General features: G+C 61.4%; 117 protein-coding genes and 1 pseudogene (1 of these 118 running past the window's edge). 60 read left to right on the top strand and 58 right to left on the bottom strand.

Annotated features, from left to right (window positions below; all coding sequences use genetic code 11):
- Window positions 1-579 carry the 3' portion of a DUF4166 domain-containing protein gene (locus RXV90_RS15600; RefSeq protein WP_316649794.1) on the top strand. The gene continues 81 nt to the left of window position 1, outside the view, so the window shows 579 of its 660 coding nt (coding positions 82-660); its start codon lies off the left edge, out of view; it ends in the stop codon at window positions 577-579.
- 6 nt (window positions 580-585) lie between these two features.
- On the opposite strand, the gene putA is transcribed toward RXV90_RS15600, so the two are convergent.
- Entirely contained in the window at window positions 586-4056 is a 3471-nt protein-coding gene (gene putA, locus RXV90_RS15595; RefSeq protein ID WP_316649793.1) for a bifunctional proline dehydrogenase/L-glutamate gamma-semialdehyde dehydrogenase PutA, read from the bottom strand.
- Between the two features lie 134 nt (window positions 4057-4190).
- On the opposite strand from putA, the gene RXV90_RS15590 reads away from it, so the two are divergent.
- Together RXV90_RS15590 and RXV90_RS15585 are read left to right on the top strand one after the other, a co-directional pair.
- Window positions 4191-4685: an Lrp/AsnC ligand binding domain-containing protein gene (locus RXV90_RS15590; RefSeq protein ID WP_316649792.1), complete on the top strand. Its 495-nt coding sequence runs from the start codon at window positions 4191-4193 to the stop codon at window positions 4683-4685.
- Window positions 4686-5089: 404 nt separating this feature from the next.
- On the top strand, window positions 5090-6142 hold the full coding sequence (locus RXV90_RS15585) for a hypothetical protein (RefSeq protein ID WP_316649790.1): 1053 nt from the start codon (window positions 5090-5092) through the stop codon (window positions 6140-6142).
- Here the strand turns inward: RXV90_RS15585 and RXV90_RS15580 are convergent.
- From RXV90_RS15580 to trmD, 6 genes are all read right to left on the bottom strand, one after another.
- Entirely contained in the window at window positions 6102-6914 is an 813-nt protein-coding gene (locus RXV90_RS15580) for a division plane positioning ATPase MipZ (RefSeq protein ID WP_316649788.1), read from the bottom strand. The genes RXV90_RS15585 and RXV90_RS15580 overlap by 41 nt on opposite strands.
- 114 nt (window positions 6915-7028) lie before the next feature.
- The gene (locus RXV90_RS15575; RefSeq protein ID WP_316649787.1) at window positions 7029-7814 is read right to left on the bottom strand and encodes a hypothetical protein; all 786 of its coding nucleotides are present in this window, start codon (window positions 7812-7814) and stop codon (window positions 7029-7031) included.
- A 64-nt stretch (window positions 7815-7878) separates the two neighbouring features.
- The gene (locus RXV90_RS15570; RefSeq protein ID WP_316649786.1) at window positions 7879-8043 is read right to left on the bottom strand and encodes a hypothetical protein; all 165 of its coding nucleotides are present in this window, start codon (window positions 8041-8043) and stop codon (window positions 7879-7881) included.
- 220 nt (window positions 8044-8263) lie between these two features.
- Window positions 8264-8485 carry a 50S ribosomal protein L31 gene (rpmE, locus tag RXV90_RS15565; protein WP_316649785.1) on the bottom strand — a complete coding sequence of 74 codons (222 nt, stop codon included), beginning with the start codon at window positions 8483-8485 and terminating at the stop codon, window positions 8264-8266.
- Window positions 8486-8499: 14 nt separating this feature from the next.
- Window positions 8500-8883 carry a 50S ribosomal protein L19 gene (gene rplS / locus RXV90_RS15560; protein ID WP_316649784.1) on the bottom strand — a complete coding sequence of 128 codons (384 nt, stop codon included), beginning with the start codon at window positions 8881-8883 and terminating at the stop codon, window positions 8500-8502.
- Window positions 8884-9272: 389 nt separating this feature from the next.
- Window positions 9273-10079 carry a tRNA (guanosine(37)-N1)-methyltransferase TrmD gene (gene trmD, locus RXV90_RS15555; protein ID WP_316649783.1) on the bottom strand — a complete coding sequence of 269 codons (807 nt, stop codon included), beginning with the start codon at window positions 10077-10079 and terminating at the stop codon, window positions 9273-9275.
- A gap of 198 nt (window positions 10080-10277) precedes the next feature.
- Here trmD and RXV90_RS15550 point away from each other — a divergent pair, with 198 nt between their 5' ends.
- Window positions 10278-10649: a site-2 protease family protein gene (locus tag RXV90_RS15550; protein ID WP_316649782.1), complete on the top strand. Its 372-nt coding sequence runs from the start codon at window positions 10278-10280 to the stop codon at window positions 10647-10649.
- A gap of 4 nt (window positions 10650-10653) precedes the next feature.
- Here RXV90_RS15550 and rimM read toward each other — a convergent pair whose 3' ends face one another.
- The 10 genes from rimM to RXV90_RS15500 form a co-directional block, all read right to left on the bottom strand.
- The gene (gene rimM / locus RXV90_RS15545) at window positions 10654-11157 is read right to left on the bottom strand and encodes a ribosome maturation factor RimM (protein WP_316649781.1); all 504 of its coding nucleotides are present in this window, start codon (window positions 11155-11157) and stop codon (window positions 10654-10656) included.
- 193 nt (window positions 11158-11350) lie between these two features.
- A complete protein-coding gene (gene rpsP, locus RXV90_RS15540) occupies window positions 11351-11791 on the bottom strand; it encodes a 30S ribosomal protein S16 (protein ID WP_316649780.1) in 441 nt (146 codons plus the stop codon).
- A 4-nt stretch (window positions 11792-11795) separates the two neighbouring features.
- Window positions 11796-12104, bottom strand: coding sequence for a chorismate mutase (locus RXV90_RS15535; RefSeq protein WP_316649779.1), 309 nt, complete (start codon window positions 12102-12104; stop codon window positions 11796-11798).
- Between the two features lie 144 nt (window positions 12105-12248).
- Window positions 12249-12776 (bottom strand): GNAT family N-acetyltransferase, encoded by a 528-nt coding sequence (locus tag RXV90_RS15530; RefSeq protein ID WP_316649778.1) that lies wholly within the window; start codon window positions 12774-12776, stop codon window positions 12249-12251.
- The gene (locus RXV90_RS15525) at window positions 12773-13351 is read right to left on the bottom strand and encodes a GNAT family N-acetyltransferase (protein ID WP_316649777.1); all 579 of its coding nucleotides are present in this window, start codon (window positions 13349-13351) and stop codon (window positions 12773-12775) included. Before RXV90_RS15525 ends, RXV90_RS15530 begins: the two co-directional genes overlap by 4 nt.
- The gene (locus RXV90_RS15520) at window positions 13348-13887 is read right to left on the bottom strand and encodes a GNAT family N-acetyltransferase (protein WP_316649776.1); all 540 of its coding nucleotides are present in this window, start codon (window positions 13885-13887) and stop codon (window positions 13348-13350) included. The genes RXV90_RS15525 and RXV90_RS15520 overlap by 4 nt, the downstream gene beginning before the upstream one ends.
- The gene (locus RXV90_RS15515) at window positions 13884-14417 is read right to left on the bottom strand and encodes a GNAT family N-acetyltransferase (protein WP_316649775.1); all 534 of its coding nucleotides are present in this window, start codon (window positions 14415-14417) and stop codon (window positions 13884-13886) included. Before RXV90_RS15515 ends, RXV90_RS15520 begins: the two co-directional genes overlap by 4 nt.
- Window positions 14414-15928: a signal recognition particle protein gene (ffh, locus tag RXV90_RS15510; protein WP_316649773.1), complete on the bottom strand. Its 1515-nt coding sequence runs from the start codon at window positions 15926-15928 to the stop codon at window positions 14414-14416. The genes RXV90_RS15515 and ffh overlap by 4 nt, the downstream gene beginning before the upstream one ends.
- Before the next feature lie 362 nt (window positions 15929-16290).
- Entirely contained in the window at window positions 16291-16770 is a 480-nt protein-coding gene (locus RXV90_RS15505) for a hypothetical protein (RefSeq protein WP_316649772.1), read from the bottom strand.
- A 126-nt stretch (window positions 16771-16896) separates the two neighbouring features.
- Window positions 16897-17478: an FMN-dependent NADH-azoreductase gene (locus RXV90_RS15500; protein WP_316649771.1), complete on the bottom strand. Its 582-nt coding sequence runs from the start codon at window positions 17476-17478 to the stop codon at window positions 16897-16899.
- Between the two features lie 112 nt (window positions 17479-17590).
- Between RXV90_RS15500 and RXV90_RS15495 the strand changes: the two genes are divergently transcribed.
- A complete protein-coding gene (locus tag RXV90_RS15495) occupies window positions 17591-18475 on the top strand; it encodes a LysR family transcriptional regulator (protein WP_316649770.1) in 885 nt (294 codons plus the stop codon).
- Window positions 18476-18481: 6 nt separating this feature from the next.
- Here the strand turns inward: RXV90_RS15495 and RXV90_RS15490 are convergent, their stop codons facing one another.
- Window positions 18482-18721 carry a hypothetical protein gene (locus RXV90_RS15490; protein WP_316649769.1) on the bottom strand — a complete coding sequence of 80 codons (240 nt, stop codon included), beginning with the start codon at window positions 18719-18721 and terminating at the stop codon, window positions 18482-18484.
- Between the two features lie 53 nt (window positions 18722-18774).
- Entirely contained in the window at window positions 18775-19128 is a 354-nt protein-coding gene (locus tag RXV90_RS15485; RefSeq protein ID WP_316649768.1) for an ArsR/SmtB family transcription factor, read from the bottom strand.
- A 222-nt stretch (window positions 19129-19350) separates the two neighbouring features.
- On the opposite strand from RXV90_RS15485, the gene RXV90_RS15480 reads away from it, so the two are divergent.
- From RXV90_RS15480 to RXV90_RS15460, 5 genes are all read left to right on the top strand, one after another.
- On the top strand, window positions 19351-19695 hold the full coding sequence (locus tag RXV90_RS15480; RefSeq protein ID WP_316649767.1) for an AtpZ/AtpI family protein: 345 nt from the start codon (window positions 19351-19353) through the stop codon (window positions 19693-19695).
- The gene (locus tag RXV90_RS15475; RefSeq protein ID WP_316649766.1) at window positions 19679-20425 is read left to right on the top strand and encodes a F0F1 ATP synthase subunit A; all 747 of its coding nucleotides are present in this window, start codon (window positions 19679-19681) and stop codon (window positions 20423-20425) included. The genes RXV90_RS15480 and RXV90_RS15475 overlap by 17 nt, the downstream gene beginning before the upstream one ends.
- A 49-nt stretch (window positions 20426-20474) precedes the next feature.
- Complete coding sequence (locus tag RXV90_RS15470) at window positions 20475-20711, top strand: F0F1 ATP synthase subunit C (protein ID WP_316649765.1); 237 nt, start codon at window positions 20475-20477, stop codon at window positions 20709-20711.
- A 68-nt stretch (window positions 20712-20779) separates the two neighbouring features.
- Window positions 20780-21304: a F0F1 ATP synthase subunit B' gene (locus RXV90_RS15465; RefSeq protein WP_316649763.1), complete on the top strand. Its 525-nt coding sequence runs from the start codon at window positions 20780-20782 to the stop codon at window positions 21302-21304.
- 4 nt (window positions 21305-21308) lie between these two features.
- On the top strand, window positions 21309-21866 hold the full coding sequence (locus RXV90_RS15460; RefSeq protein WP_316649762.1) for a F0F1 ATP synthase subunit B: 558 nt from the start codon (window positions 21309-21311) through the stop codon (window positions 21864-21866).
- An 80-nt stretch (window positions 21867-21946) separates the two neighbouring features.
- Here the strand turns inward: RXV90_RS15460 and RXV90_RS15455 are convergent, their stop codons facing one another.
- Complete coding sequence (locus RXV90_RS15455; RefSeq protein ID WP_316649761.1) at window positions 21947-22471, bottom strand: flavodoxin domain-containing protein; 525 nt, start codon at window positions 22469-22471, stop codon at window positions 21947-21949.
- Between the two features lie 239 nt (window positions 22472-22710).
- Here RXV90_RS15455 and RXV90_RS15450 point away from each other — a divergent pair, with 239 nt between their 5' ends.
- The gene (locus RXV90_RS15450; RefSeq protein WP_316649758.1) at window positions 22711-23049 is read left to right on the top strand and encodes a YegP family protein; all 339 of its coding nucleotides are present in this window, start codon (window positions 22711-22713) and stop codon (window positions 23047-23049) included.
- 25 nt (window positions 23050-23074) lie between these two features.
- Here RXV90_RS15450 and RXV90_RS15445 read toward each other — a convergent pair whose 3' ends face one another.
- Both RXV90_RS15445 and nth read right to left on the bottom strand, forming a co-directional pair.
- Window positions 23075-24067: an adenosine kinase gene (locus tag RXV90_RS15445; RefSeq protein ID WP_316649756.1), complete on the bottom strand. Its 993-nt coding sequence runs from the start codon at window positions 24065-24067 to the stop codon at window positions 23075-23077.
- Window positions 24064-24708, bottom strand: coding sequence for an endonuclease III (gene nth / locus RXV90_RS15440; RefSeq protein WP_316649755.1), 645 nt, complete (start codon window positions 24706-24708; stop codon window positions 24064-24066). Before nth ends, RXV90_RS15445 begins: the two co-directional genes overlap by 4 nt.
- Window positions 24709-24811: 103 nt before the next feature.
- On the opposite strand from nth, the gene RXV90_RS15435 reads away from it, so the two are divergent.
- The 3 genes from RXV90_RS15435 (at window position 24812) to RXV90_RS15425 (ending at window position 27346) form a co-directional block, all read left to right on the top strand.
- Window positions 24812-25666 (top strand): bifunctional helix-turn-helix domain-containing protein/methylated-DNA--[protein]-cysteine S-methyltransferase, encoded by an 855-nt coding sequence (locus tag RXV90_RS15435; RefSeq protein WP_316649754.1) that lies wholly within the window; start codon window positions 24812-24814, stop codon window positions 25664-25666.
- Between the two features lie 114 nt (window positions 25667-25780).
- The gene (locus RXV90_RS15430) at window positions 25781-26437 is read left to right on the top strand and encodes an OmpA family protein (protein WP_316649753.1); all 657 of its coding nucleotides are present in this window, start codon (window positions 25781-25783) and stop codon (window positions 26435-26437) included.
- A gap of 141 nt (window positions 26438-26578) precedes the next feature.
- Window positions 26579-27346, top strand: a complete 768-nt coding sequence (locus RXV90_RS15425; protein ID WP_316649752.1) for a FadR/GntR family transcriptional regulator — start codon at window positions 26579-26581, stop codon at window positions 27344-27346.
- Window positions 27347-28019: 673 nt separating this feature from the next.
- On the opposite strand, the gene RXV90_RS15420 is transcribed toward RXV90_RS15425, so the two are convergent.
- Window positions 28020-28823 (bottom strand): sulfotransferase family protein, encoded by an 804-nt coding sequence (locus RXV90_RS15420; protein ID WP_316649751.1) that lies wholly within the window; start codon window positions 28821-28823, stop codon window positions 28020-28022.
- Between the two features lie 154 nt (window positions 28824-28977).
- On the opposite strand from RXV90_RS15420, the gene RXV90_RS15415 reads away from it, so the two are divergent.
- Window positions 28978-30555, top strand: a complete 1578-nt coding sequence (locus RXV90_RS15415) for a DUF5928 domain-containing protein (RefSeq protein ID WP_316649749.1) — start codon at window positions 28978-28980, stop codon at window positions 30553-30555.
- An 11-nt stretch (window positions 30556-30566) separates the two neighbouring features.
- Window positions 30567-30947 carry an HIT domain-containing protein gene (locus RXV90_RS15410; protein ID WP_316649747.1) on the top strand — a complete coding sequence of 127 codons (381 nt, stop codon included), beginning with the start codon at window positions 30567-30569 and terminating at the stop codon, window positions 30945-30947.
- A 21-nt stretch (window positions 30948-30968) separates the two neighbouring features.
- Here RXV90_RS15410 and RXV90_RS15405 read toward each other — a convergent pair whose 3' ends face one another.
- Window positions 30969-31949 carry a sterol desaturase family protein gene (locus RXV90_RS15405; protein WP_316649746.1) on the bottom strand — a complete coding sequence of 327 codons (981 nt, stop codon included), beginning with the start codon at window positions 31947-31949 and terminating at the stop codon, window positions 30969-30971.
- A gap of 122 nt (window positions 31950-32071) precedes the next feature.
- On the opposite strand from RXV90_RS15405, the gene RXV90_RS15400 reads away from it, so the two are divergent.
- The gene (locus tag RXV90_RS15400; RefSeq protein ID WP_316649745.1) at window positions 32072-32986 is read left to right on the top strand and encodes a LysR substrate-binding domain-containing protein; all 915 of its coding nucleotides are present in this window, start codon (window positions 32072-32074) and stop codon (window positions 32984-32986) included.
- Window positions 32987-33020: 34 nt separating this feature from the next.
- Here RXV90_RS15400 and RXV90_RS15395 read toward each other — a convergent pair whose 3' ends face one another.
- The 10 genes from RXV90_RS15395 to RXV90_RS15350 all read right to left on the bottom strand — a co-directional run bounded on the left by RXV90_RS15395 (window position 33021) and on the right by RXV90_RS15350 (window position 42884).
- On the bottom strand, window positions 33021-34397 hold the full coding sequence (locus tag RXV90_RS15395; protein WP_316649743.1) for a capsule biosynthesis protein: 1377 nt from the start codon (window positions 34395-34397) through the stop codon (window positions 33021-33023).
- A 178-nt stretch (window positions 34398-34575) separates the two neighbouring features.
- Window positions 34576-35235, bottom strand: coding sequence for an ABC transporter ATP-binding protein (locus RXV90_RS15390; RefSeq protein ID WP_316649742.1), 660 nt, complete (start codon window positions 35233-35235; stop codon window positions 34576-34578).
- A 172-nt stretch (window positions 35236-35407) separates the two neighbouring features.
- A complete protein-coding gene (locus RXV90_RS15385) occupies window positions 35408-35785 on the bottom strand; it encodes a Na+/H+ antiporter subunit G (RefSeq protein WP_316649741.1) in 378 nt (125 codons plus the stop codon).
- 9 nt (window positions 35786-35794) lie between these two features.
- Window positions 35795-36064, bottom strand: coding sequence for a K+/H+ antiporter subunit F (locus RXV90_RS15380; RefSeq protein WP_316649738.1), 270 nt, complete (start codon window positions 36062-36064; stop codon window positions 35795-35797).
- A complete protein-coding gene (locus tag RXV90_RS15375; protein WP_316649736.1) occupies window positions 36061-36552 on the bottom strand; it encodes a Na+/H+ antiporter subunit E in 492 nt (163 codons plus the stop codon). Before RXV90_RS15375 ends, RXV90_RS15380 begins: the two co-directional genes overlap by 4 nt.
- Before the next feature lie 3 nt (window positions 36553-36555).
- The gene (locus RXV90_RS15370) at window positions 36556-38088 is read right to left on the bottom strand and encodes a monovalent cation/H+ antiporter subunit D (protein ID WP_316649735.1); all 1533 of its coding nucleotides are present in this window, start codon (window positions 38086-38088) and stop codon (window positions 36556-36558) included.
- A complete protein-coding gene (locus RXV90_RS15365) occupies window positions 38085-38444 on the bottom strand; it encodes a Na+/H+ antiporter subunit C (protein ID WP_316649734.1) in 360 nt (119 codons plus the stop codon). The genes RXV90_RS15370 and RXV90_RS15365 overlap by 4 nt, the downstream gene beginning before the upstream one ends.
- Window position 38445: 1 nt before the next feature.
- Entirely contained in the window at window positions 38446-41307 is a 2862-nt protein-coding gene (locus RXV90_RS15360; protein WP_316649733.1) for a monovalent cation/H+ antiporter subunit A, read from the bottom strand.
- 208 nt (window positions 41308-41515) lie between these two features.
- Window positions 41516-42547, bottom strand: a complete 1032-nt coding sequence (locus tag RXV90_RS15355; RefSeq protein ID WP_316649732.1) for a permease — start codon at window positions 42545-42547, stop codon at window positions 41516-41518.
- On the bottom strand, window positions 42540-42884 hold the full coding sequence (locus tag RXV90_RS15350; protein ID WP_316649731.1) for an ArsR/SmtB family transcription factor: 345 nt from the start codon (window positions 42882-42884) through the stop codon (window positions 42540-42542). Before RXV90_RS15350 ends, RXV90_RS15355 begins: the two co-directional genes overlap by 8 nt.
- Before the next feature lie 126 nt (window positions 42885-43010).
- On the opposite strand from RXV90_RS15350, the gene RXV90_RS15345 reads away from it, so the two are divergent.
- Genes RXV90_RS15345 through RXV90_RS15335 form a run of 3 tightly spaced genes read left to right on the top strand, consistent with a single transcriptional unit; the run spans window position 43011 to window position 45336 of the window.
- Window positions 43011-43601, top strand: coding sequence for a uracil-DNA glycosylase family protein (locus RXV90_RS15345; protein ID WP_316649729.1), 591 nt, complete (start codon window positions 43011-43013; stop codon window positions 43599-43601).
- Window positions 43598-44371 (top strand): SseB family protein, encoded by a 774-nt coding sequence (locus RXV90_RS15340; protein ID WP_316649727.1) that lies wholly within the window; start codon window positions 43598-43600, stop codon window positions 44369-44371. The genes RXV90_RS15345 and RXV90_RS15340 overlap by 4 nt, the downstream gene beginning before the upstream one ends.
- A 26-nt stretch (window positions 44372-44397) precedes the next feature.
- Window positions 44398-45336, top strand: a complete 939-nt coding sequence (locus RXV90_RS15335; RefSeq protein WP_316649726.1) for a cobalamin B12-binding domain-containing protein — start codon at window positions 44398-44400, stop codon at window positions 45334-45336.
- A gap of 3 nt (window positions 45337-45339) precedes the next feature.
- Here the strand turns inward: RXV90_RS15335 and RXV90_RS15330 are convergent, their stop codons facing one another.
- Entirely contained in the window at window positions 45340-46074 is a 735-nt protein-coding gene (locus RXV90_RS15330) for a FadR/GntR family transcriptional regulator (protein WP_316649725.1), read from the bottom strand.
- 116 nt (window positions 46075-46190) lie between these two features.
- Here RXV90_RS15330 and RXV90_RS15325 point away from each other — a divergent pair, with 116 nt between their 5' ends.
- From RXV90_RS15325 to acs, 10 genes are all read left to right on the top strand, one after another.
- Window positions 46191-46874, top strand: a complete 684-nt coding sequence (locus RXV90_RS15325) for a fumarylacetoacetate hydrolase family protein (RefSeq protein ID WP_316649724.1) — start codon at window positions 46191-46193, stop codon at window positions 46872-46874.
- Window positions 46875-46915: 41 nt separating this feature from the next.
- Window positions 46916-47914 carry a substrate-binding domain-containing protein gene (locus RXV90_RS15320; protein WP_316649723.1) on the top strand — a complete coding sequence of 333 codons (999 nt, stop codon included), beginning with the start codon at window positions 46916-46918 and terminating at the stop codon, window positions 47912-47914.
- Window positions 47915-48028: 114 nt separating this feature from the next.
- Window positions 48029-49024 (top strand): tripartite tricarboxylate transporter substrate-binding protein, encoded by a 996-nt coding sequence (locus RXV90_RS15315; RefSeq protein WP_316649722.1) that lies wholly within the window; start codon window positions 48029-48031, stop codon window positions 49022-49024.
- 67 nt (window positions 49025-49091) lie between these two features.
- Window positions 49092-49601: a tripartite tricarboxylate transporter TctB family protein gene (locus RXV90_RS15310; protein WP_316649721.1), complete on the top strand. Its 510-nt coding sequence runs from the start codon at window positions 49092-49094 to the stop codon at window positions 49599-49601.
- The gene (locus RXV90_RS15305; protein WP_316649720.1) at window positions 49594-51102 is read left to right on the top strand and encodes a tripartite tricarboxylate transporter permease; all 1509 of its coding nucleotides are present in this window, start codon (window positions 49594-49596) and stop codon (window positions 51100-51102) included. Before RXV90_RS15310 ends, RXV90_RS15305 begins: the two co-directional genes overlap by 8 nt.
- The gene (locus RXV90_RS15300; protein ID WP_316649719.1) at window positions 51099-52352 is read left to right on the top strand and encodes an LVIVD repeat-containing protein; all 1254 of its coding nucleotides are present in this window, start codon (window positions 51099-51101) and stop codon (window positions 52350-52352) included. The genes RXV90_RS15305 and RXV90_RS15300 overlap by 4 nt, the downstream gene beginning before the upstream one ends.
- Window positions 52349-52834 (top strand): OsmC family protein, encoded by a 486-nt coding sequence (locus tag RXV90_RS15295; protein ID WP_316649718.1) that lies wholly within the window; start codon window positions 52349-52351, stop codon window positions 52832-52834. Before RXV90_RS15300 ends, RXV90_RS15295 begins: the two co-directional genes overlap by 4 nt.
- The gene (locus RXV90_RS15290) at window positions 52825-53280 is read left to right on the top strand and encodes a (2Fe-2S)-binding protein (protein WP_316649717.1); all 456 of its coding nucleotides are present in this window, start codon (window positions 52825-52827) and stop codon (window positions 53278-53280) included. The genes RXV90_RS15295 and RXV90_RS15290 overlap by 10 nt, the downstream gene beginning before the upstream one ends.
- Complete coding sequence (locus tag RXV90_RS15285; RefSeq protein ID WP_316649716.1) at window positions 53280-55382, top strand: molybdopterin cofactor-binding domain-containing protein; 2103 nt, start codon at window positions 53280-53282, stop codon at window positions 55380-55382. The genes RXV90_RS15290 and RXV90_RS15285 overlap by 1 nt, the downstream gene beginning before the upstream one ends.
- A gap of 289 nt (window positions 55383-55671) precedes the next feature.
- Window positions 55672-57624, top strand: coding sequence for an acetate--CoA ligase (gene acs, locus RXV90_RS15280; protein ID WP_316649715.1), 1953 nt, complete (start codon window positions 55672-55674; stop codon window positions 57622-57624).
- A gap of 82 nt (window positions 57625-57706) precedes the next feature.
- Here acs and RXV90_RS15275 read toward each other — a convergent pair.
- Window positions 57707-58012 (bottom strand): annotated as a pseudogene (locus RXV90_RS15275) (GNAT family N-acetyltransferase); the annotation flags it as partial.
- Window positions 58013-58244: 232 nt separating this feature from the next.
- Between RXV90_RS15275 and RXV90_RS15270 the strand changes: the two are divergent.
- The 10 genes from RXV90_RS15270 (at window position 58245) to RXV90_RS15225 (ending at window position 66747) form a co-directional block, all read left to right on the top strand.
- The gene (locus tag RXV90_RS15270) at window positions 58245-58580 is read left to right on the top strand and encodes a DUF2867 domain-containing protein (protein WP_316649713.1); all 336 of its coding nucleotides are present in this window, start codon (window positions 58245-58247) and stop codon (window positions 58578-58580) included.
- A 74-nt stretch (window positions 58581-58654) separates the two neighbouring features.
- Window positions 58655-60112 carry an amidophosphoribosyltransferase gene (gene purF / locus RXV90_RS15265; RefSeq protein WP_316649826.1) on the top strand — a complete coding sequence of 486 codons (1458 nt, stop codon included), beginning with the start codon at window positions 58655-58657 and terminating at the stop codon, window positions 60110-60112.
- 170 nt (window positions 60113-60282) lie between these two features.
- Window positions 60283-61386 carry a matrixin family metalloprotease gene (locus RXV90_RS15260; protein WP_316649712.1) on the top strand — a complete coding sequence of 368 codons (1104 nt, stop codon included), beginning with the start codon at window positions 60283-60285 and terminating at the stop codon, window positions 61384-61386.
- 69 nt (window positions 61387-61455) lie between these two features.
- Window positions 61456-62097: an SDR family NAD(P)-dependent oxidoreductase gene (locus RXV90_RS15255; RefSeq protein ID WP_316649711.1), complete on the top strand. Its 642-nt coding sequence runs from the start codon at window positions 61456-61458 to the stop codon at window positions 62095-62097.
- An 86-nt stretch (window positions 62098-62183) separates the two neighbouring features.
- Complete coding sequence (locus tag RXV90_RS15250) at window positions 62184-62525, top strand: MarR family winged helix-turn-helix transcriptional regulator (protein ID WP_316649709.1); 342 nt, start codon at window positions 62184-62186, stop codon at window positions 62523-62525.
- Window positions 62526-62575: 50 nt separating this feature from the next.
- Window positions 62576-63238 carry a class I SAM-dependent methyltransferase gene (locus tag RXV90_RS15245; protein WP_316649707.1) on the top strand — a complete coding sequence of 221 codons (663 nt, stop codon included), beginning with the start codon at window positions 62576-62578 and terminating at the stop codon, window positions 63236-63238.
- A gap of 80 nt (window positions 63239-63318) precedes the next feature.
- On the top strand, window positions 63319-64104 hold the full coding sequence (gene surE / locus RXV90_RS15240; protein ID WP_316649705.1) for a 5'/3'-nucleotidase SurE: 786 nt from the start codon (window positions 63319-63321) through the stop codon (window positions 64102-64104).
- Entirely contained in the window at window positions 64101-64754 is a 654-nt protein-coding gene (locus RXV90_RS15235) for a protein-L-isoaspartate(D-aspartate) O-methyltransferase (RefSeq protein WP_316649704.1), read from the top strand. Before surE ends, RXV90_RS15235 begins: the two co-directional genes overlap by 4 nt.
- A gap of 42 nt (window positions 64755-64796) precedes the next feature.
- Window positions 64797-65891 (top strand): LysM peptidoglycan-binding domain-containing protein, encoded by a 1095-nt coding sequence (locus tag RXV90_RS15230; RefSeq protein WP_316649702.1) that lies wholly within the window; start codon window positions 64797-64799, stop codon window positions 65889-65891.
- Window positions 65892-65907: 16 nt separating this feature from the next.
- The gene (locus tag RXV90_RS15225) at window positions 65908-66747 is read left to right on the top strand and encodes a DMT family transporter (protein ID WP_316649700.1); all 840 of its coding nucleotides are present in this window, start codon (window positions 65908-65910) and stop codon (window positions 66745-66747) included.
- A 9-nt stretch (window positions 66748-66756) separates the two neighbouring features.
- Here the strand turns inward: RXV90_RS15225 and RXV90_RS15220 are convergent, their stop codons facing one another.
- From RXV90_RS15220 to RXV90_RS15205, 4 genes are read right to left on the bottom strand one after another with little or no spacing between them, the layout of a single operon-like run.
- A complete protein-coding gene (locus RXV90_RS15220) occupies window positions 66757-67206 on the bottom strand; it encodes an NUDIX hydrolase (RefSeq protein WP_316649698.1) in 450 nt (149 codons plus the stop codon).
- Window positions 67203-68276 carry a 5-(carboxyamino)imidazole ribonucleotide synthase gene (locus tag RXV90_RS15215; protein WP_316649696.1) on the bottom strand — a complete coding sequence of 358 codons (1074 nt, stop codon included), beginning with the start codon at window positions 68274-68276 and terminating at the stop codon, window positions 67203-67205. Before RXV90_RS15215 ends, RXV90_RS15220 begins: the two co-directional genes overlap by 4 nt.
- Window positions 68269-68748 (bottom strand): 5-(carboxyamino)imidazole ribonucleotide mutase, encoded by a 480-nt coding sequence (gene purE, locus RXV90_RS15210; RefSeq protein ID WP_316649694.1) that lies wholly within the window; start codon window positions 68746-68748, stop codon window positions 68269-68271. The genes RXV90_RS15215 and purE overlap by 8 nt, the downstream gene beginning before the upstream one ends.
- Before the next feature lie 52 nt (window positions 68749-68800).
- Window positions 68801-69019, bottom strand: coding sequence for a YdcH family protein (locus tag RXV90_RS15205; RefSeq protein WP_316649692.1), 219 nt, complete (start codon window positions 69017-69019; stop codon window positions 68801-68803).
- 153 nt (window positions 69020-69172) lie between these two features.
- Here RXV90_RS15205 and RXV90_RS15200 point away from each other — a divergent pair, with 153 nt between their 5' ends.
- Entirely contained in the window at window positions 69173-69586 is a 414-nt protein-coding gene (locus RXV90_RS15200; RefSeq protein WP_316649691.1) for an Hsp20 family protein, read from the top strand.
- Window positions 69587-69597: 11 nt separating this feature from the next.
- Window positions 69598-69825, top strand: a complete 228-nt coding sequence (locus RXV90_RS15195; RefSeq protein WP_316649689.1) for a DUF1150 family protein — start codon at window positions 69598-69600, stop codon at window positions 69823-69825.
- A 13-nt stretch (window positions 69826-69838) separates the two neighbouring features.
- Here the strand turns inward: RXV90_RS15195 and RXV90_RS15190 are convergent, their stop codons facing one another.
- The gene (locus tag RXV90_RS15190) at window positions 69839-70300 is read right to left on the bottom strand and encodes a DUF1178 family protein (RefSeq protein WP_316649687.1); all 462 of its coding nucleotides are present in this window, start codon (window positions 70298-70300) and stop codon (window positions 69839-69841) included.
- A gap of 78 nt (window positions 70301-70378) precedes the next feature.
- The gene (locus tag RXV90_RS15185) at window positions 70379-70855 is read right to left on the bottom strand and encodes an NUDIX hydrolase (protein ID WP_410482374.1); all 477 of its coding nucleotides are present in this window, start codon (window positions 70853-70855) and stop codon (window positions 70379-70381) included.
- Between the two features lie 181 nt (window positions 70856-71036).
- On the opposite strand from RXV90_RS15185, the gene RXV90_RS15180 reads away from it, so the two are divergent.
- Together RXV90_RS15180 and thpR are read left to right on the top strand one after the other, a co-directional pair.
- Window positions 71037-72143, top strand: coding sequence for an acetoin utilization protein AcuC (locus tag RXV90_RS15180; protein WP_316649684.1), 1107 nt, complete (start codon window positions 71037-71039; stop codon window positions 72141-72143).
- Window positions 72143-72682: an RNA 2',3'-cyclic phosphodiesterase gene (gene thpR / locus RXV90_RS15175; RefSeq protein WP_316649683.1), complete on the top strand. Its 540-nt coding sequence runs from the start codon at window positions 72143-72145 to the stop codon at window positions 72680-72682. The genes RXV90_RS15180 and thpR overlap by 1 nt, the downstream gene beginning before the upstream one ends.
- Window positions 72683-72728: 46 nt before the next feature.
- On the opposite strand, the gene RXV90_RS15170 is transcribed toward thpR, so the two are convergent.
- From RXV90_RS15170 to RXV90_RS15160, 3 genes are all read right to left on the bottom strand, one after another.
- Window positions 72729-73700: a threonine dehydratase gene (locus RXV90_RS15170; protein WP_316649682.1), complete on the bottom strand. Its 972-nt coding sequence runs from the start codon at window positions 73698-73700 to the stop codon at window positions 72729-72731.
- A complete protein-coding gene (gene kdsA / locus RXV90_RS15165) occupies window positions 73700-74530 on the bottom strand; it encodes a 3-deoxy-8-phosphooctulonate synthase (RefSeq protein ID WP_316649680.1) in 831 nt (276 codons plus the stop codon). The genes RXV90_RS15170 and kdsA overlap by 1 nt, the downstream gene beginning before the upstream one ends.
- A gap of 88 nt (window positions 74531-74618) precedes the next feature.
- Window positions 74619-75386: an IclR family transcriptional regulator gene (locus RXV90_RS15160; RefSeq protein ID WP_316649679.1), complete on the bottom strand. Its 768-nt coding sequence runs from the start codon at window positions 75384-75386 to the stop codon at window positions 74619-74621.
- Between the two features lie 115 nt (window positions 75387-75501).
- On the opposite strand from RXV90_RS15160, the gene xsc reads away from it, so the two are divergent.
- On the top strand, window positions 75502-77274 hold the full coding sequence (xsc, locus tag RXV90_RS15155; protein WP_316649677.1) for a sulfoacetaldehyde acetyltransferase: 1773 nt from the start codon (window positions 75502-75504) through the stop codon (window positions 77272-77274).
- A gap of 10 nt (window positions 77275-77284) precedes the next feature.
- Window positions 77285-78406, top strand: a complete 1122-nt coding sequence (locus tag RXV90_RS15150; RefSeq protein WP_316649676.1) for an acetate/propionate family kinase — start codon at window positions 77285-77287, stop codon at window positions 78404-78406.
- Between the two features lie 33 nt (window positions 78407-78439).
- Here RXV90_RS15150 and RXV90_RS15145 read toward each other — a convergent pair whose 3' ends face one another.
- Together RXV90_RS15145 and RXV90_RS15140 are read right to left on the bottom strand one after the other, a co-directional pair.
- Window positions 78440-81436 (bottom strand): cyclic nucleotide-binding domain-containing protein, encoded by a 2997-nt coding sequence (locus tag RXV90_RS15145; protein ID WP_458646493.1) that lies wholly within the window; start codon window positions 81434-81436, stop codon window positions 78440-78442.
- Between the two features lie 457 nt (window positions 81437-81893).
- On the bottom strand, window positions 81894-82376 hold the full coding sequence (locus tag RXV90_RS15140; RefSeq protein WP_316649675.1) for a class I SAM-dependent methyltransferase: 483 nt from the start codon (window positions 82374-82376) through the stop codon (window positions 81894-81896).
- A gap of 126 nt (window positions 82377-82502) precedes the next feature.
- On the opposite strand from RXV90_RS15140, the gene RXV90_RS15135 reads away from it, so the two are divergent.
- From RXV90_RS15135 to RXV90_RS15120, 4 genes are all read left to right on the top strand, one after another.
- Complete coding sequence (locus RXV90_RS15135) at window positions 82503-83315, top strand: hypothetical protein (RefSeq protein WP_316649674.1); 813 nt, start codon at window positions 82503-82505, stop codon at window positions 83313-83315.
- 71 nt (window positions 83316-83386) lie between these two features.
- Window positions 83387-84400 (top strand): glycosyltransferase family 4 protein, encoded by a 1014-nt coding sequence (locus RXV90_RS15130; RefSeq protein ID WP_316649673.1) that lies wholly within the window; start codon window positions 83387-83389, stop codon window positions 84398-84400.
- Window positions 84401-84460: 60 nt separating this feature from the next.
- Window positions 84461-84955 carry a class I SAM-dependent methyltransferase gene (locus RXV90_RS15125; RefSeq protein WP_316649671.1) on the top strand — a complete coding sequence of 165 codons (495 nt, stop codon included), beginning with the start codon at window positions 84461-84463 and terminating at the stop codon, window positions 84953-84955.
- Window positions 84948-85583 carry a histidine phosphatase family protein gene (locus RXV90_RS15120; protein WP_316649670.1) on the top strand — a complete coding sequence of 212 codons (636 nt, stop codon included), beginning with the start codon at window positions 84948-84950 and terminating at the stop codon, window positions 85581-85583. The genes RXV90_RS15125 and RXV90_RS15120 overlap by 8 nt, the downstream gene beginning before the upstream one ends.
- Here RXV90_RS15120 and RXV90_RS15115 read toward each other — a convergent pair.
- Window positions 85580-86536 carry a glycosyltransferase gene (locus RXV90_RS15115; RefSeq protein ID WP_316649669.1) on the bottom strand — a complete coding sequence of 319 codons (957 nt, stop codon included), beginning with the start codon at window positions 86534-86536 and terminating at the stop codon, window positions 85580-85582. The two genes, RXV90_RS15120 and RXV90_RS15115, sit on opposite strands and share 4 nt — an antisense overlap.
- 87 nt (window positions 86537-86623) lie before the next feature.
- On the opposite strand from RXV90_RS15115, the gene RXV90_RS15110 reads away from it, so the two are divergent.
- Genes RXV90_RS15110 through RXV90_RS15085 form a run of 6 tightly spaced genes read left to right on the top strand, consistent with a single transcriptional unit; the run spans window position 86624 to window position 95127 of the window.
- Entirely contained in the window at window positions 86624-88549 is a 1926-nt protein-coding gene (locus RXV90_RS15110) for an ABC transporter ATP-binding protein (protein ID WP_316649668.1), read from the top strand.
- Window positions 88546-90462, top strand: a complete 1917-nt coding sequence (locus tag RXV90_RS15105) for an ABC transporter substrate-binding protein (RefSeq protein ID WP_316649667.1) — start codon at window positions 88546-88548, stop codon at window positions 90460-90462. The genes RXV90_RS15110 and RXV90_RS15105 overlap by 4 nt, the downstream gene beginning before the upstream one ends.
- Entirely contained in the window at window positions 90455-91453 is a 999-nt protein-coding gene (locus tag RXV90_RS15100) for an ABC transporter permease (protein WP_316649665.1), read from the top strand. The genes RXV90_RS15105 and RXV90_RS15100 overlap by 8 nt, the downstream gene beginning before the upstream one ends.
- Window positions 91450-92619, top strand: a complete 1170-nt coding sequence (locus RXV90_RS15095; protein ID WP_316649663.1) for an ABC transporter permease — start codon at window positions 91450-91452, stop codon at window positions 92617-92619. Before RXV90_RS15100 ends, RXV90_RS15095 begins: the two co-directional genes overlap by 4 nt.
- A complete protein-coding gene (locus RXV90_RS15090; RefSeq protein ID WP_316649662.1) occupies window positions 92616-93863 on the top strand; it encodes a glycosyltransferase family protein in 1248 nt (415 codons plus the stop codon). Before RXV90_RS15095 ends, RXV90_RS15090 begins: the two co-directional genes overlap by 4 nt.
- Window positions 93856-95127, top strand: a complete 1272-nt coding sequence (locus tag RXV90_RS15085; protein ID WP_316649660.1) for a glycosyltransferase — start codon at window positions 93856-93858, stop codon at window positions 95125-95127. Before RXV90_RS15090 ends, RXV90_RS15085 begins: the two co-directional genes overlap by 8 nt.
- A gap of 19 nt (window positions 95128-95146) precedes the next feature.
- Here the strand turns inward: RXV90_RS15085 and RXV90_RS15080 are convergent, their stop codons facing one another.
- Both RXV90_RS15080 and RXV90_RS15075 read right to left on the bottom strand, forming a co-directional pair.
- Window positions 95147-96160, bottom strand: coding sequence for an NAD-dependent epimerase/dehydratase family protein (locus RXV90_RS15080; protein WP_316649658.1), 1014 nt, complete (start codon window positions 96158-96160; stop codon window positions 95147-95149).
- Between the two features lie 66 nt (window positions 96161-96226).
- The gene (locus RXV90_RS15075) at window positions 96227-97240 is read right to left on the bottom strand and encodes a polysaccharide deacetylase family protein (protein ID WP_316649657.1); all 1014 of its coding nucleotides are present in this window, start codon (window positions 97238-97240) and stop codon (window positions 96227-96229) included.
- 94 nt (window positions 97241-97334) lie between these two features.
- Here RXV90_RS15075 and RXV90_RS15070 point away from each other — a divergent pair, with 94 nt between their 5' ends.
- Window positions 97335-98420 carry a glycosyltransferase gene (locus RXV90_RS15070; RefSeq protein WP_316649655.1) on the top strand — a complete coding sequence of 362 codons (1086 nt, stop codon included), beginning with the start codon at window positions 97335-97337 and terminating at the stop codon, window positions 98418-98420.
- Here RXV90_RS15070 and RXV90_RS15065 read toward each other — a convergent pair.
- Window positions 98399-99085, bottom strand: a complete 687-nt coding sequence (locus RXV90_RS15065; protein ID WP_316649654.1) for a glycosyltransferase family protein — start codon at window positions 99083-99085, stop codon at window positions 98399-98401. The two genes, RXV90_RS15070 and RXV90_RS15065, sit on opposite strands and share 22 nt — an antisense overlap.
- On the opposite strand from RXV90_RS15065, the gene RXV90_RS15060 reads away from it, so the two are divergent.
- Window positions 99044-99511: a hypothetical protein gene (locus RXV90_RS15060; RefSeq protein WP_316649652.1), complete on the top strand. Its 468-nt coding sequence runs from the start codon at window positions 99044-99046 to the stop codon at window positions 99509-99511. The two genes, RXV90_RS15065 and RXV90_RS15060, sit on opposite strands and share 42 nt — an antisense overlap.
- Before the next feature lie 45 nt (window positions 99512-99556).
- Here the strand turns inward: RXV90_RS15060 and RXV90_RS15055 are convergent, their stop codons facing one another.
- From RXV90_RS15055 to RXV90_RS15025, 7 genes are all read right to left on the bottom strand, one after another.
- A complete protein-coding gene (locus RXV90_RS15055) occupies window positions 99557-102670 on the bottom strand; it encodes an ABC transporter transmembrane domain-containing protein (protein ID WP_316649651.1) in 3114 nt (1037 codons plus the stop codon).
- A gap of 141 nt (window positions 102671-102811) precedes the next feature.
- Window positions 102812-103531, bottom strand: a complete 720-nt coding sequence (locus RXV90_RS15050; RefSeq protein ID WP_316649650.1) for a class I SAM-dependent methyltransferase — start codon at window positions 103529-103531, stop codon at window positions 102812-102814.
- Between the two features lie 173 nt (window positions 103532-103704).
- Window positions 103705-104694 carry an acrylyl-CoA reductase (NADPH) gene (gene acuI / locus RXV90_RS15045; RefSeq protein WP_316649649.1) on the bottom strand — a complete coding sequence of 330 codons (990 nt, stop codon included), beginning with the start codon at window positions 104692-104694 and terminating at the stop codon, window positions 103705-103707.
- Between the two features lie 12 nt (window positions 104695-104706).
- The gene (locus tag RXV90_RS15040; RefSeq protein ID WP_316649648.1) at window positions 104707-105810 is read right to left on the bottom strand and encodes a dimethylsulfoniopropionate demethylase; all 1104 of its coding nucleotides are present in this window, start codon (window positions 105808-105810) and stop codon (window positions 104707-104709) included.
- Window positions 105811-105813: 3 nt separating this feature from the next.
- On the bottom strand, window positions 105814-107430 hold the full coding sequence (locus RXV90_RS15035; protein WP_316649647.1) for an AMP-binding protein: 1617 nt from the start codon (window positions 107428-107430) through the stop codon (window positions 105814-105816).
- Between the two features lie 14 nt (window positions 107431-107444).
- Complete coding sequence (locus RXV90_RS15030) at window positions 107445-108074, bottom strand: DUF1326 domain-containing protein (protein ID WP_316649646.1); 630 nt, start codon at window positions 108072-108074, stop codon at window positions 107445-107447.
- 18 nt (window positions 108075-108092) lie between these two features.
- Window positions 108093-108857: a DUF2182 domain-containing protein gene (locus RXV90_RS15025; RefSeq protein WP_316649645.1), complete on the bottom strand. Its 765-nt coding sequence runs from the start codon at window positions 108855-108857 to the stop codon at window positions 108093-108095.
- Between the two features lie 55 nt (window positions 108858-108912).
- Between RXV90_RS15025 and RXV90_RS15020 the strand changes: the two genes are divergently transcribed.
- On the top strand, window positions 108913-109653 hold the full coding sequence (locus RXV90_RS15020; RefSeq protein ID WP_316649824.1) for a FadR/GntR family transcriptional regulator: 741 nt from the start codon (window positions 108913-108915) through the stop codon (window positions 109651-109653).
- A 44-nt stretch (window positions 109654-109697) separates the two neighbouring features.
- Window positions 109698-110171 (top strand): aminopeptidase P family N-terminal domain-containing protein, encoded by a 474-nt coding sequence (locus tag RXV90_RS15015; protein ID WP_316649644.1) that lies wholly within the window; start codon window positions 109698-109700, stop codon window positions 110169-110171.
- Window positions 110172-110198 lie beyond the last annotated feature (27 nt).

Genomic DNA, 110198 nt, shown 5'->3' with positions numbered 1-110198 from the left:
TGGGCAGGCCTCCCCGAGGCGGTGCAGGCCCGTTTCGGCAAGCGCCTCCGCGCGGGAATGAGCGTTACCTATCAGGGCGAAGTCACGGCAATGCGGTTCTCGATCATGGGCTGGATTCTCGCACAGATCCTGCGCCCGGTGGGAGCACCGCTTCCTTACGATGTCTCCTCCGTGGGGCAAGCGGCGGTTGTGGTCGTCACCGAAGACGGCAGCACCGGAGGCCAGTTCTGGATCCGCCAATACAGCCGCGCAGCCGGCTTTCCGCAGGTCGTCCACAGTTCCAAACGATTCCGCGGTGTTACGGGGCTGGAGGAATACATCGGATACGGCATCGGCATGGCGCTTCGAATCCGCGCGGCTCCGTCGTCACTGATCTTTGAAAGCGACCACTACTTTTTCGAAGCCCTTGGCCTGCGGCTTCGCCTACCTCGCTGGCTTACGCCCGGTGCTCTTGAAATCGGGCACCATGACGAGGGCACGGGGTGTTTCCGCTTCTCTCTGAGGCTGACGCATTCGCTTTTTGGCGAGGTGCTGAGCCAGGATGCGGTGTTCCGCGACGCTGGCCCGCACCATGCTTGAGATCCATTACGCCGACTGCGCCAGAAGCCGCGCGTTTCCGCCCGCAGCTGTCGTATCAACGCAAACGTGCCGCTCCAGAACCGCCCGATCCTCGATATCGTCTTCGGCCAAAAGCGGAAGGATCGGCCCATTTCGCGCGGCGAGAGCAATCCGTGCAGCCCTCAGGTCGTCAGCATCAGACCACAGTGCAACCCCATCTATACCTTGAAGTTCACTAAGCGCATCGCGTGCCAGAACGCCGTCAATGGATCCCTTGCTCTCGGCGCCGGGGGCCACGATCACGGGGACAGAGCCCGCGCCGCGCACCAGTCGCGCTTGTTCCTCTGCGAGTCCCGCCGTCGGACCAAGACAGAGGATCACGCCTCGCCCATAGGTCGACAACCGGTTCGATTCCCCCGTGGGTCCCGGCAATGAGAGGCTCGACGTCGGCGTGTCGCCGGGCCGCCCGGCGGCTCTTATCGCTCGCGTCACCTCGGCAACATCCGCGGCTCGGCCCTGTCCTGCGGTGGCCTTCCGCCGGCCCGGTCGCGTAAAGCGCGCAACGTAGGATGGTCCGCCAGCTTTTGGCCCAGTGCCTGAAAGCCCCTCGCCACCAAACGGCTGCGATCCAACAATGGCCCCGATTTGGTTTCGGTTCACGTATATATTCCCAACCTTTAAGCGCCGCGCGACCTGATCCACCCGGTCGTCAATCCGGCTGTGAATTCCGAAGGTCAGCCCGAATCCACGATCGTTGATCGCGTCGATCACGCGATCGAGGTCGTCGGCCTCGAAGGTTGCCACATGCAGGACCGGCCCGAAGACTTCACGCTCCATGTCTGCGATACCCTTCACGAGGATGAGCGCAGGCCCTACGAAATGCCCGTTCGCCGGTACGTCGAGTTGCCGGACCAGCCGGCCTTCGGCCCGTGCCTTGTCGACATGCGCCTGGATATCTGCACGTGCGGCCTCATCGATTACCGGGCCGACATCGGTTGACAGGTCCCAGGGGTCGCCCAATGTCAGCTCCGCCATAGCGCCTTCCAGCATCTCGAGCACGGCGTCGGCTACATCGGATTGTACGTAGAGAATGCGACAGGCCGAACAGCGTTGCCCCGCGGAACGGAACGCCGACAACACAAGATCGCGCACCGCTTGTTCCGGGAGGGCTGTGGAGTCGACGATCATCGCATTAAGACCGCCGGTCTCGGCAATCAGGGGCGCAGTCGGTTCAAGTTTGCCTGCCATCGCCCGGTTGATGGCCTGGGCTGTGTCGGTTGACCCCGTGAAAGCAACTCCTGCAACCCGTGCATCCGAGGTCAGTTTCCGCCCGACGATGGTCCCGTCGCCAGGGACAAGCTGCAGAACCTCGCGCGGCACTCCGGCCTCGTGCAGGATGCGCACGGCCCAGGCCGCGGTAAGAACGGTCGATTCCGCTGGCTTCGCAAGAACCCCGTTCCCTGCGGCCAGTGCTCCCGCCACTTGCCCTGTGAAAATCGCAAGTGGGAAGTTCCAAGGAGAGATACAGGTAAAGATCCCTCGCGCTGGTGCATCGCTCTCTTGTCCGCGGGCAGCGTAGTAGCGCAGGAAATCCACCGCCTCGCGCAATTCGGCAACCGCGTCGTCCGGCGTTTTGCCTGCCTCGCGCGCCAGAAGCGCGAACGCTTCTCCAAACCGCGACTCGTACAGATCGGCGGCACGGTTGAGGACATCGGCACGCTCTCTTGCGGTTGCGGTCCACGGCGCCGCCGCATTCAATGCAGCGTTGACATCATGGTCGGAAGCATCGTGCACACGCCCCACAACGGCCCCGGTTGCAGGGTCGAGCACTTCGCGGTCCTCACCATTGCGTGCAACCGCCGCCATAAGTGGCCCCGCCTCGAACATGGTCGTTCGAAAAGGCAGTCGAGCTTCGTCGATCTCTCCAAAATCGGCTCGATCAGCCAGATCCCAACCGATCGAATTGGGCCGTTCCGGAAGATAAAGATCGCCCGGCGGCACCACCGCCCGGTTGCTTCCCGACCCAGCGAGAGCTTCGAAAGGATCGGCCGCCACGACTTCGGGCGGCACATCCTCGTCGACGATCTGGTTCACGAAGGACGAATTCGCCCCGTTCTCCAAAAGACGTCTTACGAGATACGCCAGAAGGTCGCGATGTGCTCCCACCGGTGCATAGATCCGGCATCGCGTATCCGCATCCTTCATTACGAGATCATGAAGCGATCCGCCCATACCGTGGAGCCGCTGGAACTCAAACGCGGTGCGGTCGCCGGACACCTTCAGAATCGCCGCCACCGAGTGCGCGTTATGGGTTGCGAATTGCGGGTAGATCCGGTCGGTCATACCCAAGAGCTTTTTCGCGAGGCTAAGATAGGCAACATCGGTTGCCGCCTTCCGCGTCCAAACAGGAAAACTCTTGAGCCCTTCCACCTGAGCTCGCTTGATTTCGGTGTCCCAGTACGCGCCCTTGACGAGACGCAACATCACTTTTCGGTCAAGCCGCTCGGCCAGCGCGTGGAACCAGTCGATCACCGCTTCGGCCCGCTTGCCGTAGGCTTGCACCACGATGCCGAAGCCGTCCCAGCCAGCGAGTGCGGGATCTTCCAGCACCGCCTCGATCACATCCATCGAAAGCTCAAGCCGGTCGGCCTCTTCGGCGTCGATGTTGAGCCCCATGCCCGCTTCGCGCGCCGCCAATGCCAGTGCTCTCGCACGCGGCACAAGCTCGTCCATCACACGCGTTCGCTGCCGCTCCTCGTATCGTGGATGAAGCGCCGATAGCTTGATCGATATTCCCGGCGCGTCCCGCACTGTTCCTTTGACTTGCTGCGCCAGCCGCCGGATCGCATCGTGATAGGCCGCATCATAAGCGGCGGCGTCAGCTTCGGTTCGCGCGGCCTCTCCCAGCATGTCGTAGGAATAGGTGTAGCCGCGCTCTACCGACTTCCGGCCACGCTTAACGGCCTCTTCGATCGTTTCGCCGAGCACGAACTGCGCACCCAGTTCCCGCATCGCTCTGCCGACGGCGGTGCGGATCACGGGCTCCCCCAGCCGCCGCACAGCATCCTGGAGAACATGTGCCAGCCCGCGCCCGTCCTGAAGGACCTTGCCTGTCAGCATTAGGGCCCAGGTGGAGGCGTTCACAAGCGGGGAAGAGGATTTCCCGAGGTGCGCGCCCCAATGCGACGGTGCGATCTTGTCCTCGATCAGCGCATCCATGGTCTCCGCATCGGGAACCCGCAAAAGCGCCTCGGCCAGACACATAAGTGCGATACCCTCCTCAGTCGAAAGGCCGTACTCAGCCAGAAAAACCTCCATGAGCCCCGGAGCATCGTCCGCGCGAATCCGACGCACCAGATCCGCCGCGTCTGAGGCCGCCGCCGTCCGCTCGTCCGCAGAAAAGGGGTATCTCTCCATCAGAGCATCGAGGAGCGCGGCTTCGTCTCCTGTATGAAGTTCATGCAGTGTCCGGCGTTCGGTGTAGGATGAATTGGTCATGGTGGAGCGGGCCCCGATTAAGCAGCGATCTTGCCCATATACTCTGTCATGGGAAGGCAATCTGACCAAATCCGATCGCTATTGAGGTGAAACGACTATAGATTAGGGGAATTTGGGGAAATATACTGGGAATTATGGCGGAGCACAGTGAACTTGATCGAATTGATAGGCGCATATTGGCTGAATTGGCCAATGACGGCCGCCTCACGGTGACTGAACTCGCTTCGCGAGTGGGTCTTTCGAAGACGCCGTGCCAGGCGCGGATGAAGCGGCTGATCGCTGATGGTTTCATCCTGGGGTTCCGCGCGATACTCGATCCTGCGCGTCTCGGCCGCGATCACGTGGCTTTTGCCGAGGTGCGGTTGACCGAAACGACCGAGCCCGCCCTCCGCGCCTTCAATCGCGCTGTACAGGGTGTGCCCGAGATCGAAAGCTGCCATATGATTGCGGGTTCATTCGATTACCTGCTCAAGGTTCGCACTCGCGATATGCGAGACTACCGTCATGTCCTGGGCGAGGTGATTTCGGCGCTTCCGTACGTTGCGGGCACGTCTACCTATGTTGCTATGGAATCCGTGAAGGATGACAGCGTCGCCTCGGATGTGGTCCTCGGCGACATTCTCGGCTGACGTCGGGCGTTGGATTTGTTTCTGGTTTCCGTTCCGGATTTCTGGGCGGGAGCCACTTAAACTTCTGCTCCGCCAAGTCGGTCCCTGTTGCAAACCCGGCGGGCTACTCCGCGCGCTTCTGTGGCGGGATCGATCTGCTTGAGGTGTACGATCTCGATCTGGGAAGAGTTCGCACTGGAGGCGAGAACCCGCATGGCAATTGAAGTTGTTATGCCGCTTGATTGGCCGAAATCCCCCTGGATCTCTGATACCAAGCCAGGCCGTTTGCCTTTCCCGGCTTCACCCGGCAACTCTTCGGCCACCGTCTCGAACCGCTCTTCTCCTGAATTTACCCGCCATTTGCCATGTTGATGCCCTGTTGCGCTGTGAGTTTCAGGCCTGTGAACGAGTCGGAGAGTTCCTGAATGCTGCCGCGCACTCTGGTCAAGATTCTGCGCATGATCGACCCGAAGCCCCTGGTCTTCGTGGCGGCGCTTCTGGCTGCGGTCGGGCTGGTGGCGGGGTATATCGAGGTGCACGAGCAGGCAGACCGCACACTTGCGCTGCGGCAAGGCCCGCCGCCCAAGGCCGCGCTCCAAAACTTCAACATGCTCACTCATGTCGGTCCCGCCGACGAAGTTTTTGTGCAGGCCGAGGCCGATTTCTCACGCGCCACAGTACTCACCCTGCGAGGGATCAATCCCGTCGAACGCGCCGTCGTCGTGCCGCTCTTCGGGTTAAGCGATAGGGGTGAGGCTCAAATCCACTCCCGCGAGGCGGGGGCCGGGGCCCTTACGGCACAGGTCGCCCGTCGAACGGGCGTGCAGGAAGATGTTGAGCGCCCCGCGATCGGGCTAATGTTCTACCCGATCGATGTCGGCGACACGCGCGTTCCCGATGCTGCGCATCTCGTGGATGCTGTCTTCGGTCCGGGTACCCGCGGCACGGTAGTGGAAATCAATGGCCTTCATGTCGACCCGGGCGATTTCACACTAATGGCGGATGGCGCTTTTTCTGTTATGGGGGTCGAACTCTCGGCAGATAACCTGGCAGTCCGCCCGTTTGCGGGTGAAAGGCTGGCCATCTTGGGGGCAGCCCCGTCCTCCGAGACCCACCGGGCTCTCTTCCTTACGGCGATGGCGCTTGTCGCCATTTCGGCGCTCGTCTCGATTGCCCGCGGACGACTGGAAGAGGCTGAAGCAGAGCCCGCAGTTGAAGACGATCAGGGGCCTGAGGGCCCCACGGCTGCGCATCCGAAATTCGCCCCGCTTCCGTCCCAGCGGGAGATCATCGAGGCAGAGCGCGCGCGGGAGTCTGAACCTGCTGAACCGCACTGGGCACTGATCGCAGCCCGCGCCACCCTGCGTGGCACCCTTGCTGTAGTTCAGATGCTGGGGGCCGGACTTGCGGCCGGCATTGCTGGCCTCGCCCGCCACTTCAGAAGTCGACTTGCACGCCGGGAAGACGAAGCTCTCTGACCAGATCGCGCAGCTCCTGCCGCGCGGCGACGTTTGAGATGTTCATCTGACCTGTCACGCCGATATCCCTGAGATCGAGAAGTGTAAGGCCCCGCGGAAAAAGTTCGCGAAAGATCACTCTTTCGCTAAATCCCGCTGTCACGCGGAACCCGATCCTGCGGCCGAGGTCGTCCAGCGCCTCGCCCATCTTCCGCTTGTTGTGCATCGCCTGCGCCCCAAGGCGGTTTCGCACGACCACCCAGTCGATCGGCTCGAGACCTGCCTGGGCCCGAAGCTGCCGTGCGTTCCAAACCATTTCCGAATAAACGGACGGGCCGAGGATTTTGTTCGTTTCGGGATCTGCGCGCGCCAGAAGGTCGAAGTCAATGAAGCTGTCGTTCAGAGGTGTCACCAAAGTATCGGCCAGCGAATGGGCGACCTGGCTGAGGCGTGTGTGCGAGCCAGGGCAATCGATCAGTATGAATTCGCAACTCTCTTCCATTCCCACTACCGCCATCGACAGGCGTCGATCCTGCGCGTGCTCTCCGGGGGCGAGCTTCATGCCGGTTACATCCGGCAGATCGCGATAGTCGGGGCAGGGCAGGTTGAGCCCGTGCCGTGTATTGAAGGCGCGCCGGTTCTCGATATATCGGCCGAGGCTCTTCTGTCTCAGGTCCAGATCAAGCGTTCCGACCGTGTGGCCCATTCGTACAAGGGACGTCGCCACGTGCATCGATGTGGTGGACTTGCCCGAGCCCCCCTTTTCATTGCCGACGACGATGATATGCGCCACGACCCTGCCCTCTTTTGCCCGTCCGGCAGCCCGAACGCCGGTTTGCGCCACTATATGTTGTGTTCCCCCTCAAGGAAAGTGGCGCGCATCAAAGACTGGCCATAGAATGGCGCCTTATCGCTTGATCGGACGTCCAGCATACAGGTTGCGCACCTGCATCTGGACGCCGTTTGCGGGGAAGCGGGTGAAAACGGAGGGAAACCCGTATTTGCGATAGTCCGGGCCGAAGCCCGAGAGACGGGGCCCGACCTGCCAGTAGATTTTCGCGTCGGGGCGCTGGAGCGCGGGCTCGCATTGCAGTTTCCAGGGTTTCGCGCAATCGGGCGGGACGACAGTCTGCTGGTTCTGCCGGGTCAGGACAGGGCGGCCGTTGCAGATCGCTTGCAGGAACCCGTCGCTGCCCTTGGACCACTTCACGAGGATCCGCACGCTGTTCCAGTCCCCCAGCCGGTTTGGCGGGACGCAGACCGCACGCTCGAAGGTCAGGCCCCTGACCGTGTCGAGCTGCAAGTCGTAAATGTGGTTTTTGATCCCCTCGACGCGCCCCCATTCAGCGATTTCGAGCTTGGAATAGGCCGGGGTCGGCCCGCCGTCATAGCGGAAATCCGGGTTCATCCGGAACTCCATGTAATATTCCATAGTCGCGCCGGGGCCGGAATGTCTGGGCGCATATACCCGCGACCGGATATTGCCGTTGAAGCAGTCGCTCTCGCCTCGCCCGTCGCCATACTTCTTGGCGCTGCAGCCCTGAGGTCGGAGCGTAAATGTATAGATCCCCTTGCTGAAGGCTGGCTTCGAGCCGTTGAATTTGTGCGGCTTGAAGCTTTTGGTCTGGTCCTTTGCACCCGCCATGCCCGTGGCGAGGATCAGGGCGGCGATGGCGATGAGAATACGTTTCATGGCTGGCTTCCCGATCGATCTGATGAGCTTAGAGGCAGCGGCGCCGGTCAGTCCACCGTCACTTTCAGGATCGCCAGATCTTGGCCGCGCCGCGGGGCCAGGCCGGGGTGTGGAAGCCGTTGCCCAACCAGACGCCGCGGCCGACGCTGATCGGCGTGCGCCAGACCTTGGCCGCGTGGTTGTCCTTCGAGACGAAATAACGCCATTTGCCGTCTGTTGAGGCCGTCATGTCGAATGGCCGTCACCAGTTCGTGCTGCAGAAGGTTCCGCCCCGGATGCGGTGCCGTCGCCGCTGAAATGGATCAGCCGGGCCGCGAGGGCGGCGGCGGCGAAAAGCGCGAAGGGCAGGGCGGATGACCTTTCATGGCCTCGGGGGAAGGCACGGGGATTTTGAAACGAAAAACGCCGCCCCGGAGGGCGGCGCAATCCGTTGCAGCGATGTCGGGCGATCAGAAGCCCAGACCCTCGTACTTTTTCTTGAATTTCGAGACGCGGCCGCCGGTGTCCATGAGACGGGTGCCGCCGCCGGTCCAGGCCGGGTGCACCGACGGGTCGACGTCGAGCGACATGGTATCGCCCTCGGAACCCCAGGTGGTGCGCATCTGCACGATGTCGCCGTTTACGAGCTTGACGTCGACGGTGTGATAGTCGGGGTGGATATCTTTTTTCATGGCTCGGGTATCCTTCAGGCTTCCGCGCCCGACTTGGGCTTGTAGTGGCTGTCTTCCGCGATCCGGGCCGATTTGCCGCGGCGCGAGCGGAGATAGTAGAGCTTGGCGCGGCGGACGCGGCCGCGGCGCACCACGGTGATCGATTCGATGTTGGTCGAGTGCAGCGGGAAGACCCGTTCGACGCCCTCGCCGAAGGAGATCTTGCGCACAGTGAAGGAGCCCGCGATGCCCTCGCCGCCCTTGCGGCTGATGCAGACGCCTTCGTAGTTCTGAACCCGCGTGCGGGTGCCTTCGGTCACCTTGTAACCGACGCGGATGGTGTCACCCGCCTTGAAATCGGGAATGTCCTTGGCAAGCTCTGCGACTTGCTCGGCTTCCAGCTGTGCGATCAGGTCCATCTGATCCACTCCTATCTGCCCCGGTTGATCCGGAGAGGTGTCTTGCGCCCGAGAGCTCCTGGTCTTCGTTCGGGTCCGCCTGCGCGTTGCGGGCGCCCGCCAGAGATCGGGTCGTCGTTCCTTGCGACATGGGGTTTCGGCGGGGCCGTCATCCGGCGAAGATCCGGGTGGTTGTGACCATGCCAAAACGCGCCCGCCGGGCGGGGCCCGGCGAACCGCGACCGTATAGCCAGCGCGGTGTGGCGGTTCAAGGAAAAACTTGCAAGGCCCGAGGGGGGCGCTGCCCCGCCTCGCGTGCCGCGAGGCCCCCGGGAGTACTTGATGTCAAGACAAAGGCCCGCCCCTTCAGTTTGGTCCAAATACTCCGGGGTGTGGGGCAGAGCCCCACGTCAGGACCTGCGGTTTTGGTATTGCGCCCAGAGATCGGGGCGACGGGCGCGGGTCAGCGCCTCGGCCTCCGCGCGGCGCCAGCGGGCGACGGCGCCGTGATCGCCGGAGGTCAGGACCTCAGGGATCGGGAGGCCTTCCCAGAGTGCTGGGCGGGTATAATGTGGGTGTTCGAGAAGACCCTCGGAAAAGCTTTCCTCCTCGACCGAGGTGGCGTTGCCCAGCACTCCGGGCAGGAGGCGCACCGTGGCGTCTAGGAGGACCTGGGCCGCGAGTTCACCGCCGGTCAGGACATAGTCGCCGAGCGAAACCTCCTCGATCCCGTAATGGTCGATCACCCGCTGGTCGATCCCTTCGAAGCGGCCGCAGATGAGGGTCGCACCCCGGCCCGCCGCAAGGCGGCGGACGCGTGCCTGCGTGAGCGGGGCGCCGCGTGGCGAGAGGTAGATGAGCGGCCAGGCGTCACGGTCGGGCCTGGCGCCGCGGCTTGCGTGGTCGATGGCGCGGCCGAGGATGTCGGGGCGGATCACCATACCCGCCCCGCCGCCGGCCGGCGTGTCGTCGACCTGGCGGTGCTTGCCCTCGCCGAATTGCCTAAGGTCCACGGTACCGAGTCGCCAGATACCCTGGTCCAGCGCTTTTCCGGTGAGGGAGAGGCCCAGGGGGCCCGGGAAGGCTTCGGGGAACAAGGTTATGATGCGGGCCTCCCAGGCACCCTTGAGCGCGGGGCGGTCTGTCATCAGTTCGCGCGGTTGCAGGGTGGCCGAAATCGAGAGGCGGCCGTGGGATTTCTTTGGAGGTTCGGCCATGGCTGGCCCCCTTGGCAGGGATCGGTTGGCGGGCCGTGTAGCGCCGGGGGGCGTGAAGCGCAATCGGGCCGTCCCCGCCGCCTTGGTTCCGCAGAATGGTCATAATGGTCTGAGACGTTCGCGATCGTGATCGCTGAACGAACGGCAGGGTCCCCATGTTATTGTCTTCACGCGGCCCCCGCCTCGCGGGACGAGGAGGTGTTCATCCTGCTGATGGGTCCCTTGGTGAACCTCGCGCTCTGGGCGGTGGCCGGGGTGCTGACGCCGATGGTGCCGGCGGGCGACATGCGCGCGATCGTTGAAGCCTTCGCCTATATGAACCTGTTTCTCGCGGTGATGAACCTGGCGCCGATGATGCCGCTGGATGGCGGCAGGCTGTTCCATCTTTTTCTGCAGACTGTGCTTCCGGATGGGCTGGTCTACCGGACGGCGGGGGGCGTCGGGCTGATCATCTCGATCCTTTGGGTACCGTTTCTGTATCTGGCGATGCTGCGGGTGGGCGTTCTGGTGCTCTTCCTGCCGTCAGTCGCGCTTCACTGGCGGATGTTGCAGGGGCGGGCGGCGGACTGACTGTTTAGAACAGCCCCTCCGGCGGATCGGCGACGATGCGCTGGCCGGCGATGTCGACGGTGGGGACGGCGGCGCGGGTGAAGGGGAGTAGGGCGGTGCCCTTGATGCCCGGCCCCTGGAGTTCGAGGAGATCACCGGCGCCGTGGTTCAACACCGCTTTCACGCGGCCGATCTCGGTGCCGCCGGTGTCGAAGACAGGCAGCCCGATCAGGTCGGCGTGATAGTACTCGTCTTCGTCCGCTTCCGGCAGGCGATCGCGGTGGACGAAGAGACGGGTGCCGCGCAGGGCGTCGGCCTGTTCCTTCGTCGTGATGCCGGAGAGGCGGGCGGCGAAGCCGTTCTTGACCGCGCCGCCGAGTGTCACGTCGAAGTTTCGTGCGCCGTCCTCGGTCGAGAGAGGCCCGTAGGATGCGATATCCTGGGGTTCCGCGCAAAAGCTCTTCAGGCGTACCTCGCCTCTGACGCCATAGGCGCCAGCAATAGCGCCGACACAAACCATTTCACTCATGGCAACCCCCGGCAGACGCCTCGTGTATCGACTGTGCCGCCCGCATCCAGACAGCGTGCCTTGAGGGCCGCGTGCTGAATCTCGGTTCCTGCCCAGAAGGCGACGCCGCAAAGCAGAAGCGTCACCGGGCGCCTGAGCAGGCCAAGGCCGAGAGAATTGAGGAACGGCAAGATTTTCTGAGGTAAGGCAGAGGTTATTCGGCCTTCTCTTCTTCAGAAGAGGCGTCCTCTGCGGGTGCTTCTTCCGCGGGGGCCTCATCGGCTTCCGGCTCAGGCGCAGCTTCGGCTTCGGCGGCAGCAGCGGCCTTGGCGGCTTTCTCGTCGGCGCGTTCCTGGGCTTTCTTTCCGGGTTCCGCTTTTTGCGGGTTGTTGCGCTCTTTCTTTTCAAGCGTGCCGGCGGCTTCGAGCATGCGCGCGATCCGGTCGGTGGGCTGGGCGCCTTTGCCGAGCCAGTATTCGACGCGTTCCATGTTCATCTTGACGCGCTCTTCCGAATCCTTCGGGAGGAGCGGGTTGTAGGTGCCGAGCTTTTCGATGAAGCGGCCGTCGCGGGGCATCCGCGAGTCGGCGGCGACGATCGAATAGAAGGGGCGCTTTTTCGAGCCGCCGCGCGCGAGGCGAATTTTCATGGACATGGATTCAGTCTCCTAGGTTTTCTGCATGTTTTTCATGGTGTTGTATGACTTCCTGAATGATGAACTTCAGAAATTTCTTGGCGAATTCAGGGTCGAGATCGGCCTCTTTCGCCAAAGCTTCGAGCCGTGCGATCTGGGCCGCTTCGCGGGTGGGATCGGACGGGGGAAGATCGTGTTCCGCCTTTAGTTTTCCGACGGCCTGGGTGTGGCGAAACCGCTCGCCCAGGGTGTAGACGAGGATTGCGTCGAGCCGGTCGATGGAGGCGCGATGATCCTTCAGGAGCGCCGCGGCACGTGCGATCGAATCAGTCATTTTGGGATCCTCGGGGAGAGTCACACGGCGTACACTCCCGGTACACAACCTGTGCACAGGGAGAGGGGTAGTTTTGCGCCCCCAGCGTACGGTCCAAGCGCATTTCGGGCCCTTGGTTAAGATTACGTGAACCGGGCGAACGGATCATTGGCGCACCTCCGGCATCGGGTGACGGTAGACGTGGCAGAAATCGAGATCGTCGCTTTCTGGGATCGCGGCACCTTCGTCGCGCCATGCGCCGAGCCGTTCAGCCAGTGCGATAGAGCGCGTGTTCGCAGGGTCGATGTAGCTGACGAGCGAAGGCAGGCCCTGCGTCTCGTAGCACCAGTCGCGGAAGGCCTGGGCCGCCTCAGTCATATAACCCTTGCCCTCGTAGCCTTCATAAAGCTGCCAGCCCAGTTCAGCCTCGGGATAGGGTGGGATGCGGTTCAGTCCGACCTGTCCCACGACATCGCCGGTCTCGGAGTTCACCACGGCAAGTGCGCCCGAGCCATAGAGCCCCCATTGCGCCACGTCCGAGGCGAAGTTGCGCCATGCGCCAAAGAGATCGTAGGGCCCGTCCATGTGGACCGCGCGATCGGACATCATGAGCGCTGCATAAGCGTCGAAATCCTCAGCGATATGCGGGCGGAGCGTCAGGCGCGGCGTCGTCAGTGTGGGGGCGGCGATCATAGGCGCGCCTCTGAAGCACTGTAGCGGTAGACGCGGATCTCGTTCCTGTGCGCGGCCTCAGCCGCCGCATCGCGGGTCGCGCCAAGGCGTTCCGCCAGGCGGTGCGACGCGACGTTGTCATGGTCGATGGTACTGACCAGCGTCGGGAGCGCGAGGACGTCGAAGGCGTGGGCCCGGGCGGCACGGGCGGCCTCGGTGGCATAGCCGTGGCCGGTGGCGGCGTCGCGAAACATATAGCCCAATTCCGGTTCGTGATCGCCCGGCTCGAAGCCCAGAAGGACGAAACCCACGAGCGCCCCATCCTCGCGTTTTTCGACAGACCAGAGACCGTGGCCCCGAAGAAGCCACGTCGCCGTCATCTGGGTGAAGTCGTACCACGCGTTCTCGCGCGTCGGCGCGTCGATCAGGAAGCGACCCTCTGGGCCGGTCGCGATTTCGGCATAGACCTCGAAATCCTCAATCCGTGGCGCGCGAAGGCGAAGGCGTTCCGTCTCGATCTTGGGAAGCTCCGAAGAGAGATGTGCGGCGAAGGCCGCAGCCGGACCAGTTGCGGGGCGTTCATGCGGGAGGGTCATGGGCGATCCTCCGGCGCGGGGTGGCGGTAGACGAGGACGGGAGGGTCGTCCTTGTCCGGCTTCGGTGCGGCATCATCCCGCCAGGCGCCGAGGCGTTCGGCGAGCGCGATGGAGCGGTCGTTGCCGTCGTCGATATAGCTGACCGCGCCGGTCCAGCCGAGGACGTCGTAGGTGTAGTCGCGGCCGGCCCGCGCGGCTTCGAAGGCATAGCCCCTGCCTTCCGCGTCGGGGTTCCAGACGGTGTAGCCGATTTCGTTTTCGGGCCAGTCCTCTGGCATCCAGGGGCCGGCCATGCCAAGCGCGGTGTCGTCGTCCCTGAGCGTGAAGACGAAACAGCCGCAGCCCTTTAGCGCCCACATGCCGGCGGCGTGGGCAAAACCGCGCCACGCCGTGCCTTTCGTACCAGGTCCGCCGATGAAGCGTGCGCGATCCGACATGTAGAACGCCTCGAAGACCGGGTAGTCGGCCAGCTTCGGCGCGCGGAGCGTCAGACGCTCGGTCCTGAGGACCGGGGTATCGGCGAAGTGCGGGGTCATTGCGTGTCTTGCGGCCGGATCACATAGCGGAGCGCGTTTTCGTTCCAGGCGGGCGGCGGTGTTTCGGTATCGAGTTCGCCACCCAGACGTTCCGCGACGCGGATCGACGCGGTGTTCGAGCGATCGATATGGACGGCGATGTGCGACCATCCCTGATCGAAGAGGTGGCTCAGGACGGCGCGGGCCGCTTCCGTGGCGTAGCCCTTGCCGGTGTGCTGGGCGTCCCAGATTGTCCAGGTCATTTCGGTCTCTTCGGCTTCGGCGAGCTTCATCGGGCCGACATGTCCGAAGGCCGGATCGCTCGGCGCCTCGCGATGAGCGATGGCGTAACGGCCGAAACCCCGGAGCGACCAATGGCCGATCATCGAGGCGAAACGTTCGAACACCTTGTCTTCGGAGAGAGGCCCGCCGACGCCGGCGGTACGGTCGGAGGTGTAGTAGGCCAGGTAGCGCGGATAATCCTCTGGCCGGAAGTTCCGGAGGATCAGGCGTGCGGTGCGTATGGGCGGGATGTGGAAGCTGACGGTCATTTCTTCTTCCCAAAGCCGGCGAGCCCCGGGGGCAGCGCCGCGCCGCCGCCGAGGCCCGGAAGGCCGCCCGGGAGGTTGCCGAGCTGCTTCTTGGCGGCCTCGATTTCAGCCTCGGAGGGCATGCCGCCTGCGCCGCCCGGCATGGCGGGCATGCCGCCCTTGCCGCCGAAGAGCCCGGCCATCTGGCGCATCATGCCCTTCTTTCCGCCCTTTCCGAGTTTCTTCATCATATCAGACATCTGGCGGTGCATCTTGAGGAGTCGGTTCAGCTCCGCCACCTCCATGCCGGCGCCTGCCGCGATGCGTTTCTTGCGCGAGGCCTGGAGGAGGCCGGGGTTCGCGCGCTCCTTCTTCGTCATCGACTGGATGAGGGCGATCTGGCGGCGGATGATCTTGTCGTCAAAGCCCGCTTCGGCCATCTGCGACTTCATCTTTCCCATGCCGGGCATCATCCCCATGATGCCTTCCATGCCGCCCATCTTCATCATCTGTTCGAGCTGGCTTTTCAGGTCGTTCATGTTGAACTGACCCTTCTGGAAGCGGCGCATCATGCGCTCGGCCTGTTCGGCCTCGATCGTTTCCTGCGCCTTCTCGACGAGGGCAACGATGTCGCCCATGCCGAGGATGCGACCGGCGATGCGGGACGGTTCGAACGTTTCGAGCGCGTCCATCTTTTCGCCGAGGCCTACGAACTTGATCGGCTTGCCGGTGACCGCGCGCATCGACAGGGCCGCGCCGCCGCGCCCGTCGCCATCCATCCGGGTGAGGACGACGCCGGTGATGCCGATCCGGTCGTCGAAATTCTCGGCCGTGTTCACCGCGTCCTGACCGGTGAGGCCATCGACCACGAGAAGGGTTTCGCGCGGGTTGGCGATGTCGCGGACATCCTCGACCTGGCGCATGAGTTCTTCGTCGATCGAGAGCCGGCCCGCGGTGTCGAGCATGTAGACGTCGTAGCCGCCGAGCGTGGCCTGCTGCTTGGCGCGGCGGGCGATGTCGACAGGGGTTTGACCCGGGACGATGGGAAGCGTGTCGACGCCGATCTGCTGCCCGAGGATGGCGAGCTGTTCCATCGCCGCGGGGCGGTTGGTATCCAGCGATGCCATCAGAACGCGCTTGCCGTTCTTCTCGCTCAGGCGCTTGGCGAGTTTCGCCGTGGTCGTCGTCTTGCCGCCGCCCTGAAGGCCCACCATCAGGATTGGGGCGGGAGGATTGTCGATCTTGAGTTCGCCGGGCTCATCATCGTCACCTGCAAGAACATGGACGAGTTCGTCATGGACGATCTTGACGACCTGCTGGCCGGGGGTGACGGATTTGGTGACGGCCTGGCCGGTGGCCTTTTCCTGCACAGCGCTGACGAAATCGCGCGCGACGGAAAGCGAGACATCGGCCTCGAGAAGGGCCACGCGCACCTCGCGCAGCGCCGTCTTCACGTCGTCTTCGGAGAGCGCACCCTGTTTCGTCAGCCGGTCGAAGACGCCGGAGAGACGTTCGGAAAGATTTTCAAACATGCCTCGGGCTCCTCTCAGCCGGTTTCGAACATGTCCGACATGGGGTCGGACGCGGGTAACGCCAAGCGCCCCCACGGGCGAAACTCGCTGGTGGGGGGCGATCCCGGCAATGCGCGCGGGACCGGACGGGCCGAGCCTGTCCGGAAGCGACCGCCTGAATAGGGAGGCGACGGGCCGCTGTCAATCCTTGGTCACCCCGGGCCAGGCATTGATCACACGCGACCATCTGCGCCGTTCCCGAGCCCGATGGGTGGACAGGTGTGAGCGCGTGGACGGTGCCATCGGTCATGCGGAGCGCGAGCCACCAGATCGACCGGCGATTGTCGCGGCCTCGGTTTGATGGGTGATAGGGAGGAGATCGCTCAACTCGTCCCGCCAGAGGCCTCGCGCCAATCCATGATCCGTTCCACCACCTTCTTGGCGCGAGCCGAGCCGGAGAAGCTTTTTGACAGGGGCAGGCGTTCGACCTTGGGCCCCCCGTCGATCAGCAGCACGGCACGGGTCGTCACGCTGCCGTCATACCGGTTGCTTTCGAGACCGGCGCGGAGCGTGCCGGGGGAGAAGCTTCGGCTATGGGGGCCCTTGAGGTCGCGCCACCAGAGTTCTGCGCGTCCGTCGGGGTGGAGCGTCAGGCGGGAGTGACGGAGAAGCTGGTGGAACGCGGCGTAGCTGGCGCCGCCGAGAAAGAGCGCCGCCAGGCCGAGGAGAAGATCACTGTCCTGCACCGCGCGGAACAAAAGAAAGACGCTGTAGAGCGTCGCGGCGCCGACAATCAGCGTGAAGACCACTGGCCGGTCTTCGATCAGGATGCCGTCTGGCTTGTCGTGGACAATTTTTGCCATGGCGGCATCCTAACCGCGAACAGGGATTTGGGGGAGCGGCCCCACGAGGTTGTGACCTGATGAAGAGTGGAGCCGACTCGTTTCGAGCGCCGCCCCCAGGGTTTTCCAGCCCGATGAATGCCCGGGTCAGGCAGCCAGTGCCTCGAGCTGGGCGTCGGCATTTGCCATCGTGGCTTCAGGATCGAGTGCCAGCCGGTCTGCGGCGACGACGCTGACATCGGTGATGCCAATGAAGCCGAGGACGTGGCGGAGATATCCAGTGGCGAAGTCGATATCGGACCCTGCCACTGTCCCACCGGAGGCAAACGCGATGATCGCGCGCTTGCCCTTTAGAAGGCCCTGGGGGCCGTCGGCGGTGTAACGGAAGGTAAGGCCCGCGCGGGCGATCTGATCGATCCAGGCCTTGAGCGTGGCGGGGATGGAGAAGTTGTAGACCGGTACGCCGATAACGATGGTGTCTGCGGCCTGAAGTTCGGACACGAGGGTGTCGGACAATGCCAATTGTTCTGCCTGTTCGGTCGTGCGCTGGGCCGCGGGCGTGAAGTTCGCGGTAATCCAAGCATCATCGATGAATGGCAGGCCTGCGGCGAGATCCCGGTGGATCACGGTAGCGGGCCGCAGGCGGTCGACAATCTTGGTCGCGAGATCGCGGGATACGGAGCCGTCGCTTCGGGCGGAGGCGTCGATGCGGAGGAGGGTGCGGGACATGCGGATGGTTCCTTTGGCGAAATGATGTCTGGTGAAGGAGAATTGACCCTTGCTTTTCTGAACGCAATCCCGCAGAATTCACATAACATGTTCAAAACTGCACAGGGCGCGCATGGAAAACTGGGATGAGATCCGGACGGCCTATCACGTGGCGCGCGCCGGGACGGTGAGCGGTGCGGCGGAAGCGCTGGGGGTGCACCATGCGACGGTGATCCGGCACGTGGATGCGCTTGAAGGACGGCTGGGGGTGAAGCTCTTTCAACGACACGCGAGGGGATACACGCCGACCGAAGCCGGCGAAGACCTGATGATTGTGGCGCAGGCGACCGATGACCAGATCACCCAACTTGTGGGACGCATCAAGGGACGGGGAGACGACGTGTCGGGCGAGCTTGTGGTGACCTCGCTGTCCTCGATTTCGCCGCTTGTTTCGCCCACGCTCGTGAGATTCCAGGAACAGCACCCGGGTTTGATCGTGCGCTATCTGACGGGCGACCGGGTGTTTCGCCTCGAATATGGCGAAGCGCATGTGGCGATCCGGGCCGGTGCCGCGCCCGATCAGCCCGATAACGTCGTGCAACCCTTTGGAAAGCTTGGGATCGGGCTTTATGCCAGCGAAGAATACGTTGCGGCCCACGGGCAACCCGCAGATGAGAGCGAGTTTGCGGGCCATCGCTTCGTTGGCGGCGACAATGAGAACAGCCGCGCGCCGTTCAACCGCTGGCTCAGGGCTGCGGTGGCGCCTGAGCAGATCACCTTCCGTTGCTTCGACAATCTCGCCTTCCGCGATGCGATCCGTGCAGGGGCGGGGATCGGCTTCATGTCGAAATGGGATGCGGATCGGTGCCCCGACATTGTGGAGATCTGCCCGCCGCGCGACGAGTGGTCGGCGTCGTTCTGGCTGGTGACCCATGTGGACCTGCACCGGACGACGAAGGTGCAGACCTTCCTGAAATTTCTCAAGGAAGAGGCGAAGGGCTGGCAGATCGGGCTTTGACGGGCTTTACGCCTCGTCTTCACGCGGGCCGAAGGCGATCACGATGAAGGAAAGCGCGATCCCGGCGCCGAGGAACCCGAGGGCCATTTCATTCTGGCCGTATTTCTCGACAGCGTTCGCAAGCGCCATTCCGAGCTTCTTCACGTTGGGATCGGTCGACTCGATCAGGTGGATCGATTCCGTATGCACGCCGAAACTCAGGAAGCTGAAAAACCCCAAGCTGAGGCAGGCGACGACAAATCGCATGGCAACACTCCTAGTTCCCCCGAGGCGCAGAATAGCAAAGCGAAGTTAATAAATCAGGTGTTTTTCGCGTCTTCCGTGGAAGTGTTGCCGGAAAGTTCGCGTTCGAGAAACAACTCGAAGGCTTCTAGGTTGACTGGTTCGAACTGGCCGAAGCCCTGCATCCACACCGAGGCCTCGCGAAGCGCGTCGGGATCAAGCTTGCACCAGACGACGCGGCCGTGGCGTTCCTGCTGGATCAGGCCTGCGCGGGTCAGAACGCCCAAGTGCTTCGAGATCGCGGCAAGCGACATCTCGAACGGTTCGGCGACATCGGTCACTGCCATGTCGTCTTCCAGAAGGAGCGTCAGGATGCGCCGTCTCGTGGGGTCGGCGAGGGCCTGGAAGACGGTATCGAGCGTGTGCGCCATGGGGGCGCTTTGGCAGGCGGTGGCGGAATGGTCAACCAATCGGTTGAATTTGGGTCCTGGCTGCGCTGGCGCTTTTGCCGCAGGACGACTTCTTCATCACGGTGAAAAAATATATCTAAAACAATTGGTTGACCTCCCACCTCGGCGCCTCTGCTGCGCCTTGACTCTGTGCGCCCCCCTGCCTAGCTTCGCGCCCGTTCGACCAGGGGGTTTGCCGCGCCAATGACCGGAGATCGGGATGTCGCGCTGAAGACGCTGGAGGATCGGATCGAGGCCGCGAAGGCGCGGCAGGAGCCCGAGCCGCAGATGGAAGAACACTACAGCCAGGCCCAGCAGGGCTGGCGAATGGTTACCGAGCTGGTCGCGGGATTGCTGATCGGTTTTGGGATCGGGTACGGGCTGGACGTGCTTTTGGGCACGCTTCCGATCTTCCTGGTCCTGTTCACATTGCTGGGGTTCATCGCGGGCGTGAAGACCATGGTCCGGACCGCGAAGGAGATCCAGGACAAGCAGGCGGCTTACGAGGCCGCGAACAAGAGGAACGAGACGCGTGGCGGAAGAGGCTAAGGGCGGCGGTCTGGAATTTCACCCGATGGATCAGTTCATCGTCGAGCCGCTGATCGGTGACACGGTGCATTGGTATACGCCGACGAACGTGACGCTCTGGATGGGCATCGCAGTTCTGGCGATTGCGGCATTGATGGTTCTCGGCACGCGCGGGCGCGCAATCGTTCCGGGGCGGTCGCAGTCGGTGGCCGAACTTTTCTACGGCTTCGTCTACAAAATGGTCGAGGACGTTGCGGGCAAGGAAGGGGCGAAGTTCTTCCCCTACATCATGACGCTGTTCCTCTTCATCTTCTTCTCGAACTTCCTCGGGCTAATTCCGATGTCGTTCACGACGACGTCGCATATTGCCGTTACAGCGGTTTTGGCGATCGCAGTTTTCCTGACTGTCACGATTGTGGGCTTCGTTAAAAATGGCGCGGGGTTCCTGAGCCTTTTCTGGGTGTCTGCGGCGCCCTTGCCGCTTCGGCCCATTCTCGCGGTGATCGAGGTGATTTCCTACTTCGTGCGCCCCGTCAGCCACTCGATCCGTCTTGCCGGCAACATGATGGCCGGCCATGCGGTGATCAAGGTTTTCGCGGGCTTCGCCGCCGTCGCGGCGATCTCGCCGATCTCGGTCCTTGCGGTGACCGCGATCTACGGGCTCGAGGTGCTCGTTTCGGCCATTCAGGCCTATGTCTTCACGATCCTGACCTGCGTCTATCTCAAAGACGCTCTGCATCCGCATCACTAGGTCAGATCTTACGCAAATTCAGCCAATTCCAGCTCAAGGAGAAACGGACATGGAAGGCGATATCGCAGCAATGGGTCAATTCATCGGTGCCGGCCTGGCCGCCATCGGTTCGGGCGCGGCCGCCATCGGTGTGGGCCACGTCGCCGGCAACTTCCTCGCCGGTGCCCTTCGCAACCCGTCGGCCGCTGGCGGCCAGACGGCGACCCTCTTCATCGGCATCGCGTTTGCGGAAGCGCTCGGGATCTTCGCGTTCCTCGTGGCACTTCTGCTGATGTTCGCGGTCTGATCCTCAATCTCCTTCGAGGCCGGGGGCGTGCTGCCCCCGGTGTCCACCGGGATTAAGAGGGCCGAGACATGGCGACCGAAACACATGGGGCCGAAGAGGCAGCGACGGGTCTTCCGCAGCTCGACTTCTCGACCTTTCCCAACCAGATCTTCTGGTTGGTCCTCACCCTCGTCGCGATCTACCTGATCCTGACGAAAGTGGCGCTGCCGCGGATTGCGGGCGTTCTGTCGGACCGGCAGGGGACGATCACGAATGACATCGCGACGGCGGAAGAGCTGAAGCTGAAAGCCGAGGAAGCCGAGGCGGCCTATGACAAGGCGCTGGCGGATGCTCGTGCCGAGGCGCAGAAGATCATCGCAGAAGCGAAAGCCGAAATGCAGGCCGAGCTTGATGCGGCCACCGCCAAGGCGGATGAGCAGATCGCGGAGCAGACCGAAGCAAGCGAGGCGCGCATTGCGGAGGTGCGCGAAGGCGCGCTTGACGCCGTGCGCGACGTGAGCCGCGAGACCGCGGGGGAGATCGTGCGGGCGCTCGGCGCCAGCGCCGATCAGGCCGCGATCGAAGCTGCGATCCAGAGCCGGCTGAAGGGGTGACGTGATGCTGAGACTTGCAACCGTTCTGACTCTCGCCGCTGGGCCCGCTCTGGCCGCCGGTGACAAGCCGTTCTTCTCGCTGGCGAATACCGATTTCATCGTAACGCTCGCCTTTATTGTCTTCATCGGGGTGCTGTTCTATTTCGGCGTCCCGGGGATGATCGGCGGTATGCTCGACAAGCGGGCGGCCGATATCCAGGCCGAACTCGATGAGGCGCGCAAGCTTCGCGAGGATGCGCAGACCGTTCTGGCGTCCTATGAGCGGAAGGCGCGCGAGGTCGAGGGGCAGGCGGCAGAGATCGTGAACCACGCCAAGGAAGAGGCGCGCGCGGCGGCCGAGCAGGCCAAGGCCGAGATCGAGGCACAGGTGGCGCGGCGCCTTCAGGGCGCCGAGGACCGGATAGCTTCTGCCGAGGCTGCGGCGCTGCGCGAGGTGAAGGACCGGGCGGCGGAAATCGCCGTGGCCGCTGCGGCCGAAGTGATCCAGAGCCAGATGTCGGATGCAGAGCGCGCACGGATGGTTGATGAAGCCATCGGCACGGTGGATGCGAAGCTGCACTGATCGTGGTATTTTGACGAATTGAGAAAGGCGCGCCCGACGGCGCGCCTTTTGCGTTTGGACTTCGGCCTGATGGCCGGAGATCAGGTTTGAAGAAACGCCTCGACCGCAGTCTCGATTTCGGTCCAGTCGGTCAGCTCGCGGTCCTCTTCCAGTTCCTCGTGCCGCTTCATACCCACAGCGATGAAGCGTACGACCCAGGCCTCGTAATCCTGATACTTGTCGAACTGAAGCGCGCCGCCGACGAGGAGGGTGGCGTCCGGTTGGAACCCGGTGCGCGCGCAAAGGTCATCAACATAGCTTTGCGCTTCGTCGCGGCCTTCGGGAAAACCGGCGCAGAGGCTTACCGAGAGAAATAGGGTGGGGTGCGCGGCGAGGGGCTCGCGAAAGTCGGTAAGGTTTTTTTCAAACGCGGCGGGGTGACGTTTGCGGTGAACCGAGCCGGCGACGATGATCCTGTCGATGCCTTCAAAGTCCACCTCCGGTTTCTTTTCGCCGATATCGACCGGGCGAACCCCATGCCCCGCATCGCACACCGCCTGTTCCACGAAATGCGCGATCTTCGCAGTGTGTCCCTCGACAGAGGCGTAAAGCAGGAGAACGGTCATGTTCAGGGCCTGATTGCGTGTGATTGGCTCTGATGAGAGCGACATGAAACGCGCCGCGCTGCAAGTCGTGGAGCGCGGCGGGTTGCGTGAATTGGATGTGCGGGATGGTGTTCGTGCCACAGTCTGGCGCCGGATCGCTCCCGGAGCCTCGCCCGAGATCAAAAGTCGCTTGGCGGAATGGGGTGGCGTCATGAATAAACAAAGGCGACGCCCACACAACCAGGGAGGTTTTGCGTCCGATGGCAGGCAAGTTCGAAGTGTTTACCGACAAGGCGGGTGAATTCCGGTTTCGGCTGAAGGCCGGCAATGGCCAGATCATCCTCGCCAGCGAAGGCTACAAGAAGAAAGCCAGCGCGATGAACGGCATTGAGAGTGTTCGGAAGAACTCGCAGGAAGACAAGCGGTTCGAGCGGACCGAAACGAAGAACGGCAAGGCGCGGTTCAACCTGAAAGCCTCGAACGGCCAGGTGATTGGGACGAGCGAGACCTATGAAAGCGTGAAGGCGCGCGACAACGGGATCGCTTCGGTCGCCAAGAATGCGCCGGATGCCAAGGTGGTCGACACCACCGCTGGTTGAGGATGACGGCCGGGCTGCGGCCCGGTCAGATCAACCCGTGTTTCTGGAAAAGTGCGCGAAGATCCGCTTCGGGCCGCGCACCGATGTGGCTGATGACCTCGGAGGCCGCAACGCAACCCATGCGTCCTGCGGTCTCGAGCCCATGACCATGTGTGACACCCCAAAGAAATGCGCCTGCGAATAGATCGCCGGCGCCCGTGGCGTCCTTGATGTCAGTCGGGATCGCAGGGGCGTGCCAACGGTCGTCATCGGAAAGGATGTGCGCGCCTTTTTCGCTTTCAGTGCAGGCGAGCACGTCGACATCCGCGGCGCCGCGGGAAAGCGCCTCTTCAAAATCGTCGGTCAGATACATCGACATGATCTCTGCCCTGTTGGCGAAGAGCAGGTCGACGTGATCGGAAATCATCGCGCGAAAGGCGTCGCGGTGGCGCTCGACGCAGAATGGATCGGAGAGCGTCAGCGCGACACGCGCGCCACCGGATTTCGCCGCTTCGATCGCCACCGCGAACGCCTCGTGGCTTTCCGGCCCGTCGAAGCGATAGCCCTCTAGGTAGATCCACTCCGAGCGGGCGATCTGATCCGTATCGATATCGGTCGGGGACAAGTGCTCGGTCACCCCGAGATAGGTGTTCATCGATCGTTCGCCATCGGGTGTGACGAGAACGATGCAGCGGCCCGTTTCGGCAACTTCTGACTTAGGCGCCATGCGGGTTTCGTAAGTTGCCCCCTGGGCACGAAGATCGTGGGCGAAGATTTCGCCCAGCTGATCGTCCTTCACCTTGCCGACATAGGCCGTACGACCGCCGAGATGCGCGATACCCGCGATGGTGTTCGCGGCCGATCCCCCCGAGATCTCTCTCGCAGGCCCGATGGACGAATAGAGTTCGACCGCACGGTCCATGTCGATAAGCTGCATGATGCCCTTTTCGACGCCGTTCTGTTCGAGGAACTCTTCGGGAGCATGAGCGAGGATGTCGACCATCGCATTGCCGATGCCGACGACGTGGAACTCTTTCATTCAGTCTTCTCCTCGTAAGCGCAGAGATCGCGGATCAGGCAGGTGGGACACTGGGGCTTGCGCGCCTTGCAGTGGTAGCGGCCGTGAAGGATCAGCCAGTGATGGGCGTGCTGTTGAAATTCCGCGGGCACGTTGTCTTCGATGGCGCGTTCGACCGCCGCGACATCCTTGCCTGGCGCGATGCCGGTGCGGTTGCCGACGCGGAAGATGTGGGTGTCGACCGCCTGGGCCGGGTGGCGGAACCACATGTTCAAAACGACATTTGCCGTCTTGCGGCCCACGCCCGGCAGGCTTTGCAGCGCTGCGCGTGAGCTGGGCACTTCGCCGCCATACTCATCGATCAGGATGCGGCAGAGCTTCATCACGTTCTTGGCTTTGTTTCGGTAGAGGCCGATCGTCTTGATGTGTTCGATCAGACCCTCTTCCCCCAGTGCCAGCATCTTTTCGGGGGTGTCGGCGATCTTGAACAACTCGCGCGTCGCCTTGTTCACGCCGGCATCGGTGGCCTGCGCCGAAAGCGCAACGGCGACGACGAGCGTGAAGGCGTTTACATGTTCGAGCTCCCCCTCCGGCTCGGGTTCGGCCTCGCGGAAACGGCTGAAGATCTCGCGGATCGTGGCGTAAGGCAGGGTCGCAGTCATCGCCTTGGTTATGGCGGGGTGCGCGAGGCTGTACAACCCGCAGGAAACGGGTCGCGTGCAGTCGTCCGGGGGACTACTTTCGGGGCAACTGGAGGACAGGCCGATGACCGAGCATCCACGCGATCTGGAAGACAGCTATTACTACCGCCTGATGCGGCGGGCGATCGACCGGATCGATGCCGAGGATGGGCGGAGCCTGAGCCTCGAGGAGATCGCCGAAGAGATGAACCTCAGCCCCGCCCATTTCCAGCGGGTGTTCAGCCGCTGGGCCGGAGTGAGTCCGAAGCGGTTTCAGCAGTGGCTGACGCTCGATCACGCAAAGGCGCTTCTTAAGGAGCGCCATACGACCCTGGAAACTGCGGACGCAGTCGGGCTGTCGGGGTCGGGGCGGCTGCATGACCTGTTCCTGAGGTGGGAAGCGATGAGCCCCGGCGAATACGCGCAAGGGGCGCAGGGCCTGGAGATCTTCTGGGGGTGGTTCGAAAGCCCGTTCGGCCCTGCGCTTGTCATGGGGACGGGGAAGGGTATCTGCGGAATCGCGTTTTCGGCAGAGACAGGCCCGGAGCCCGCGATGGCCGACCTAAAGTCGCGCTGGCCTGGGGCGGTCTTCACCGAAGATCCGATGCAGCTTGAGCCCATGGTCGCAAGGGCCTTCCCGAAGGCCGGGGAGACGGGTGAGGTGCCTCTTTACCTCATTGGTGCGCCGTTCCAGATCAAGGTATGGGAGGCGTTGTTACGGATCCCGACCGGTCATGTCACAACCTACTCCGACATCGCCGCAGCCATCGGGAACCCCCTTGCCGTGCGTGCCGTCGGCACCGCAGTGGGACGAAACCCGATAAGCTGGCTTATTCCATGCCACCGGGCCCTCCGGAAATCAGGAGGCCTTGGCGGATACCACTGGGGTCTGCCCGTCAAACGCGCGATGCTGGCCTGGGAGGCTGCGGAGACGGCGTGAAACCGCCGTGACATCAGTTTGCATCAGCTTGCTATTGCCTATCATGGGGTTGGAACCCCATGTGTCGATCAACGTTGGTTTCACGACCGGCATGACAGAGGACTGAGCAAGAGAATGACCCTAAACGTGAAATTCACTGGCGTGGCCGTTGCCGCGCTTTTCGCACTTGGCGCTTGCACCGATCCGGCGTACGGCCCGGGCGGTGAACGGCAGCGCACCGCGCAAGGGGCCGCGATCGGAGCCGGGATCGGTGCGGCGCTGGGCGGCACGATCAAGAGCGGCGACGACCGTGTTGAGAATGCGATCATCGGCGCAGCGATCGGCGGTCTTGTAGGCGGCGCGATCGGCAATTCGCTCGACAAGCAGGCGCAGGAACTGAACCAGTCGCTGTCGAGCGATGTAGGTGTGATCAATACGGGCGACTCGCTGATCGTGCGGATGCCCCAAGATATTCTCTTCGCAGTTGACAGTGCTCAGGTGCGGCCTGATCTGCGCGCCGATCTGTTTACGTTGGCTGACAGCCTGAATCGATATCCTGATACGACGGTGACCATTGTCGGTCATACCGACAATACCGGCAGCGCGGCCTACAATCAGGACCTGAGCGAACGCCGGGCGAACGCGGTGCGTGCCGTTCTGATCAATGCCGGCGTGGCACCGGCACGGATCCGGGCGCTGGGTGCCGGCGAGGCACAGCCCATCGCCACGAACCAGACGGCGGAGGGCCGGGCGCTGAACCGGCGTGTGGATATCACGATCCGCCCGAACTGATCCTTGAACGATGGGGAGGCGCGGCGCTTGAGCGTCGCGCCTCTGGCGCGCGTATTTCTTCGAGATGAAACCAGCCCGCTCGAAAGGGCTTGCCGGAGCGCGCAATGCGGTCATATTAATTGACCAATCGCGCGAGGTTTTATGCCCTTTTCCAAAGTTCAGTCAGAAAAGCTGTCGCAGGCTGTTGTTCGCCAGATCGAAAGGCTGATCCTGCAAGGCGTACTGAGACCGGGCGAACGCCTGCCGTCGGAGCGGGAACTGAGCGAGAGGATGGGTGTGTCTCGCCCATCTTTGCGGGAGGCGGTGGCGGAGCTTCAGGCCTCGGGGCTGCTGGAAACCCGGGCCGGATCGGGCATCTATGTGTCGGGGGAGCTTGAATCACAGTTCTCGCCAGCACTTACGCGCCTGTTTGCAACCCATGATGAGGCTGTGAACGACTACATCGCGTTTCGCAGGGATATGGAGGGGCTCGCCATCGAGCGGGCCTGTCTCTACGGGTCGGACACCGATCTGAAGGTGTCCGCGACGATCTTCGAGCGGATGGAGGAGGCGCATAAGAAGCGCAACCCCGCAGAAGAGGCGCAGCTTGATGCCGAGTTTCACATGTCGATCGTGGAGGCGAGCCACAATATCGTGCTTCTGCACGTCATGCGGTCGTTGTTCGGGCTGTTGCAGGAGGGCGTGTTCTTCAATCGGCAGGTAATGTTCCGCCAGCGTATGACGCGGGACATGATCCTGGAGCAGCATCGGGCTATCCACGAGGCGCTTCAGGCCCGCGACGGGGCCGCCGGGCGGGCGGCGATTGACGCGCATCTCGACTTTGTCGTTGAAGCGCTTGAGGGACAGCGGCAGGCCGACAGGCACGAGGCGGTCGCGAAGATTCGCTTCGAGCACGCGCAGGCGCGCTGAGCCGCCCCTTTGCCACAGGCCGGACCCGGAATAGCCGGTGGTGAGAAATCTCTTTGGCGCTTTCGGGGAATCGTGTATTCGCGCCCCAGGAGCCACGATCAGAGAGAAGGAGGGCGCTTCATGACAGGCATGACGATGACCAACCTTCGCACTTGGTCGGTCCGACATCCCTTTGGCTGCCCGCTTCGGGTAACGCGCATCGGGTAAGGCCCCGTCCCGCGCCGTCCTCCATGGACCGCACCGGACAGGCATTTCGCCAGACCTGACCAGATGCCCGCCCCGGTGCGCCAAGGCGCATTCTCACCGTTTGGGCCGTTCCTGAGCCGGCCCGGCAGTTCCAGATCACAGTCTTATATTTAAGGAGCCGGGCGGCAACTTGCCCGGAATGCCCATGACCCAGCTTGTACGACCCCGCGTGGCGCAGGCCGCGCCGAGCCCGCAGATTCACGCCGTTATCGCACAATACGGTGCCTGGAGGGTGCTGACCGCCGCACTCATCGCGCTGTTGAACGGAAGGAGACGGCGGCCGCCGCCCGGGGCATCCGGGCCCTTACCGGAGTACTTGCGCCGGGATGTGGGGCTGGAGGCGCCCTATGAGCCGCCCAGTTATCGCGATCTGCGGTGCTGAAAATATGATTGTCATCGCGGTTGGGGGCGGGGTGCCGCCCCCAATTCATTCGCCGAGCTTGGCGTGCACCTCGTCGAGGTCGATCTCACCTGTCGGCATCTTATTGGCAGGATTGGCGAAATCGTAGCGGAAGAGCTCGAAGTCGCGTTTGTAGATCTCGTAGACGAGGTGCATTGAGAGGTCGTCGAAGAAATCCTCTACAGGGTGGGCGCGTTTCGGCCCGTGACCTTCGCTTTCGTTAAAGCGGGGAACTTCGGCGAGGTCGACCCTTACGGGTGTGTCGATGGCAGAGAGGACATCGGCCATGCCCTCGTTGAACCGTTCGGTGTGGAAGATGCGGTCATAGGTGCCGCCATTCACGATGAAGGTCGACAGGTGCCCGGACATGGCTGACCAGTGAATGTCGGGATCCATCGGTTTCTTGAAGCGGATCGTGTCGCGGGCGAATAGGAGGAAACGGCGGAAGCTGGCGATCTGATCGAACTCTCCCTCGACCTCGATGCCGTATTTCTGGATCAGCATTGGCACGAGGTTGCCTCGGTAACGCTGGCCGTTGCGTTGGATGCCGCAGATCTTATCGAAAAACGACGACAGAATTCGTGTGTAGGGATTGCGTACGCAGCTGAAAGCGAAGGAACGGTGCTCTGCCACGTTGCCGGCGATCACGGACTGGCTGTCCTCGCTGGCCCACTTGTGCATGCCCTCGCGCGCGTCGTGAATGTCGCCGTCGAAGAAATGGCCGTGATCGGAATAGAACATGATCTGGCCGATCGTCGAACAGGCGCATTTGGGAACAACGCGATAGACCATGCTTTCGCTCTCGGTCATCCAGGTGCCGGGAAAGCCCATTTTACCCTCGTCTGCCTCGAACCCGGGGTTCTTTGAAATGACGGACCCGGTACTTCCGTGCGAAAAAAAACAATATTTGGGGGTTTATTCAATGGCCCCACACAATAACAATGTCTACTGAGACCGGATTACACGATCGAGCAGAAAATTCCAAATGGCGGAAATCGCATTCATTCTGCTGTGCCACAAAGACCCTGCGGCTGTGATCCAGCAGGCACGCCGTCTGACGAGGGCAGGTGACAAGATGTCGATTCACTTCGACGCGCGCTCGCCGAAGGCGGAGTTCGACAAAATCCGGTCAGCGGTAGAGAAACTGCCGAACGTTACATTGGCGAAAAGACGGGTGCGCTGCGGTTGGGGAGAGTGGAGCCTTGTGGAGGCGACGCTGTCGGCCGTAGAGGCGGCGCTTGAAACCTTTCCGGCGGCCACGCATTTCTACATGCTGTCGGGCGACTGCATGGCAATCAAGCCCGCTGCCTACGTGCACGACTATCTTGATGGGATGGACAAGGATTTCATCGAGCACGAGGACTTTTTTGCATCCGACTGGATCAAGACCGGGCTTAAGGAAGAGCGGCTTGTCTATCGGCATCTGTTCAACGAACGGAAACATAAGCGGCTGTTTTATGGAGCAATGGAGCTTCAGAAGAAGCTTGGGATCCGGCGTGAAGTTCCTGCCGACCTCAGGATGATGATCGGGAGCCAGTGGTGGTGCCTGAGGCGGCGGACCATCGAAAACGTTCTGGCGTTTCTGAGGGCGCGGCCCGATGTGCTTCGGTTCTTCCGAACCACCTGGATCCCCGACGAGACTGTCTTTCAGACGCTCGTGCCCCATCTGGTGCCGGCAGAGGAGATTACATCGCGCACGCTGACGTTTCTGATGTTCTCGGACTACGGCTTGCCAGTTACCTTCTATAACGATCACTACGACCTTCTCGTGGCGCAGGATGCGCTGTTCGCGCGGAAAATCTCTCCTGAGGCCAAGGATCTGAAGGAGCGGCTTGGGCGGCTCTACATCTCAACCGACCAGACGATCCGGACATCCGACGAGGGCAAGCGACTTTACAAGTTCCTGACGGAGAAGGGGCGCGTTGGTCAGCGCTTTGCCCCACGGTTCTGGGAGCGTGAGGCGACAATCGGGCGAGAGCGCGAGCTGATGATAGTTGCTTGCAAGAAATGGCATGTGGCAAAGCGGCTTCTGAGCGAACTGAGCCATCATTCGAACGTGCCGACCGTCGAATATCTGTTTGACGAAGAGGCTACTCCGCTTCCGGATCTCGGCGGGATTCAGGCAACGTTGGAGAAGCGAACACGACACCGCCGGGCGCTTATGCGCATGCTTTTCGAGTATTTTGAAAGCGACCAGCTGGTGATCTGTATGGACCCTGGAAACGTCGATCTGGTGCGGGATTTCTACTCTGACCGAAGCCAGACGCGGCTTCTCGAGGTCGAGTGCCAATTCTCTGACGCCTACCTGAAGGGGCATGCGCGGAGAGTCGGGCTAGCCGGCCCCGAAACGTCTGAGGTGGCGCTCGAGGAGTTGTTGCCCACGATCCGGAACGATGTACTTTTCGAGAGTGATCGTCTGAAGGACGAAGAGTTTCCCTGTCATTTCCACATGCGCGAGCGTGCCTCGCCGGAAGACAACACAGATCCCCTTATGCAGTTCTTCGGCTTGCCAAGGGATCGCGCCCGGGCGATTGCAGAAAATGACATCATCTTTGCCGATTGAAGGGGTGCGCCATGGCCTATGCCTATGACAGCGAGAATATCTTTGCGAAGATCCTTCGGGGGGAAATCCCGAATGACACGGTGCTGGAAAGCGAGCATACGCTGGCCTTCCGGGACATCCATCCGCAAGCACCGGAACATGTGCTCGTCATCCCCAAGGGGCCCTACGTAACGCACGATCATTTTGCCAACGAGGCTTCCGATGCGGAGATCGTGGATTTCACGCGAACCTATGGGCGTGTCTGCGACCTTCTTGGGGTAAGCCCAGGGGACGGCGGCGGCGGCTTCCGCTCGATTGCGAATGCCGGTCAGGACGGCGTCCAGGAAGTGCCGCATTTTCACATGCACATCCTGGGTGGGCGGCCCCTTGGCCGGATGCTGCAGCCAGGGTGAGCCGCTCCGCACCCTGGCGTCTTACTGCCCCATGATCCTTTTACGGCGCTTTTGCATTCGGACATTCGCTTCCGGTGTGCCGTCGTGGAATGTGCCCATCCACTTGTCCCAAGGGATCTCGAGGCTTCCGTAATTGCACTCGAAATACCGGTGGTGCATCTGATGGTGGAAGGTGCCGAGGTTCAGCCGGTTCTTGTCGCGGATGAGCAACCCCTGATACCCGGTATGCGTGGTCATCGCGGTGAGAAAGAAATACTGCAGGTGAAACAGGATATGTACCGGGTGCGCCCCTACAATCACGTGCACGAAGACCGATCCGAGGAAGATCATCTGTTCTATCGGGTGCTGTGACATTCCAGACCAGGGCCCGACATTGATGTTGCGATGATGAAGATAGTGGACGTGCCGATAGAGAAAGGGCACGTGGATCAACCTGTGGATTACGTAAAAGTAGAAGCTCTCCCAGACAGGTACGAGGAGAAACATCGCCACGAACCAGACCGGGTTCGCCGCCCATGTGATCATCGGCATGTGGCCGCTTGCGAGCGCCCAAAACAGGATTACTTCGTAGCCCGTCCAGATCAGGACCCCCGTTCCCAACGTCCAGAACATGTTGTCGCGGATCTGGCCGCCGAGCGTGAATTGCCTGCCCTTCACCATTAGTGGGCGAGGATCGTACTTCAGCTTCTTGCCCTGCACCGAGAAGGTGTAGAACCAGAGATGCAAGGCCCCGCCCACGCCGAGCGCGAGGATTAGGTTTCGTGCGTACATCTCGGCGATCCAGCCGGGTGCGAAGGTGGTTGTTTCCTCCAACGGGGGCTGGAACCACGTGTAGCTTGCGAAGGCGATCCCGACGATGATCAGCTTTTCGGAGATCAGGAACCATGAGTTCCAGACCCAGCGAGTCATTTCGACGGGATTGAGCGGCCAAGTGAAGAAAGGTGATACCCTGATCGGCACCTCGGGCAGGTGGTTCCAGCCCTCAAGCTCTGCTTCCGACATGTCGCCCTCCTGGCTCGCGCGGCTGCAGGATTTTGACATGAGTTATATCGTGTGAAAAACAGGATTAAACGAGGCGCATCATCTGAAATTCCGAGGTATCATTGACAGTCTCGCTCAGATCCATGCGCTATTTCACGCGGGCCGTGGCGTTGGGGAGTATCGCGCGTGCCGCGAACGAGTTGAACGTTGCGGCTTCTGCTGTTTCGGCCGCGATCGACCAGATCGAAGCGCAATTCGAGATCACGCTTGTGAACCGCTTCCGGTCAAAGGGTATCGTGGCGACGGCGAATGGCCGGGTTCTGGAACAGAAATTCCTTCGCCTCCTCGAGGAATATGACACAGTGATGCTCGAAGGTTCCGACCTGAAGCACTCGCTGACTGGTGATCTGAGGATCGGCTATTATGCGCCAGTTGCGCCGGCTTTCCTGCCGCGGATCCTCGAGGGGCTCGCGGGGCGGGATGGTGCCGTTACACTCCATATGGAGGAATGCGACAACGACCGCGCGCAAGAGGGGCTTCTCTCGGGAGGGTTCGACGTCATCCTCTTCGTGTCCAACGTGATGCGACCGCAGGTTGAATTCGACGTGCTGATCGATGCGCCGGCATATTGTCTTCTTTCTGCGGGCAATCCTCTTGCCAGATCCGATGTCGTGCGGCTGGCGGATCTTGCCTGCGAGCCGATCGTTGTGTTGAACCGCCCGATTGCTTCCGATTACTATCGGCGGTTGTTCGATGAAGCCGGGCAGAGCCCGATGAGATTGGTCTATGCGAATTCGACAGAGATGGTACGCGGCATGGTTGGGGCCGGTTATGGTAGCGCCGTTCTGAACATGCTTCCCGCAACCGACTTGAGCTATGCAGGCCAGCGTCTTGTTGCCCGACCGATTGCCGATCCGCTGCCGCCGCTGACGCTTTCAATCGGTTACGACCGGACGAGGCCGCGCCGACTTGTTCAGCAGTTCGTCAGTCAATGCAAAGCCTATTTCCGCGGGCGTGGCGGAGCGCTTCATATCGTGACGGAGACGGGGAGGGACTAGCCTTCCTGTTGCACCATGGTTTCAGCGAAATCCCTCAATTCGAAACCTGTTCTCTCAGGATCGAGGCCGTGAGCGAGATGAGAAGATAAATGCCCGAGAAGATCAAAAGCGCGAGGATCGTGTTTTCGAAGGCGCGTGGGTAGGTTGGTTCGTCGGGGGGCACCGGGTTCACGCCGAGGGACAGGTACCGGACTTGCCGGTTGGCTTCGACCCGTGCGCTTTCCAGCTGTTGCAAAGCTTCCTGCATCATCAGGGTCCGGGTTTCGAGATCGACCTCGGCCATCCTGAGCTGGCCCGAGACCGAGGCAAGAGAGCCTTCGGCACCGCGGCCCTGGGTGAGCTGGCTTCTGAGATCGGCGATCATCGTTTCGAGGCGCGCGATATCGCCCTCGGTGCCCGCAACACGGGCCTGGTTCGGTTGTGCGTTGTCGAGCAATTGCTGCAAAGACAGGCGCTTTTCAGCGAGTTGAACCTCGAAATTCGTGATCTGGCTCATAAGGGCGGAGTTTTCCGAAACCGGATCGAAGACGCCGAGCTGTTCCTGAAGTGCCAATACGCGTTCCTGAGCCGCGACCATCTTCGCCTCAGCCTCTTCGAAAACGCTGTTGGCGCCCTTCATCTGGTCGGCCCGGAGCCGCTGGGTCAGGTGGTCGACCTGTTCTTCCGCATAGCCAATCAATGCTCGCGAGAAGTCGGCGCTGACTTCTGGCGAGGCGGCGATCACCTCCATCCGGACGAGGCCCTCGGTCGGATCGTAGCCAATCTTAACGTTGCGGCGGAAGATCTTGTAGGCGTCTTCGTTCGAGGCGTCCGGGTCCAAGCGCTGAATGAAGTCTACCGATGGATCGCTGAAATGGGCTTTGAAGCCCTTGTCTGCATCGAGCCGCAGCATTGCCTCGCGAGAGTTCAGATAACCCTGAACGGTGATGGAATCCTGGCTGGTGCCAAGGCCGGTGCCGGATAGGAGACCACCCATACCCGCACCCGCGGCGCTGTCGGCCTGCTGGATCACGAATTCCGACTTGGTCGCGTACATGGGCGTCGCTACTGCGAAGAAGTAGATCCCGACGAACAGTGTCGGCAGGGCGACGAAGGCACCAAGCCGGGCGGCGAGAAGAGCCAGGCTCCGCCGGCGCCGACGGACGATGTCGCGCTGGATTTCCGCGACTTCCTGCATACCGCGCGCAAGAGGATCGGCCACATCCGTCGAAAGCGCCGTGGAGCGCTTCATTTCAGGGCGGATTATCTTCGGCGTCGGCGCCTCTTCCTTCGGTGGCGTGGTGTCGGCGACGACGAGTTCGAGCATGTTGGCGCGCTGGAAGGGATCGATCCCCTTCTTGCGCAGAAGGCGCACGGCGTCGAATTCCGATACCGGGGCGAGACCGTGCTTGTGGGCCAGGCGGCGGGCCATCCGAAGTTGACGGCCTGTCAGGCCCTCCTTGCGGATCGCATCGATTTCAGCTGCCTTGGTCGCCTCGGGATCAGGAATTGCCGGGGATGATCCCGCTGCGACGTCTATCGACGTTTCGGCAACGGCGTTTGTGGCGGCCTGAGCCGCACCGGCACCGCCGCGACGGATTCGAAAGCGCTTAGCTTTGGGTTTCGTAGTCATATAGCTCTTTCGCGTCCTCGAGGCTGTCGAACATGATAAGACGCCCGTTCTGCAAAACCGCAGCTGAGCGGCAGAACTTCTCGAGAGTTTCGGGTTGGTGAGAAACGATCACGATCGTTGCACGGTCGAGCCGTTCGCGCAGGATCGCGCCGGCCTTGCGGTTGAATTCCACGTCCGTGGAGGCGGGCATGCCCTCGTCGATCAGGTAGAAATCGAAATCCAGCGCCAGAAGTAGCGCGAAGGATAGGCGCGCACGCATGCCCGTGGAATAGGTGCCGACAGGCATGTCGAAGTATTCGTCGAGGCTGCAGATCCAGCGTGCGTAGGCTTCGACGTAATCTGGATCGATCCCATAGAGTTCGGCGATGAACCGTGCGTTTTCCTTACCGGTGAGGCGGTTCACGACGCCGCCCATGAAACCGAGCGGAAAAGAGACGCGGGAGGAGCGGTAGACCTCGCCTTCGTCTGGTTTTTCAAGCCCCGCCATCATGTTGATCACGGTGGATTTGCCCGTGCCGTTCCGGGCGAGGATGCCGAGTGAATTTCCGGGGGTCACACGAAAGCTGGCACGATCAAGGATCACCTTGCGCTGCTTGCCGGTCCAGAAGGACTTCGACACATTGCGAAACTCGATCATATTGCGTTGACCTGCCCGGGGCCTCGTTGGCTCTTTTCGAGCCTTGGTTAACTGCACCGTAAGGCAAGAATTGGGCGGAGGAAATATCCCTCCTTCCGAGTCTGAGCGAACTGTTGCCAGATATCAGCCGATCATGGCCGACCGCGCGTTGTGTGTTCTCGGCGTCGGAGCCTCATTGCGTGCTTGGTCGGTTCTCCGGCGGATCGTCGTAGACCGACCAGCCGTATTCACTCGGGCGGTCGGGCAATTCGGCTGAACTCACATTTCGTGCGAGGTAGGCCTTCGCAATGAAGTTTGCGGTGATTGGAGCAGTCAGGAATAGAAAGAGCGTGATTAGCAACTCATGCAGCGAGATGTGGCCGGTCTTTGCGTAGAAAAAGATCATCGACGCTATCAGTACACCGCCAATTCCCAAGGTCGTGGCCTTGGTTGGGGCATGAAGGCGCTGCACTGTATTCTTCAGCTTAATGAGCCCGTATGAGCCAACGAGGCCAAAGAGGCCACTGATGACGAGCATGGCCGTGATCAGGATTTCCGTGAAGGCCGTCATTGGGTTACCTCACTCGATGATGTCGCCGCGCAGGATGTAGCGGCAATAGGCGACGGTCGATACGAAGCCGACCATTGCGATCAGCATGGCGGCTTCGAAATAGATCGCTGTGCCACGCCAGACGCCATAGAGCACCAATAACGCTATGAAGTTGATGACCATTGTGTCGAGCGCGAGGATCCGGTCGCTTGCGTCGGGCCCAACAGCGATCCGCCAAAGATCAAGCAGAAGGGCGACCCCGTAGCAGCCGGCGGCGAACATGAGTGCGTATTCGATCAACGGAAGATCTCCTTCAGTCGTCGTTCATAGCGGGATTTGATGTCGTCTCTTACCTGGTCTGGGTCGTCGGTGTGCAGGCAGTGCACCAGGATCGCGCTGCCATCGGCCGAAAGCATGGCTGAAACCGTACCGGGCGTCATCGTAATCGTGCCTGCCAGGACCGTAATGGCCTCTGCCGAGGTCAGTTCAAGGGGGACCGGGATCCAGTGGGATCGGATGTTGCTGTCACGCCGGAACAGGATGATCATCGCGACTTGCACATTGGCCACGATGATATCCCAGATGACGATCAGCAAGTATTCGGCGATCTTGAATGGGCGGCTGATCCGGGGGCGATTGGGCCAGTAGGCCGCTGTCAGCATCGGAACGGCTAAACCGAAGACGGCCCCGAGGATCAAGTTGCCGAGCGTAAACTTGTTGACGAGCCCGAGCCACACGACGGTGAGGGTCAGGCTCAGGAGCGGATGCGGTATCAGTCTCGCCAGCATTGCTCAGTTCCCTCCATCCGTTCCGAGAACCGCCGCAATGTAGCCGGCGCGGTCAAAGAGTTGCGTGGAGGTGTCTTCGAAATATCCAAAGACAGGGCCTGCGAAGATCGCGAGCGCCGCGAGTGCGGCAAAAGCCAGAATGGTGGGCGCGATCTGGAATGGGCCTGCCGCTGCCACTGCCACGGGAGCGGTGTCATCGGTCGCGGGCATCGGGATCGACGTGGATTTCCAGAACAGCGTGCTACCCGCCCGGGCGAAACCCACGATGGTAAGAAGCGAACCGGCGAGAATGGCCGTCCAGACCCAGCCGATCTGCCCAGGCTCGCGCATCGCATCGAGTACGAGGAGTTTGCCAAGAAAGCCACTGAGCGGAGGCATGCCCGCCATGGCGATCGCGGCTGCGAAAAAGAGCGCTGCGAAAAGACCGTTCTGCAGCGTTGCGGGTGTGGTGTTGAGCGTGTCTGTGGCCCGCCGTGTCACCACGAGATCGGCGATCAGAAAGAGACAGGCCGCGGCGAAGGTGGAATGCACCATGTAGTAGAGCGCCGCTGAAGTGGCCGCAGGCGAAAAGGCCGAAACCGCCACCAGGAGGGTGCCCATTGAGCCGGCGACCGAAAAGGATATGAGGGGCAACAGGCGGCGGGCACCCAGCACGCCGAAGGCGCCGACCGCGATCGTGACGATCGCCGCCGGAAAGAGCCATGTGCCGATGAGCCCGTCGGTGCCGGGGATGCCGGGCCCGAAGGATGTGGTGTGCACACGCAGGATGGCATAAGCGCCCACCTTCGTCATGATCGCGAACAGTGCTGCGACCGGTGCGGGAGCATTGGCATAGGTCCCCGGCAGCCAGAACTGAAGCGGGAAGAGCGCGGCCTTCAGCGCGAAGACGATCATCAGAAGGATCGCGGCGACCCTGACGAGGGCCGTGTTCTCGGGCGGCATCTCGGCCACGCGCGCCGCGAGATCCGCGATGTTGAGCGTGCCGGTCGAGGCGTACAGCGTGCCGAGAGCAAAGAGAAACAGAGTTGACCCTGCGAGGTTCATCACAACGTATTGCAGACCCGCACGCATCCGGTCACGCCCGCCCGAGTGGATCATGAGCCCGTAGGATGCAATCAGAAGAACCTCGAAGAACACGAAGAGGTTGAAGACGTCGCCAGTCAGGAAGGCACCGCAGATCCCCATGAGCTGGAACTGGAACAAGGCGTGAAAATGCCGGCCACGGGCGTCCCAGCCCGTCGCGATGGCGTGGATCAGCACTATGATGGCGAGGGTCGCGGTGAGGACCAGCATCAGCGCCGACAGGCGATCTAGCACCAATATGATTCCGAATGGGGCTGGCCAGTTTCCAAGACGGTAGCCGAGCGTCTGGCCGTCGGCAGCCGTCATCGCAAGGCCCAGTGTCACGGCCAGCAAGACCACCGTTCCCGCGACCGATGCGGTGCGCGCAAGCGTTATGTCATGACGCATGACGAAGCCGATCAGCGGGGCCAGAAGTGCAGGCAGAACGACGGGGAGAATTATCCAGTGCATCATGCTCGGGCGTCTTCCTCGGTCGTGTCGTCTTCGCCGTCGATGTCGATCCGGTCGCTGTTGGCCTCGAGATACGCGCCAAGCGCGATCATTACGAGCACCGCCGTCATCCCGAAGGATATGACGATAGCTGTCAGTACCAGCGCCTGGGGCAGGGGATCGGTGTAACTTGCCTCTCCGTACTTCGAGAGGATCGGAGACATGTCGATGGCGAGCCGTCCGCTTGCGAAGAGGAACACGTTCACCGCGTAGGACAGGAATGCAAGGCCGAGGATCACCGGGAACGTCCTGAGCCTGAGGAGCAGGTACACTCCGCCAGCTGTCAGCGTTCCGACGGTGGTAGCAACAACGAGTTCCATATCAGCGATCCTCCGGCCCGTCGCCGGCCCGTTCGCCGGGGTCGTAGTCCATCGGCCCGACATTCACCGTCTCGCCCGCGAAGCGTGCAATCCGTGACAGGCTGTAGAGCATCAGCATGACTGCACCAAGGACGGTCAGGAAGACGCCAAGATCGAACAGCATCGCCGTTGCCAGTTCAAACTCCTCAATCGGAGGCAGATGGACATAGGTGTAGGAACTGGTGAGAAACGGGCGCCCGGCGAGCCATGCTCCGGCTCCGGTTAGGCCCGCGATGACCACGCCGAGGCCGATCATCGTGTGATACTCGATCTTCTTGCGCTCCTGCGTCCAGGCGAAGCCAGAAGCCATGTACTGCATCAGGAGGGCGATGGCGATCACGAGGCCGGCGACAAACCCGCCGCCTGGCTGATTGTGGCCGCGCAGGAAGATGTAGATGCCGACGATCACGGCAATCGGCATGAGGACACGCGTCACGACCACCATCATGAGCGGGTGACGATCGCGAGAGCGGTCGTAGGAATAATCGAGGTTCTTGAGGCGTCGCGCCGCCGGCCCATCGAGGAGTGCATGCATGAGGGCGTAGATCACGAGGCCTGCAATGCCGAGGACTATGATTTCGCCGTAGGTATCGTAGCCTCTGAAATCCACCAAGATGACGTTGACGACATTGGTGCCGCCGCCGCCTTCATAGCTGTTGGCAAGATGGTATCCCGAAATCGTCTCGATATCTCTCATAAGGAAGGCGTAGGCGAGTGCGCCCACGCCACCGCCTGCCGCGAGGGCGATGAGCCCGTCACGTCCCTTGCGGGTCATCGAGCTTTCCTTCGGCGTCATCTGTGGCATGAAGTGCAGCGCAAGAAGCAGGAGCATGATCGTCACGGTTTCGACCGAGATCTGCGTTAGCGCAAGGTCCGGGGCCGAGAGGTAGACGAAGCCTGTGGAGATCACGAGGCCGATGATGCCCACCAGGACCAAGGCCCTGAAACGGTGGTGGTGCATCACGGTTACGGAAATCGTCGCAACGATCAGCATCACCCAGCCCACCGCGATCACCGGAGGAATGGGGAGCAACTCCCGCGTTGGCGCCGGCAGCCCGCTGCCGGAATAGGCGACCCAGCCAAGAAAGACGGACGTCACCGTGAAGATCGCGAGGTAGCGGCTGATCGCACCATTGTGCGTGACCTCCGTGATCCGACGTGCGGCAGATGCCGCCCAGCTGACGATCGCGTCAAAGATTGCCTTGGCCTCCGGGCGCGGCGCGGTCAGCCAGGCCCGGTCGAGCGGTGCGTGGGCGGTCAGCAGGGCCGCTCCGCCGAGGACGGCGATCACTGACATCCAAAGTGCCGGGGTCACGCCGTGCCAGATCTTGAGGTGCGGATGAAGGTCGGCCCCGGTCACGGCATTGGCCGCTGCGGTTACGATACCTTCTGCCAGAAACGGGGCGATGCCGATCACCAGAACCAGGATGGTCAGAAGCGCTGGCGCTGCCCACATGCCAAACGGCGGATCATGTGGCTTATGCGGGTAGTCTTCGCGCTTCGGGCCGAGGAAGACATGTGCGACGAAGCGGAAGGAGTAGGCGACCGACAGGAGTGCACCGATCGTGGCGAGCACCGGGACCGCATAGTGACTTCCCAACCAATCGGTGTGCGAGGCCTCTTCGAGCATCATTTCCTTTGACAGGAAGCCGTTAAATAGCGGAATACCCGCCATCGACAGCGCGGCCACGGTGCCGATCAGGAAGGTGATCGGCATGAGATGGCGCAGACCACCAAGACGCTTAATGTCCCGGGTGTGGGTTTCGTGATCGACGATCCCCGCCGTCATGAAGAGCGCGGCCTTGAAGGTCAGGTGGTTGATGATGTGGAACACCGCTGCAACGGCAGCAGCTTCGGTGCCGAAGCCGAGAAGCATCGTCAGAAGGCCAAGGTGGCTTACGGTCGAAAAGGCAAGCAGCGCTTTCAGATCGTCCTTGAAGAGCGCGATCAGTGCGCCGAGGACCATGGTGACAAGTCCCGTCGTGGCGACGATGTAGAACCATGCGTCCGTACCCGAGAGCGCAGGCCACGTACGCGCCATGAGGAACACGCCAGCTTTCACCATCGTGGCCGAGTGCAGGTAGGCCGATACCGGTGTGGGCGCAGCCATGGCGTGGGGAAGCCAGAAGTGGAAGGGGAACTGGGCGGATTTCGTAAACGCGCCCAGAAGGATCAGAATAAGGGCGGGCATATACCACTCGGACGCCCGGATCTGATCGCCCGCCTGCAAGATATCGGTCAGGTTGTAGCTGCCCACGATATTGCCGAGGATCAGCATGCCGCCGATCATCGCGAGCCCGCCCGAGCCTGTCACCGCGAGAGCCATTCTGGCGCCCTGCCGGCCTTCCGGCAGGTGTTTCCAGTAGCCGATGAGAAGGAAAGACGAGAGCGACGTCAGTTCCCAGAAAATCAAGAGAAGCAGGATATTGTCCGAGACAACGATTCCGAGCATGGCGCCCTGGAACAGCAGCAGGTACGTGTAGAACTGCCCCATAGGGTCGTCGCCGGAGAGATAGAACCGCGCATAGAGCGTGATGAGAAGCCCGACCCCAAGAATCATTCCTGCGAAGAGAAGGCCGAGGCCGTCGAGAAAGAATGATGCCGAGAGGCCGAGGTGAGGCAGCCAGTCGATCTCCGCCTGGATAACCTCGCCACGCAGAACCGCGGGCGCGAGGATGAGAAGCATGATCAGTGCAAGGGCCGTCGGCACCGCCGTGAACCAGGCGCATACGGTGCGTCCCGCACGGATCATTACACCGGGGAGGAGCGCGCCGAGAAAGGGCAGCATGGCGATTATGAATAGGAGATGGCCGTTCTGGCTCATTATCTGTCCCTGTTGAACTTCCGTTTATGCGCCCTCTCAGACGACGGCTGTCCACGTTTTAAACCACAGTCTTGCTACGCGCGTAAGGTGGTTTTCCCCGGCAGAGCGTTGAAACGAGGACAGTAACCGCAGGCTAATCCAGCGGCCATCGGTTCAGGCACGCAGTGTGTTGCCCGGCACGCACTGGCCCGGGGCAAGGTATCAGAGACTAGAAGTTGAGAGCATTCCAGAGCAGCCCGGCAACGATTGCGCCGGTCAGGGCCAGCCCAAGATAGGCCGCGAAGACGCGGGGCTTGACCAGCGCCCAGACAGCGACTGCGGCCGGGATGCAGCTGACGCCGCCCGCCAGTACGAAAGCCATGGCCGCCCCGGGCGACATCCCCTGTTCCATCAGGCCCGCGACAAGCGGCACCGCGGCGTAGCCATTAAGATAGGCGGGCGCGCCGACGAGGCCGGCAAGGATCACCGGGCCAGGCCCGCTGCCGCCGAGGATCCCGCCAATCAGGTCGGCGGGGATGTAGCGGATCATCAGCCCTTCGAGAAGATAGGCGAGCGCCAGCCACTTTCCGAGGAAGATCAGGTTCGAACGCGCAGCTTCGAAGAAGGTCGCGCGGCGGGCCGGATCATTCCAGAAGCGCCAGACCGGGGCGCCTTTGAAGGGCGAGGGCCCGCAGCCGCACCCCCTGTTCTCGACGGGCCGCAGGGGATCCGCGAACACCGGGTTCGCCTTCATTGCCATGACCGCGAAGCCTCCGAAAAGGCCGAGTGCAACCGCTGCAATCGTCTTGCCTATCGCGAATCCCGTGCCGATCCCGCCGGCCGTAATCGCGAACATCGCCGGATCCATGAGAGGAGAAGAGAGCCAAAAGGCCATCACCGCGGAAAGTGGCGTGCCGGCGGCGAGCAGCGCGGCGATGAAGGGAATGACTTCGCACGAACAAAAGGGCGAGAGGCCTCCCGCCAAGGCGGCGAGGACTACCATGCGCGCTTCGCGGCCCTGGAACGCACGGGCAAGGAGGCTTTCTGCTCCGGTTGCCTTGAGATAGCCGATCGCCGCAACGGCAAAGAGGATGAAGGGTGCCGTATGTACGAGCGCCCCGATCGCACCTGATGCGATTGGCCAAGCGGCGGTTGGATCGATGAGGGCGATGACCACAGGGACTGCGGCAACGAGAAGCCAGATCCTGTCTATCCGGTTCCAAAGCGAAGGCATGCTGCGCGGGGTGGAGAGATCAGCCATGCTCGTGCGTCCCGTCGCCGGTGCTGTCCGCGCAGCACTCGGACAGGAGGAAATCCGAGAGATACTTCACCCGATCGTAATCCGCGCCCACACAGATGATGGTGCGCCCCTGTTTCGACTGGGTTACGAGACCGGCGGCTGCGAGAATCTTCATGTGATGGGTGAGAGTGGAACCCGTGACCCCCGTGCGTGCGCCCAATTCGCCGATGCTAAGCCCGCCAGGACCAGCGCGCACAAGGGCGCGGAGCACGGTGAGCCGTTGTTCCGACCCGAGGGCAGCGAAAGTCGACGCAAGTTCCGTTACGGCGGCGGGGAGGAGAGGGGTAAGTGCACTCATGGCGCCAATCATTTTCATGATTCTAGAAATTTAGCAATATAGAAATATGCCGGAGGTGAATTCTGCGTGTTCAGCGGTTTCGGTGGTTTGCGCATTTCGGTTGAGCTGGCTACGTCTGCGAGGCAAATGGCACTGATCGAGGATATCCGGGCCTGCAGGCTCTGTGCTGATCGCTTCGCGGCTACTGCGACGGGGCACGTGCCGCGCCCTGTGGTGTGGTTCCGCCCCGGGGCACCCATCCTCGTGGCCGGCCAGGCCCCCGGCGCGCGCGTCCATGCCGCGGGAAGACCGTTTTCCGATCCATCCGGTGATAGGTTGCGCGACTGGATGGGGATTGGTGAGGATGTGTTCTACGACCGTGACCAGATCGCGGTTCTTCCCATGGCGTTTTGCTTTCCCGGCTACGATGCAAAGGGGTCAGACCTTCCGCCACCGAAGATCTGTGCCGAGACATGGCACGAAACGGTAATGGAGTCGTTGGGGGACATTCCGTTAACCATTCTCGTCGGCGGTTATGCACATCGCTGGCATTTGGGCGTTCGCGCGTCGCGCGGCGGCGTGACTGCGACTGTCATGCGCTGGCGCGACCATGCGCCCCGTATCTTCGTCTTGCCGCATCCCTCCTGGCGAAATACCGGCTGGCTGAAAAGAAACCCCTGGTTCGATGCAGAGGTGATCCCGGTGCTTCGGGCGCGGGTGAACGAGGTGCTGGCATGACACGGCTTGATGCAGCGCATGCGGCGATGGAGGCCGCGCCGGAAGATGAGACCTTGCGGTTGCGTTATTACGATCGGCTGGTTGAGACGGAACTGGTGCTTTTGCTTGAGGCCACGCCAAAAGGCGAGGTGATCTCGCCACGGGTGGTGCCGCTTGAAGACGGTGAGGTTGTCCTTGCCTTCGACACCGAGGCGCGGCTTGCGGCCTTTGCGGGGGAAGCGGCATATGCGGAGCTTTCGGGCCGTCGGCTTCTCGGGCTTCTGGCGGGGCAGGGGCTTGGGCTGGGTGTAAATCTGGGGGTTGCTTCTTCGGCTTTTCTGCTTGACGCTGCCGGCGTGGATTGGCTTGCGGATGCGCTTAGCCATGCGCCGGCTGAGATGGAGGCAAGGCCGGTCGAAGTTGCACCGCCCGGAGCGGTTCCTGAGGCGGTTGTCGCCGCACTGGACGCGAAGCTGCCTGCGGCGGCGGGGCTGACATCGGCGGCCTATCTCGCCGGGGTAGGCTATGCGGATGGGCGGTCGGCGCACCTGCTTGCTTTTGCAGATGTGGCGGATGGGGCGGAACGGGCGCTTGCAGCGGCCGTTGGCGAGGCATTGGTCTTCTCGGGCGTCGAAGCTGGAGCGCTCGACGTCGCGTTTCTCGGCGCGCAGGACCCGCTTCTTCCCGTTTTCGCGCGCCATGCCCTGCGGTTTGACATTCCTGCTAGGGCCGAAGCCGTTTCGCCAACTGGCCCGGGCACCGATCCAGACCGGCCTCCGCGTCTCAGATAGCATCCGAGCCTGCGAAAGCGCCACCAATGATGGCTCTTCCCTTGAATTGCGCCGGTAGTGAGCTAATCCTTAAAGAGTTGAAAAAATCGCGACCACGCACCCGGATATTTGATCCAGAAGGGAAGCGGATGGCATTGCCAGAGGGAACCGGAGGGAAGCTTGATCCTGCGCTCGCCGAGGAAACGGCGGCACGGCTTCGGGCGTTGAAAGCAGGCCTCTCGCCTGAGGCGGTGGAGGCACTGGCGCGGGAAGTTATCAATCGGGTGGTTCAACGGGCCGGGTATGGGCGGAGCGATGTCGGCCTGGGCCCGTTGCCCGAGGATATCGATCGCCTTGCTTTTGCGCTGATCGATGGAAATCAGCAGGCCGGGCAGGTATTTATTGAAGATCTTCGTTCGTCCGGCATTTCCGTTGAGGACGTGATGCTGGACTATCTGGCGGCAGCGGCCCGACGCCTCGGAGACTGGTGGAACGAAGATCATATCAGCTTCATGGATGTTACGCTGGGAACTGCGCGGATCTATGGCATCCTGCGTGTCTTGGACAGCGAACCGGCGACGCGAGCCCGCAAGACAGGGCGCTCGGCGCTTTTCATGTCCGTACCAGGCGAGCAACATACGCTGGGCGTGCGAATGGCCGCGGATGTATTCCGGCGACGGGGCTGGGAGATCGAACTTCTGATAGGTCGGTCTCACGACGAGCTACTGGAAGCTGCGGGCGCCTCGTCTCATATCATCATCGGAGTGTCCGCCGGAGGCATGCACTCGCTTGTTTCCCTCGCCAGGCTTGTTCTGGCGTTGCGTATTCACCGGCCGGATGCGTCGATCCTCATAAGTGGGAGTCTGGTGGAGGAGGCGGCGGAATCGGTGTCTCATCTTTCGCCCGACGGAGTTGCGCCGGATCTTGAGAGAGCGGTTGAGGTTCTCGATGCGCTTTGGGAGCGCCATGCCATAGCCGGCTCGTGAGTTTCAGCCGTCCCCGAAGAGGCGCGCCGAAACAGACCCCAGATGTGCGCTCATTGCCGTGTGAGCAGCCGTTGCATTCCGTGCCGCGATTGCGGCCGTGATTGCGTCGTGTTCGGCAAAACTGGTGTGATCGGGCGCGGGGCAGTCGGAGCTTCGCACGACAGTGTCCCAGGCGACAGCTCGGCGCACTTGGTTCAGTTGATCAAAGAGCGCCAACAGGAGCGTATTGCCCGTAGCCTCGGCTATGGCGCGATGGAATATGTCGTCATTGGCTTCGTAGTCGTCCCAGCTTTGCGCCGCGCGTGCAGCGTCGCGTGACGACTCGATGGAAGCAAGTCCGGCCGGTGACGCATTGATTGCAGCTTCCCGGGCAATCGCCGGTTCCAGCGCGAGGCGGGTGCGCATCATGTGCAGCGGGCTCACGGTTCGGCTGAGATCGCTCAGGCTATTGAGTTGCGAACCAGTGATGGGGCCGGAAACGAATGTGCCCTTGCCGACATGGCGCCAAATCAGACCCTCGCGTTCAAGTGCATCAAGCGCTTTGCGAAGCGCCGTGCGCGTCACGCCGAGCCTATCTTTCAGCTCACGCTCGGGCGGGAGGCGGTCTCCGGGGCGATATGCCTGGCCCGCCAGCATGCCGCGGAGCGCGTCCAGAGTTGCGGAAGCCTCGATGGTCGAGGGAGGCCGGCCGCCATATTGGTTGACCAATTGATTCATGTCGGCATAGGATTGGATCAAACAGGGGGGTTTGCAAGGGTTTTCGAGTCGAAATCCACGCGCCGCTCCACATTGGTTGCGATTGATCGGATAAATTGGTCGCACATTGTTTGTGGTTAAACGGGAGGTATCACCACGTGACCTACGCGATCGAAACACCGCCTGTCGTCGCTTTGCCCATAGCGGGGTCGGATGCTACATTTCCGGTGCGACGGGTCTATTGCATTGGCCGAAACTATGCTGCCCATGCTATCGAGATGGGGCACGACCCGGATCGTGAGCCGCCGTTCTTCTTCCAAAAGAACCCCGACAACCTCGATCCTTCAGGCGAGTTTCCCTATCCTCCACAGACCAGCGATGTGCATCACGAGGCGGAGATCGCTGTCATGCTGAAGACAGGTGGCACGAACATCGCAGTCGAGAATGCGCTTGATCACGTTTTTGGTTACGCGCTTGCGCTTGATATGACCCGTCGGGATTTGCAGGGGGTGGCGAAGAAGATGGGTCGCCCATGGGAGATTGGAAAAGCGTTCGAGCGGTCCGCCCCGGTGGGCCCCATTCACCCGGTCGCAGAGGTGGGGCATCCAAGCGAGGGGCGCATCGCGCTGGCCGTCAATGGCGAATTGCGGCAGGAGGGCGATCTGAACCAGATGATATGGAAGGTGCCGGAGATGATCGCCTACCTTTCGGAGTATTTCGAACTGGCGCCGGGCGATGTAATCCTGTCCGGCACGCCATCTGGGGTTGGCCCGGTCGAAAAGGGCGACGAAATGGTTCTGAGCGCAGAGGGGCTTGGAGAGCTCAAGGTGACGGTGGTCTGAGAACGGTGCCGGGCCGGAGCGACATAAGCGAGGCCGGGACAGTGCAAGGTGATGTGCTGAAGCTGAGCTTTGCGACCTGGGATCATGATCGCGTCATGGCGCTTCACGAAGGGTCGGTTGAGATCGAAGGGGTGCGCCTCAGGAGTGTGATCGCGCCGACGAGCGAGCTTTTCCCAGCCGCGGTGGCCGACGCACCGTACGACATCACGGAGATGTCGATTTCTTCTTATGTGCTGCAAGTTGCGCGTGGGGAAGGAGCGTACATCGCTCTGCCCGCCTTCGTTGCGCGAAGCTTCCGGCACCAGGGTTTCTTTGCGCGAGCAGGATCAGGGATCGAAAGCCCGGCGGATTTCAAGGGCCGGAGGATCGGGGTGCCGGAGTATCAAATGACCGCCGCCCTTTGGATGCGAGGCATTCTTCGCGATGAGTACGCAGTGAACGCCGAGGATGTCCGGTGGCGGACGGGCGCGCTGGATGCCGGGGTGCGACGGGAACGGCTGGAACTCGATCTGCCGGATGGAATGGAGGTTGCCCCAATCGCCGAAGGCGAGACACTTCAGGATCTTCTGATTGCGGGTGAAATCGATGGGCTGCTGGCACCGAAACCACCCCAGGCATTTCTTGACGGCGACAGACGTTTTATCCGGCTCTTCCCCGACTACGAGGCGGCAGAACGGGCTTACCATGCGAAAACTGGGTTCTTCCCTATTATGCATGTGATCGGGGTGCGGCGGACGCTTTTGGAGGCATATCCCTGGCTCGCGCGGAAGCTTTACGATGCGCTTGTCGCAGGAAAGAAGGTGGCCCTCGATCGCTTGAAGGCACTTTGGCTTTCGAATGCGAACCGGGTGTCCTTGCCGTGGTTCGGGGCTGGAGTGGAGAGGACGATGGATGCCTTCGGGCCTGACTGGTGGCCCTATGGGTTCACGGCGAACCGTGCCGAGCTTGACGCGATTTGCCGGTATTCGGTGGAGCAGCACCTTGCTGGGCAGCGGGTTGCACCAGAGGCGTTGTTTCCCAAGGACTTGCTGACGACCTGAGAAGAGGAGCCACCGCAGAACTTCGCCTGATGTGGAGATCAAAAACGAACCAACGGTCTGAGCGCGAAGGCCGTGGAGCAAGACAAAGACAGCGCACCAAAGATGGAGGAAAAGATGACCCGACTGAACAGACGTGGGTTTCTGAAGACCGGGGCCGCGGCCTCTGCCATGGCGCTTGCAGCCCCCGGTATCGCGCGGGCGGCGGGCTATCCCGAACGCAATATCAAGGTGATCATCCCAACCCGCGAGGGCGGCGGTGCGGATCGGAACTTCCGCGCTTTTTCGAGCGTGTGGAGCCAGAAACTCGGCACCGAATTCGAGCCGGGTTTTTTTCCGGGCGCCTCGGGCCGCGTGGGCTACGAAGTGTACATGGGCAAGGAGGAGCCCGATGCTTACAGCCTGATCTTCGGGAATATGGGGCCTGAAGTTCTGAACTGGGCGATGCAGGCACCGGAGAGCTTCAGCGTCGAGGACTACTTCTATTTCGGTCGGGTTGACGTTGACCCGGGTTGCCTTTTCGTCGGCGCGGAAAGCCCGCTTCAGACGATGGACGATATCATCGCAGAAGGCAAAAAGCGCGTTCTGAACGTCGGAACGAGCCGGATGGCGCATCCTGCCTCGATCGGGCTACTGGCGCTTGGCGACGAGACCGGTGCCCAGTTCAACCTGATCCCGCTTTCGGGTGGCAAGAACACTGTGGCCGGCGCCGTCACGGGTGAGGTGGACTTCTCGGTTCTCACTTCCGGCTCGGTGATCGCGGCGGGCGATGCGGTGAAGACGCTGCTCGTATTCGGTGAGAACCGCGTGGGCGAGGCGCTCGACAACGCGCCCTCTATGAACGACGCCTACGGCACCAACCTGCCGGAGATGCTATCGAGCCGGGCCTTCGCGATCCATAAGAAAGCGGCGGATGATCATCCCGATCGGTTTGAGGTGCTTGCACGTACCTTCCGCGAGACCTTCGACGACCCGGCCCTTCTGGAAGCTTACGTGGCGACCGGCGGGACGCCGGAATATCTCAGCTATGGTGGCGTCGAGGAATGTGCAGCGTTTATGCAGGCGATGCTGGAGCTAGGCGCGCGCTACAAGCCGCTTCTGACCGGCGCGTAAAGCGAATGCGTAAGGCGGAAGCGGGCCCGCAGCGCCGCTTCCGCCGCACCGACGATAACGAGGCCCCATGGATCCGCAGCCCAAAAAACGCCGCCAGCTTGGCGGTGAACTGATCATCCCCGTCGCGGCGGTGATCTTCACTCTCTACTACTTCTCGACGATCTGGAACTCGCCCTGGACGGCGCAGGTGAGCGCATTCTTCGTGGGCGGTGTCCTGCTTCTTGTCTGTGGGCTTTTCATCCTTCGCTCTGTTCTCTGGATGGCGCGCGGGGAGGGCGTGTTCGGGTTTGCGAACATCTTTTCTTACGAGGACATCCGGTCAGGGCGGATCGGGCTTCTTGCCGCGACCATCGGCTTTTGCTTTCTGATCGAGCCTCTAGGGTTCACACTGGCGACCTTCCTGTTCCTTTTCGCATCGATGCTGGTCTTGGCGAAAGGCCGACGCCCGTTCTTTATCGCCTTCCTGTCGGCGTCGATTGCGCTGGTTGGTTGGGCCGTGTTCATCCTGGCCTTCGACACGCGGTTTCCACGCGGATGGTTTGAGAACACGATGCGTGCGGTGATTGGCAATGGGTGAGACGGCGGCACTTCTTGCGGAGGTCTTCTTCGAGACCGTCACCTACTGGTGGGTGATCATTCCCACGATCATTCTGGGGCTGATCGTGGGGGGAATCCCCGGGTTCAGCGCGGCGAACACGATCATCATTCTGATGCCGCTTACGCTAGCGATGGATGTGCAGACCGGAATTGTCTTCATGGTCTCGCTCTATTGTGCGGCCCGGATGGGAGCAGGGATTCCGGCAATACTCGTCAACATTCCCGGGACTGCGGGAGCAGCGGCGACGCCGCTTGACGGCTACCCGATGGCGAAAGCCGGGAAGGGGCAGCAGGCGCTGTCGATCTCCTTCGTCGCGTCCTGCCTCGGCGGACTTCTGACGACCATTATCGCGCTTGCGACGATGCCGATCCTCGCCCGGGTCGGTTTCTATATGCATTCGGTCGAGATGATCGTGGTGATGCTGTTCGGCATCTCGCTTATCGCTTCTATCGCAGCGCAGGATCTGCTGAAGGGCCTTATTGCCGGTTTCTTCGGGCTGATGATCGGGGCGATCGGAACGGATGTCGTCTATGCGACACCACGGGGGACCATGGGGTTTCTCGAACTTTACGACGGGGTGCCGCTTATCCCTGCGCTTGTCGGGCTTTTCGCGGTGTCCGAGGCTTTCATGATCATCGAAAAGAAGGTGATCGTGAGCGAGGATGCCGAGCCCAAGGATCCAAACTGGCACGATACGATCGAAGGCGTGAAGATCGCCATTTCGCGCTGGTGGCATATTGTCTGGACTTCGATCATTGGTCTTGTAATCGGCGTGATCCCGGGGGCGGGAGCGTCGATTGCAAGCTTTGTGGCCTATCAGCAGTCACGCTCCTACTCGAAAACACCCGAGAAGTACGGAACGGGGCACCCGGAAGGCCTGATCGCGCCTGAGAGTGCCAACAACGGGGTGACGTCGGGAACGCTTGTGCCGCTTCTGGTGCTGGGCATTCCCGGCGGGGCCACGGCGGCGATCATGCTTGTTGTGATGCAATTCCACGGGGTGGGTTTCGGCCCGTCGCTATTCGAGACCAATCCCAAAGTGGGTTACGGGATGTTCATGGCGATGGCCGTTTCATATGTCCTGATGATCTTCACGATTCTGCCGCTCTCGCGCTACATGAGCCATGTAACGACGGTGCCCACAATCTACCTTGCGCCAATGATCATTTCGTTCACGCTGGTCGGGGCTTTCGTACCGCGGGAGTACATGTTCGACATGTACCTGGCCCTTGTTTTTGGTGTGATCGGATATGTTGCGCGGAAGACCGGCTATCACGTGGCGGCGATCCTTATCGGCGTGATCCTCGGGCCGCTACTCGAAACCTATTTTCTCCGCTCTCTGAAGAAATCAGGCGGAGATATCACCGTTCTTTTCTCGTCGAACCTAGGCAATGTCCTGTGGGTTGGGCTGGTTTTGTCGATCGTAGTGCCGCTCTGGCTCGACCGACGGCGTAAGATGCGGGAGGCGCCGGCAGAATGAAGAAAGAGATCGAATACGTCTTGTCGCGAAACATCCGACGTTTGGGGCATCTAGACATCCCCGGTGGCGGGCAAGTGGTGGTGCAGGACGGCTTTGCCTATGTCGGGCACATGAAGCCGCCTGATGGCACCTCGATCATCGACATCTCCGACCCCGCAGCGCCGAGGATCGTGGCGGAGATCGCGCCGCCTGATGAATGGTCGCATACTCACAAGGTGCGGGTCGCAGGCGATCTCATGATTACGAATGTCGAGCAGGACCGGCGGCATTTCCTCAGGAAGGCAGAGAAGATCGCGGGTCTGCGCGCAGAGGGTCTCGATGATGCGGGGGTCGCCAAGGCGCTCGGCGTGAAGCTTACCGATATCCCGGATCTCGAGGCGTTTCTCGAGCGCGGCTATGACGGCGGCGGTTTCCGGGTTTGGGACATTTCGGACAAAAGCGCGCCCAAGCCACTCTCTTACGTCAAGACACATGGCTTCGGCGTGCATCGGTTCGATATGGACGAAAACTACGCCTACATCTCGACGGAGATGGAGGGCTACGTGGGCAACATTCTCGTGATCTACGACCTTGCCGATCCCACAGCCCCGCGCGAGGTAACACGCTGGCATATGCCGGGGCAGCATATTGCGGGCGGAGAGACGCCGACCTGGACGGGCTACGGCAACCGGCTGCATCATGCAATGCGAGTCGGGGATGAGCTTTGGGCCGCCGTCTGGCATGCGGGATATCGGGTGCTTGATGCATCCGATATCACGAAGCTGAAGGTTGCTGGCAGCTATGAATTCCCGACTGCAATCCCGGAACCGACCCATACGGTCATGCCGCTTGAGCGGGAGATCGCTGGGCGTCGTTACGCAGTGGCGATCGACGAAGAACACGATCACAAGCCTGGGCGCCTGCACGGCTTCCTCTGGGTGATCGACGTGACCGATCTTGGGAGTATGGAGCCGATCGCGGCTTGGGATCTGAGTGAGCGGGCCTGCCCCTGGGTTGGTGAGCCCGGAGCACGGTTCGGGGCGCATCAGTTTCGCGAAAAACTCGACAGTACGCTTGTATACGCAACGTGGTTTGCGGGCGGGCTTCGCGTTCTTGATCTTGCTGATCCGCATCTGCCGGTCGAGGTCGCGCATTGGATGCCTGATGATGGGCGCATTCCGCAGTCGAACGACGTTGATGTCGACGAACAGGGCCTGATCTATGTGCTCGACCGAGTGCGTGGCCTCGATATTCTGGAGATGACTGGATGAGCGATCCGGAACTTTTGCCGCCGTCCGTGGATCCCGACAAGAAGGCCATTGGTATCCGCAAGGTCACGGCCCGAAACGAGGCCTCGACCAGGACGGTGATGATGGTGAGGGACCATGTCCTGATATCGGATGAGAAGGGTACAAACTCGGGCCCCACGCCCCTCGAAATGTGCCTCTCGTCGCTTCTCGGTTGCGAGGGGGTGATCATCAACCGCTGTGCCGAAGCGATGAAGTTCGAATATTCCGCTGTCGATATCGAGGGCGAGGGCGAAGTCGACCAGCGCGGGTCGCGCGGGGTGCAGGGTGTCAGGCCATACTTCAACTGGGTAAGGCTTCGGATCCGGGTGCACACCGAGGAAAGCGAGGAACGGTTTCAACGACTGGCAAAGAACGTGGAATATCGCTGTCCGGTGATGAATCTTTTCCGTTCAGCTGATGTAGCGCTCGACGTGCGCTGGGAACGGGTCGCGGCGTGGGCCTGAAGCTGAATATCAACGGAGCGGAGAGAGAGGTGCGCGCCGATCCCGATACGCCTCTTTTGTTTGTTTTGCGGGAGGAACTGAAGCTCAAGGGCGCAAAGCTTGGGTGCGGGCTGGAGCAGTGCGGGGCGTGCCATGTCCTGGCCGACGGAGTTTCGGTGCCGAGTTGCGTGGCGCCCGCGGGAAGTTTCGAAGGCAAGAAGATCGTGACGGTTGAGGGACTGTCCGAGAACGAGATCGGGCGCCGGGTGCAGGAGGCTTTCGTGAAGGCGGGCGCGGCGCAATGCGGATATTGCACTGCGGGGCTGGTGATCGGGGCGACGGCGCTTCTCACCGAGATGCCACATCCTGACCGGGAGGCGGCAAAGGCGGCGTTGAACCCGCATCTCTGTCGCTGCGGGGCGCATCCTCGTGTGTTAAAGGCCGTGGAGATGGCGGCGAGGCGCTGATGAACCTCGATGACTATCCTCTCATATCCGATTGGGTCACTGTCGAGGACGGCAGGATCGTCCTTCGCTCCGGCAAAGTCGACATCGGCCAACGTATTTCGACGGCGCTTGCACTCATTGCGGCGGAGGAGTTGTGCCTTGACCCCTCTGGCATCGCCATAGCGCCGGTGTCGACGGACGACAGCCCCGACGAGGGCATCACCTCGGGCAGTAATTCGGTCGAGCAATCGGGCCGTGCCATTCGAGCGGCGGCGGCAACCTTACGGAGATTAGCAATTACCGCTGCGGCGTCGCGCGAGGGTGGGGATCCGTCGGATTGGCGGCTCGAGCAGGACGGATTGCGAGGGCCGGGGCAGAATGATCCCGTGCCGCTAACCAAGATTGCGGCAACGCTTGATCTGGACGTTCCGGTTGAGCGGGATGTCACCCCGATCGCGCGGGACGGCGCACCGCCCAGGGGCAGAATGCGCGGCATCGAGGCGTTGGTCGACGGCAGCTTCGTCTTTCTGCACGATATCGAGGAACCGCGCATGTGGCACGCACGGGTTGTCCGGCCGCCTCATCTCGTGGCGAAACTTGTTTGCCTGGACGACGATGTGGTTCGTGATCTCCAGGCACAGGGTTTCCGGGTTATCGAAGACGGCCGCTTTGTCGCGGTAGCAGGGCCAGGGGAGTGGCCGGTCATAAGGGCCGCCGAGAAACTGGGCCGGGCAGCGGAGTGGGGGACAGGCGACGGGATCGATGACGGCGATATCTTCGCCCTGTTGACGACCGGAAATGCGCATAGGCTAAAGATCGTAGATGGCAGACCGATGCCCGAGGCCGAGATTCCCGCGCCGCTTGATGTTATTCACGCGGAAGCACGCTATGAGCGCCCCTTTACCATGCACGGGGCGCTCGCACCTTCAGCGGCGCTGGCGGAGTGGGATGGGACGAAGCTGCGCATCCTGACGCACAGCCAAGGCATCTTTCCGCTGAGAAATGCGATTGCGGAGAGTTTCGGGCTCGAGCCCGTTCACGTGTCACTGACCCATGTGCCCGGGTCGGGCTGCTATGGCCACAATGGGGCGGACGATGCGGCGATGGAGGCGGCGTTGATTGCCCGTCATCTGCCCGGACGCCCGATCCTTTTGAAATGGACGCGCGAGGACGAGCACGGGTGGGAACCCTACGGCCCGCCTCAGGCTGTCGAGATCGCGGCGACACTCGGGGCCGGAGAACGGATATCTGCAATTTCCGTGAATTCGATTGGCGGTACGTTCCGGGGGCGGCCACGGCCCGGGCCTGACAGGGCGGGGCCCGCCAAGCTGATCGCGAACTGGATGCGGGAGGGGGGCACGGCGCCACAGCCGCCCAAACCCAACATGAACGAGCAGGGCGGCCTTCACCGCAATATCGACCCGATCTATGCAATCGGCGACCGGAGACTTGTGAAGAACCTCGTAAGTGACTTGCCGCTTAGGACATCTGCCCTGCGCTGCCTCGGTGCGGCAGCTAATGTATTTGCGATCGAGAGTTTTATCGACGAGCGGTGTCGATCGTCAGGGCAGGATCCCTTCGCTTTCCGCAAGGCGCAGATTTTGGACGAACGGGCGATCGAAGTGCTGGACGTGCTTGAAGAGGCTGCCGGGCCCTGTCGTGAAGGACGGGGAATCGCCTATGCGCAGTACAAGAACTCGATGGCACGAGTCGGTGTGGCGGTGGATCTCGATGTGACGGACGAGGCCGATGTGCGGCTCCACCGGATCGTCTTGGTCGCTGATGCTGGGCGGGTGGCCGACCTGGACGGGCTTGAGGCACAGCTTGAGGGGGGCGCCCTTCAGGGGGCCAGCTGGGCCCTGGAGGAGGCGGTGACGTGGGACCGCGACGGTGTGACGTCTCGGGATTGGGAAAGCTATCCGGTGTTGCGGTTCGAAAACGTGCCGGAGTTCGATATCACCATCATCGATCGGCCGGAGAGCCCTGCGCTGGGTGCAGGCGAAGCGGCCTCGGGGCCGGTTGTCGCCGCAATTGCGAATGCGATCTGTGATGCGACGGGGCTTAGGCTGCGGCGGTTACCGATGACGGGAGAGGCAATCCGCGGGGCAGCGTTGCGGGCGTGAAGCACTTCCGGACGAAGTGACGCAGAGCCAAGTCATTGTCATAGCACCGGGCCGTCCGGGCATAGGAATAGGGAATAAGCCCTTGGAATGCTGCGGGGATTCCCGGAGAGGAAAGCTTTTTGCGGACCGTGCTTGGGGGAGCAAAATCCGTTTTCGGAAAAACGCTTTGTTTTCAGAAGTATAGACGCGGTTTTTCTTTAGGTGTAAGACGGCCTCGGAGCGTGGGGCAGGTAGCGTGGACGCTGTTGCCAGACCTCACGAAAGGGAGATTTTCAGGGAGCAAGGACCCATGACCGAGGCATCCATTTATCCGCCATCCGACGAGTTTGCTGCTGGGGCGCATATCGACAAGGCGGGATATGAAAGGATGTACGCTGCCTCGATCGCCGATCCGGAGGCCTTCTGGGCTGAGCATGGCAAGCGTATCGATTGGATCAAACCCTTCACGAAGGTGAAGGATGTGAATTTCGATTTTGGCAGCGTCTCGATCAAGTGGTTCGAGGACGGCACCTTGAATGTGGCGGCGAATTGCATCGACCGGCATCTCGCGGAACGTGGCGACCAGACGGCGATCATATGGGAACCCGACGACCCAAACGAAGCGGCGGCGCACATCAGTTACAGGGAACTGCACAGCAATGTCTGTCGCTTCGCCAATGTGCTGAAGGGGATGGGAGTGGAGAAGGGCGACCGCGTCGTCCTTTACCTGCCGATGATCCCCGAAGCCGCTTATGCGATGCTGGCCTGCGCCCGGATCGGGGCTGTTCACTCTATCGTCTTCGCTGGGTTTTCTCCCGATGCGCTATCGAACCGGATCGACGACAGCACCGCGAAGGTGGTGATCACGTCTGACGGTGCGCCGCGCGGCGGCAGGGTTACGAACCTCAAGGACAATGTGAACAAGGCGCTGGTGAACTCGAATACCGATCCCAAGGTGCTCGTCGTCCGGCGGACCGGGCAGCAGGTGGCGTGGGTGCAGGATCGTGACTTCTGGCTGCACGAGCTAGAGGAAGGCGTAAGCGACGATTGCCCGGCGGAGGAGATGGGGGCGGAGGATCCGCTTTTCATCCTCTACACCTCGGGCTCCACCGGGAAACCCAAGGGGGTCGTTCATACAAGTGGGGGCTACATCGTTTATGCTTCGATAACTCACCAGTATACCTTCGACTATCACGACGGCGATATCTTCTGGTGCACGGCGGATGTGGGCTGGGTTACCGGACACAGCTACATCGTTTACGGTCCGTTGGCGAATGGCGCGACGACTCTCATGTTCGAAGGCGTGCCGACCTATCCGGATGCCGGGCGCTTCTGGGCTGTTTGCGAAAAGCACAAGGTGAACCAGTTCTACACCGCGCCGACGGCAATTCGTGCGCTCATGGGGCAAGGCAACGAATGGGTCGAGAAATACGATCTTTCGGACATCAAGGTGCTCGGCACGGTTGGGGAACCGATCAACCCCGAAGCCTGGAACTGGTACAATACTGTTGTGGGCAAGGGGAAAGCGCCGATCGTCGATACGTGGTGGCAGACCGAGACTGGCGGGCATCTTCTGACGCCGCTTCCAGGTGCCACAGCGACGAAGCCGGGCTCCGCCACGCTGCCCTTCTTTGGGGTCGAGCCAGTTATTCTAGAGACCGAGAGCGGAAAAGAGATTGAGGAGACCGCCGCGGAGGGCGTGCTTTGCATAAAGAGCAGTTGGCCGGGACAGATGCGTACTGTCTACGGTGATCACGACCGCTTCGAGGCAACATATTTTCAGCAGTACAAGGGTTATTACTTTTCAGGCGACGGCTGCCGGAGGGATGAGGACGGCTACTACTGGATCACCGGGCGGGTCGACGACGTCATCAACGTATCGGGTCATCGGATGGGGACCGCCGAAGTGGAAAGTGCGCTTGTCGCTCATGAAAAGGTGGCCGAGGCCGCAGTCGTGGGCTACCCGCATCCGGTGAAAGGCCAGGGAATTTACTGCTATGTTACGCTGATGAACGGGATCGAGCCGACGGATGAGCTTCGGACCGAGTTGTCAAACTGGGTGAGGACAGAAATCGGGCCGATCGCGAAGCCCGACTTGATTCAGTGGGCGCCCGGCCTGCCGAAAACACGCTCAGGCAAGATCATGCGGCGGATCCTGAGGAAGATCGCGGAGAACGACTACGGTGCACTGGGTGATACGTCGACACTCGCCGAACCGCAGGTCGTGGATGATCTGATCGATAACCGGATGAACCGAGAATAGGGCAATGCTGAAGGCGTGGGGAAATTCCCCCGCGCCTTCGATGTTGCATCCGATGACAGGCATAGTGCCGCATAAACGCGGTTCATAGATCTGCGTCCCAATCGTAGACAATGATCCCCCCGGTCTCACGGGCGCCAAGCCGTTGATACAGAGCGCGGGCGGCAGAGTTTTGCTCTTCCGTGGCGAGCCAGGCCGATGCGCACCCAGCGTCCCGTGAACGGGAAATCAGCCTTTCCGTCAGCCGGGTGGCGATGCCGCAGCGGCGATAGCCGCCGACGACGCCCACCTCGTTGATAAAGAACGTCGGTGCTTTGTCGGGGTGGAGTAGGATCGTCCCAGAGGCGAATCCAATCACCTCGCCCTCGTTAAGGGCGAGTTCCATGAGATGCTGAGGATCGGCGAGGAAGGCCGTAAGCCATGTTTCATCGCAGGGGCCGTCGAGAACGTCCTACGTTGCAAGAGCGGGCGTTGTGGCCTCCGTCAGCGCGGCATATGTCACGTTGGATGTCACCGGGTCTGACTAGCGCGCGCGGTGAACCTGCGACAAGAGGGAAGCATCCCTTGTGTAGGGATGCGGGGCGGCGCAGCAGATCGGCGAAGTCAGCCATAAAGGGCGCATGATGGTGCGGGTCACCCGATCAGAACTCAATAGTGAACGCACCCTTCTTTATCGGATCAGGGCGGGCAATTTTATCGACTGCTTCACCGTTGCCGCCCGGATGAGTCCGCGCGAGGCGGCGGGCGTGATCACGGACTTTCCGCGCTCGGCGCGGTGGCTGCCACTCGTTCGAAGGTTGGTGATTGCACCATTCGGGCTGTCACAGGACGGGCCTCCGGCGGAGGACAAGATTGGCCCCTTTCCCGTCGCGCGCGAGACGGCACGTGAACTGGTTGCCGGCTTCGATGACTGCCACCTCGGTTTTCGGGTTAGCGTTTCGGTCGGACATGCCCGATAGTTTCGTGACACTCCCGCAATCCCGCACTATGTAAGTGATAGCTGCCAAGCAACGGATTCGACCCTTTGCGCGACCTGCCGCCTTCTCACCCGTTTGATGACGATAAACTTCGCGAGGAGTGCGGGGTGTTTGGTGTCGTCGGCGTGGCCGATGCTGCGAACTTTGTTGCGCTCGGCCTGCATGCACTTCAGCACCGGGGCCAGGAAGCGGGCGGGATCGTTACCCACGATCCGGATCAAGGGTTCAACTCAGCGAGGCGCTTTGGCTACGTTCGCGACAACTTCACGAACCAGCAGGTGATGGATACGTTGCCTGGCCCCATAGGCATCGGCCACGTTCGCTATTCGACTGCGGGATCGAAGGGGAACACTCAGATCCGCGACGTTCAGCCCTTTTTCGGCGAGTTCTCCATGGGTGGCGCCGCGATTGCGCATAATGGGAACATCACGAATGCCGATGCGCTCCGGCGCGAACTGATCGACCGGGGGTCAATTTTCCAATCGTCGTCGGACAGCGAGTGCATCATTCACCTGATGGCACGATCGTTGCAGCGCGATATCCCGGAGCGGATGAAGGACGCATTGCGCCGGGTGGAAGGCGCGTTCAGCGTCGTCGCAATGACGCGCACAAAGCTAATAGGTGTGCGCGATCCTCTGGGTGTCCGCCCGCTCGTTCTGGGTCAGCTTGGGGATGGTTGGGTTTTGTCGTCCGAGACCTGCGCCCTTGATATCATCGGCGCGGATTTTGTTCGCGAAATCGAGCCTGGGGAGATGGTGGTGATTACCGCCGAGCAAGGCGTGAAGTCGCACCGCCCGTTTGAGCAGTCGCGCCCGCGTTTCTGCATCTTCGAGCACGTCTATTTCTCGCGCCCGGATTCGATTCTGGGCGGCCGATCTGTCTACGAGACTCGCCGGCAGATCGGTGTGGAACTTGCGCGGGAGGCGCCGGCGGATGCAGATCTGGTTTGTCCCGTGCCTGACAGCGGGACTCCGGCGGCGATCGGCTTCAGCCAAGAGGCGGGCATACCCTATGCGATGGGAATCATCCGCAACCAGTACATGGGTCGCACCTTTATCGAGCCGACCGAGCAGATTCGGAACATGGGCGTTCGCCTTAAGCTCAATATCAATCGGGCGCTGGTGAAAGGGAAACGGATTGTCCTCGTCGATGACAGTGTCGTGCGTGGTACGACGTCGGTGAAAATCCGCGAGATGCTGCTCGATGCCGGAGCGTCGGAGGTGCATTTCCGGATCGCAAGCCCGCCTACGGCATGGCCTTGTTTCTATGGTGTCGACACGCCGAACCGAGAGAAGCTTCTCGCTGCGACGATGAGCGAGGACGAGATGCGGGAGCATCTTGGCGTTGATTCACTGCGATTCATTTCGCTCAACGGGCTCTACAGAGCGGTTGGCGAGTCAAAGGGTCGTGATCCCCAGGCGCCGCAGTATTGCGATGCTTGTTTCTCTGGCGAGTACCCGGTCGCGCCGTCGGATATGATCGAGAAGGGTTTCGCGCTGAAAGCTGCGGAATAGTCGTAGATCGGCCTATCGCTACTGGAATCGTCGGCGAAACCCCGCGCAAAGCAGGCTGTTTGCCAGCGTTTAACCATAGTTTCGCCGTTTTGCTGTGGTGGCGTTCCAGAGTTCCGTGCTGACTTTGGTTCGCGCGGGCAGGGACGAATCGCAAGTATCGGGACGGCGGTATGACTTATCTTGTGAGTGACGTGAAATGGGGCGGCGGTCAGCTTGGATCAAGCGGCGGTCTCGTTACCTGGTCATTCGATCTGGGATCCGGTTTCAGATACGACTCCTCTCTTTATTCGCTCGCTGACTTCGAAGCGGCGATGGATGCCGCTTTTGACGCCTGGGAAGCAGTGGCCAACATCGATTTCGAGCAGGTTGCCTTTGCGTCGCAATCCGACATTGATGTCGAACAGGCGTATCTTGCCGGCTCAACGGTCGGCCAAGCCTATTATTCCTACTACGTGTTTCCCGGCACCGATGAGATGATTGCGGCTGACATCCGCTTTGACACGCAGGAGATCTGGTCGCCCTACGGCGAAAGTGGCGGGCTGGATTTCTATGCAGTCGCACTGCACGAGATCGGACATGCGATTGGCCTTGAGCATGTCGACGATATTACCGAGATCATGAACCCCTACGTCGCGGCCAGCACCCTCGGTGATGGCGATATCGCGGGCGCGCAGTTGATTTACGGTGCTGCGGTAAATGCGCCAGAGCCGGTGGTCGAGGATCCTCCTCCCCCGCCGGCGGAAGACCCTGTGGTCGAAGAGCCTGCACCGGAGCCAGAGCCGGAACCAAGTGGCTCTGGTATCTGGGACCGTTTACGATCCCGGAGCGACGAGCCAGATCCTGAACCGGCACCGACAACAGAGCCGTCGGACGAGCCCACGAGCCCGTCTTCGGGGCTTTGGAGCCGGTTTCGAAGCCCGACGCCGGAGCCGGAGCCTGAAGTCGTTGCGGATGATCCTGAACCCGATTCAGGTGGGTCGAGCCTTTGGGATCGTTTTCGCGATAGACTTGGAAACCAGACAGCGGCCCAGGAGGAGGCATTGTCAAACGCCTTTGATCTTGGTGCACTGCACGAGGCCGGCAGCTTCTGGGAAATGCGGCTCCTATGGGGCGCGGAAGTCGAGAGCCATGTTTCGAACCTGTATTACTTCCCCGACGGTTTTGATCTAACGACCGACAGCTTCATATTCGAGCATCATCACGATGAGGGATGCGGCTGCGTTGACTGCGGTGCTGACCACAATCACGACGGCGATGAATGGATGGTTGCCTGAGCAGACCAGCAGGGGCAAGTCGTTGCATTGACTTGACGACTGGCGGTTCAGGCCGCACATCGTTGCGTCATGACCAAGATTGCATTGATCACGGGCGCTTCGCGCGGCCTTGGCGCGGCGCTGGCAGAGCGGTTGGCGCCAGAATATCACATCGTTGCCGTGGCGCGGACAACGGGTGCACTGGAAGAGCTTGACGACCGGATCAAGGCGCGGGGCGGGAGTGCGACGCTTGCCCCGATGGACATCACCAATGCTGATGCAATGGCCCATATGTGCCGGGGAATCCATGATCGTTGGGGTCATGCAGACCTTTGGGTTCACGCGGCGATCCATGCCGCACCTCTCGCGCCAGCAGGCCATATCCAGCGGAAGGATTGGGAAAAGAGTATCGCCATTAACATCACCGCGACCGGTACGCTGATTGGGATGGTAGAGCCCCTGCTTCTCGCAGCGCCCGACGGCGCGGCGTTGTTCTTCGACGATCCGCGGGGCGGCGAGAAGTTCTTCGGAGCCTACGGCGCGACAAAAGCGGCGCAGCTTGCGCTGGCGCGAAGCTGGCAGGCAGAGACGGTGAAGACCGGACCGCGCATTTTGATCGAGACGCCCCCGGAAATGCCAACAGGCACGCGAGCCCGGTTTTTTCCTGGTGAGGATCGCACGCGGCTTGTTCATCCGCGGGACGTGGCTGAACGGTTGCGTGGCAGCCTTTGAGCCGCCCCAGATCGAAACCTCCTGATCATATTGGGTGGGATCTTGTTCGCGCTGCGAGGGTTTGGGAAGCCGAGTTTATCTGTGAAGTGGCGGGCGCAGGGCACCCCTGGTTCGCCGAGGCCCGCGGCCGCCTTCTTGAGCATATCGGCAGGGACGGGATAGGGCAGGGAGAGCTCGCCAAGCGGGCAGACCTGACGAAGCAGGCTGTCGCGCAACATCTCGATCAGCTTGAGGCCGAAGGTTTATTGCGCCGCGTGCAGGATCCAAGTGACAGCCGAAAGCGGCGCGTTGTCTGGACCAAGAAGGGCGAAGCGGCGCTTTCCGATATCGACCTTGCCAAGCGGCGGGTCGAAGGCCGTCTGAAGCGGCGGTTAGGGGCCGGGCAGTTCGCAGCACTTAAAGCGGGCCTCAAGGCAGTGATCGAATAGATCGTCAAGTATATTGACGAATATTAGCGTGAGACATATCGTCAATTAGATTGTCGATATTTGGTTTTCTTCTCCCTGAAGTGACGCACTCTGTTCGCTCTGAAATCCGTCTGAAACGACGCTACGATCAGGCAGCAGGTGGCTGGCATAAGGGGCTGGTCCGGCTTGGATATCCCGCCGCCTATCGGCGGCTCGTTTCCGCTGCGCCCCCCGCAAGTGATGCGCTTGTCGTTGATATAGGAACGGGATCGGGGCTGCTGGCGGAAACCTGGGTGGATGTTTCCGGGCCTCCGCAGCGGCTATTGCTGGTTGACCGGTCGCAAGAGATGCTGCGTCGTGCATCAATGCGGTTTGCAGCACGAGGCATTGAAGCGGATGTCGTGGAGGGGGCGATCGGCAGCAACGCTTTGGAGGAGTGCAGTGCTACTGTTCTTCTCTGTGCTCATGTTCTGGAGCACCTGGACAACCCTTCGCAGGGATTACGCTGGATATGGAGCCGGATGTGCCCTGGTGGGCAGCTTTTTCTCGCCGTCAGCCGCCCGCATTGGTGCACGGCCCTTCTGCGCTGGAAATGGGGGCATCGCGCCTACAGCTCTGCCGAAGTCAGCGCACTTCTCGAGGCAGCTGAGTTTGTTGAAATCCGGACAGTGCCCTTTGTTTCCGGGCCACCCTCGCGCACCAGCATGGGATACGTTGCGAAGCGACCCCACTGAACTGCGCGTCGCGGCTTCTTGAAGGCGTCGGGACGCTCGCATAGGAAGGGTAGGTATCCGCGACCGACCCCGGGTGTTCCATGCGCATTCTCGTGACCAATGACGACGGCATCAACGCCCCTGGCCTGATTGTTGCCGAGGCTATCGCCGCGGAGATCGCGGGCGAAGGGGGCGAGGTCTGGACAGTGGCGCCGGCTTTCGAGCAATCGGGTGTCGGTCATTGTATCAGCTATTCTCACCCCACGCTTCTTGCTGAGATCGCGCCACGGAGGTTCGCCGCCGAGGGTAGCCCGGCCGATTGCATCCTCGCGGGGATCCACGAGGTGCTAAAGGATCGCAAACCCGATCTGGTCCTTTCGGGTGTGAACCGCGGAAACAACGCGGCCGAGAACGTGCTTTACTCCGGAACAGTGGGTGGTGCGATGGAAGCCGCGCTTCAGGGTGTGCGCGCGATCGCGCTGAGCCAGTTCTACGGTCCAAAGAATGTCAGCCTCGAGGATCCGTTCGAGGCAGCGGCGCGCACAGGTGCGGATCTTGTGCGTAGGCTTCTGGATAACGCAATCTGGGACGAGGGTGGGTACCGCCTGTTTTACAACGTGAATTTCCCTCCCGTTCCCGCCTTGGACGTAAAGGGGCTGCGTGTGGCAGCTATGGGTTGGCGCGAGGAGACGAGCTTCGCCGTCGAGCCGCATCTTTCGCCGACCGGTCGGCGTTTCATGTGGGTTACCGGAGGACCGCAGCATTTGCCCACGGCACCCGGGACGGATGTTGCGGTGAACCTTGACGGCTTCGTTTCGGTCACGCCGCTTCGCGCCGACCTGACGGCCCACGACGTCTTGACGGAGCTCAAGGACAGGCTTGAATGACCGAGGCCGATGCGGAACGGAAGATGCAGTTTCTGTTTGCGCTTCGTTCCAGGGGCGTGAGGGACACGCGCGTTCTGGAGGCAATGGAAAAGATCGACCGGGGCATCTTCATGACCGGTGTCTTCGCTGAACGGGCCTATGAGGATATGCCGCTGCCAATCCCCTGCGGCCAGACGATCAGCCAGCCATCGGTCGTCGGGTTGATGACGCAGGCATTGGAAGTGACGCCACGAGACAAGGTGCTGGAGATCGGTACCGGCTCTGGCTACCAGGCAGCTATCCTGAGCCAGCTTGCGCGGCGGGTTTATACCGTGGAACGGCACCGCCGACTTACGCAAGCGGCCGAAACCGTCTTTCGCGAGCTTGGGCTCAGCAACATTACGGCGATAACTGCCGATGGCAGCCGGGGTTACCCCGAACAGGCGCCGTTCGAACGCATCCTAGTTACAGCGGCTGCGGAAGATCCCCCAGGTCCGCTATTGGCTCAGATGAAGGTCGGGGGTATCATGGTATTGCCCGTCGGGCAGTCGGACGCGGTGCAGCATCTGATAAAGGTGCGGCGGACCGAGACGGGATACGAGTATGAGGAACTGCGTTCTGTGCGGTTTGTCCCTTTGGTAGAGGGACTGGGGCAGGACGAACGGTCATAGGCGGCACGCCTGCGTCAGACAGGCGGCGATGAGGTGAGAGCGATGGTACATTTCACAAAGACGACAGCGGCAGTCTGTGCGCTTTTGATGGCGGCGGGCTGCGGCGACGGCTTCGATCTCGATTTTCGGAGCATCGGTGACGGCCCGGATACGTCGGAGGCGGCCCGTCTCGCGACAGCTCCCCGGCCGCAGCCCGATGCAAGGGGGCTGATCAGCTTCCCCAACTATCAGGTGGCGATAGCGCGGCGTGGCGACACCGTAAGCGATGTTGCCCAGCGCGTGGGCGTATCTGCAACGGAGCTTGCGGCATTTAACGGGATCCGGGACGGTGTGCCGCTGCGGAGTGGTGAGACGCTGGTGCTGCCGACCGCGGCAAGCACGGCGGGCGGAACGATCGATGTGGCAAGCGTGGCGACCGGGGCGATCGAACGAGCCGATGGTTCCGCTGGTCCGGTGGTGGCAAGCGGGGTCGAGCCTGTAAGGCATCGTGTGCAGCCTGGAGAAACGGCCTTCTCAATTGCGCGGATATACAGCGTGACGCCACAGGCCCTTGCCGATTGGAACGGGCTTGGCCCGGAATTCGCGGTGCGCCCCGGTGAGATCCTATTGATCCCCGTCGCGGTCGAGACCGCTTCGCTTGCGCCTATCGCAGATACGGCCGCACCTGGAGAGGGGAGCGTTACGCCGGAGCCGCCGTCGGCGGCTGCTCCGCTGCCAACCGTGGATGTCGAGCCCGAGCCGAAGCCTGCACCTGCTTCCCCCGCCATGGCGGAAGAGCGGACGGATACTGCGCGGCTCATGATGCCGGTGAGTGGCCAGATCATTCGCGACTACGAGAAGGGTAAGAGCGAGGGCATCGGGATCTCGGCCGGTGCCGGATCGCCTGTTGTCGCCGCTGATGTTGGCACTGTTGCCGCAATCACGCGGGATACCGAGCAGGTGCCGATACTTGTGCTTCGTCACGAAGACAACCTTCTGACAGTCTATGCGGGCGTTGACAGCCTAACCGTCGAGAAGGGCGATAAGGTGAGCCGCGGGCAGGTGATCGGGCAGGTGCGTGAAACAGCAAGCCCATTTCTACATTTTGAAGTGCGCGACGGGTTCGAGAGCGTCGATCCGATGCCCTATCTGAACTGATCCGGGCGGGCGGCAGATGCGAGTTGCCGCCCTTACCCTTGTGGTCCTGGTCGCCTTTGCGGCCAATTCGATCCTCAATCGAACGGCGATGGCGGGCGGCGAGGCCGGCCCCGCCGCCTTTGCCACGATCCGGGTGGTGAGCGGCGCTTTGGCGCTTCTGCTATTCGCCGCGCTTTCGAGACAGTCCCTCAACCTGCGGACAGGGCGGCGACCCGCCGCTGCGGCCGCGCTTTTGCTTTATGTTCTGGGATTTTCTTTTGCCTATCTTACGCTGGACGCGGGTGTAGGTGCGCTGATCCTCTTCGGTGGTGTACAGGTAACCATGTTTGCCGGAGCACTTATCTTGGGCGATCGTCCACCCATTTTGCGCTGGGCAGGGATGGGGCTTGGCCTGACGGGGCTCTGTTGGCTTTGCTGGCCGGCAGGTGCAGCGACGGTGCCGCTGGGAGGGGCTGTGCTCATGTCTTTTGCGGCGCTGGGGTGGGGGATCTATTCGCTTCTGGGCAGCGGGGTTTCCGAGCCGCTTGGGGAAACGGCGGGCAGTTTTCTCGTGGCCGCGCCCGTGACGGTGCTCGTGTGGATGCTTTCGGGAGAAGCGACAGGCGTGACTCAATTGGGCTGGGCGCTCGCCGTGGTATCGGGGGTCGTGACCTCGGGCCTTGGCTACGCGCTTTGGTATAGCGTGTTGCCTAAGCTTGACCGAAGCGTGGCGGGGCTTGCGCAGCTCTCCGTTCCAGTCATCGCGGTGATCGGTGGAGCGCTTATTCTGGGCGAGGATGTCACGCTTCGGGCCGTGCTGGCGGGAACGCTCGTGCTGGCGGGCGTCGCGCTTGGGACGCTGGCGTCGAGGCGGTAAACAAAGGGTTTATCGAACGATCGGTTCTAGCGGATCGTAGGCGATGCCACCCGTTCCCCAGGCGACTTCGGCGAGACTGTCCGGCTTCACACGCAGGCCGGCGAGTTCGGTGCGCGAGACAAAGCGGCGGCTATGTACGACGCCTTCGGGATCCACCCAATCCTCTGCGATTTCAGGCATTTCCGTGTCGCAGTGGAAGTAGATATCGACCTGATGGAAGTCAGATCCTGGGTCGTGGAATTCGTTGACGAGCGCGGGCGCACCGACCGTGATATCAAGCCCGGTTTCCTCGTAGAATTCGCGAATCAGGTTGTCTGGCAGGCTCTTGCCCGGATCGACCCCGCCTCCCGGAGCGCACCAGAGATCGCTTTTCTTTCCAGGCCAGGCATTTACGAGGAGGAGTTTGTCTTGGTGAAGAAGGAGCCCGCGTACCGCTAGGCGAGGGTATTTCCCCGTCATACAGCGGGCCCGGTAATGCGGTTGACGTGGCCCATCTTACGTCCTTCGCGCGTTTCTGCCTTGCCATAAAGGTGGAGTGCAGCGCCGGTACCTGCAAGCTCCGCGACCTTGTCCATATCGTGACCAATGAGGTTTTCCATCTCAATGTCAGAGTGGCGCTTGCCGTCACCGAGGGGCCAGCCCGCCACGGCACGTATGTGCTGTTCGAACTGGTCGATCAAGCAACCATTCTGTGTCCAATGGCCGGAATTGTGAACGCGGGGGGCGAATTCGTTAACGATTAGTCCGTCTGAATGTTGAAATAGTTCAACTCCGATCACACCCACATAGTCGAGTGCTTCAAGCAGGCGGGTGGTCATTGAGACCGCTTCGAAGGCCGCTGGCGCAGTAATCTCGCCAGGCACAACGGTTGTGCGGAGAATGCCGTCTCTATGCACGTTTTCGCCCGGGTCGAAGGCGACAACCGTGCCGTCGAGGCTGCGCGCGGCAATCACGGAGATTTCGCGCTCAAAGGAAACGACACCCTCTAGGATTGCGGGCGCGCCATTCAAGGCTCGGTGAGCTTCTTCCGCCTTTGCCGGATCATCGATTAGCGTCTGCCCCTTGCCGTCATATCCGAAACGGCGAGTCTTTAGGATTGCCGGCGTCCCGGTGATGGCGAGCGCTGCAGCTAGATCCCCCATCGTGTCTGCTACGGCGTAGGGCGCTGTGAATAGGCCAACGTCGCTAAGAAAGTCTTTTTCGGTCAGTCTGTCTTGTGAGATTGCCAGTGCATTCCGGCCGGGCCGGATCGGGACACGAGCCTCGATGACGTCCAGGGCTTCGGCAGGCACATTCTCAAACTCGTAAGTGACGACATCTACCGCATCGGCGAACGCGATCAGAGCCTGATGATCATCGTAAGAGGCAGTTGTTACGACGGCCGAAACCTGGCTTGCCGGGCAATTCGCAGCTGGTTCGAAGATGTGGCATTTGAGCCCGAGCCGTGCAGCCGAAAGAGAGAGCATGCGGCCCAGCTGGCCGCCGCCGAGAATGCCAATCGTGGCGCCTGTCGGGAGCGCATCAGTCATCTTGCGGAGCCTCCGGAATCGAGTTGGTCAGGTCAATGCGCCATTTGGCCAGACGTTCCGCCAGCATCGGGTCGGACACTGCAAGGATTTGCGCGGCCATGAGACCCGCATTCGCCGCCCCGCCGATGGCCATGGTCGCCACAGGATAACCCCGGGGCATCTGGACAATGGAATAGAGGCTATCGAGCCCGCCCAGTGCGCGTGTTTCGACGGGTACACCGATTACCGGGACAAGGGTCTTGGATGCCATCATTCCCGGAAGATGCGCAGCGCCACCTGCGCCTGCAATGATCACCTTGAGGCCGCGGCCCTTGGCCTCCTGCCCATAGGCGTAGAGCCTGTCCGGAGTACGATGGGCCGAAACAATCCGGGATTCGAAAGAAATCTCCAGCTCAGTAAGGATTTCTGCCGCTAGTTTCAGCGTCGGCCAGTCTGACTGGCTTCCCATGATGATGCCGACATCCGCGCCCATTTGCCCCCCGCACCGTTCAAAATGAACCGCGCACTATAAGCGGATAGGGTCCCTAGGCAATGATATCTGGCGTCAATTGGTCTTCCAGCAGGGCAATCCTGTCTTTCAGGCCAAGCTTCTGTTTCTTAAGCCGGCGCAGCGTTAGCTGGTCGGCAGTCCCTTTGGCCTCGAGCGCCATGATGGCCTCGTCAAGATCGCGGTGTTCTGCACGGAGCGCTTCAAGCTTGATCCGGAGAACCTCTTCGCGTGGCATTTTTTCCGTCGTGTTCATGGCTGCCGTGATTCGCGATTGGTTGTGGGAGAGTAATGCCAAAGCAGAGTTGCGCAAACCTTGCAGAGGCCGCGACGCCGCCCCATATTTCAGAGGTGCGTTCGCCGGAATCGGGGGCGCCACAGCACAGTCGCTTGAAGATAGGACGTGTAGATGACGAAACTTGCCCTGGGCTCGCACCCGTTTCTTCTGGGTTTTGAACAGCTTGAAAGGCTGGTCGAACGTACCGCGAAGACAGAAGGCAACGGGTATCCCCCCTATAACATCGAACAGACCGGTCCGACAGGATATCGCATCACGCTTGCCGTGGCCGGATTTTCCGATGACGATCTTTCAATCACGATCGAGGACCGACAGCTTGTTATCCGAGGCCGTCAGGCCGAGGAGGATGGCGAGCGCATATTCCTCCATCGCGGGATCGCGGCGCGGCAATTCCAGCGGAGCTTTGTTCTGGCAGATGGCGTTGAGGTAACCGGTGCGGCGACGAAAAACGGTTTGTTACATGTCGATCTGAACAAGGCTGAACCGGATCGCGTCGTGCAGACGATCAATATCAGGAAAGAGTGAGAGGCAGCGTTATGAATACACCATTTGATTTCGACGCGAATGCCGAGAGCAAGATCGTTTATGTGCGTCCCGTGAAGGTTGCTGACCTTCCGAGCGAGGTCCGCGAGCAGGCGATGGGTGTCGACGAGATTTACGCCGTTCACAATGCCGATGGTCAGCGCCTTGCGCTGGTCCGGGACCGGCGCATGGCATTCCTTCTGGCCCGCGAGCATGATCTTGCCGCAGTGAACGTGCACTGAGGCACAGCGACTTCTAGTTCGTTCGTGCCTTGGGTGTGAAGGGCAGGGGTGCGACGGGCACCCCGTCCTCTATCAGCTTTTTGGCATCCTCGGTCTTCGCCTCTCCATAGATCGCCCGAAGGGGTTTTTCCCCGGAATGCATTGCGCGGGCTTCCTTGGTGAAGTTGAGGCCAACATAATCCGAATTCTGTTCTATCTGATTGCGGAGTTCGGCAAGAGCCCGTGCACGGTCATCTTCCGGTGTGCGCAGATCGGGCTTTTTCCCATCGCTGGAGATTTCGGCGGATCCAGCGGATTCCGCCGACTTTCTGGCAGGGCGAACGCGCGGTGCCATCAGTGCCTTGTCCACGTCGCCTGTCCCACACGCGGGGCACATCACATGCCCCGCTGCTTTAAGGGCGTCGTAACCTTCGGCAGACTGAAACCAGCTGTCGAAACGGTGATCGTTGGCGCATCTGAGCGTGTATCGAATCATGGCAAGCTCGAACTTACTCTCAGACGAGGTAAGAAACTCTGACGAAAAATCAATTGCTGGCGTTGTTCGCCGATTTTGTCACCGCGGCAGGACGCGGGGATCAAAGTTGATGATAATCCGCCGTAACTCCGCACTTTCGACCAGCGCAGCGGCCTTTTTTTGCGAGAACCACTTGCGCCGCCGTTCCTGCTTTTCTGGCCACTTCCGGCGCTGCTCTTTCACCTTCAACGGAAACACCGCAACCACGCATGGCAGCAATGTCTCATCATCGAGCGCCTTTGTGTAGGAATAGATTCCAAGACATACCTCGCCCACGCGGCCTTCGAATCCGGCCTCTTCCCAAGCTTCGGCCGCGGCGGCCTCTGCGGGCGTCGTTCCATCGCTCGGCCAGCCCTTGGGAATGATCCAGCGCTTTGTTCGCCTGCTGGTTACCAGCCCAATTTGCAGACGGTCGTTCCGCACGCGCCAGCAAAGCGCGCCGAATTGTGTTCTGACGCCCCTCTTCGCCTCCGCTCCGAGGCGGATCGGCGTCTGCCGGACGCGGGAGACGTTCATCCTGCTGCTCGCGGTTCTGACCAAACTCGTTCCTTTTCTCAAGGTATTATGGCGTGAAGATGGAGCCAGGGAAAGATATCGTCCGCTTGATCGGTTTTGCCGATCGGCATAGGTCGAGCCGATGCCACACTCGCAGACCCGACTGACTCGTGCGCGGCCCGATAGTACCCCCAAGCGAAGGATGATCGCTGCGGAAATCTATCGCAATTCAACCTATGGCGAGTTTCATCCTTTGCGTATTCCGCGGGTGTCGACGGTTATCGATCTGAGCCGGGCGCTTGGCTGGCTGCCGCCCGAACAGTACGTAGCCAGCCCGCGGGCCCGAGCCAAGGCGCTCACGGCCTGGCATACTCCAGAGTACATAGCGGCTTTGAAGACAGCTGAGCGCGAGGGGGCGGTTTCAGAAGAGGTGCGAATGCGCCACGGGCTTGGCACCTTCTCTAATCCGGTCTTTGCCGAGATGTTCCGCAGGCCTGCCACAGCGGCAGGCGCATCGATCCTCGCAGGTGAGATGCTGGCTGGGCCAGGCATCGTCTACAGCCCTGCAAGCGGCACACATCACGGGATGCCGGACCGGGCGAACGGTTTCTGCTATCTGAACGACCCGGTCTTGGCAATTCTGAGCCTCAGAGCGCGTGGGCTGAGGCGGATCGCCTATATCGATATCGACGCCCACCACCCCGACGGTGTCGAACATGCCTTCGCCTTCGACAACGATGTCCTTATGATATCGATCCACGAGGAACGGCGCTGGCCCTTCACCGGCTTGCTTGAGGACCGAGGAGGCGGCGAAGTCTGGAACTTGCCAGTTCAACGCGGCTTCGATGATTCCGGTATGGCGGCGGCGCTTGAGGAGTTGATCCTGCCCCGAGTGCAGGCGTTCCGGCCTGTGGCTGTCGTGCTGCAGTGTGGTGCCGACGCGGTGGAAGAGGACCCTCTGTCTCGGATGGCCTGCTCGAACCGGGCGCACTGGGCGGTGGTGTCGGCACTGTCCGCAATGACCGATCGGTTTCTTGTCACCGGAGGCGGAGGGTACAATCCATGGTCGGTGGGACGGCTCTGGACGGGCGTGTGGGCCACTCTTGCCGGCCACGAGATTCCGGAGAGATTGCCGCCAGAAGGCGAGGCGGTCCTCCGTGCGCTCGAATGGCGGGGTTCGGTGCGGGGGAGGCAACCGCCATCGCATTGGTACACGACACTTCGCGACGAACAAAGGGCAGGGCCTCTTCAAGATGATGTCAGGTCACGGCTTCGCGCGCTCACGGCGCGAGCAGCGGTCTGGGTCTGATGCGGAGCTTCGTTGCTATCGAGTTGCCTGAGGACGTCAAAGCCCGGCTTGCGGGTCTGACGCGGAAGCTTCAGGCAGGGCGATCGATCCCGCCAGAATACATGCATCTGACGCTCGCTTTTCTTGGTGATGCGCCACTCGACCGGCTCGAGGATCTGCACGACGGGCTCTCGTTGTTATCACTCCCCGCCTTCGAGCTGACGCTGGCAGGGCTCGGCACATTCGGGCCCGGGCCAAGGACGTTGTGGGTCGGCGTTCTGGCTGAAGCCCGTCTTGGAGCGCTTCAAAAGAAGGTAGTCTCACTCGCACGGCGCGCGGGGATCCGGCTTGAGCGGCGGCGCTTTGTGCCTCATGTGACTCTGGCGCGTTTCCGCGAAGGAGAGGGCGGGGCGGCATTGCCGGTGCTCGCGGCGCACGGGGCGTTCTCGCTGGGGCCCATCCCTGTCGATGGGATAACGCTTTTCGCGTCACATCTCGGCCCCGGCGGCGCGCGTTACGAGGTTTTGGAACGCTACCCGCTTCGTTCTGAATGGCACTGACGTTCCTTGGCTGAAAAAGCACTTAGGAAGAGCGCCTGCCGCCTTCTCAGAGAGACGTGGGCGTTCTTCCCCGCAAGACCTCGATCAGCCAGTCGCTGTCTAGATTGCCACCACAGAGGATCAGGCCGATCGTCTTGCCCGCCATCCGCTCCCGTTCCGACATGAGTGCGGCAAGCGGCGCGGCTCCTGCACCCTCGGCAAGGTTGTGGGTGTCCTTCACATAGATCCGGATCGCTTCGGCCACTTCGTCGTCGGACACGCTTATGATCCGCGCAGCGCCCGGACCATAGACCGCAAGTGCCTCGGGAACCGGAACGCGTACCGCGATTCCATCGGCAAATGTATGGGCAGTCTCGGTGGCAATCGGCAGGCCCGCTTCGGCAGAGAGTTTCGCCGTCTGCGCGTTCTCGCTGACAACCCCCACGACCTCTGCCGGATGGCCAAGCGCATCTCGGGCGGAAATGACACCAGCGATACCCGAGCCGCAGCCTATCGGAACGTAGATCGTCTGCAGATCAGGGCAGGCTTTCAAGAACTCCAGCGCATAGGTGGCGACACCGCGCACGAGTTCAGTGTGGTAGGGTGGCACGAAGAAGAGCCCCTCGTGCTCGGCCATGCGCAGGGCCTCTTCCCGCGCGGCGTCGTAATCGTTGCCGAACTCCACAAGCTCTGCACCGAACGCGCGCATCGCCGCGTTTTTCTCGATGGCATTGCCTTGGGGCACGTAGATCATTGCCCTCAGTCCCGCGGCGCGTGCCGCTCGGGCCTGGGACTGGCCGTGATTGCCGCGGGTCGCGGTGATGATACCGCGAGCGTCGGGATGCTTTCGTTGAAGCCAGTCGATGAAGGTAATCCCGCCCCGCACCTTGAAGGCACCGGTGGGGGCGTGGTTTTCGTGTTTGACCCAGATGGTCGCGCCGGACCTGGCCGAAAGTGTCGGCCAATTAAGTTGCGCAGTGGGCGTCATGTGACGATGGACTAGAGCCGCGGCCGCCTCGAGTTCGGGTAGGCTGAACATCAGGGGTGCGCGGCAGCTTCGATTGCACGGAGGCGTGTCAGAAGCGGGCCGAGTTCGGGCAGTGGAACCATGTTAGGCCCATCCGACGGTGCATTGTCGGGATCTTGATGTGTTTCAATGAAGAGAGCGGCGCAACCCACCGCAACGGCTGCGCGTGCGAGTGGTGGCACGAAACGACGGTCTCCTCCGGAAGACGTACCGTGTCCGCCAGGCTGCTGCACCGAATGGGTGGCGTCGAAGACGACAGGGTATCCGGTTTCGGCCATCTGCGGGAGGGCGCGGAAATCGGAGACGAGTGTGTTGTAGCCAAAAGAAGTACCTCGCTCGCAGAGGAGGATTTGCTCGTTTCCCGTCGATGCAATCTTGGCCGCGACATTCGCCATGTCCCAAGGTGCGAGGAATTGCCCTTTCTTAACGTTGATCGTCGCACCGGTTTCGCCGGCAGCAAGAAGGAGGTCGGTTTGTCTGGAGAGGAATGCCGGGATCTGAAGAATATCACATACATCCGCGACCGGGGCGCAGTGATCCGGAAGATGCACGTCGGTCAGGACAGGGACCGAGAACTCCTCTTTGATCCGTGAAAGCACTTCGAGCCCCGCTTCCATCCCTAGTCCACGTTCGGTTCTGTGGGACGAGCGGTTCGCCTTATCATAGGAGGATTTATAGACCCAGGGCACGCCCGCGGCCTCCGCTGCTCGCGCGATGCCTTCAGCCATCATTCGTGCGTGATCCAGCGTTTCTATCTGGCAGGGGCCCGCGAGGAGCGCGAAGGGGCGGTTGTTGGCGAAAGTGACGGAGCCTGCGGTAACGGTCTTGGCGGGGGTCGACATGGGATGGGAAGCCTTCGGGAGATGCGCTGATGGCGGCAGATCAACAGGTGAGTTCCGGAAAGTAAACCGACCGTGGACTCTTAGGCGGTCAACCGTTGATAAGACCGGAGAGGTCGGCTGCAGCCTTCTTGATACGCGGCAATGCGCCAATAGCTTGGTCAATTCCAAAGCGCTGACTGGGAGCATGGAGTGAGAGAGTTGCAAGAAGCCGCTCTCCTGCGCCCAAGACCGGAACCGCGAGGGCGATCATGTCCTCCATGAATTCTTCCGTGTCGAGCGCATAGCCCTGGCGCCGGATCAGCTTAAGTTCGGCAAGCAGCTCGCTTGCGTCGGTGACCGTCCGCGGCGTGTGAGCTTCGAGTGCGACGGCATTGAAGAAGCGCTCAGCCTGTGCCTTTCGTATCGACGAAAGATACATCTTGCCGCTCGCGGTTGCGTAAAGCGGCACGCGGGTGCCGACCGGAAGTTGGATGCGAAGCGGCCACTCTGTTTCCACCCGGTCCACATACCGCATCGCATCGCCGTCGGGCACGGCGATGTTGCAGGTCTCACCGATTTCACGGCTGAGGCCCAACAGGATTGTGCGTTGGGCGAGGCGCATGTCCTCCGATGACAGGATACCTCCTGCGATGCGGCGTAGCCTTGTCGCTGGCGCAAACGTGCGCCCACCCAAATCACGTTGAAGAAAACCTTCCTCTTCGAGTGTGGCAAACAGCCGGTGGATCGTGGGTTTCGGCAAATTCAGTTCGGTATTCACCTCTGTGGGCGTCAGGGGCCGTCCAGCCTTCGCGAGTTCCTCAATGACCAGCAATAGTCGCAAAGTCGTCGGGATATGAGAGGTGTCTGAAGCATTCATTGATCGAAAACGATACTTGTAGTCTCAATAATGCGCAAGTATGACAAAATTGGAGGGGATGGCTGCGCTATTGTGCGAAGCCTAAGTCTATTCGTCGACAAGAGGAGCAAAGCGGATGCAGATGACCACCGAGGAAGCCTTCGTCAAAGTCCTTCAGCGCCATGGCATCCGTCATGCGTTCGGGATCATCGGCTCCGCCATGATGCCAATTTCGGATCTGTTCCCGCAGGCGGGGATAACGTTCTGGGATTGTGCCCATGAAGGGAGCGCCGGGATGATGGCCGACGGCTACACCCGCGCCACCGGGAAGATGTCGATGATGATTGCGCAGAACGGTCCGGGAATCACCAATTTCGTCACCGCCGTCAAAACCGCCTATTGGAACCATACCCCGCTTCTCCTCGTCACGCCGCAGGCCGCGAACAAGACGATCGGGCAGGGCGGGTTCCAGGAAGTGGAGCAGATGAAGCTCTTCGAAGACATGGTTGCCTATCAGGAAGAACTTCGGGATCCGACGCGTGTGGCGGAGGTTCTGACAAGGGTCATCAGCCAGGCGAAGCGACTATCGGGGCCGGCGCAAATCAACGTGCCAAGGGATATGTGGACACATGTGGTCGATATCGAGATCCCCGATCCGATCGAGTTTGAAGCCTCACCCGGCGGCGAGAACTCCGTCGCAGAGGCAGCGGATCTTCTCTCGGCGGCGACGAACCCGGTAATATTGAACGGTGCCGGTGTTGTGTTGTCGAAGGGAGGAATCGAGGCGTCCAGGGCGCTGGCCGAGCGGCTCTGTGCGCCGGTCTGCGTTGGCTACCAGCACAATGACGCGTTCCCTGGGAACCATCCCCTTTTTGTGGGCCCGCTGGGCTATAACGGCTCAAAGGCCGCTATGGAGTTGATCAAGGAGGCCGACGTCGTTCTCGCACTCGGCACGCGCCTCAACCCGTTTTCCACTCTACCAGGCTACGGCATGGAGTACTGGCCGGCCGGAGCTAAGGTGATCCAGGTCGACATCAACCCGGATCGGATCGGTTTGACGAAAAAGGTCACCGTCGGAATCGTGGGCGATGCCGCGAAGGTGGCGAAAGGTATTCTGGCACAGCTTGGCGACGATGCCGGCGATGCAAATCGTGAGGCGCGTAAAGCGAAGATTGCCGAAACGAAGTCTCGCTGGGCGCAGCAACTGGCCTCTATGGATCATGAGGATGACGACCCGGGGACGACATGGAACGAGCGCGCGCGAGCGGCCAAGCCCGATTGGATGAGCCCGCGAATGGCGTGGCGCGCAATTCAGGCGGCCTTGCCGCGCGAGGCGATCATCTCTTCAGATATCGGCAACAATTGCGCAATCGGCAACGCCTATCCGGATTTCGACGAGGGGCGAAAATATCTTGCCCCGGGTCTTTTCGGACCGTGTGGATATGGCCTTCCGGCGATCGTGGGTGCGAAGATCGGCTGCCCGGACGTGCCGGTGGTTGGTTTCTCTGGCGATGGCGCATTCGGTATCGCTGTGAACGAGCTTACGGCGATTGGCCGCGGTGAGTGGCCCCCCATCACGCAGATTGTTTTCCGTAACTATCAGTGGGGCGCTGAAAAGCGGAACTCGACCCTTTGGTTCGATGACAACTTCGTCGGTACAGAGCTTGACGAAGGCGTGTCCTACGCTGGGGTCGCGAAGGCCTGTGGCCTGCAAGGCGTCGTCGCGCGTACGATGGACGAACTGACGACCGCTTTGAACCAAGCGATCACCGACCAGATGAAGCATGGCAAAACCACACTTATCGAGGCGATGATCAACCAGGAGCTGGGTGAGCCGTTCCGGCGCGACGCGATGAAGAAGCCGGTGAAGGTCGCCGGGATCGACGCGGCCGATATGACCGACGCCTGATCGGTTGGCGGTGAGGGGCGCGACCGGCCGCGAGGTTCTGCTTGCCCTGAACGTGGGCAGCTCTTCGCTAAAATTCGCCATCGCGGCGGAGGGCGCGCCTGACACCCTGCTTCTGTCCGGAAACGCGGAGCGGATCGGGAGCGGGGCAGCGTTTCTGAAGGTGGCCGTGCCCGGAAGCGCAGCGCGGAAGACCGAACTGCCCGGAGCCGACCATGCCCGCGCGGTGCGTGCCGTCGCCGAGGCTGGGGAGGGCGCGCTGGGCGGTGCACGCGTGGTGGCGGTGGGGCACCGAATCGTTCATGGCGGGGTGGGCTTCACCGAACCTGTCCGGCTGGATGCCGATGCAATCCGCGCACTTGAGGCGCTGATACCGCTGGCACCCCTTCACCAGCCCATGGGCCTTCAGGGTGTGCGGGTGGCGCAGGCCCTGTTTCCAAGGGCCGTGCAGATCGGGTGTTTCGACACGGCGTTTCACGCCGATCAGCCCTGGGTTCAGGCGGCCTTTGCCCTGCCGCGTGCCTTCTATGATGCGGGCATCCGGCGGTACGGGTTTCACGGCCTGTCCTGCCAGTCGATCCGGCGGACGCTTCTGGCCGAGGGCTATCCGGTGGAGGCGCGCCGGGTCGTGATCGCGCATCTGGGCAACGGATGCTCGGTGACGGCGATGCACGGAGGTGTCGGGGTTGCGAGCAGCATGGGGTTTTCGACGCTCGACGGGCTGACCATGGGGACGCGCACCGGGCGGATCGACCCCGGCGTGCTGATCCACCTTTTGCGCGAGGGCTATGCGATGCCCGATCTGGAGGACCTTCTGTACCGGAAATCCGGGCTTCTGGGCCTGTCGGGGCTGTCGAACGACATGCGCGATCTTCTGGCCTCGGAGGCGCCCGCGGCGGCGGATGCGGTGGCGCATTTCGTGGCGCGGGCCGTAGAGGAGATCTGCCGGCTGGCCGGTGTGATGGGCGGGCTTGACGCGGTCGTCTTCTGTGGCGGGATTGGGGAAAATGCGGGCGTGATCCGGGACAGGATTGCGGATGGCATCGCGTTTCTGGGGGTGCCAGAATTGCTGGTGCGGGAGACTCGCGAGGAGCATGAGATCCTGCTGGCGGCACAGGAGACTACCGCGCGTTAGAAGAACGCGCCCGGTCTTGGGCTCGTCCGCGCGTCAGTCGGGGAGGTAGCCCGCGACGACCTGGAGAAGCTTGAACGCCGTGGCAGCGTCGTTCTCGATAACCGCGAGAAGTTCCTCCTTGCCGATCCGCAGACAGGTGATGTCGGTTTCGGCGAAGAGCGACTTGGTGCGAGGGACGTTGCGGATCACGCCAAGCTCGCCGATGAGCGTGCCAGGGCCGACTTTAACGAGGAGTTCGTCCTGCCCCTCCTTGGTGCGCGAATAAACCCCCGCCTCGCCCTCGGTCAGCATGAAGGCGCCGTCGGTCGGGTCGTCACCCTGGTAGAATACAACGTCGCCGGCCTCTGCGTGATACCACTTTGAGCCGAAGGCCAGTAGGCGGAGCTGCTTTTGGGAAAGGCCCGAGAATAGCATTGATTGCTGCAACGCGCGGGTCTTGCGGACAATGTCGGCGGATGCTGCGCGGTCCTCTTTCACTTCTTCCGGGGCGTCGCGGGTTAGCAACCGACCGTCGCGGATCTCGATGAAGTGGTCGAACGCATCGGGCTGTTCGATCTTTTCGTCGATGTAGATGACGGTGGTGTCGGTGAGCGTCTTGCGGAGGCTTAAGTAGAGCTTTGCGCGGGTGCGATCGTCATAGCTCGAGAGCGCGCGGTCGAGGATCAGAAGGTCGGGTTTCTTGATAGTGGCGCGGGTCAGCGAGAGTGGTTCGACAAAGGCTGCGGGAAGGTTTTGGCCGCCTAGGGTAACGGGGAAGTCGTAGACGAGATTGGTCACAAGGGGTTCGGCACCTTCCGCGACGAGGATGTCGGCGATCAGGCGCTTGATCTCGTCGGCGCGTGCGCCGGCATTTCCGCTAATCTTACCGAAAAGAGCGTTCTCGAGCACGCTGAGCCCCGGTGCGAAGGCCGCGGGATCGATAGGAGCGAAAAGATCCGCCATCGTTTCGCGCAGCTGCCCGGAATGGGTGCGGCGCAGATCCAGAATGCGGGCCTTGAGGTCGTCGGAGAAAGACGGGCCGATCTGTTCGGCGGAGGTGGCGAAGGGGACAGACAGAAGCGTGGCTAGTTCACCGTCGGCAAGGGTCTGTGTCGCGTCTTCGCCGTACCTGTCGATCAGTTTGAGGGCGGCCTCGTAGGTTTTCGTTTCCAACCCGAGCTTCTGGAACAGGGGGTGGTCGGTACCGTCATGCCCGAAGATCCCGCGGAGCATCTCGAGCACGTCGCGGGTGAGATCAATGAGGGTCTTGTCGATCCCCAGATCGCGAAGGGCGGAGAGGAACGTCTCCTGCTCCGCGATGATTTCCTGGTTGATCGGACGCGTCGGCGTGGAGAAAAGCAAATTCTCGGCCACCGGCATAGCCGGGTTGTAGCGGTCTGGGTCGAAGCGATGGACATGCTTCGCGAGGCCGACCTTATCGATCGCCTCGCGGATCTTCGGGCGGAGGGAGACGAGACGCTCGGCCAGTTCGTGATGATCCGCGGCCGAGAATTTCTGCTCGATGACGCGGCGGAAGAGGGTCGTGCCCGCACCGATGTCGCGGATGAGCTTGAGGCCCCATTCGCGAAGCTCCTCTGGTGTGTGAAGCCCGGCAGCCGAAGGGTCGAGCCAGACGGCATCAGCCGGGTCCGGGCTGTTTCCAGACTTGAGCGTTTCCGTGTAGAACGCGTCATCCGGCGTATCGCCATGGGGCCGTGTCAGCATTGGCATCATAACGTTGTCGCCAAATGTGCCCTGGAACATGATAGGTCTGGAACTAGCCAGCCCGATGCGCGACGCGATGATGGATTGGTGCAGCGAGGAAAGCTTGTGGCCGGAGATCGTCACCTCGCCGCTGGAGGGGAGGATTTCCCGTGTGAGAACGCCGGCGAGGGCGCGGCGGTCTTCTTCGTTTGGCGCCTGGATGCCGGTGATGCCGCGACCTGGAATGTGCGCGGTTACCCCGTCGAGGATGACGTTGCCGTCGCCGTCGCGGATCGTGAGGTCGTTCAGCGTGACGTCGCCATGGAGCCGCGGATTTTCTTCCGGCTCGCCCTCCAGAAGCTTTTCGTTCAGCATGCCCTGGGGTGCGAAACGTTCGGTGATTACGTTCCAGCGCAGCGACATGTCCTGGGTGGTGTTGTAGAAAGTCAGCAGCTCTTTCCACGGGTCGGAGAGATCCTTGTAGGCAGCGAGCGCGGCGACCAGCGCCCCGAGCGTGACCTGACCGCCAAGTACGAGGATACCGCCGACAAGGTAGTAGAAGAACGGCGTCAGCTGGGTGATGAAGTTGTTCAAGAACTTCATGAAAAACTTCTTCTTGTAGATCTCGAACCGGATCAGGAAGAGCCGCCCCAGCTGGCGGGAAAAGAGGGCCTGGCGGAAGCGCCAGCCGCCGTTGGTGCGCAAGGTCGAAGCCCCCGCGGCCCCCTCGCCGATCTGGGCGGCGAGGATGCGCACCTCCTGAATCCGCTTCTTGTTCAACAGGTTGATCTGTTTCTGTAGCCTCGGAATAATGATCGCCTGCACAGGGATGAGCGCGATCGCCGTGAGGCCGAACCAGAAGCTTTGAAAAAAGAGAAAGGTCAGGATCGTCAGCATCTGGCCTAGTTGCAGCACCGGCTGGCTAATCGCGTCGCCCATGAGGCCGCCCAAAGGCTCGCTTTCGGCAGTGACCATAGACACAACCTCGCCCTGGCTCACACGCTCGAAGTATGGTTGCGGAAACCGGAGGATGCGGGTGATCAGCTGATAGCGGAAGCGGCGCAGCATACGCTCGGCCAGCACGCCCTTCATTGTGTTGACGCGCATCTTGAGGAGGCCAAGGATCGTTACGGCCAGGAGAAAGACGATGCAGAGCGCGGCGAGGAACGTTATCTCGTCAAACCGATATCCGAAGAATTCTCTGACCTGGTTGGCGCCTGCGATGGCGTCGTTGATGATCCGTTTTGGGAGTTCGAGCGTCAGGTACTGAAGCGGAAAGAGCGAAAGGGTGACGGCCAGAAGGATGATCTGGTCGGTCTTGGAGTACTTCCATATGAAGTGGAAAATGGAACGTTCGATGGGTCGATGTCCGTCTCAAAAAGCCTTCTGGAGAACTTTGGTAAACTGATTAACCAATACAATCGGCGGACATAGGGCACGTTAGGCTACGCGACCTTTTTTGCCAACGTCGCTGCCCGGCGTGCCGGCCCAGGCCCTTTAACCTTACGTTATCTTTCGTGCTTTGCGAAGGCGTGATGCTGCAATTTAATCCAGATCCCAAAGACTGTCATCGCGCTGTCGTCCGCGAAGCATCTCTTGATGTCGCGGCGACAGGGTGACAGGAGGCCCATTGTTCGCCGCGCGTTTCGCAAAACCAGCTTAGCATCTAACTAACGATCAGTTTTTTCGCCGCAGCAGGTCGTTGGGCTATCGCTTGCATGAGCGCGATCTAAGGTGGATATGTATCGCACATGCGTATGACACCACAAAAAGAGGTTTCAAGTGTTTCACAGGTGCTCTGCGTTTATCGGTAGATGAAGCAGCGCCCCAGGACCGCGGACGGCGGCAGGGCTTGTTCCGTGAGCCCGTCGAAGTACATCCGGTCGCTTGAGACGATGACGCCGCCCGGTGCCAGCAGAGGTTCCACCAGCGGCGAGATCATGCGGGCGAAGGCGTCGTTCTTATCGAGGTTGTGCCCGCCGAGGTCGGCGTGGATGAGGCAGGCGCCGGGAGCGAAGCGGCCGAGCGCCGCCGGGAGCGTCTCACGCACATCGCCCAAGACCAGGCGGTCTTCCGGGGGCGTGCTGTCGGGATGCGAGGCGACGGCGCGCTCGAAGACGAAGATCTCCCGGTCAGGCAAGATCTGGATCATGTGGTGATAGGTGCGCCCGTTGCCGAGGCCCAGTTCGAAGACCGGGCCGGGGATGTCGCGGATCAGACCAGCGGCGTGATCCAGGCAGGCGCGCTGCGAGACCATGCGGTCGATGAAGAGATCCAATCGGCTCATGGGGCACCCCTTTACTAGTCGGCCGGGCCTTTGGAGCATGACGGGGGCGGCACCGCAACAGCGTCGCGATCCACTTGACATTGAAAGCGCGGGTCGGCGACGAGGGGAGCGGACAGGGGGCGGTGCGTGAGAAAGCGGATCAGGAAAGCGATCAGGAAGCTGAAGTCGGGCCGGCCGGGGCGAGCCCTGCATGCGCTTGTCACGCCGCACCACAGCGAGACGCGGATCGAGTCGGCGCGGGCGCGGGTTGCGGCGCATCTGACCCATGTGCACGGGGGCCGCGTGGCCCATGGGCCGTTCAGGGGCATGGTGCTACCCGAGACGACGTCCTGGGGGCGGCATGACGTGTCGGGCAAGATCCTTGGAACCTATGAGCAGCATGTGGTGGATCTTTTGGAGGCGTGGCGGTCGGAGGACGGTCTGTTGATCGATCTGGGTGCGGCGGACGGCTATTTCGCCGTGGGCGCGCTCCGGGCGGGGTTCTTCGGCAGGGCGCTGTGCTTCGAGATGTCCGAGAAGGGCCGGCGGGCGCTTGCCGCCGCTGCAGAGATCAACGGTGTGCGCGAGCGCGTCAGGATCGAGGGGGAAGCGACGGAGGCCGCGCTCCTTGCAGCCGTGCCGGAGGGGGCGCGGGGTACGGTTCTGTGCGACATCGAGGGGGCGGAGTTTTCGCTATTGACGGAAACGGTGCTTGAGCGCTTGTCGGGCATGAGCATTATCGTGGAACTCCATGATTTCCTTTTCGAAGGAGGGCGTGAGGCGCTTGGGTCTCGGGCGGCGGCATGGTTCGATTTGGCGATCGTTCGGGCGGGACCGGTCGATCCTGGAGCCTTCACCGAACTTGACGGGTTCGACGACGATCACCGCCTTCTGGCCTTCAGCGAGGGACGCGAAGTGATGACCGAGTGGATGGTGCTGACGCCCAAGGGGCGGGCGTGAAGGGGCGGCGGGTTGCGTTTTACGCGCCCCTGAAGCCTCCGAGCCACCCTGCGCCTTCGGGAGAGCGCGAGATGGCGCGGCTTTTGATGGCCGCACTCGAGGCGGCGGGATACGCGGCTTCGCTTGTGTCGGATCTAAGGGTTTATCTGAAGGACTCCGAGGATCACGGCCGCCATGCCGCCCTTCATGCCGCCGCGGGGGCCGAGCGGGCGCGGATCGAACGCGCGTGGGCGCGGGAGGGGAAGCCGGATCTGTGGCTGTCCTATCACCCCTACTACAAGTCGCCCGACCTTCTTGGCCCGCCGCTTTGCCGGGCGCATGGTGTGCCCTGGGTGACGGTCGAGGCCTCGCAATCGGCGCGGCGCTCGGTCGGGGCTTGGGCGGAGTTCCAGGCGCAGGCGCTTGATGCGGCGCGCGGGGCGGCGGTGAACGTTGCGCTGACGGCGCGGGACGAGGAGGGCCTTCACGAGATCGATCCAGACTTACGGGTGGCGCGGTTGGCGCCGTTCATCGATGCGCGCGCCTTTCTGGACGTGCGGCCTGCGCCCGAGCCTGGACACTTGGTGGCGGTTGCGATGATGCGGGCGGGTGACAAGGCGCGGAGCTTTGCAGTTTTGGCCGGCGCGATGCGGGCGCTGGGCGACCGCGGCCTGCGGCTGACGATCGTTGGCGACGGGCCGGCGCGGAGCGAGATAGAGGCATTGTTTCAGGGGGTTACGGGCACTTCCTTTACCGGACAACTGGATCGGGCGGGGGTGTGCGAGATGCTGTCGCGGACGTCAGTGTTTGCCTGGCCGGGATGCGGGGAGGCGTTCGGGATCGCCTATCTCGAGGCCGCGGCCGCCGGGGTGCCGGTGGCGGCGCTGAGAACCGCCGGGGTGCCGGAGGTGGTGGCCGATGGCGAAACCGGGCTTCTGGCCGATGATAGCACGGAATTCGCGGAGGTCCTGGGGCGGCTTTTCGAGGACGCGACGCTGCGATCGCAGCTGGCCGAAGGGGCACGGACGCGGGTGAGGGCGCGGCACGATCTGCCTGCGGCGGCGGAGCGGCTGTCTGCGATCCTCGATCGGTGGGTCTGGGGCTGAGCGGTTGCGGTCGGCGCGGAATTCGGGTTCCAAGGCCCCCGGACCGGAAAGGAGCAGCAGATGAGCCGATTGGACAGCGTGATCCGCCGACTTGTGGCGCAGCGCGATATCCTCAACCACGTGGCCGCCGTCCTCGGGGTGCCGGAGACCGGTGCGATCCTAGAGATCGGGCTTGGAAACGGGCGGACCTACAGCCATTTGCGCGAGCTGTTCCCAGGGCGGCGGATCGTGGCTTTCGACCGGGCACTGGCGGCGCACAAGTCGTCGGTGCCGGACGAGGGCGACCTGGTCCTGGGCGAGATCGCGGAAACCGCGCAGGGGTTTGTTGGCGGCGCGGCGGCGTTGGCGCATGCCGATATCGGGACGGCCTATGACGAGATCGACGCGGCCACGGTGATCTGGCTGGCGCCGCTGATGGCGGGGGTGCTGGCCGAAGGCGGGATCGCGGTGTCGGGCCTGCCGCTGAAGGATGCGCGGCTCGCGCCCCTGCCGGTGCCCGAGGGGATCGCGCCGGATCGGTATTTCCTGTACCGGAGGGTGGTTGGCGGTGGGTGATCCGAAGGCTCCCCTGTTCCTGATGCGGCACGGGGAGACGGTGTTCAACGCGGAGGGCCGGTACCAGGGGGGATCCGATTCCCGGCTGACCGAGGCAGGCCGCGGGCATGCGCGGGTCGTGGGCGAGATGCTGGCCGAAGTGCTGGGTGACGCGCCGGTGCGGCTGGTGGTCAGTCCGCAGGGCCGCGCGATGGAGACCGCGGAAATCGCGCAATCCGTGCTGCCGACCTGTGTTGGGCTGGAGGTGGATGCGCGTTTCCGAGAGGTGAGCATGGGGGCGTGGGACGGGCATACGCGGGCGGAAATCGCGGCGCGATGGCCCGATGCGCGGGCCGGTCGGCCGGGGCGTACCTGGATCTTCCACGGACCCGGTGGTGAGAGCCTGGATGACATGGTGGCGCGGCTCGATCCCGCGCTGCAGGATGTCGCGGCGCGGGCTGATTGCGCGCATGTGCTTATCTCGCACGGGCTGGCGGGCCGGATCCTCCGTGCGCTGCATGCCGAGATGCCGCTTGAGGTGATGCTGGAAGAGGACGCTCCGCAGGACGCGGCCTATGCGCTGGAGCCGGGCGGGTCGGTGCGGCTTATGGAGACCGCGGCCTATCGGGTGCGGATGCGCGGGATTTAGCCCCAGGGTTTCCAGGGGGCGAGGACGGGCGGTGAACCTTCGTCCGCGAGGCGCTGGAGGGCGGCGTCGACCGACGAACGATCACCGGTCAGGGGCGGGGACGAGAGGCGCGCATCGAGGATCGTCATGGGTCCCATGCGGGCGGCAAGGGTAAAGACGAGCGGCCCCGTGACCCACCAAGCGGGACCCTTGGGGAGGCGGCGGATCACCTCTGGCAGATGCGCGATCAGCTGGCGGAAGACCGGGTGGTCTGGCGGTGTCGCGATCACCGAGTTGTTGAGAAACGGGCTGCCGGTGCCGGTGCGGCGGGGTGTCGCCTCGGCGATGGCAGAGAGGCCGCGGGCAGGGAGCGCCGCGGAGAGCGGTGCGCCGGGCACCGGCATCCAGTCGCAATCGAGGTAGACGCCGCCCGAGTGAGCAAGAAGATGGTAGCGTGCAACATCAACGGCACCGGGCAAATCGTCGCGGTGCCGCATGTGGCGCCATGCCGAGTCTTCCGTCACGCCGATTCTCTCAAGCGCTGCCTCGTCCCACAACCGATAATCCCAGCCCCAGGCGCCGGCCTCCGCCGCCCAGGCCTTGGTGGTTTCGGGGGGCGGGCCTCCGACCCAGATCTGGTGGAGCGTCCGGGGAATCGGCGCATCCTGCGCCGCGACGTATTTAGATCTGGAAAAAGCGTTTTCCGTGAAGATACTTAGAATCTGTTCCTCGGGTGGGATGAGTCTATATTGAAGCGCGAATTTCCGATCTTCGTCGCCGCGCGCCTTGGCGAGTTTCAGCCATGCCGACTGAAGCCGACGGGGCATTCCCATCGCCGTCAGAGGCCCGAGCGCGGTGCCGGGGTCCGTCTGCGCGATCTCACGCAAGGCATCTTCGGCGGCCTCAAGTCTACCTTCGGCGATCAGCACGCTTGCCGTATTCAACTTTGTCCGTAGACTAGGCGGAACGGTCATGGGGGTCTCCGGGGAAGTAAACTTGTATCATCGCCGAACACTAGATGGCGTCAATCGCTCATGCATGTCCCTGAGCGAATGGGTCGTATGACCGGAATGAAAACGCTGATCGCGACGGAAGGGCGGGACATTCTGAGGGTCGAGGACCTTAGGGTGACGTTCCCCTTGTTGAGGGGTGAGTTCGAGGCGGTCTGCGGCGCAAGCCTGCGTGTGCTGCCTGGGAAAGTGACCGCACTTGTGGGAGAATCCGGCTCTGGCAAGACCGTGACAAGCCAGACGGTTCTTGGGCTTCAGACGACCGGTGCGAAAGTCACCGGCCAAATTCTTTTCGACGAAGGCCATGGCGAACCGCCCGTGGACTTGTTGTCGCTGCCCCATGACGGGCGCGCAATTCGGGCGATCCGGGGCAACCGGATCGGGACGATCTTTCAGGAGCCGATGACCTCGTTCTCGCCGCTCCACACGATCGGCGACCAGATCTCGGAAGTACTGCGGATCCACAAGCCGATGTCGAAGACGGATATTCACGCCCGCTGTGTGAAGATGCTGGGCCGTGTTGGGTTCGAGGACCCCGAGCGGGTGTTCGACATGTACCCGTTCGAGCTTTCGGGCGGGATGCGTCAGCGGGCAATGATCGCGATGGCGCTGATCTGTGATCCAGCGCTGTTAATCGCCGACGAGCCGACCACGGCGCTGGACGTTACGATCCAGGCCCAGATTCTTCTTCTGCTAAAGGAGTTGCAGGAAGAGTTCGGGATGGCGATCCTGCTGATCACCCACGACCTCGGGGTGGTGGCGGAGATCGCCGACGAGGTCGTGGTCATGTACAATGGCCGGGTGATGGAGGCGGGGCCAGTTGAGGCGATTTTCCGGAACCCGGGACATGTCTACCTGAAGGGCTTGCTGAGCGCGATCCCGACCTTCGACACCGAGCGGGATACGCGCCTGAAGCCCTTGCGGGAGATCCCGGTGGAGAATGCCGACCGGCTGCGCGACCTCGTGGCGCCACCGCATATGCGTGGCGGCGAGAAGCAGCAAACGCCAATCCTGACGGTGAAGAACCTTTCAAAGACCTTCACCCAGAAATCGCAGTCGTGGTTCTTCAAGAAGGCGGATGCGGGGACACCCGCGGTGGATGACGTAAGTTTCGAGATCTATCCAGGCGAGTGCCTGGGGCTGGTGGGTGAAAGTGGGTCGGGCAAGACCACGGTCGGCAAGATGATCCTGCGCGCCGTCGAGGCCGACGCGGGATCGGTCACATTCGACAACGGGACGGGGCCGATCGATGTTCTGGGCGCCAGTGGCGAGACGCTGGACGGGCTCCGGACACAGATGCAGATGATCTTTCAGGATCCGATATCGTCGCTTTCGCCAAGGATGACCGTGGGCTCGATCCTAAACGAGCCACTGGACATTCACGAGCGCGGGACACCGGAGGAACGGCGCGAGACGGTTTCGGCCCTTCTCAAGGCGATCGGGCTGGAGGAAAGCGCGGCCTCGCGCTATCCGCACAGCTTTTCCGGCGGTCAGCGACAGCGGATCGGGATCGCGCGGGCGCTGACGCTGGCGCCGGAACTGATCGTCTGCGACGAAGTGAGCTCGGCGCTCGACGTATCTGTGCAGGCGCAGGTTCTGAACCTTCTCAAAGACTTGCAGCGGGAGCTTGATCTGTCCTACCTGTTCATCTCTCACGATCTGGCGGTGATCAACTACATGGCCGACCGGATCGCGGTGATGTGGCAGGGCCGGCTTGTCGAGATCGGGCCGAGCCAGGCGATTCTGCGAGACCCCGCGCATCCCTATACCCGTGCGCTTCTTTCGGCGGTGCCGCATCCCGACCCCGATCACAAGATGGATATCTCGCGGGCCGGGACATCGGCGACGGAGGCGAGCCAGCTTTGGCCCGATGCCTTCGTCGAGCGGCCCGGCGAGCGGCTTCAGCTGATCGATATCGGTGAAGGTCACCAGGTACGAATGAGGGCGGACAATCAATTGGAGGCGAAGGCAGGATGAAACGATTAACGCGGCGCGAGACTTTGGGGCTTTTGTCGGCGGGAGTGACCTTTGGGGCGGCGCCGGCGTTCGGGCTGAGCGGCCCGCCATTCCTAACAGACGCGATCATGGCGGGCGACATGCCGGAGATGAGCGCGCGGCTGCCGAAGGTGCCGCGGGTGATCGACACCGCCGCGCTGGGCGGGGTGCCGGGGCGCTATGGCGGCGAGGTGCGCATGCTGGTGGGGAGCCAGAAGGATGTGCGCGTGATGCCGATCTTAGGCTATTCTCGGCTTGTGGGATATGACCGCGAATTCAATTTCGTACCCGACATCCTTCAGGAGTTCGACGTTCAAGAAGGTCGAATCTTTACGTTCGTCCTGCGCGAAGGACACCGCTGGTCGGACGGCACGCCCTTTACCACCGAAGACCTGCGCTATTCGTTTGAAGACGTGATGATGCATGGCGAGCTGCCGGGCGTGCCGCTGGAGATGAAGCCGGACGAGGAGATCCCGACCGTCGAGGTGATCGACGAGGTGACGATCCGCTACAGCTGGACGGTGGCAAACCCGGAATTCCTGCCGAGCCTTGCGGCCCCGGTGCCGCCGCGGATCGTGTTGCCGGCGGCGTATATGAAGCAATTCCATCAAGCATATCAGGACCAGGCGACACTTGATGCCCATGTCGTGGAACAGCGCGTGGATCACTGGAGGGCGCTCCACACCAAGATGTCGCGACAGAACCGGCCGGAAAATCCCGATCTGCCGACGCTTGAGCCCTGGCGGCCGCGCACCGCGCCGCCTGCACAGCAGTACGTATTTGAGCGGAACCCGTATTTCCACAGGGTCGACGAGCGTGGGCAGCAACTGCCTTACGTCGACCGATACCTTCTGAATGTCAGCTCCTACGAAGTCATTCCGGCCAAGGTGGCGGCGGGCGACGCCGATCTACAGTACCGGACAATCACCTTCGGGCATTATACCGTGCTGAAGGAGGCCGAGAAGCGGCATCCGGTGAAGGTCTCATTATGGCGGCAAAGCGCCGGGTCGCGGCTGGCGCTCTATCCGAATATGACTTGCGCCGATCCGGTCTGGCGGACGATGTTCCAGGATGTGCGGGTCAGGCGTGCCCTGTCGCTTGCGATCGACCGCGACGAGCTGAACCAGGCGCTGTTCTTCGGACTGTGCCAGAAAAGCGCGAACACGGTCTTGCCGGAAAGCCCGCTTTACAAGCCGGAATACGCAAGATCCTATGTTGACTACGACCCGGATCAGGCCAACAGACTTCTCGATGAAGCCGGGTTTACGGCGGCTGGTGCGGACGGTTTGCGGAAGTTGCCGGACGGGAATGTCGCCGGCATTCTGATCGAGACCGCCGGCGAAAGCTCGCTCGAAACTGATGCGCTCGAACTCGTGGGCGATCACTTCCGGCGGGTGGGGATCGAGCTTTGGACCCGGTCCTCGCAGCGGGATATCTTCCGCAGCCGGGTTCTGGCGGGCGAGGTCGTGATGTCGATCTGGGCTGGTCTCGACAACGGCGTGCCAAGTGCAGACATGTCCCCGAGAGAACTGGCCCCAACGACCGACGATCAGCTGCAATGGCCGATCTGGGGGGTGAACTACCTTTCCAGTGGCGCGCAGGGAGAGGCGCCGACGCTGCCCGAAGTGCAGCGGCTGGTCGAGTTGATGAACGCATGGAAGGTTTCGGAAAGCAAGGATCAGCGTGAGGCGATCTGGGCCGAGATGCTGCAGATCCATGCCGATCAAGTCTTTTCGATCGGCACGGTGAACCAGGCGCCTCAACCAATCCTGCACGCGGCTGACCTCAGAAACATCCCTGAAAGCGGCCTGTTCGGATATCATCCGACGTCGAACCTCGGCATCTACAACCCCGACCAGTTCTGGCTAGACCGCGAAGACACCTCCAATGGTTAGCTATGTCATCCGGCGGACCCTTATCATGGTTCCGACCCTGATCTTCATCTCGATGCTCGTGTTTGCGATCATCGAGTTGCCGCCGGGCGACTATTTTGAAAGCTACGTGCAGGAGCTGCGAGTTCTAGGCGAAAGCGCGGACCTTCAGGAAATCGAGGAGTTGAAGGCGCGCTACGGCTTCGACAACCCGCTTCCGATCCGCTATCTGCATTGGGCCTGGGGCTTGTTGCAGGGCGATTTCGGTTATTCGTTCGACTACCGGATGCCGGTGAACGATGTGGTGGGTGACCGGCTCTACCTGACGATCATTGTGTCGTTCTTCACGATCATCTTCACCTGGATCGTGGCGTTTCCCATAGGGCTTTACTCCGCCACGCATCAGTACAGCTGGGGTGATTACGGGTTGACCTTCCTGGGGCTTCTCGGGATCGCGATCCCGCAATTCATGCTGGCCATCATCATGATGTATTTCGCCAATATCTGGTTCGGGACCTCGATCGGGAGCCTAATGGACGCCGAGTTCGTGGGCGAGCCGATGAGCTGGCCGAAGTTCTGGTCGGTCGTCGAACACATGTGGATTCCGGTGGTGATAATCGGGACGGGCGGCACCGCGGCGATGATCCGGCGTCTGCGGGCGAACCTTCTGGACGAACTCAGGAAGCAATACGTGGTAACCGCGCGGGCCAAGGGCCTGTCGCCCCGCAGGGTGGTCTGGAAATACCCGCTCAGGATGGCGCTGAACTTCTTCATCGCCGATATCGGGTCGCTGCTTCCGGCGATAATTTCGGGCGCCGAGATCACCGCGATCGTCCTGTCGCTCGAGACCACGGGGCCGATGCTGATCCGGGCGCTCCAGGCGCAGGATATGTATCTTGCCGGTTCATTCCTGATGTTCCTAGCGTTCCTGACGGTGATCGGGGTGCTGATTTCGGACATTGCACTTGGCATACTAGACCCAAGGATCCGGCTTGACGGGGGGTCGCGGAAATGAGCCAGCCCCTGCCGGTGCCGGGTGCGCCGCTCAAGCACTATGTCTCGGACCTCCCTTTCGAGCCGCAAGCGGAGGCGAGTGGGGCCGGTGCGGAACTGGGGCGCGCCTCGCAGAAGCGGATCATGTGGCTCAAGTTCAAGCGCCACAAGGTCGCGATGGTGTCGCTTTTTTTCCTCGCGTTCATGTATGGGTCGCTCTTGATCACCGAGTTTCTGGCACCCTATGGGCTTGAGACCCGGGACCTCGACTTCATCTATGCGCCGCCGCAGCAGATCCACCTGTTCCATGAGGGCGAGTTCGTGGGGCCGTTCGTCTACGGGCAGAACATGACCCTCGACATGGCGACGTTGCGACGGGTCTATGAGGATGATCTGACGGATGTGCAGAAGCTCCGGTTCTTCTGCCGGGGCGACCCCTATGAATTCTGGGGAATGATCCCTGGCGACCTGCATCTGGTCTGTCCGGCCGAAGACGGGCGGTTTTCGCCGCTTGGCACCGATCGGCTGGGGCGCGATGTGCTGTCACGTATCCTTTACGGTGCGCGGATATCGCTGACCATCGGTCTTCTTGGGACGGCGGTGAGCTTTGCGCTGGGCATCATCATGGGCGGCATTGCAGGATATCGGGGCGGGGCCTTCGACATGTTTGTGCAGCGGCTGAACGAGGTGCTGCAGTCGATCCCATCGATCCCGCTCTGGATGTCGCTGGCCGCGATTATCCCAGTGTCCTGGAGCCCCATCCTCGTCTACCTCGGGATCACGGTGATCCTAGGGATGCTGGACTGGACGGGGCAGGCGCGGGCCGTTAGATCGAAGCTTTTCGCCCTGCGGGAAGAGGATTACATCACTGCAGCCGAGATAATGGGCGCCCCGGCCCGTCGGATCATCGGGCGGCACCTGATCCCGGGGGTCATGTCGCACCTGATCGCGAGCGCGAGCCTCAGTATCCCAGCGATGATTCTAGGAGAAACGGCGCTCACCTTCCTTGGGCTGGGTCTGCGTCCGCCGATTACCAGCTGGGGTATTCTTCTCACCGAGGCTCGCGGCATAGAAGTCATAGTTCTCTATCCTTGGCTGCTCTGGCCTATGCTTCCCATCGTCCTGGTGGTACTGGCGTTCAACTTCTTGGGGGATGGTTTGCGTGATGCGGTGGACCCGTACCGATGACTGACGCGGCAGGTGATAATGGGGCGACCCAACGGTCGTACGCAAATGCGCGCATCCTGATCTATAGCCACGACACGTTCGGTCTGGGCCATCTCAGACGGTGCCGGGAGATCGCGCATGCTCTTGTCGAGGCGTACAGTGGAGTGTCGGTACTGATCATTTCCGGGGCGACGATCGCCGGGGCGTTCGACTATCGCAGCCGCGTGGATTTCGTGAAAATCCCGAGTGTGATCAAGCTTCGCAACGGAGAATACACCTCGCTTGAGCAGCATATTCCTCTTGCTGATACGCTGAATATGCGCCGCACGATCATCAAGCATACGGCCGAGACCTTCAAACCCGATATCTTCATCGTGGATAAAGAGCCGGTTGGGCTGCGCGGGGAGATTGAGGATACGCTTCAGATGTTGCAAGCAGCGGGCACCCGTCTTGTGCTCGGTCTTCGCGAAGTAATGGATGCGCCACGTCTCCTGGTGCGAGAATGGAACGATGCGGGCACCATGGAAAAAGTGCAGCGCTACTACGACACAATCTGGGTCTACGGCCCGCACGGGTTCAATGACCCACTGAAGGGGCTGCAGGTACCACAATCTGTTCAGAAGCGAATGCGCTATACCGGGTTCCTTCGTCGGCAGGCACGTGAGTTTGCGCCAGCTCGTCTCGGGGGAGCGGACTTCGACGATTATATTCTCGTTACCACCGGTGGCGGAGGAGATGGTGAAGCTGTGATCCGCCAGGTTCTTTCGGCCTATGCATCTGCGAGGGGGCCAATGCCGCCTGCATTGGTGACACTAGGGCCCTACCTGCCGTCAAAGGCGCGCGAGGAGTTGAAGGCGATCGGCGGCACGCTCGATGCGGTGCAGATGATCGATTTCGACAACCGGCTGGAGGACTTGGTGGCCGGGTCGTCGGCAGTGGTAGGCATGGCGGGGTACAACACCTTCTGCGAGATCCTGTCATTTGACCGTCCCTCACTGCTTTTGCCTCGCACCCAACCGCGAGAGGAACAGCTGATCAGGGCACAGCGGGCGTCTGCTCTGGGCCTTGCAACGATGCTATTGCCCGAGCAGGCTGGGGACCCGGAAGTCTTGGCCGAGGCGCTTCGAGCGTTGCCTGGCCGGCCGCGTCCTTCGCAATCGGGAACAAGCATGGCTGATCTCGGCGGGCAGGCCAGGATCGTGGCGGATGTGGGCGAGTGGCTCAAGGTCGACGCCTCGCCGAATGCCGCTGCGGCGAATGGGTGAGCCTTCGCACGAAGGTAATAGCGCGACGGCCGGTGCACATGATGGCAGGCGGTATCTTATCGTTGTAAAAGGCTATCCGCGTGTATCGGAAACCTTCGTCGCGCAGGAAATACTGGGGCTTCAGGAGGCGGGGCTCAATCTCGAAATCGTTTCACTCAGGCGCCCTTATGATGCGATTACCCAGCCAATCCATGATCAGATTCACGCGCCGGTGCTCTATCTACCGGAAAGCTTTCGAGAAGCGCCGCGCCGGATACTAAACGCAATCTTCTCGACACTCCGGAAGGAAGGGTTCTGGCGTGCGCTGCGTCTCTTCGTGCGTGATATTCGGCGAGACGGCACGAGGGACAGATGGCTGCGTTTTGCGCAGGCGCTCGTTTTGGCGGCCGAGCGTCCAGTGGCTGACGGAGCCTACATCTATGCCCACTTCGCCCACACCCCTGCGTCTGTCGCACGTTATGCAGCCGCAGTTCTGGGAGTACCATTCTCGATTTCGGCGCATGCCAAGGACATCTGGACGTCGCCGGATTGGGAACTCGCAGAGAAACTCGTGGATGCGCGCTGGACTGTGACCTGCACGCAGGTGGGGCTTGAGCGGCTTAGGCGCCTGGCACCAGATGCGGTGGTTCACCTCTGCTATCACGGCCTAGATCTCGATCGGTTCGGTGTGCGAGCAGCGCCGCGCCCACCGCGCGACGGCAATGACCCGGAAGATCCGGTGAGGATTTTGAGCGTCGGACGCGCGGTCCCGAAGAAAGGGTATGACACGATCCTTGCAGCATTGGCCGCATTGCCGTCCGATCTCAATTGGCGGTTCGAACATATTGGGCGAGGGCCGGAACTTGCCCGGCTTAAGGCCGAGGCCGATGGCCTGGGTCTTGGCCGATGTATCACGTGGTCGGGTCAGCAGGGACAGGAAGAGGTGCTAAAGGCGCTCCGGCGCGCCGATCTCTTCGTACTGGCGAGCCAGGCAGGGGCGGATAGCGACCGGGACGGATTACCCAACGTCCTGCTCGAGGCGTCCAGCCAGAGGCTCACATCCGTCGCAACCGCTTTTTCCGCCATTCCCGAACTCATCGAGGATAACGTGACGGGTTGTCTCGTGCCGACCGGCGATGCCGAAGCACTTAGCGCGGCCTTGGAACGATGTGCCCGCGATCCGGATATGAGGGCACGGCTTGGCGCGGCAGCGGAGTTGCGGGTACGCACTGCTTTCGATGCGCGTCCGGGTATTGCGCGGCTCGTGAAGCTTCTCGAAACGTGAGCGCCTGAGCAGTAACCTTTCAGCGCTGATAGTATTCGCGAAACCACTTCACGAAGGCGCGTATCCCGTTGCGTATATCTGTTTCCGGGCGGTAGCCGGTCAGGTTCTGCAAAAGCTCTGCATTGGCCCAGGTGGCCGGAACGTCCCCAGGCTGCATATCCATGTAGTTGCGCTTGGCTTCGATTCCGAGTTCGTCCTCGATTGCCGTGATGAAATCGAGAAGCCGCACCTTGTCGGAGTTTCCGATATTCACAACACGGAATGGCGCGACGGGGGAAAGACTGTCGTAAGTGGCGATATCCGAGGGATCCGTGGGTCGTTCCGGCACCGCGTCGATAAGCAGGCGAATTCCCTGCACCAGATCATCGACGAAGGTGAAGTCGCGGTACATCTCGCCGTGGTTATAAATGTCTATCGGGCGGCCATCGAGGATCGCGTCCACGAACTTGAACAGGGCAAGATCAGGCCGGCCCCATGGCCCGTACACCGTGAAAAAGCGGAACATGGTCGTCGGAAGATCCCATAGATGGGCATAGGAATGCGCCATCGCTTCGTTCGCCTTCTTCGTGGCGGCATAGATCGTAAGCTGTGTATCGGCCTTGTCGGTTTCGCGGAAAGGCATGTCCTCGTTCGCGCCGTAAACCGAGGAGGTCGATGCCATGAGCAGATGGCGAACTTTCAGTTCACGCGCTGCCTCCATCACGTTGAACGTGCCAATCACGTTACTATCGAGATAGGCCCTCGGGTTTTCGAGGGAATAACGCACCCCGGCCTGTGCGGCGAGGTGGACGATCACGTCTGGCGCGAACTCTTCGGCAGTGCGCATGACGAGCTCTGCCTCTTCCAGCATGCCCTCGGTGGCGCTGAAGCCCTCGTTCTGAAGCAGGATGGCGTGGCGCCGCTGCTTCAGCGTCACGTCGTAGTAGTCGGTCATCCCGTCAAAGCCATGGACGCGCATGCCTTCGGACAGAAGCAGCCGGGCGAGGTGGAAGCCGATAAAGCCGGCCGTGCCAGTAATGAGGACGCGTGTCATTTGACCTTGCGAAGCTTTTGAATGCCTTCAAAGCCTTACAGGCAATGGTGGCATCTGGCCAGCGGCTCAGCCGAGAAGAATGCCTTCTTCACGCAGGAAGCGTTTGTAGTCGATGCGGGGCAGGCGGTGAGGATTTGTGCCGATGTCGCTTGGCCCAGGAACGGTTGTGTAGGCAATTGGATGACCTGCCGCAGCCACGCGGGCGGGCGCCGCTTCACCCACATGGACAATATCGCCATAGGGATAGGCGAAGGGGAGGTCATGCCAGCCGAACGTGTCGGCAAAATACGCGCGGGCCATCTCGATTTCGTGATCAAGCTCGTCCGCGGGCAACATCGAGAGTGTGCGGTGGCTCATACCATGCGAACCAATGGTCCAGCCTGCCGAGCGAAGGTCACGAAGCTCGTCTTCCGTCATGGTCTGAAACGAGGATCGGCCTGCGGCATACGCGTGGATTGCGCCCCGCCCGACCCGGAGCCGTTCGAGAACCTCGGCGTGGCCTGCCGCCCGGTCAATCTCTGGGATGGCTTTCAAATGTTTCTTGACCGATTTCATCGCTTTCACCCGCGCCTTCTCGCTGGCGAAATAGAGGGGGGCGTCGAGGAAAGAGAATGCGGCCTCTTGCTGATCTGTGATCCGGAAGGCGATTTCGAGCTCAAGAAAATGAAAGAGTGTCCCCGGAGGGTTGCCGATGACCGGCGGGTTTATGAATGCGACGGCATCGAGGTTCCGTTCTCTCAGAACGGGTAGAACGTAATCATAGACCCCGCGAAACCCGTCATCGAAGCTGAGCGCCAGGGCACGCGAGGCCGCCTCACCCTCTCTGAGCAGGGTCTCGTAGACACTATAGGAAATCAGTTCAAACTGTTCAGACACCCGATCGAGAAACGCCTCAAATTCCGCGACAGAGATACGCGAACACTTCTCGTCAAACGCATCAATCGGACCAGGCACCACGTTATGCAGACATATCAGATGCATGGCGGGCTCATTGGTCTGGGCAATCTCTGCTGTTAGAGGTGAAACTGGGATTCGCAGGGTGTGGAGAACGTCTTGGACCGGTTCGTTGCATAAACACAAGATCGCGCTTCTCGTCGAGGCTCCGGATGTTGAGGGTGGCATACAATCTGCTGCGCACCGACATGCGCGGCTTCTGTCCGACACGTTCGAGATTGTGCCTATTGCCTTCCGCAAGAGCCGCGATGAGCGGGACTGGGCAGGCAGGCGGCAGGAGCTGACGCTGTTCGGGCAAAAGGCTTATCTGGTTGAGGCAGCAGATCTTCGCGCGGATCATCGGTGGAGCGAAACCTCGTCAATCGAAAACATACGCCAGGATCTTCGCTTCCGCTCCTATGCCGATCATCTGGTCGATATCGTTAGGGATGAAGGCATCTCTTTGATCCATGCCTTTGGCGCGTTCCACCAGCGCGGGCTTATCGCAGCTTTTGCTGGCGCCAAATGCGGGGTGCCGCATATGCTGTCATTGCGGGGCGTCGATCTCGAGACGCGGATGTTTGACGCGATGGTTGCGCCGCTCCAAGCCTCGATCCTGTCGACCTCGTTGATCGTATGCGTAAGCGATGATGCTAGGCGTCTACTTGAAGGGGTGTTTCGACCATCGTGCCCTGTGCGCGTGATCCGAAATCATTTCGATCCCTCGTTGTTCGACGAAAGCATCGCCGAGTTACCGGAACTGCCCGACGATCCAGGCTCTGTAATCGGGTGCTTTGGAAAGTTTCGTCGGGTGATGGGACTCGATTTCCTGATCGACGCTGTGGCGGAACTGGCGCAGCGCCGCAAGATCACGCTTTTACTGGGCGGATCAATCCAGAAACGCGAGGCAGAGTATTACGAGGCGCGGATTGCGGAGAGCCCCGCATGCGCGCATATCGTCCGGATCGGCAGTGTGCCGCACCGGGCGATGCTTGGTTATCTGAAGCGATGTTCGGTGGCGGTCTATCCGTCGATCTCCGATGCCTCACCAAACAAGATCCTCGAAGCCATGTATGCTCGGGCCCCAATTGTGTCGACGCGCGTGGGAGGTATTCCTGAACTGGTGTCCGATGGCAAAGAGGCTCTCCTGGTAGAGGCGCGTTCGTCTTCCGCGCTGGCGCGTGCAGTCGAGAAGCTGCTTGACGATCCCATGTTCGCCCAAGCTCTTACGAGAGCTGCGTTCGATCGTGTCACGGGGGAACATGCTATTGACGCCGAACGCGACCTTTGGGTGGAAGTATACCTTCAGGCGTTACGGCTTGCCTGAGCGATGTGTGCCGCAATGATATCGGCTGTGCATCTTGCGCCTGAAAGGTTGATGGATGTCGATGGGGGCGGGGCAGATAACCTTTCGCGTATCTTGGCTGCCAAAGGGTCGGGCGCGAGATCGGCTTCGTATATTACTCCGAGTAGCAATCGTTGTTCGAGCGCCTTCGCGCGCATGCTTTGCTCGCGATTGGCCATGTAGGGATAAACGAGCGCCGGGGTTTCGGTGGCGAGGATATCCATCACTGTGTTGTAGCCCGCGAGGCTTATTGAAAGGGCAGCGCGGGAAAGCTCACGTCGGAAATCGCCTGAGAAACCACCTACCGTGACTCTTGGTTTCTGTTTTGCAATTACCGACATTTCCTTTCGGGCTGCCTCGCTCGTGTAGGGGCCCGTCAAGACATGCATTGCGTAGTCTGGAAACCGATCCGCCACTGAGAGACATGCGCGGGCCAGTTCGTCGCCTACCGCACCGCCGCCGAGGCTGACGAGGATTCGCTTCTCGCGCGCCGGATGCCCGGCAGGTCCTGATCCGTCCGTGACATAGCCGGTGTAGTGGATCATATCTGTAATTTCTGGCGTTGCCGCGAACGTGTCTTCCATCGAGATCAGGTTCGGATCGGAATGGACAAGCACGTGGTCGAAATACTCTTTCAGGATGCGCACGATCTTGGCCTCGCGCGCCGCCTGATCAAACTTCTGAACCATGATGTCGCGGTTCGAGCAATAGACCCGCGTGGCGGGGTTCGCCGAGCGAGCGCGGGCGATCAGATCCAGAATTTCCGGTTTGAATTTGTTTCGACCGAAAGGATAGAGCTCGACTACCACCGCCGCGAAGGAATGCGACAGAAGGGGCGCGAGCGCTTCCGATCGGGCGGCCCAGATTTCATCGACACTGCGCTCTCCCGCGGGATCGTAAAGAGAACTGTCGTGTTCGCGCATCAAAAGTGGCGGCAGGAAGACATGGGTGAACCCTGGCGCAACGATTGTTCGGCCGATATCGGGACCTCCTTGCACGAAGACAACGTCGAACCTGTCGAGAAGCGCTCGGCAGATCGCGAGGCTACGGCTGATATGACCGACTCCAAGTAAATGCTGGCAGTAGAAGAGTATCCTGGGCCGCGTCATGGTATTGCTTCAGGGCGCCGGAGGCTGCCGGTAATCATCAAATCCCGAAAAATCGATACCCTGCGATATGGCATACTGGCGCAATTCACGTGCACGGTTCGCCGCACCGGAAAGGTGGCTTGCGACAGTTCTCAATAGGCTCATCGCGATCTGCGGGTCGTGTTCGACCACGGCAAGGAGCTCTGACGCACCAATCCGGAGGAACGTACTGTCTTCCTCCGCGAAGAAATTCATCACACGTTCTTGGTTCTGGATCACCGCGAGATCGCCGATAAGGCGGCCCGGGGGTATATCCGTCACCCGGAGGCTCCGACCATCTCCGGTGGGCCAGTATAGCGCCCCTAAGCCATTTACACATAGGTAAGCGCCGTCCGGTGGATCGCCCGCCTTGAAAATCTGTTTACCGGCTTTCGCTTCGTACCACTGTGCGCCAAAGGCGAGCAGGCGAAGCTGCTTGCGGTCGAGGTCTCCGAAAAGATCCGTCTGCTCCAGAATTCTTAGCTTCTTGTTCAAGTCGTTGCGGGCGGTCGTATCTTCGGGCTCGGCCTCGCCCGTCACGGTGTCGCCAGCGATCCTTCCGTTAACTATCTCGACGTACAGGTCGTAGCTTTCGGGCCTTGCGATACGCTGCTCGATGAAGATCTTCGTCGTATCAGGCATCAGCTGACTCACCCGCTCCCGCATCTCGGCCCGCTGTTCGTCGGGATGGCTGGCAAGGGCGTTTCCTAGGATCAGGATATCGGGCTTCTTGATGCCGGCCCGGCTGAAGGCGATTCGTTCGCGGAAGACAGCTGGAAGGTTTTCGCCGCCTTGCGCCGTCTCGACGAGAAAGATCGATTGAGCCGCGACACGGCGAAGGTCATTTTCACTCAGGATGTCGACAAGAATATCCTCGATTTCCTTCTCGCGTGCGCCCGCGGTGCTTGAAATCCGCCCGAAGATTGCATTCCCCATAAGTGTCATCACAGGGATGTACTTCTCCGGATCGATGGGTTCGAACATTCCGCCCAATTCCTCGACCATTCGATGTGCCTTGGTCTTGCGGATCTCCAGAACTCGCTCTTTGAGCGCCTCGTCGAAGGCCGGGCCCATCTGTTCGGCCGAGAATGCGAAGGGAACAGTAAGAAGCAGCGCGAATTCCTCAGGCGGCAGGCCGGCGTCGCCCACCTCCCGGCGCTTCGCGGCGATGTCGCCAAGCTGAAAGTACAACTCTTCGTCAAGGTTCAAACGACGGAACAGTGGGTGATCAACGCCGTCATTGCCAAAGGTTGCGACAAGCCCTTCAATCAGATTGGCTGACATCTCGGCCAGCTCTTCAATGATCCCCTCCTCGCGAAGAATTTCGAGGAACCCTTCCTCTTTCGCGAGTGTGACCTGTGTTATCAGCCGTGTCGGCATGGCATAGAGAAGGTTGCTGCCGAGGGGCGAGACCGGGTTGAATTTGTCTGGGTCGAAGCGGTGGATCACGTCGTCGAGCCCGGCCTGCGAGAGACGGCGCGCGATCTCCGGCCGGAGGCGGACGATCGCGTCGCAAAGCTCGCGCTCTTCCTCCGGATCGTGGCGTGAACTGAGCGCTCTGCGTACCATGAAGTCGTCGATGCCCATTGCCTGAACGAGCTCGAACCACCATTCGTGGATCTCCTCACGGGAATCGAATCCTGCGCGCTGCGGATCGACCCATTCGGCGTCAAACGGATCGGGGCTGTTTCCTGAACGAAGCGCCTCTTCGCGCCATAGCTGTATTTCCTGAGATACCTCGCCCGCCAATAGAGGTTCGCGCTTGAAGGGCATCAGAAGGTTTTCCCCAAGCGAGCCCTGGAAGATGTAGGGCTTGGAATGGGCGTATCCGATGCGCGATGCCAGAACATCCTGGTGAAGCGCGTTCAATTCGTACCCGCCTATCGTGATCCTTCCACGGCGGGGTGTGACCTCGCGGGTAAGTACATCTGCCACGGCCAGCGCCGCAGTTTCGTTGTCGACCTTTATTCCGACCCGGCTTCCGCCGGGAATCGTGAGGTTCAAGTCTTCGAGGACCGAGTTCCCGTCCTCGTCCACGACCGTAACATCGGTCAGAACGATATCGCCGTTGAGGCGCGGAATTTCTTCGGCCTCGCCCTCGAGAAGCTCGTCATCGACAAGGGATTTCGGCGCGAATTTTTCGATGACCGTTTCCCAGCGTACCGCCATATCCTGGGTCGTGTTGTAGAAGGTCAGAAGCTCTTTCCAGGGGTCAGACAGATCCTTGTAGGCAGCGAGCGCCGCGACAAGCGCGCCGACGGTAATCTCACCCCGGATCGCAAGGTACCCGCCTACGGAGTAGAAGAAAAACGGGGTTAGCTGGTTGATGAAGTTATTCAGGAACTTCATGAAAAATTTCTTCTGAAAGATCATGAAGCGGATGTGGAACAGCCGATTGAGCTGGTTGGAGAACATTGACATCCGGTAGCGCAAGCCGCCATTCGTGCGGATGTCGCTGACACCGGCAGCAGTCTCTCCGATTTCGGAGGCGAACCGGCGCACTTCCTGGATACGTTGCTTGTTCAGCATGTTGATCTGGCGCTGGAGCTTTGGGATCAGCCAGGCCTGCAGAGGGATGAGTGCGACGGACGCGAGGCCAAACCAGAAGCTCTGAGCAAACAGAAACACAAGAATTGTAGCCATCTGCCCAGCCTGAAAGACAGGCTGAGACAGAAGATCACCCATCAGCCCGCCCATTGGCTCTGCTTCGGCGGTAATCATCGAGACAAGCTCTCCCTGGCTCGTCTTGCGAAAGTAGGGGCGTGGAAAACGGGTAACTCGGTTCAGCATCGCATATCGAAACCGGCGCAAAAGCCGCTCTGACAGTACGCCCTTCATTGTGTTCAGCCGCATCTTCAGAAGGCCGTTCACAAGAACCGAAAGGAGGAAACCGAAGCACAGCACCATAAGGAACTGCGTCTGCGAAAGCGTTAGATCGCCGAAGGTGACATTGTCGCCCGAACCGCCGATCGCATCGTTGATGATGCGCTTCGGCAATTCCAGGGAAACATAAAGGATAGGAAACGTCGCGAGGGTGACGATGAGGAGGACAATCTGGTTGCGGGCTGAATGCTTCCAGATGAATTTGAAAAGGCTTTGATCCATCTGGTATTTCTGCTCTTTCCCCATTGTCAGGTCAAACAGGGAATGCTGCTCGCAACAGATGCGCGCGAATTATTGATGGGGCGCGATCAGTGCTGCGAAATGGTGCCAGCGCTTCTGTCAAAATCCAGGTTGAATTACCCGTCAGGCAGCTGACGGCCCCGAAGGACCGCTTCCGAGAGTTACGGGCACATCGGCCTTTTTCAAGAGGATCATGTCACGCTCGATCGGATAGCCTTCCGGAAAGTCTTTCACACGGTCGATCACAGCGCTTTTCGGGAAGTTGAAAGGCGGGCTGAAGAGATCGAGAATTCGGAAATCGCCAGACTGGATGTCGGTGTTCTTGAACCCTTCGTCCACCGTGTGGGTAGATGTGAGGAGGAGCCGGTACTCCGTTTGCGCGGCATTCTCGAGGAAGCGGCCGATGTCCTCGGTTGAAAGGTGAAACAGGCAGTCGCGCACTATGAGCAGGTCACAGGAGGGCAACGGGTCGCGACAGATGTTGGCGGCGGCGAAGTGGATCCGATCACTGCCATAGCGCGAGATGTTTCTTTCGATTGTAGGCCTGTCAATGTCGAAGCCAGAGTAATCCACGTCTAGCTCGGGCAACACGAGCCGCATCCAGTTGAAATCACCGCAGGCGCCATCGAGGATGCTTCTGATATTGTGCCGCTTCACAACAGCCGGCAACCAGCCTCTGAGGGTCTCAGTATAGCGTTTCTCGGAGCCCTGACCGCTACCCGACTCCCGGCTATGCCACAGCCCACCCTTGTAGATCGCGCGAAAGCGCGCCTCGGTATCATCGAGTTCGAGCATCCTGCGATAGGCCGCCCGTTTGCGCAGCGTATCAGGATAACGCAACACGGCCAGCGCTGTCTGACCGGGTGTGTCGCGCTTCAGTTTCCGAAGTTCCCTAGAGATACGACGTAATAGGGGGGACGGCATTCAACCACCTTAACCAAGCCAATTCCTCGTTGTGTGACCGTTTGGGCCGGATCCTGCGGTTGTGGGGGCCGGCGCTTGTTTCCGGTTAGTGCTCAGGCATTGACGTTAACAACAATCCGGCCCTTGACCTGACCTTTGAGGATATCGCGCCCGAGCCCGGGCAGATCTTCGAGGGTGGCAGGATGGATCATGGCCTCCAGCTTATCCAGCGGCAGGTCGCGCGCGATGCGCGCCCAGGCCCGGACCCGGTTGTCAAATGGCTGCATCACGCTGTCGATGCCCAGCAGGTTCACGCCGCGCAAAAGGAACGGGATAACTGTGGCGGGCAGGGCGGCACCGCCGGCAAGCCCGACTGCGGCGACGGATCCGCCGTACTTCATCTGACCGAGCACACGGGCCAGCATCGCACCGCCAACCGCATCGATACAGCCTGCCCAGGTCTCTGTTTCGAGCGGGCGTTTCACAGTTTCGGCGAGATCCTCGCGCGGAACGATCCGGCTTGCGCCAAGACCGGTCAAATAGTCGGCGGTCTCGGGGCGGCCTGTGACGCCCGCCACCTCGTATCCGAGGTTTGCAAGAATTGCGGTCGCGACCGATCCTACACCGCCTGCCGCGCCGGTAACCAGGACCTCGCCTTTTTCAGGCGATAGCCCATGATCTTCGAGCGCCATTACCGCAAGCATTGCCGTAAAACCGGCAGTTCCAACCGCCATAGCCTGGCGCGCTGTCAGACCTTCGGGCAACGGCACGAGCCAATCGGCTTTCACCCGTGCTTTCTGAGCATACCCGCCCCAATGAACTTCGCCCACGCGCCAGCCGGTGAGCACAACCTTGTCGCCCGGTGCGTATCGTTCATCCTCCGAGCTTTCGACGGTACCTGCGAAGTCGATGCCCGGCACATGCGGATAGGTGCGCACGAGCCCCCCACCCGGCCCGATACAAAGCCCGTCCTTGTAGTTTACCGTGGAGTATTCGACCGCGACGGTCACGTCTCCTTCGGGAAGCTGCGCTTCGTCGATCTCTTTCACGGCGGCCGCCGTTTTTCCCTCGTCATCTCGTTCGACCAATAGTGCGCGGATCATTTTCTCGGTCTCCTAATTCCAGAATTCTTCATGTACGGTCGCTGGCCGCGGGCCTTCGGGGGTGTCGACCGTCAACTTGGTGTCCTGATCCCAGTGTGTCATGCGCACCATGCCAATGGCGACATTCGTCTGGAAATCCGGCGACCAAGCGGCTGAAGAAACACGCCCCACGATCTTCTCGCCATCGCGAAGCGGCCAGTGCCGGTCGCAGCTTGGTACACGATCGCCGTCGATTGAAATGGCGCGGATCTGCTTGACAGGCCCCTCTTTGGCGACGCGCAAAAGCGCGTCGCGCCCGATGCAGCCGATTGCTGTCTGGGTATTGCAGAACTTGCCGAGGCCGCACTCATGGGGAGTGTTCTCGCTCGTCATGTCGTTTCCATAGCTCAAGAGCCCGCTCTCGATCCGTTCAATAAGATTGGGGCAGCCGGCATGCACGTCCAGAGATTTACCCGCCTCCATAAGCGCGTTCCAGAGGGGCATGCCGATGTCGGAGCCTTCGACGTAGATCTCAAACCCACCCTGCTTCGAGTATCCCGAGCGGGCGATGACGAGACTACGCCCCATGAAATCAAGCCAGGAGTAGCGAAAAAAGCGGATGTCGCGCACCTGATCCCCGAAAACGGAAGCCATCAGATCTTCTGCCTTGGGGCCCTGTACAGCGAGGGGCGAGACATCGGGCTCGTCCACCAGAACGTCCAATCGATAACCGATCGCAAGCGCCTTGATCCAAAGAAGTAGATCGCTGTCGGCGATCGAGATCCACCAGCGGTCGTCAGCGAGCTTCAGGACGACAGGATCATTGAGCATTCCGCCTGTCTCGTCGACCACGGGCATGTATCGGCACTGGCCCGGAAGCATGGAACGCAAATCCCGCGGCGTCATCAGCTGGACAAGGCGCGCCGCATCTGGCCCCCGAAGTTCGACCTGTCGCTCGCAGGCGACGTCCCAGACTTGAACGGCCTCCTTCAAGTGTCGGTAATCCTCTTCCGGAGTGCGGAAGACGGTTGGCAAAAGCATGTGGTTGTAAACGGTATAAGCCTTGACGCCCGCCGCTTCTACGCCTTCTGAGAATGGCGTACGCCGGAGCCTTCGGGATGGCGAAATGAGTGCCATGAATCACTCCATGTTCCGGATGCGCTTACGCAGTTCAAATTTCTGGATCTTACCGGTCGCAGTTTTCGGGATCTCTTCGAAGATCACTGACTTCGGTGCCTTGAAGCCGGCAAGATGTTCACGACAGAAAGCGATGATATCCGCCTCTCCGGCTGTGCTGCCAGAGCGCAGCTCGACAAAGGCGCAAGGCACTTCGCCCCATTTCGGATGGGGGCGCGCCACGACGGCGGCAGTCTGAACGTCAGGGTGGCGGTAGAGCACGGCCTCAACCTCGACAGAGGACACGTTCTCACCGCCCGAAATGATAACATCCTTCAGCCGGTCGCGAAGCTGGACGTCGCCATCGGGATAGATGACCGCACCGTCGCCTGACCAGAACCAACCGTTCGACATGGCTTCGGCCGTGGCATCGGGATCCTTGTAGTAGCCCTTCATAACGGTGTTGCCGCGGATCGCGATTTCACCTTGCGTTTCGCCGTCGTGCGACACTGCTGCGCCCGTGTCACGGTCAATCACCGCGACGTCCTCGACGATCGGCATCGCCACCCCCTGACGGGCGCGCCGCGCAGCTTCTTCCGCGGAGCTCAGTTCGGCCCAGTCAGGCCGCGGAAGCGCTTGGGAAATGTGGCCGTAAGTCTCCGTGAGGCCGTAGACGTGCATCACCTCGGCCCCGAGCGCCGCCATGCGCTCCAGGATTGCCGGAGGGGGCGGGGCTCCGGCGGTCATCACCTGCAGGCGCGGAGAGAATGGGGCTTTCGGCGCCGCATCGCTTTCGGCAAGCATTTGCAGGACAACAGGGGCGGCCCCCAGATGCGTCACCCCTTCCGCCGCGATGGAGGAAAAGACATCCTCCGGTGCGGTCGATGCGGGAAAGACCATCGTGCCCCCGAGGATCGGCATCATCCATGGGTGGCACCAGCCATTGCAGTGAAACATCGGGACGACCGAAAGATATACGGGGCGCTGGGGCACGGACCAGCCCGACACCGTGCCAAGCGCCATCAGATAGGCGCCGCGATGGTGATAGACGACGCCCTTCGGTCGCCCCGATGTGCCGGAGGTGTAGTTGAGCGCGATGGCCTGCCATTCGTCATCCGGCATGCCGTCTCCCTCAAACGGGCCCGTGCAGAGAAGATCATCGTAGCTGGCGCCTTCACTAGCGGCGGCGCTCATTCCAGGTTGACGGATCTCGACGATCTCAGGGGAATTGTCAGCCGCATCGCGCGCAGAGCAAGCCAGATCCATCAGCGATGTAGCGGCAAGGATCAGCCGACTGTCGGAGTGATCGAGAACATAGGCGACCGTTTCCGTCTCGAGCCGGATATTCAGTGCGGACAGTACAGCGCCGGTCATCGGAACCGCGAAGTGCAACTCAAAGAGCTCCGGCACGTTGGGCGCGATGACAGTCACCGTGTCGCCGGGTCCGATGCCCTTGGCGGCAAGCCCCGCAGCGACGCAGCGGATTCGGTAGAACACCTCCGCCCAGCTTCGCCGAATATCGCCCTGCACCGTTGCGGTGTGGGGTGCATGTACGAGCGCCGCCCGCTTCAGGAAAGAAACGGGCGAAAGGGGCACGTGGTTCGCGCCATTTGGGGGGAGTGCTTCGAAATGCGTCTTCATCGCACCTTCAGCCCTCAGTTCGGCCCATGCCAGTCGATTTGGCAGATCTCCGCCGAACGGCCTTCGAAATCCCAAACCCGGCCGTGTGCACGGACGCGGGCCTTCGTTGCCATACCGACGGTAATGTCGGAACCCATCCAATAGTCGGTGTTCGAGATCGTGGTTTCCTTTCCGTGGGCGTTTTTCACCGGAACGATCTCGCCCTGGATCTTCTTGCCGACCATTAGTCGACGGGCGACGCCTTCCGTCTCGAAGGTGACAGGCGCGCGCTCCGCGCCAAGAAATTCGCTGACCAGCATCTTGAAAAGCCCAGTCGTTCCGCGTGCCGCCCCGGAGAAGATCGCGACCAGCGCATCATATGCAGCATCGCTCGCACGCTCGTCGATATAGGCCGCCGCCTTCCAGTTGCCGCGTCCCATATTGCCCGGGATATCCATGATGAGGCCAACGTTCAGGCCGCCCAGATCCTCGTCTCCGAAGGCGCCTTCGTCGATTCGAATGCCAACCCAAGCCTGGCAGTATCCCTCGGTGGGCGGGTGCTTGCCGAGGCTGACGACGCAGGGGCAGAAGACCGTGCAGTTACAATTCAGGATTAGTTCGCCCTTGAGCGACCAGTTGGGGATGGTGGTTGCGTCGAGTGCCATCGCAGTCTCCGTTTTCCGTCAGAAGAGGGGTAGTGCAAGTCCCGCGGCAATCAGCGCGAGCCCCGTTGGTTTCGTCAGATGTCGCCCTATTTCAGGCAATTTCTCTAGCATCATGAGCACCATTGCGAGGCCCATAAAGACCAGGTTCATGGTGCCGCCGACAAAGCCCAGCAGCATCAGCGCCCAGCAGCATCCAAGGCAATCGGTGCCGAGGCGGATGCCGTTTCGAAATGGACCTTCGTCCCAGTGCTGCATGAAAAAGGTGAGCGGTGCGCGGCAACGCGAGAGGCATGCCTCTTTCAGTGCACTGAACTGATAGACGCCCGCACCGATCAGGAGTGCCATGGTAAGCGGAAGAGACAGGCTTTGCCCCAGGCTGCCGATCAGACCAAATCGGAAGAGAATGACTTGTGCCAGCGCGGCCAGGGCCGAGAATCCTATCCATACTGCGAGGTACCCGCCTAGAAGCCGGCCGAACCCGGTGGACGCCACGTGTGACAGGTCATCGTAGGTCGCAAGCGCAGGAAGCGCGGTCGGTGCCATCATCGCCGCGCTCATCAGAGTCCACATCGCGAAGGAGGGAAGAAAGGACGATGCACCATATGCGCCGCCACAAAGCGTCTCGATGAACGCCGCCCCATAGAGGCCTTCGAGCACGCGCAATTCAGCTGGTGCCGCCATCCAGAACATCAGTGCCCAGGCGATCAGCACAGCGCCGAAGAAGCCAAGCCAGTGCGCCGCTCCCAGCGATCTGATCCGGTCTGCCAGCAAGATGCCCCCCATCGTGCAACGCGCGTTGACGTTGCCGCAAATTGCCTTACAATTAAATGTAAGACAAATGAAAAATCTCAAGCAGAAGCAACGAACTGATCTTCCTGCCCAGATTGCCAAGGCAATCCGCGATTCCATCCTGGCGGGGGAGCTGACTGCGGATGACCGCCTGCCGTCCGAGGCAGACCTCGCGGACACTTTCGATGTGTCCCGCCCCACGGTGCGCGAGGCGCTGAAACGTCTTGCCGCGCAGTCGCTGATCCGGACGGAGCGGGGTGCATTCGGCGGAGCATTCGTTCACCGGCTCTCCTATGAAGAGGCGCAGGCCCAGCACGCCACGACCTCGACACTGCTGCTCTCGATCAACGAGGTGGATTTCGAAGTGGCCTGCGAAGCGCGCTATGCGATGGAGAAATCCTGCACAGCGCTCGCTGCGGCGCGTAGAAGTGCGGATGACTTGGCAGCGATGCGCGCGGAGATCCACCGGCAGGGGCATCCGGAATTGAGCGATGAGGCGTTCTGCGCTTCGGACGTGGCGCTGCACCGTGCACTTGTCGACGCGGCTCAGAACCCGATCCTGTCGTATCAGCTTGCCGGTGCGGTCGAGGCGATGCAGCCCCTTATGAACATGATCACCTTTTCCTCGCGTTCGCGGGAAGAGATCGTCGGCCTGCATCATAATCTGGCCGATGCGATTGAGGCCCGCGACGCAGGTGCAGCTAACGATGCGCTTTGTGCACTCGAGCGCTACACGCTTGAACTCGGTCGGAAATTCATTGCCTCACGAAGCGTCTCAAGGGGCGGCTAGGCTCTCCCATGCTTGCCCGTGGCTAAGAAAGAAGGGGAGCCCAGATGGCACATCTGGATCGCGTTCGGGCAGAAAGGCTGATGGCCGAGGCAGGGCTCGACGCTCTTCTTCTCCTATCCCCGGAAAGCTTCACCTACGCCACTGGTGTATCGCCTGGCGTTGCGACCATGTGGCGTCGATCAGGGGCGGTTGCCGTGCTCGTGCCCGCTGATTCTGGGCAGTCTGAAACAGCTGTGGTGAGTGATCTATTCGCAAGTACCTTCCGGCGGGAGAGCCATATTTGCGATATGCGCGAAAGCCCGCTTTGGGTTGAAACAACCGTTTTGGATGGGGGCCTTTCGGATCTATCGCCCGAGAAGGCATTCCGCCGGGCCTGGGTGGCTGCGGGCCGTGCAGAAGATTTTGAGCGCCCGACGACCTGCGATCCTAACATTTGCTATCGCCATATCGCAGATGCGCCTGCCGAGCGCGACCTAAAGCATCCGGCCTTTAACCTGAGACATATCCGGCAGCCCTGAAGTAGTTCCAACACTCTTCGGGTGAGT

The organism is Ovoidimarina sediminis, from assembly GCF_032586175.1.
Taxonomy (GTDB): Bacteria; Pseudomonadota; Alphaproteobacteria; order Rhodobacterales; family Rhodobacteraceae; genus Ovoidimarina; species Ovoidimarina sediminis.
This window is presented reverse-complemented; position numbering and strand designations above follow the sequence as displayed.

What these genes read in the sequence shown, in the direction of transcription:
- RXV90_RS15105 (WP_316649667.1), top strand. Translation starts at nt 88,546, where the DNA reads ATGAAACGATTAACGCGGCGCGAGACTTTGGGGCTTTTGTCGGCGGGA.
- RXV90_RS15365 (WP_316649734.1), bottom strand. Translation starts at nt 38,444, where the DNA reads ATGGAACTCGTTGTTGCTACCACCGTCGGAACGCTGACAGCTGGCGGA.
- RXV90_RS15170 (WP_316649682.1), bottom strand. Translation starts at nt 73,700, where the DNA reads ATGTTCAGCCTACCCGAACTCGAGGCGGCCGCGGCTCTAGTCCATCGT.
- RXV90_RS15385 (WP_316649741.1), bottom strand. Translation starts at nt 35,785, where the DNA reads ATGACGGCCTTCACGGAAATCCTGATCACGGCCATGCTCGTCATCAGT.
- RXV90_RS15535 (WP_316649779.1), bottom strand. Translation starts at nt 12,104, where the DNA reads ATGACTGATTCGATCGCACGTGCCGCGGCGCTCCTGAAGGATCATCGC.
- RXV90_RS15205 (WP_316649692.1), bottom strand. Translation starts at nt 69,019, where the DNA reads ATGAACACGACGGAAAAAATGCCACGCGAAGAGGTTCTCCGGATCAAG.
- RXV90_RS15370 (WP_316649735.1), bottom strand. Translation starts at nt 38,088, where the DNA reads ATGATGCACTGGATAATTCTCCCCGTCGTTCTGCCTGCACTTCTGGCC.
- RXV90_RS15590 (WP_316649792.1), top strand. Translation starts at nt 4,191, where the DNA reads ATGGCGGAGCACAGTGAACTTGATCGAATTGATAGGCGCATATTGGCT.
- RXV90_RS15415 (WP_316649749.1), top strand. Translation starts at nt 28,978, where the DNA reads ATGGCGGAAATCGCATTCATTCTGCTGTGCCACAAAGACCCTGCGGCT.
- RXV90_RS15235 (WP_316649704.1), top strand. Translation starts at nt 64,101, where the DNA reads ATGACCGAGGCCGATGCGGAACGGAAGATGCAGTTTCTGTTTGCGCTT.
- surE (WP_316649705.1), top strand. Translation starts at nt 63,319, where the DNA reads ATGCGCATTCTCGTGACCAATGACGACGGCATCAACGCCCCTGGCCTG.
- RXV90_RS15140 (WP_316649675.1), bottom strand. Translation starts at nt 82,376, where the DNA reads ATGAGCCGATTGGATCTCTTCATCGACCGCATGGTCTCGCAGCGCGCC.
- RXV90_RS15430 (WP_316649753.1), top strand. Translation starts at nt 25,781, where the DNA reads ATGACCCTAAACGTGAAATTCACTGGCGTGGCCGTTGCCGCGCTTTTC.
- RXV90_RS15420 (WP_316649751.1), bottom strand. Translation starts at nt 28,823, where the DNA reads ATGGGCTTTCCCGGCACCTGGATGACCGAGAGCGAAAGCATGGTCTAT.
- RXV90_RS15270 (WP_316649713.1), top strand. Translation starts at nt 58,245, where the DNA reads ATGGTGCGGGTCACCCGATCAGAACTCAATAGTGAACGCACCCTTCTT.
- rplS (WP_316649784.1), bottom strand. Translation starts at nt 8,883, where the DNA reads ATGGACCTGATCGCACAGCTGGAAGCCGAGCAAGTCGCAGAGCTTGCC.
- RXV90_RS15335 (WP_316649726.1), top strand. Translation starts at nt 44,398, where the DNA reads ATGATGGCTCTTCCCTTGAATTGCGCCGGTAGTGAGCTAATCCTTAAA.
- RXV90_RS15100 (WP_316649665.1), top strand. Translation starts at nt 90,455, where the DNA reads ATGGTTAGCTATGTCATCCGGCGGACCCTTATCATGGTTCCGACCCTG.
- putA (WP_316649793.1), bottom strand. Translation starts at nt 4,056, where the DNA reads ATGACCAATTCATCCTACACCGAACGCCGGACACTGCATGAACTTCAT.
- RXV90_RS15295 (WP_316649718.1), top strand. Translation starts at nt 52,349, where the DNA reads ATGAGCGATCCGGAACTTTTGCCGCCGTCCGTGGATCCCGACAAGAAG.
- ffh (WP_316649773.1), bottom strand. Translation starts at nt 15,928, where the DNA reads ATGTTTGAAAATCTTTCCGAACGTCTCTCCGGCGTCTTCGACCGGCTG.
- RXV90_RS15255 (WP_316649711.1), top strand. Translation starts at nt 61,456, where the DNA reads ATGACCAAGATTGCATTGATCACGGGCGCTTCGCGCGGCCTTGGCGCG.
- RXV90_RS15195 (WP_316649689.1), top strand. Translation starts at nt 69,598, where the DNA reads ATGAATACACCATTTGATTTCGACGCGAATGCCGAGAGCAAGATCGTT.
- RXV90_RS15400 (WP_316649745.1), top strand. Translation starts at nt 32,072, where the DNA reads ATGCGCTATTTCACGCGGGCCGTGGCGTTGGGGAGTATCGCGCGTGCC.
- RXV90_RS15130 (WP_316649673.1), top strand. Translation starts at nt 83,387, where the DNA reads ATGGCGCGGCTTTTGATGGCCGCACTCGAGGCGGCGGGATACGCGGCT.
- RXV90_RS15190 (WP_316649687.1), bottom strand. Translation starts at nt 70,300, where the DNA reads ATGATTCGATACACGCTCAGATGCGCCAACGATCACCGTTTCGACAGC.
- RXV90_RS15390 (WP_316649742.1), bottom strand. Translation starts at nt 35,235, where the DNA reads ATGATCGAGTTTCGCAATGTGTCGAAGTCCTTCTGGACCGGCAAGCAG.
- RXV90_RS15060 (WP_316649652.1), top strand. Translation starts at nt 99,044, where the DNA reads ATGGACAAGCACGTGGTCGAAATACTCTTTCAGGATGCGCACGATCTT.
- RXV90_RS15410 (WP_316649747.1), top strand. Translation starts at nt 30,567, where the DNA reads ATGGCCTATGCCTATGACAGCGAGAATATCTTTGCGAAGATCCTTCGG.
- RXV90_RS15025 (WP_316649645.1), bottom strand. Translation starts at nt 108,857, where the DNA reads ATGGGGGGCATCTTGCTGGCAGACCGGATCAGATCGCTGGGAGCGGCG.
- RXV90_RS15455 (WP_316649761.1), bottom strand. Translation starts at nt 22,471, where the DNA reads ATGACCGTTCTCCTGCTTTACGCCTCTGTCGAGGGACACACTGCGAAG.
- RXV90_RS15225 (WP_316649700.1), top strand. Translation starts at nt 65,908, where the DNA reads ATGCGAGTTGCCGCCCTTACCCTTGTGGTCCTGGTCGCCTTTGCGGCC.
- RXV90_RS15110 (WP_316649668.1), top strand. Translation starts at nt 86,624, where the DNA reads ATGACCGGAATGAAAACGCTGATCGCGACGGAAGGGCGGGACATTCTG.
- purE (WP_316649694.1), bottom strand. Translation starts at nt 68,748, where the DNA reads ATGGGCGCGGATGTCGGCATCATCATGGGAAGCCAGTCAGACTGGCCG.
- RXV90_RS15185 (WP_410482374.1), bottom strand. Translation starts at nt 70,855, where the DNA reads ATGAACGTCTCCCGCGTCCGGCAGACGCCGATCCGCCTCGGAGCGGAG.
- RXV90_RS15220 (WP_316649698.1), bottom strand. Translation starts at nt 67,206, where the DNA reads ATGACGGGGAAATACCCTCGCCTAGCGGTACGCGGGCTCCTTCTTCAC.
- RXV90_RS15585 (WP_316649790.1), top strand. Translation starts at nt 5,090, where the DNA reads ATGCTGCCGCGCACTCTGGTCAAGATTCTGCGCATGATCGACCCGAAG.
- RXV90_RS15300 (WP_316649719.1), top strand. Translation starts at nt 51,099, where the DNA reads ATGAAGAAAGAGATCGAATACGTCTTGTCGCGAAACATCCGACGTTTG.
- RXV90_RS15490 (WP_316649769.1), bottom strand. Translation starts at nt 18,721, where the DNA reads ATGCGATTTGTCGTCGCCTGCCTCAGCTTGGGGTTTTTCAGCTTCCTG.
- RXV90_RS15285 (WP_316649716.1), top strand. Translation starts at nt 53,280, where the DNA reads ATGAACCTCGATGACTATCCTCTCATATCCGATTGGGTCACTGTCGAG.
- RXV90_RS15355 (WP_316649732.1), bottom strand. Translation starts at nt 42,547, where the DNA reads ATGGCTGATCTCTCCACCCCGCGCAGCATGCCTTCGCTTTGGAACCGG.
- RXV90_RS15450 (WP_316649758.1), top strand. Translation starts at nt 22,711, where the DNA reads ATGGCAGGCAAGTTCGAAGTGTTTACCGACAAGGCGGGTGAATTCCGG.
- RXV90_RS15435 (WP_316649754.1), top strand. Translation starts at nt 24,812, where the DNA reads ATGACCGAGCATCCACGCGATCTGGAAGACAGCTATTACTACCGCCTG.
- RXV90_RS15230 (WP_316649702.1), top strand. Translation starts at nt 64,797, where the DNA reads ATGGTACATTTCACAAAGACGACAGCGGCAGTCTGTGCGCTTTTGATG.
- RXV90_RS15315 (WP_316649722.1), top strand. Translation starts at nt 48,029, where the DNA reads ATGACCCGACTGAACAGACGTGGGTTTCTGAAGACCGGGGCCGCGGCC.
- nth (WP_316649755.1), bottom strand. Translation starts at nt 24,708, where the DNA reads ATGACTGCGACCCTGCCTTACGCCACGATCCGCGAGATCTTCAGCCGT.
- RXV90_RS15395 (WP_316649743.1), bottom strand. Translation starts at nt 34,397, where the DNA reads ATGGCCCGCCGCCTGGCCCACAAGCACGGTCTCGCCCCGGTATCGGAA.
- RXV90_RS15470 (WP_316649765.1), top strand. Translation starts at nt 20,475, where the DNA reads ATGGAAGGCGATATCGCAGCAATGGGTCAATTCATCGGTGCCGGCCTG.
- acuI (WP_316649649.1), bottom strand. Translation starts at nt 104,694, where the DNA reads ATGATCCGCGCACTATTGGTCGAACGAGATGACGAGGGAAAAACGGCG.
- RXV90_RS15115 (WP_316649669.1), bottom strand. Translation starts at nt 86,536, where the DNA reads ATGACCGTTCCGCCTAGTCTACGGACAAAGTTGAATACGGCAAGCGTG.
- RXV90_RS15525 (WP_316649777.1), bottom strand. Translation starts at nt 13,351, where the DNA reads ATGACCCTCCCGCATGAACGCCCCGCAACTGGTCCGGCTGCGGCCTTC.
- RXV90_RS15055 (WP_316649651.1), bottom strand. Translation starts at nt 102,670, where the DNA reads ATGGATCAAAGCCTTTTCAAATTCATCTGGAAGCATTCAGCCCGCAAC.
- RXV90_RS15350 (WP_316649731.1), bottom strand. Translation starts at nt 42,884, where the DNA reads ATGAGTGCACTTACCCCTCTCCTCCCCGCCGCCGTAACGGAACTTGCG.
- RXV90_RS15340 (WP_316649727.1), top strand. Translation starts at nt 43,598, where the DNA reads ATGACACGGCTTGATGCAGCGCATGCGGCGATGGAGGCCGCGCCGGAA.
- RXV90_RS15260 (WP_316649712.1), top strand. Translation starts at nt 60,283, where the DNA reads ATGACTTATCTTGTGAGTGACGTGAAATGGGGCGGCGGTCAGCTTGGA.
- RXV90_RS15520 (WP_316649776.1), bottom strand. Translation starts at nt 13,887, where the DNA reads ATGACCCCGCACTTCGCCGATACCCCGGTCCTCAGGACCGAGCGTCTG.
- rimM (WP_316649781.1), bottom strand. Translation starts at nt 11,157, where the DNA reads ATGAGTGAAATGGTTTGTGTCGGCGCTATTGCTGGCGCCTATGGCGTC.
- RXV90_RS15180 (WP_316649684.1), top strand. Translation starts at nt 71,037, where the DNA reads ATGATCGCTGCGGAAATCTATCGCAATTCAACCTATGGCGAGTTTCAT.
- RXV90_RS15305 (WP_316649720.1), top strand. Translation starts at nt 49,594, where the DNA reads ATGGGTGAGACGGCGGCACTTCTTGCGGAGGTCTTCTTCGAGACCGTC.
- RXV90_RS15530 (WP_316649778.1), bottom strand. Translation starts at nt 12,776, where the DNA reads ATGATCGCCGCCCCCACACTGACGACGCCGCGCCTGACGCTCCGCCCG.
- RXV90_RS15505 (WP_316649772.1), bottom strand. Translation starts at nt 16,770, where the DNA reads ATGGCAAAAATTGTCCACGACAAGCCAGACGGCATCCTGATCGAAGAC.
- xsc (WP_316649677.1), top strand. Translation starts at nt 75,502, where the DNA reads ATGCAGATGACCACCGAGGAAGCCTTCGTCAAAGTCCTTCAGCGCCAT.
- RXV90_RS15515 (WP_316649775.1), bottom strand. Translation starts at nt 14,417, where the DNA reads ATGACCGTCAGCTTCCACATCCCGCCCATACGCACCGCACGCCTGATC.
- RXV90_RS15445 (WP_316649756.1), bottom strand. Translation starts at nt 24,067, where the DNA reads ATGAAAGAGTTCCACGTCGTCGGCATCGGCAATGCGATGGTCGACATC.
- RXV90_RS15020 (WP_316649824.1), top strand. Translation starts at nt 108,913, where the DNA reads ATGAAAAATCTCAAGCAGAAGCAACGAACTGATCTTCCTGCCCAGATT.
- RXV90_RS15160 (WP_316649679.1), bottom strand. Translation starts at nt 75,386, where the DNA reads ATGAATGCTTCAGACACCTCTCATATCCCGACGACTTTGCGACTATTG.
- RXV90_RS15215 (WP_316649696.1), bottom strand. Translation starts at nt 68,276, where the DNA reads ATGACTGATGCGCTCCCGACAGGCGCCACGATTGGCATTCTCGGCGGC.
- RXV90_RS15125 (WP_316649671.1), top strand. Translation starts at nt 84,461, where the DNA reads ATGAGCCGATTGGACAGCGTGATCCGCCGACTTGTGGCGCAGCGCGAT.
- RXV90_RS15090 (WP_316649662.1), top strand. Translation starts at nt 92,616, where the DNA reads ATGACTGACGCGGCAGGTGATAATGGGGCGACCCAACGGTCGTACGCA.
- RXV90_RS15085 (WP_316649660.1), top strand. Translation starts at nt 93,856, where the DNA reads ATGGGTGAGCCTTCGCACGAAGGTAATAGCGCGACGGCCGGTGCACAT.
- RXV90_RS15405 (WP_316649746.1), bottom strand. Translation starts at nt 31,949, where the DNA reads ATGTCGGAAGCAGAGCTTGAGGGCTGGAACCACCTGCCCGAGGTGCCG.
- thpR (WP_316649683.1), top strand. Translation starts at nt 72,143, where the DNA reads ATGCGGAGCTTCGTTGCTATCGAGTTGCCTGAGGACGTCAAAGCCCGG.
- acs (WP_316649715.1), top strand. Translation starts at nt 55,672, where the DNA reads ATGACCGAGGCATCCATTTATCCGCCATCCGACGAGTTTGCTGCTGGG.
- RXV90_RS15570 (WP_316649786.1), bottom strand. Translation starts at nt 8,043, where the DNA reads ATGACGGCCTCAACAGACGGCAAATGGCGTTATTTCGTCTCGAAGGAC.
- RXV90_RS15035 (WP_316649647.1), bottom strand. Translation starts at nt 107,430, where the DNA reads ATGAAGACGCATTTCGAAGCACTCCCCCCAAATGGCGCGAACCACGTG.
- RXV90_RS15040 (WP_316649648.1), bottom strand. Translation starts at nt 105,810, where the DNA reads ATGGCACTCATTTCGCCATCCCGAAGGCTCCGGCGTACGCCATTCTCA.
- trmD (WP_316649783.1), bottom strand. Translation starts at nt 10,079, where the DNA reads ATGGCCGAACCTCCAAAGAAATCCCACGGCCGCCTCTCGATTTCGGCC.
- RXV90_RS15460 (WP_316649762.1), top strand. Translation starts at nt 21,309, where the DNA reads ATGCTGAGACTTGCAACCGTTCTGACTCTCGCCGCTGGGCCCGCTCTG.
- RXV90_RS15360 (WP_316649733.1), bottom strand. Translation starts at nt 41,307, where the DNA reads ATGAGCCAGAACGGCCATCTCCTATTCATAATCGCCATGCTGCCCTTT.
- RXV90_RS15480 (WP_316649767.1), top strand. Translation starts at nt 19,351, where the DNA reads ATGACCGGAGATCGGGATGTCGCGCTGAAGACGCTGGAGGATCGGATC.
- RXV90_RS15095 (WP_316649663.1), top strand. Translation starts at nt 91,450, where the DNA reads ATGAGCCAGCCCCTGCCGGTGCCGGGTGCGCCGCTCAAGCACTATGTC.
- RXV90_RS15015 (WP_316649644.1), top strand. Translation starts at nt 109,698, where the DNA reads ATGGCACATCTGGATCGCGTTCGGGCAGAAAGGCTGATGGCCGAGGCA.
- RXV90_RS15575 (WP_316649787.1), bottom strand. Translation starts at nt 7,814, where the DNA reads ATGAAACGTATTCTCATCGCCATCGCCGCCCTGATCCTCGCCACGGGC.
- rpsP (WP_316649780.1), bottom strand. Translation starts at nt 11,791, where the DNA reads ATGTCCATGAAAATTCGCCTCGCGCGCGGCGGCTCGAAAAAGCGCCCC.
- RXV90_RS15310 (WP_316649721.1), top strand. Translation starts at nt 49,092, where the DNA reads ATGGATCCGCAGCCCAAAAAACGCCGCCAGCTTGGCGGTGAACTGATC.
- kdsA (WP_316649680.1), bottom strand. Translation starts at nt 74,530, where the DNA reads ATGTCGACCCCCGCCAAGACCGTTACCGCAGGCTCCGTCACTTTCGCC.
- RXV90_RS15375 (WP_316649736.1), bottom strand. Translation starts at nt 36,552, where the DNA reads ATGCTGGCGAGACTGATACCGCATCCGCTCCTGAGCCTGACCCTCACC.
- rpmE (WP_316649785.1), bottom strand. Translation starts at nt 8,485, where the DNA reads ATGAAAAAAGATATCCACCCCGACTATCACACCGTCGACGTCAAGCTC.
- RXV90_RS15485 (WP_316649768.1), bottom strand. Translation starts at nt 19,128, where the DNA reads ATGGCGCACACGCTCGATACCGTCTTCCAGGCCCTCGCCGACCCCACG.
- RXV90_RS15080 (WP_316649658.1), bottom strand. Translation starts at nt 96,160, where the DNA reads ATGACACGCGTCCTCATTACTGGCACGGCCGGCTTTATCGGCTTCCAC.
- RXV90_RS15465 (WP_316649763.1), top strand. Translation starts at nt 20,780, where the DNA reads ATGGCGACCGAAACACATGGGGCCGAAGAGGCAGCGACGGGTCTTCCG.
- RXV90_RS15495 (WP_316649770.1), top strand. Translation starts at nt 17,591, where the DNA reads ATGGAAAACTGGGATGAGATCCGGACGGCCTATCACGTGGCGCGCGCC.
- RXV90_RS15030 (WP_316649646.1), bottom strand. Translation starts at nt 108,074, where the DNA reads ATGGCACTCGACGCAACCACCATCCCCAACTGGTCGCTCAAGGGCGAA.
- RXV90_RS15200 (WP_316649691.1), top strand. Translation starts at nt 69,173, where the DNA reads ATGACGAAACTTGCCCTGGGCTCGCACCCGTTTCTTCTGGGTTTTGAA.
- RXV90_RS15345 (WP_316649729.1), top strand. Translation starts at nt 43,011, where the DNA reads ATGGCACTGATCGAGGATATCCGGGCCTGCAGGCTCTGTGCTGATCGC.
- RXV90_RS15500 (WP_316649771.1), bottom strand. Translation starts at nt 17,478, where the DNA reads ATGTCCCGCACCCTCCTCCGCATCGACGCCTCCGCCCGAAGCGACGGC.
- RXV90_RS15425 (WP_316649752.1), top strand. Translation starts at nt 26,579, where the DNA reads ATGCCCTTTTCCAAAGTTCAGTCAGAAAAGCTGTCGCAGGCTGTTGTT.